This is a genomic window from Clostridium sp., from assembly GCF_036569345.1.
Classification (GTDB): Bacteria; Bacillota; Clostridia; order Clostridiales; family Clostridiaceae; genus Clostridium_AD.
The window spans coordinates 1-107,466 of the sequence record NZ_DATCQT010000025.1; the positions used below are offsets into that span (position 1 = coordinate 1).

101 protein-coding genes, 1 tRNA gene and 1 rRNA gene are annotated in these 107,466 nt (G+C 31.0%); 33 read left to right on the forward strand and 70 right to left on the reverse strand.

What is annotated here, in order from left to right:
- Nucleotides 1–69 (reverse strand): 16S ribosomal RNA (locus VIM70_RS01690); the annotation flags it as partial.
- A 702-nt stretch (nucleotides 70–771) separates the two neighbouring features.
- Here VIM70_RS01690 and VIM70_RS01695 point away from each other — a divergent pair.
- Nucleotides 772–1,245: a hypothetical protein gene (locus VIM70_RS01695; protein ID WP_331943498.1), complete on the forward strand. Its 474-nt coding sequence runs from the start codon at nucleotides 772–774 to the stop codon at nucleotides 1,243–1,245.
- A 23-nt stretch (nucleotides 1,246–1,268) separates the two neighbouring features.
- Here the strand turns inward: VIM70_RS01695 and VIM70_RS01700 are convergent, their stop codons facing one another.
- The 20 genes from VIM70_RS01700 to VIM70_RS01795 form a co-directional block, all read right to left on the reverse strand.
- Complete coding sequence (locus VIM70_RS01700; protein ID WP_331943500.1) at nucleotides 1,269–2,732, reverse strand: ATP-binding protein; 1,464 nt, start codon at nucleotides 2,730–2,732, stop codon at nucleotides 1,269–1,271.
- Between the two features lie 335 nt (nucleotides 2,733–3,067).
- Complete coding sequence (locus tag VIM70_RS01705) at nucleotides 3,068–3,535, reverse strand: hypothetical protein (protein ID WP_331943502.1); 468 nt, start codon at nucleotides 3,533–3,535, stop codon at nucleotides 3,068–3,070.
- A gap of 83 nt (nucleotides 3,536–3,618) precedes the next feature.
- Nucleotides 3,619–3,858 (reverse strand): hypothetical protein, encoded by a 240-nt coding sequence (locus tag VIM70_RS01710; protein WP_331943504.1) that lies wholly within the window; start codon nucleotides 3,856–3,858, stop codon nucleotides 3,619–3,621.
- A 114-nt stretch (nucleotides 3,859–3,972) separates the two neighbouring features.
- Complete coding sequence (locus VIM70_RS01715) at nucleotides 3,973–6,291, reverse strand: beta-propeller domain-containing protein (protein WP_331943506.1); 2,319 nt, start codon at nucleotides 6,289–6,291, stop codon at nucleotides 3,973–3,975.
- On the reverse strand, nucleotides 6,288–6,806 hold the full coding sequence (locus VIM70_RS01720; protein WP_331943508.1) for a sigma-70 family RNA polymerase sigma factor: 519 nt from the start codon (nucleotides 6,804–6,806) through the stop codon (nucleotides 6,288–6,290). Before VIM70_RS01720 ends, VIM70_RS01715 begins: the two co-directional genes overlap by 4 nt.
- A 162-nt stretch (nucleotides 6,807–6,968) precedes the next feature.
- Nucleotides 6,969–7,592 (reverse strand): DedA family protein, encoded by a 624-nt coding sequence (locus tag VIM70_RS01725; RefSeq protein ID WP_331943510.1) that lies wholly within the window; start codon nucleotides 7,590–7,592, stop codon nucleotides 6,969–6,971.
- Nucleotides 7,585–7,965, reverse strand: coding sequence for a hypothetical protein (locus VIM70_RS01730; protein WP_331943512.1), 381 nt, complete (start codon nucleotides 7,963–7,965; stop codon nucleotides 7,585–7,587). The genes VIM70_RS01725 and VIM70_RS01730 overlap by 8 nt, the downstream gene beginning before the upstream one ends.
- Before the next feature lie 99 nt (nucleotides 7,966–8,064).
- The gene (locus VIM70_RS01735; protein ID WP_331943514.1) at nucleotides 8,065–8,811 is read right to left on the reverse strand and encodes an ABC transporter permease; all 747 of its coding nucleotides are present in this window, start codon (nucleotides 8,809–8,811) and stop codon (nucleotides 8,065–8,067) included.
- Nucleotides 8,811–9,542 (reverse strand): ABC transporter ATP-binding protein, encoded by a 732-nt coding sequence (locus VIM70_RS01740; protein WP_331943516.1) that lies wholly within the window; start codon nucleotides 9,540–9,542, stop codon nucleotides 8,811–8,813. Before VIM70_RS01740 ends, VIM70_RS01735 begins: the two co-directional genes overlap by 1 nt.
- 137 nt (nucleotides 9,543–9,679) lie before the next feature.
- The gene (locus tag VIM70_RS01745; RefSeq protein WP_331943518.1) at nucleotides 9,680–10,552 is read right to left on the reverse strand and encodes a hypothetical protein; all 873 of its coding nucleotides are present in this window, start codon (nucleotides 10,550–10,552) and stop codon (nucleotides 9,680–9,682) included.
- Nucleotides 10,553–10,667: 115 nt separating this feature from the next.
- Entirely contained in the window at nucleotides 10,668–11,960 is a 1,293-nt protein-coding gene (locus VIM70_RS01750; protein WP_331943520.1) for a HAMP domain-containing sensor histidine kinase, read from the reverse strand.
- On the reverse strand, nucleotides 11,950–12,645 hold the full coding sequence (locus VIM70_RS01755; RefSeq protein ID WP_331943522.1) for a response regulator transcription factor: 696 nt from the start codon (nucleotides 12,643–12,645) through the stop codon (nucleotides 11,950–11,952). Before VIM70_RS01755 ends, VIM70_RS01750 begins: the two co-directional genes overlap by 11 nt.
- A 254-nt stretch (nucleotides 12,646–12,899) precedes the next feature.
- Nucleotides 12,900–15,482 (reverse strand): Ryanodine receptor Ryr, encoded by a 2,583-nt coding sequence (locus VIM70_RS01760; RefSeq protein ID WP_331943524.1) that lies wholly within the window; start codon nucleotides 15,480–15,482, stop codon nucleotides 12,900–12,902.
- A 172-nt stretch (nucleotides 15,483–15,654) separates the two neighbouring features.
- On the reverse strand, nucleotides 15,655–16,587 hold the full coding sequence (locus VIM70_RS01765; protein WP_331943526.1) for a glycyl-radical enzyme activating protein: 933 nt from the start codon (nucleotides 16,585–16,587) through the stop codon (nucleotides 15,655–15,657).
- Nucleotides 16,588–16,650: 63 nt separating this feature from the next.
- On the reverse strand, nucleotides 16,651–19,113 hold the full coding sequence (locus tag VIM70_RS01770) for a glycyl radical protein (protein WP_331943528.1): 2,463 nt from the start codon (nucleotides 19,111–19,113) through the stop codon (nucleotides 16,651–16,653).
- Between the two features lie 141 nt (nucleotides 19,114–19,254).
- Nucleotides 19,255–20,958, reverse strand: a complete 1,704-nt coding sequence (locus VIM70_RS01775) for a methyl-accepting chemotaxis protein (RefSeq protein WP_331943530.1) — start codon at nucleotides 20,956–20,958, stop codon at nucleotides 19,255–19,257.
- 231 nt (nucleotides 20,959–21,189) lie between these two features.
- Nucleotides 21,190–21,363, reverse strand: coding sequence for a hypothetical protein (locus tag VIM70_RS01780; protein ID WP_331943532.1), 174 nt, complete (start codon nucleotides 21,361–21,363; stop codon nucleotides 21,190–21,192).
- A 111-nt stretch (nucleotides 21,364–21,474) separates the two neighbouring features.
- Nucleotides 21,475–22,917: an InlB B-repeat-containing protein gene (locus VIM70_RS01785; RefSeq protein WP_331943534.1), complete on the reverse strand. Its 1,443-nt coding sequence runs from the start codon at nucleotides 22,915–22,917 to the stop codon at nucleotides 21,475–21,477.
- A 270-nt stretch (nucleotides 22,918–23,187) separates the two neighbouring features.
- The gene (locus VIM70_RS01790) at nucleotides 23,188–24,096 is read right to left on the reverse strand and encodes a L,D-transpeptidase family protein (protein WP_331943536.1); all 909 of its coding nucleotides are present in this window, start codon (nucleotides 24,094–24,096) and stop codon (nucleotides 23,188–23,190) included.
- Nucleotides 24,097–24,328: 232 nt separating this feature from the next.
- Nucleotides 24,329–24,712 carry a hypothetical protein gene (locus VIM70_RS01795; RefSeq protein WP_331943538.1) on the reverse strand — a complete coding sequence of 128 codons (384 nt, stop codon included), beginning with the start codon at nucleotides 24,710–24,712 and terminating at the stop codon, nucleotides 24,329–24,331.
- A 242-nt stretch (nucleotides 24,713–24,954) separates the two neighbouring features.
- Here VIM70_RS01795 and VIM70_RS01800 point away from each other — a divergent pair, with 242 nt between their 5' ends.
- Together VIM70_RS01800 and VIM70_RS01805 are read left to right on the forward strand one after the other, a co-directional pair.
- On the forward strand, nucleotides 24,955–27,042 hold the full coding sequence (locus VIM70_RS01800; protein WP_331943540.1) for an ATP-binding cassette domain-containing protein: 2,088 nt from the start codon (nucleotides 24,955–24,957) through the stop codon (nucleotides 27,040–27,042).
- A 12-nt stretch (nucleotides 27,043–27,054) separates the two neighbouring features.
- Nucleotides 27,055–29,121, forward strand: a complete 2,067-nt coding sequence (locus VIM70_RS01805) for an ATP-binding cassette domain-containing protein (protein WP_331943542.1) — start codon at nucleotides 27,055–27,057, stop codon at nucleotides 29,119–29,121.
- 78 nt (nucleotides 29,122–29,199) lie between these two features.
- Here VIM70_RS01805 and VIM70_RS01810 read toward each other — a convergent pair whose 3' ends face one another.
- Nucleotides 29,200–30,330 carry an aminopeptidase gene (locus tag VIM70_RS01810; protein ID WP_331943544.1) on the reverse strand — a complete coding sequence of 377 codons (1,131 nt, stop codon included), beginning with the start codon at nucleotides 30,328–30,330 and terminating at the stop codon, nucleotides 29,200–29,202.
- 253 nt (nucleotides 30,331–30,583) lie between these two features.
- Here VIM70_RS01810 and VIM70_RS01815 point away from each other — a divergent pair, with 253 nt between their 5' ends.
- The 4 genes from VIM70_RS01815 to VIM70_RS01830 all read left to right on the forward strand — a co-directional run bounded on the left by VIM70_RS01815 (nucleotide 30,584) and on the right by VIM70_RS01830 (nucleotide 34,048).
- Nucleotides 30,584–31,045, forward strand: coding sequence for a MarR family transcriptional regulator (locus VIM70_RS01815; RefSeq protein WP_331943546.1), 462 nt, complete (start codon nucleotides 30,584–30,586; stop codon nucleotides 31,043–31,045).
- Nucleotides 31,042–32,295: an MFS transporter gene (locus VIM70_RS01820; protein WP_331943548.1), complete on the forward strand. Its 1,254-nt coding sequence runs from the start codon at nucleotides 31,042–31,044 to the stop codon at nucleotides 32,293–32,295. The genes VIM70_RS01815 and VIM70_RS01820 overlap by 4 nt, the downstream gene beginning before the upstream one ends.
- Before the next feature lie 74 nt (nucleotides 32,296–32,369).
- Nucleotides 32,370–33,413 (forward strand): inorganic phosphate transporter, encoded by a 1,044-nt coding sequence (locus VIM70_RS01825; RefSeq protein WP_331943550.1) that lies wholly within the window; start codon nucleotides 32,370–32,372, stop codon nucleotides 33,411–33,413.
- An 11-nt stretch (nucleotides 33,414–33,424) separates the two neighbouring features.
- Nucleotides 33,425–34,048 (forward strand): DUF47 domain-containing protein, encoded by a 624-nt coding sequence (locus tag VIM70_RS01830; RefSeq protein ID WP_331943552.1) that lies wholly within the window; start codon nucleotides 33,425–33,427, stop codon nucleotides 34,046–34,048.
- A 56-nt stretch (nucleotides 34,049–34,104) separates the two neighbouring features.
- Here the strand turns inward: VIM70_RS01830 and VIM70_RS01835 are convergent, their stop codons facing one another.
- The 7 genes from VIM70_RS01835 to VIM70_RS01865 all read right to left on the reverse strand — a co-directional run bounded on the left by VIM70_RS01835 (nucleotide 34,105) and on the right by VIM70_RS01865 (nucleotide 41,224).
- Nucleotides 34,105–35,385, reverse strand: coding sequence for a glycoside hydrolase family 25 protein (locus tag VIM70_RS01835; RefSeq protein ID WP_331943554.1), 1,281 nt, complete (start codon nucleotides 35,383–35,385; stop codon nucleotides 34,105–34,107).
- A 157-nt stretch (nucleotides 35,386–35,542) separates the two neighbouring features.
- On the reverse strand, nucleotides 35,543–35,938 hold the full coding sequence (locus VIM70_RS01840) for an ABC transporter permease subunit (protein ID WP_331943556.1): 396 nt from the start codon (nucleotides 35,936–35,938) through the stop codon (nucleotides 35,543–35,545).
- Nucleotides 35,905–36,393: a hypothetical protein gene (locus VIM70_RS01845; protein ID WP_331943558.1), complete on the reverse strand. Its 489-nt coding sequence runs from the start codon at nucleotides 36,391–36,393 to the stop codon at nucleotides 35,905–35,907. Before VIM70_RS01845 ends, VIM70_RS01840 begins: the two co-directional genes overlap by 34 nt.
- A gap of 10 nt (nucleotides 36,394–36,403) precedes the next feature.
- The gene (locus VIM70_RS01850) at nucleotides 36,404–37,333 is read right to left on the reverse strand and encodes a sugar ABC transporter permease (RefSeq protein ID WP_331943560.1); all 930 of its coding nucleotides are present in this window, start codon (nucleotides 37,331–37,333) and stop codon (nucleotides 36,404–36,406) included.
- A gap of 55 nt (nucleotides 37,334–37,388) precedes the next feature.
- Complete coding sequence (locus tag VIM70_RS01855; RefSeq protein WP_331943562.1) at nucleotides 37,389–38,654, reverse strand: maltose ABC transporter substrate-binding protein; 1,266 nt, start codon at nucleotides 38,652–38,654, stop codon at nucleotides 37,389–37,391.
- A gap of 143 nt (nucleotides 38,655–38,797) precedes the next feature.
- Nucleotides 38,798–40,099, reverse strand: coding sequence for an alpha-amylase family glycosyl hydrolase (locus VIM70_RS01860; RefSeq protein ID WP_331943563.1), 1,302 nt, complete (start codon nucleotides 40,097–40,099; stop codon nucleotides 38,798–38,800).
- 120 nt (nucleotides 40,100–40,219) lie between these two features.
- A complete protein-coding gene (locus tag VIM70_RS01865) occupies nucleotides 40,220–41,224 on the reverse strand; it encodes a LacI family DNA-binding transcriptional regulator (protein ID WP_331943680.1) in 1,005 nt (334 codons plus the stop codon).
- A gap of 174 nt (nucleotides 41,225–41,398) precedes the next feature.
- On the opposite strand from VIM70_RS01865, the gene pgmB reads away from it, so the two are divergent.
- The 4 genes from pgmB (at nucleotide 41,399) to VIM70_RS01885 (ending at nucleotide 46,559) form a co-directional block, all read left to right on the forward strand.
- The gene (pgmB, locus tag VIM70_RS01870) at nucleotides 41,399–42,046 is read left to right on the forward strand and encodes a beta-phosphoglucomutase (protein ID WP_331943564.1); all 648 of its coding nucleotides are present in this window, start codon (nucleotides 41,399–41,401) and stop codon (nucleotides 42,044–42,046) included.
- Between the two features lie 25 nt (nucleotides 42,047–42,071).
- Nucleotides 42,072–44,381 (forward strand): family 65 glycosyl hydrolase domain-containing protein, encoded by a 2,310-nt coding sequence (locus tag VIM70_RS01875; protein WP_331943565.1) that lies wholly within the window; start codon nucleotides 42,072–42,074, stop codon nucleotides 44,379–44,381.
- A 111-nt stretch (nucleotides 44,382–44,492) separates the two neighbouring features.
- Nucleotides 44,493–45,602, forward strand: coding sequence for a sn-glycerol-3-phosphate ABC transporter ATP-binding protein UgpC (locus tag VIM70_RS01880; RefSeq protein WP_331943566.1), 1,110 nt, complete (start codon nucleotides 44,493–44,495; stop codon nucleotides 45,600–45,602).
- Between the two features lie 12 nt (nucleotides 45,603–45,614).
- The gene (locus VIM70_RS01885) at nucleotides 45,615–46,559 is read left to right on the forward strand and encodes a PucR family transcriptional regulator (protein WP_331943567.1); all 945 of its coding nucleotides are present in this window, start codon (nucleotides 45,615–45,617) and stop codon (nucleotides 46,557–46,559) included.
- A 105-nt stretch (nucleotides 46,560–46,664) separates the two neighbouring features.
- On the opposite strand, the gene VIM70_RS01890 is transcribed toward VIM70_RS01885, so the two are convergent.
- The gene (locus tag VIM70_RS01890; RefSeq protein ID WP_331943568.1) at nucleotides 46,665–47,108 is read right to left on the reverse strand and encodes an SRPBCC family protein; all 444 of its coding nucleotides are present in this window, start codon (nucleotides 47,106–47,108) and stop codon (nucleotides 46,665–46,667) included.
- Between the two features lie 68 nt (nucleotides 47,109–47,176).
- Nucleotides 47,177–47,587 carry a VOC family protein gene (locus VIM70_RS01895; protein WP_331943570.1) on the reverse strand — a complete coding sequence of 137 codons (411 nt, stop codon included), beginning with the start codon at nucleotides 47,585–47,587 and terminating at the stop codon, nucleotides 47,177–47,179.
- A gap of 198 nt (nucleotides 47,588–47,785) precedes the next feature.
- Here VIM70_RS01895 and VIM70_RS01900 point away from each other — a divergent pair, with 198 nt between their 5' ends.
- From VIM70_RS01900 to VIM70_RS01915, 4 genes are all read left to right on the forward strand, one after another.
- Nucleotides 47,786–48,055: a hypothetical protein gene (locus tag VIM70_RS01900; RefSeq protein WP_331943572.1), complete on the forward strand. Its 270-nt coding sequence runs from the start codon at nucleotides 47,786–47,788 to the stop codon at nucleotides 48,053–48,055.
- 121 nt (nucleotides 48,056–48,176) lie between these two features.
- The gene (locus tag VIM70_RS01905; RefSeq protein WP_331943574.1) at nucleotides 48,177–49,493 is read left to right on the forward strand and encodes an FAD-binding oxidoreductase; all 1,317 of its coding nucleotides are present in this window, start codon (nucleotides 48,177–48,179) and stop codon (nucleotides 49,491–49,493) included.
- 170 nt (nucleotides 49,494–49,663) lie between these two features.
- Nucleotides 49,664–50,029, forward strand: a complete 366-nt coding sequence (locus tag VIM70_RS01910; RefSeq protein WP_331943576.1) for a hypothetical protein — start codon at nucleotides 49,664–49,666, stop codon at nucleotides 50,027–50,029.
- Nucleotides 50,030–50,336: 307 nt separating this feature from the next.
- Nucleotides 50,337–50,421 (forward strand) — tRNA-Leu (locus VIM70_RS01915).
- Nucleotides 50,422–50,496: 75 nt separating this feature from the next.
- Here VIM70_RS01915 and VIM70_RS01920 read toward each other — a convergent pair.
- Nucleotides 50,497–51,108, reverse strand: a complete 612-nt coding sequence (locus VIM70_RS01920; protein WP_331943578.1) for a DNA-3-methyladenine glycosylase — start codon at nucleotides 51,106–51,108, stop codon at nucleotides 50,497–50,499.
- Entirely contained in the window at nucleotides 51,108–52,247 is a 1,140-nt protein-coding gene (locus VIM70_RS01925; RefSeq protein WP_331943580.1) for an aldo/keto reductase, read from the reverse strand. The genes VIM70_RS01920 and VIM70_RS01925 overlap by 1 nt, the downstream gene beginning before the upstream one ends.
- A 184-nt stretch (nucleotides 52,248–52,431) precedes the next feature.
- Between VIM70_RS01925 and VIM70_RS01930 the strand changes: the two genes are divergently transcribed.
- Entirely contained in the window at nucleotides 52,432–52,932 is a 501-nt protein-coding gene (locus tag VIM70_RS01930) for a hypothetical protein (protein ID WP_331943582.1), read from the forward strand.
- 9 nt (nucleotides 52,933–52,941) lie between these two features.
- Here the strand turns inward: VIM70_RS01930 and VIM70_RS01935 are convergent, their stop codons facing one another.
- The 21 genes from VIM70_RS01935 to VIM70_RS02030 all read right to left on the reverse strand — a co-directional run bounded on the left by VIM70_RS01935 (nucleotide 52,942) and on the right by VIM70_RS02030 (nucleotide 76,004).
- The gene (locus tag VIM70_RS01935; protein ID WP_331943584.1) at nucleotides 52,942–54,657 is read right to left on the reverse strand and encodes a methyl-accepting chemotaxis protein; all 1,716 of its coding nucleotides are present in this window, start codon (nucleotides 54,655–54,657) and stop codon (nucleotides 52,942–52,944) included.
- 392 nt (nucleotides 54,658–55,049) lie between these two features.
- Nucleotides 55,050–55,484, reverse strand: a complete 435-nt coding sequence (locus VIM70_RS01940; RefSeq protein WP_331943586.1) for a CBS domain-containing protein — start codon at nucleotides 55,482–55,484, stop codon at nucleotides 55,050–55,052.
- A 123-nt stretch (nucleotides 55,485–55,607) separates the two neighbouring features.
- Nucleotides 55,608–56,501: a hypothetical protein gene (locus VIM70_RS01945; RefSeq protein WP_331943588.1), complete on the reverse strand. Its 894-nt coding sequence runs from the start codon at nucleotides 56,499–56,501 to the stop codon at nucleotides 55,608–55,610.
- A gap of 267 nt (nucleotides 56,502–56,768) precedes the next feature.
- Nucleotides 56,769–57,350: a hypothetical protein gene (locus VIM70_RS23360; RefSeq protein WP_414648640.1), complete on the reverse strand. Its 582-nt coding sequence runs from the start codon at nucleotides 57,348–57,350 to the stop codon at nucleotides 56,769–56,771.
- Between the two features lie 130 nt (nucleotides 57,351–57,480).
- Nucleotides 57,481–58,008 carry a GNAT family N-acetyltransferase gene (locus VIM70_RS01950; protein ID WP_331943590.1) on the reverse strand — a complete coding sequence of 176 codons (528 nt, stop codon included), beginning with the start codon at nucleotides 58,006–58,008 and terminating at the stop codon, nucleotides 57,481–57,483.
- A 90-nt stretch (nucleotides 58,009–58,098) separates the two neighbouring features.
- Nucleotides 58,099–58,917: an alpha/beta hydrolase gene (locus VIM70_RS01955; RefSeq protein ID WP_331943682.1), complete on the reverse strand. Its 819-nt coding sequence runs from the start codon at nucleotides 58,915–58,917 to the stop codon at nucleotides 58,099–58,101.
- A gap of 27 nt (nucleotides 58,918–58,944) precedes the next feature.
- Nucleotides 58,945–59,478: a flavodoxin domain-containing protein gene (locus VIM70_RS01960; RefSeq protein ID WP_331943592.1), complete on the reverse strand. Its 534-nt coding sequence runs from the start codon at nucleotides 59,476–59,478 to the stop codon at nucleotides 58,945–58,947.
- Nucleotides 59,479–59,521: 43 nt separating this feature from the next.
- Nucleotides 59,522–60,004, reverse strand: a complete 483-nt coding sequence (locus VIM70_RS01965) for a MarR family transcriptional regulator (protein WP_331943594.1) — start codon at nucleotides 60,002–60,004, stop codon at nucleotides 59,522–59,524.
- 144 nt (nucleotides 60,005–60,148) lie between these two features.
- The gene (locus VIM70_RS01970; RefSeq protein ID WP_331943596.1) at nucleotides 60,149–61,021 is read right to left on the reverse strand and encodes a UbiA family prenyltransferase; all 873 of its coding nucleotides are present in this window, start codon (nucleotides 61,019–61,021) and stop codon (nucleotides 60,149–60,151) included.
- A 77-nt stretch (nucleotides 61,022–61,098) separates the two neighbouring features.
- Complete coding sequence (locus VIM70_RS01975; protein ID WP_331943598.1) at nucleotides 61,099–61,485, reverse strand: FMN-binding protein; 387 nt, start codon at nucleotides 61,483–61,485, stop codon at nucleotides 61,099–61,101.
- Between the two features lie 327 nt (nucleotides 61,486–61,812).
- Nucleotides 61,813–62,460, reverse strand: coding sequence for a flavodoxin family protein (locus VIM70_RS01980; protein ID WP_331943600.1), 648 nt, complete (start codon nucleotides 62,458–62,460; stop codon nucleotides 61,813–61,815).
- 198 nt (nucleotides 62,461–62,658) lie between these two features.
- Nucleotides 62,659–64,374 carry a methyl-accepting chemotaxis protein gene (locus VIM70_RS01985; protein WP_331943602.1) on the reverse strand — a complete coding sequence of 572 codons (1,716 nt, stop codon included), beginning with the start codon at nucleotides 64,372–64,374 and terminating at the stop codon, nucleotides 62,659–62,661.
- A gap of 319 nt (nucleotides 64,375–64,693) precedes the next feature.
- Entirely contained in the window at nucleotides 64,694–66,328 is a 1,635-nt protein-coding gene (locus VIM70_RS01990; protein WP_331943684.1) for a PAS domain-containing sensor histidine kinase, read from the reverse strand.
- A gap of 3 nt (nucleotides 66,329–66,331) precedes the next feature.
- Nucleotides 66,332–67,132: a hypothetical protein gene (locus VIM70_RS01995; RefSeq protein ID WP_331943604.1), complete on the reverse strand. Its 801-nt coding sequence runs from the start codon at nucleotides 67,130–67,132 to the stop codon at nucleotides 66,332–66,334.
- 330 nt (nucleotides 67,133–67,462) lie between these two features.
- Nucleotides 67,463–69,751, reverse strand: a complete 2,289-nt coding sequence (locus VIM70_RS02000) for a SpoIID/LytB domain-containing protein (RefSeq protein WP_331943606.1) — start codon at nucleotides 69,749–69,751, stop codon at nucleotides 67,463–67,465.
- Between the two features lie 276 nt (nucleotides 69,752–70,027).
- Nucleotides 70,028–70,717, reverse strand: coding sequence for a response regulator transcription factor (locus VIM70_RS02005; RefSeq protein ID WP_331943608.1), 690 nt, complete (start codon nucleotides 70,715–70,717; stop codon nucleotides 70,028–70,030).
- Nucleotides 70,718–70,725: 8 nt separating this feature from the next.
- Nucleotides 70,726–72,222 carry a HAMP domain-containing sensor histidine kinase gene (locus VIM70_RS02010; RefSeq protein WP_331943610.1) on the reverse strand — a complete coding sequence of 499 codons (1,497 nt, stop codon included), beginning with the start codon at nucleotides 72,220–72,222 and terminating at the stop codon, nucleotides 70,726–70,728.
- 18 nt (nucleotides 72,223–72,240) lie between these two features.
- The gene (locus VIM70_RS02015; protein ID WP_331943612.1) at nucleotides 72,241–73,473 is read right to left on the reverse strand and encodes an ABC transporter permease; all 1,233 of its coding nucleotides are present in this window, start codon (nucleotides 73,471–73,473) and stop codon (nucleotides 72,241–72,243) included.
- 46 nt (nucleotides 73,474–73,519) lie between these two features.
- Entirely contained in the window at nucleotides 73,520–74,212 is a 693-nt protein-coding gene (locus tag VIM70_RS02020; RefSeq protein WP_331943614.1) for an ABC transporter ATP-binding protein, read from the reverse strand.
- On the reverse strand, nucleotides 74,212–75,333 hold the full coding sequence (locus VIM70_RS02025) for an efflux RND transporter periplasmic adaptor subunit (protein WP_331943616.1): 1,122 nt from the start codon (nucleotides 75,331–75,333) through the stop codon (nucleotides 74,212–74,214). Before VIM70_RS02025 ends, VIM70_RS02020 begins: the two co-directional genes overlap by 1 nt.
- 191 nt (nucleotides 75,334–75,524) lie before the next feature.
- On the reverse strand, nucleotides 75,525–76,004 hold the full coding sequence (locus VIM70_RS02030) for an ankyrin repeat domain-containing protein (RefSeq protein ID WP_331943618.1): 480 nt from the start codon (nucleotides 76,002–76,004) through the stop codon (nucleotides 75,525–75,527).
- 214 nt (nucleotides 76,005–76,218) lie between these two features.
- On the opposite strand from VIM70_RS02030, the gene VIM70_RS02035 reads away from it, so the two are divergent.
- The gene (locus VIM70_RS02035) at nucleotides 76,219–77,439 is read left to right on the forward strand and encodes a nuclear transport factor 2 family protein (protein ID WP_331943620.1); all 1,221 of its coding nucleotides are present in this window, start codon (nucleotides 76,219–76,221) and stop codon (nucleotides 77,437–77,439) included.
- 87 nt (nucleotides 77,440–77,526) lie between these two features.
- Here the strand turns inward: VIM70_RS02035 and VIM70_RS02040 are convergent, their stop codons facing one another.
- The 3 genes from VIM70_RS02040 to VIM70_RS02050 form a co-directional block, all read right to left on the reverse strand.
- Nucleotides 77,527–77,940: an Rrf2 family transcriptional regulator gene (locus VIM70_RS02040; protein ID WP_331943622.1), complete on the reverse strand. Its 414-nt coding sequence runs from the start codon at nucleotides 77,938–77,940 to the stop codon at nucleotides 77,527–77,529.
- Nucleotides 77,941–78,108: 168 nt separating this feature from the next.
- Nucleotides 78,109–79,308 carry an FprA family A-type flavoprotein gene (locus VIM70_RS02045; protein ID WP_331943624.1) on the reverse strand — a complete coding sequence of 400 codons (1,200 nt, stop codon included), beginning with the start codon at nucleotides 79,306–79,308 and terminating at the stop codon, nucleotides 78,109–78,111.
- A gap of 56 nt (nucleotides 79,309–79,364) precedes the next feature.
- Entirely contained in the window at nucleotides 79,365–81,272 is a 1,908-nt protein-coding gene (locus VIM70_RS02050) for an acyl-CoA dehydrogenase family protein (protein ID WP_331943626.1), read from the reverse strand.
- A 479-nt stretch (nucleotides 81,273–81,751) separates the two neighbouring features.
- Here VIM70_RS02050 and VIM70_RS02055 point away from each other — a divergent pair, with 479 nt between their 5' ends.
- The 3 genes from VIM70_RS02055 to VIM70_RS02065 are packed head-to-tail and all read left to right on the forward strand — an operon-like array spanning nucleotide 81,752 to nucleotide 82,963.
- Nucleotides 81,752–82,093 carry a DUF871 domain-containing protein gene (locus VIM70_RS02055; RefSeq protein ID WP_331943686.1) on the forward strand — a complete coding sequence of 114 codons (342 nt, stop codon included), beginning with the start codon at nucleotides 81,752–81,754 and terminating at the stop codon, nucleotides 82,091–82,093.
- Nucleotides 82,094–82,119: 26 nt separating this feature from the next.
- Nucleotides 82,120–82,251, forward strand: coding sequence for a hypothetical protein (locus VIM70_RS02060; protein ID WP_331943628.1), 132 nt, complete (start codon nucleotides 82,120–82,122; stop codon nucleotides 82,249–82,251).
- 37 nt (nucleotides 82,252–82,288) lie between these two features.
- Nucleotides 82,289–82,963 carry a MurR/RpiR family transcriptional regulator gene (locus tag VIM70_RS02065; protein ID WP_331943630.1) on the forward strand — a complete coding sequence of 225 codons (675 nt, stop codon included), beginning with the start codon at nucleotides 82,289–82,291 and terminating at the stop codon, nucleotides 82,961–82,963.
- 85 nt (nucleotides 82,964–83,048) lie between these two features.
- Here the strand turns inward: VIM70_RS02065 and VIM70_RS02070 are convergent, their stop codons facing one another.
- The gene (locus tag VIM70_RS02070) at nucleotides 83,049–83,798 is read right to left on the reverse strand and encodes a hypothetical protein (protein WP_331943632.1); all 750 of its coding nucleotides are present in this window, start codon (nucleotides 83,796–83,798) and stop codon (nucleotides 83,049–83,051) included.
- 206 nt (nucleotides 83,799–84,004) lie between these two features.
- Nucleotides 84,005–84,763, reverse strand: coding sequence for a lysoplasmalogenase family protein (locus VIM70_RS02075; protein WP_331943634.1), 759 nt, complete (start codon nucleotides 84,761–84,763; stop codon nucleotides 84,005–84,007).
- 208 nt (nucleotides 84,764–84,971) lie between these two features.
- Here VIM70_RS02075 and VIM70_RS02080 point away from each other — a divergent pair, with 208 nt between their 5' ends.
- The 12 genes from VIM70_RS02080 (at nucleotide 84,972) to VIM70_RS02135 (ending at nucleotide 97,600) form a co-directional block, all read left to right on the forward strand.
- Nucleotides 84,972–86,897 (forward strand): sigma-54-dependent Fis family transcriptional regulator, encoded by a 1,926-nt coding sequence (locus tag VIM70_RS02080; protein WP_331943636.1) that lies wholly within the window; start codon nucleotides 84,972–84,974, stop codon nucleotides 86,895–86,897.
- A 312-nt stretch (nucleotides 86,898–87,209) separates the two neighbouring features.
- The gene (locus VIM70_RS02085; protein WP_414648644.1) at nucleotides 87,210–88,196 is read left to right on the forward strand and encodes a thiamine pyrophosphate-dependent dehydrogenase E1 component subunit alpha; all 987 of its coding nucleotides are present in this window, start codon (nucleotides 87,210–87,212) and stop codon (nucleotides 88,194–88,196) included.
- A gap of 1 nt (nucleotide 88,197) precedes the next feature.
- The gene (locus VIM70_RS02090; protein WP_331943638.1) at nucleotides 88,198–89,169 is read left to right on the forward strand and encodes an alpha-ketoacid dehydrogenase subunit beta; all 972 of its coding nucleotides are present in this window, start codon (nucleotides 88,198–88,200) and stop codon (nucleotides 89,167–89,169) included.
- 129 nt (nucleotides 89,170–89,298) lie between these two features.
- Nucleotides 89,299–90,672 carry a dihydrolipoyl dehydrogenase gene (gene lpdA / locus VIM70_RS02095; protein ID WP_331943640.1) on the forward strand — a complete coding sequence of 458 codons (1,374 nt, stop codon included), beginning with the start codon at nucleotides 89,299–89,301 and terminating at the stop codon, nucleotides 90,670–90,672.
- 64 nt (nucleotides 90,673–90,736) lie between these two features.
- Nucleotides 90,737–92,044 (forward strand): dihydrolipoamide acetyltransferase family protein, encoded by a 1,308-nt coding sequence (locus VIM70_RS02100; RefSeq protein ID WP_331943642.1) that lies wholly within the window; start codon nucleotides 90,737–90,739, stop codon nucleotides 92,042–92,044.
- Nucleotides 92,045–92,114: 70 nt separating this feature from the next.
- Nucleotides 92,115–93,116 carry a lipoate--protein ligase gene (locus tag VIM70_RS02105; RefSeq protein ID WP_331943644.1) on the forward strand — a complete coding sequence of 334 codons (1,002 nt, stop codon included), beginning with the start codon at nucleotides 92,115–92,117 and terminating at the stop codon, nucleotides 93,114–93,116.
- A gap of 14 nt (nucleotides 93,117–93,130) precedes the next feature.
- The gene (gene lipA / locus VIM70_RS02110) at nucleotides 93,131–93,988 is read left to right on the forward strand and encodes a lipoyl synthase (protein WP_331943646.1); all 858 of its coding nucleotides are present in this window, start codon (nucleotides 93,131–93,133) and stop codon (nucleotides 93,986–93,988) included.
- A gap of 262 nt (nucleotides 93,989–94,250) precedes the next feature.
- A complete protein-coding gene (locus VIM70_RS02115; protein ID WP_331943648.1) occupies nucleotides 94,251–94,916 on the forward strand; it encodes an ATP-binding protein in 666 nt (221 codons plus the stop codon).
- A gap of 106 nt (nucleotides 94,917–95,022) precedes the next feature.
- Nucleotides 95,023–95,232, forward strand: coding sequence for a 4Fe-4S binding protein (locus tag VIM70_RS02120; protein WP_331943650.1), 210 nt, complete (start codon nucleotides 95,023–95,025; stop codon nucleotides 95,230–95,232).
- 16 nt (nucleotides 95,233–95,248) lie between these two features.
- The gene (locus VIM70_RS02125; RefSeq protein WP_331943652.1) at nucleotides 95,249–96,319 is read left to right on the forward strand and encodes a 3-methyl-2-oxobutanoate dehydrogenase subunit VorB; all 1,071 of its coding nucleotides are present in this window, start codon (nucleotides 95,249–95,251) and stop codon (nucleotides 96,317–96,319) included.
- A complete protein-coding gene (locus VIM70_RS02130) occupies nucleotides 96,319–97,068 on the forward strand; it encodes a thiamine pyrophosphate-dependent enzyme (RefSeq protein ID WP_331943654.1) in 750 nt (249 codons plus the stop codon). Before VIM70_RS02125 ends, VIM70_RS02130 begins: the two co-directional genes overlap by 1 nt.
- Nucleotide 97,069: 1 nt before the next feature.
- Nucleotides 97,070–97,600 carry a 2-oxoacid:acceptor oxidoreductase family protein gene (locus VIM70_RS02135; protein ID WP_331943656.1) on the forward strand — a complete coding sequence of 177 codons (531 nt, stop codon included), beginning with the start codon at nucleotides 97,070–97,072 and terminating at the stop codon, nucleotides 97,598–97,600.
- A gap of 57 nt (nucleotides 97,601–97,657) precedes the next feature.
- Here VIM70_RS02135 and VIM70_RS02140 read toward each other — a convergent pair whose 3' ends face one another.
- Together VIM70_RS02140 and VIM70_RS02145 are read right to left on the reverse strand one after the other, a co-directional pair.
- Nucleotides 97,658–98,176: a hypothetical protein gene (locus VIM70_RS02140; RefSeq protein WP_331943658.1), complete on the reverse strand. Its 519-nt coding sequence runs from the start codon at nucleotides 98,174–98,176 to the stop codon at nucleotides 97,658–97,660.
- A 220-nt stretch (nucleotides 98,177–98,396) separates the two neighbouring features.
- The gene (locus VIM70_RS02145) at nucleotides 98,397–98,756 is read right to left on the reverse strand and encodes a TSUP family transporter (protein WP_414648645.1); all 360 of its coding nucleotides are present in this window, start codon (nucleotides 98,754–98,756) and stop codon (nucleotides 98,397–98,399) included.
- A gap of 253 nt (nucleotides 98,757–99,009) precedes the next feature.
- Between VIM70_RS02145 and VIM70_RS02150 the strand changes: the two genes are divergently transcribed.
- On the forward strand, nucleotides 99,010–99,543 hold the full coding sequence (locus VIM70_RS02150; RefSeq protein WP_331943660.1) for a GNAT family protein: 534 nt from the start codon (nucleotides 99,010–99,012) through the stop codon (nucleotides 99,541–99,543).
- Between the two features lie 110 nt (nucleotides 99,544–99,653).
- On the opposite strand, the gene dagF is transcribed toward VIM70_RS02150, so the two are convergent.
- The 9 genes from dagF to VIM70_RS02195 are packed head-to-tail and all read right to left on the reverse strand — an operon-like array spanning nucleotide 99,654 to nucleotide 107,045.
- Nucleotides 99,654–100,403, reverse strand: a complete 750-nt coding sequence (gene dagF / locus VIM70_RS02155) for a 2-dehydro-3-deoxy-phosphogluconate aldolase (protein WP_331943662.1) — start codon at nucleotides 100,401–100,403, stop codon at nucleotides 99,654–99,656.
- Between the two features lie 2 nt (nucleotides 100,404–100,405).
- Nucleotides 100,406–101,515: a DgaE family pyridoxal phosphate-dependent ammonia lyase gene (locus VIM70_RS02160; RefSeq protein WP_331943664.1), complete on the reverse strand. Its 1,110-nt coding sequence runs from the start codon at nucleotides 101,513–101,515 to the stop codon at nucleotides 100,406–100,408.
- Between the two features lie 17 nt (nucleotides 101,516–101,532).
- Nucleotides 101,533–102,174, reverse strand: coding sequence for a DUF4310 family protein (locus tag VIM70_RS02165; RefSeq protein ID WP_331943666.1), 642 nt, complete (start codon nucleotides 102,172–102,174; stop codon nucleotides 101,533–101,535).
- 24 nt (nucleotides 102,175–102,198) lie between these two features.
- Nucleotides 102,199–102,921 (reverse strand): DUF4311 domain-containing protein, encoded by a 723-nt coding sequence (locus tag VIM70_RS02170; protein WP_331943668.1) that lies wholly within the window; start codon nucleotides 102,919–102,921, stop codon nucleotides 102,199–102,201.
- Nucleotides 102,922–102,938: 17 nt separating this feature from the next.
- Complete coding sequence (locus tag VIM70_RS02175) at nucleotides 102,939–103,226, reverse strand: DUF4312 family protein (RefSeq protein WP_331943670.1); 288 nt, start codon at nucleotides 103,224–103,226, stop codon at nucleotides 102,939–102,941.
- Nucleotide 103,227: 1 nt separating this feature from the next.
- Nucleotides 103,228–103,596 (reverse strand): SFCGS family glycine-rich protein, encoded by a 369-nt coding sequence (locus VIM70_RS02180; protein WP_331943672.1) that lies wholly within the window; start codon nucleotides 103,594–103,596, stop codon nucleotides 103,228–103,230.
- A gap of 17 nt (nucleotides 103,597–103,613) precedes the next feature.
- Complete coding sequence (locus VIM70_RS02185; RefSeq protein ID WP_331943674.1) at nucleotides 103,614–103,967, reverse strand: PRD domain-containing protein; 354 nt, start codon at nucleotides 103,965–103,967, stop codon at nucleotides 103,614–103,616.
- On the reverse strand, nucleotides 103,939–105,075 hold the full coding sequence (locus VIM70_RS02190) for an amidohydrolase/deacetylase family metallohydrolase (protein ID WP_331943676.1): 1,137 nt from the start codon (nucleotides 105,073–105,075) through the stop codon (nucleotides 103,939–103,941). The genes VIM70_RS02185 and VIM70_RS02190 overlap by 29 nt, the downstream gene beginning before the upstream one ends.
- Nucleotides 105,076–105,092: 17 nt before the next feature.
- The gene (locus tag VIM70_RS02195) at nucleotides 105,093–107,045 is read right to left on the reverse strand and encodes a transcription antiterminator (RefSeq protein ID WP_331943678.1); all 1,953 of its coding nucleotides are present in this window, start codon (nucleotides 107,043–107,045) and stop codon (nucleotides 105,093–105,095) included.
- Nucleotides 107,046–107,466 lie beyond the last annotated feature (421 nt).

The window sequence follows — 107,466 nt, forward strand, 5'->3', positions numbered from 1 at the left end:
TCGCTCGACTTGCATGTGTTAGGCACGCCGCCAGCGTTCGTCCTGAGCCAGGATCAAACTCTCAATTTAAAAGTTTACACTTTTTTAGTTGAAATGATTAATCTGCGCCAACTGTTAAGTTGAATACCAACGATTAAGTTGGTAACGCGAGCTCATTACATACTTTTTAGTCTTACGACTAAACTATTACTTTTTCTAAAGTAATTAACTGGTTAAAATAAAATATTATTTCATTTCTTTACCTATTTCTCTGTTTAATTTTCAAAGACCAATTTGTTTTGTCATCAAGTGACGACTTCTACTATATTACTAGGTATTTCTTGTTTTGTCAACTACTTCTTCAAAATAAATCTTATTTAAAAATTCATTAAATTGTAATTAACATTTAACTTGTCAAGCCACTAGTTCGTGACGACAAGGAGTATTCTACCATATAAATAATAGCATGATTTTAACTTATAAGTATTCTAACTGGATTATCTTCATATTTCTACATATATATCTAAATAACTCAAAATTTCGCATTCGGATACGCATGGACAAGTGTTATTAATATAGAAAAGATAAACTGCCCCCTATTCCAATGCCTGGACAATCATTACATATTACATCTACTACCACTCCTAGCATTACCACTATCATAAAAATATAAAACTACACAAAATAAACATTATATTGACACTTCTTTGACATTATCTATTGCTACAATTCAAGTATAAAAACAATTCAACTATAAAAATGAATTAAATGGTTTAATAAGGAGAGATTAAAATGAAGAATAAATCTATAAAAACCAAAATACTTGCAGGGTTATTAACAGGAGGCATTTATTTATCATCCGCTAGCACAACTTTTGCAACAACTACTAAATTATTAACTATTAATAGCACCATACCTTTAACAAGTGAGTATAAACAAATAAACACTAAAATAGATCATAATATAGAAACAATTTTTGAAAACCCCGTAACTCCTAAAACTATAACTGAAGATCAAGCAAATAAAATTAAAGCTGTCATAAATAAAACAACAGCTTCAAAACAATTAAATTATAAGAAATCAAATCTAGAAACAACTATAATAGGTCAAGAAAATAAAACATATAATAATTGCAACAAACATAATAATATAAAATCTATAGCGACTCTTTTAAATGATGGGACTATAACTGAGTCTCAAGCTGAAAAAATCGTAATAAAGCAAATATACCTATACCAAACAAAAAAGTCGAACAATCTACTTTAAAAAACATATGTCATTTTATATTATTACAAATATATATCTGAAAACTCCAATTGCATAAGTTCATTTTTATTTTCAAAAGTATTATTAGGTACCAAATTTTCCTCAATTACTATTATGGACGGAAGTGTGAAAGTGAATTTGCTACCAATGCCAAGTTCACTTTCAACAAATATCTTACCTTTATGAAGTTCAATAATAGATTTAGTTAAATTTAGCCCAATCCCTGTTCCTTCAGCATTTCTTGATAAAGATCTGTTTACCTGTTTAAATCTATCAAAAATCACATCCATGTGACTATCAGCCATTCCTATTCCATTATCTTTAACTGATATTTGAATAAATTCATTTTTTTCTTTAATTTGAACAAATATTTCTTTACCTTTTTCTGAAAATTTAATTGCATTAGATATAAGATTTAACATTACACGTTCAATATTTTCCACATCACAAGCAATTATTTTTTCTTCTATATTTGTATCAAAAATAATATTTAATCCTTTGCAATCAATAAAATTAGTTGCGGCTATAATTATATCTTCTATAACCACCACTATATTGTTATTTGTTAAATTGAGTTGAAAACATCCAGCTTTAACCTTGGATGAATCAACTATGTTATTTATAAGTTTTTCTAACCTATAGGAATTTAGTTTCATTGAATCAATATTTGTAACAATCGCTTCATGTCTCTCATCTAATGAGCCATTATGGCAATACATTTCAAATAACTGTACAGCTGAGTAAATTACATTTAATGGGGTTTTAAGTTCATGAGAAATATTCATTATAAACTCTTCTTGTGAAATAATTAATTTTTGTAATTCCCTGTTTAATTGATTTTTTTTATCGACCTCTTCATTTATATCATTCAAAATATGTTTAATAAATATAAAATTACCTACTACAAGAAGAACACCTAGAAAAATCAATAGATATTTATGTATTATACGAGTATTTGCAGTATATTCACTTGAGCGATTTATCTGTAGATCAATCTTATCTATTAGCATAGTATCAATTGTTCTAAATTCATCAACTAAAATCTTGCCTTGACTTAAATTCGATACTGCCTTTTGTAAATTTCCATCATCTACTAATCTTATTTGCTCTTTAAAATAAATTTGAATTGTTTTAATTTTCTGATTAAGTTGATTGGCAGTATAACCATCAATACCTACCTTTTCTAAATTATTAATATAATCGGAATATCCTTCCAACTCCTTATTACCTAAATAATAGGAATCTAAGAAATCTTTTTTTCCTGAAATTATATAAGCTCTTATACCAGTTTGTTGATCTATTAACGCTGTTAAAATTTGCATTGAAAACATTTTAGCTGGAACTATTTTTTGAGTGATATGATCAGATTCTGCGCTTACTTTATCCATACTATAAATACTAAATACTATTATCAATATTGATAAACATGCAATTGAAATATATCCTAGTGCCATAGCTTGTCTACTTTTATATTTGCTTTTACCCATAATAATTATCCCCACTTCACAAATAAAGTTTTACTGAATTACAATTGAATATTAGTTATTACAATAAATATATAATAATATCTTTTTTTAAAATTATATTTATATAATGCTTATATATTGTCATTACTTGTAATATGTTACCACAATATGTTATTTGTTACAATATTCTTATTCCGCTAAAATATGCTATTTTTATCCAAACTATATGCATATTCTATTAACATATGTAATATTTAGGTCGTTTTATATATAACAAATGTAAATAATACTATTGTAAATCAATTAACAAAATATACTAATTAAAAAGTGGGGGATAAAGGAATAACTTGTATAACTTATTTTGTATATGTGAAAAATTCACCAAACTGAATTTTATGTGTAGTTTTACTTACATCAATATCCATAAGCTTATCACTAAAATATTTAGTTTCACCTGATTTAATACCAATAACTTGGATAAATTGAGTTATAAAAGTCGTTCCATCTTTATTTAAATAAATTACTTCAAAACCAAAATTACACATTGTTTTATTATTATTAGTTGCAGTTCCTGTTACCTCAGTAATATTATTAGTATCATTATGTTTAATTTCTAGTTCAGAAATTTTAATTAATTCCGACTTAAGCTTATCAACTTCTGGTAAATGTGTAGCTACCGTTGGAACAGATATTTGTCTTGTTGGTATTTGTACGACTGAACTCGATTTAGATGAACACCCTATAAAACTAAAAGTCAAAACTAAGAGACAAGCAAATAAACTAATTTTTTTAACAATCATTCTATGCTTATTACAATACTTCATAATAAAATCACCTTCCATATATTTATAGTATGTCCTATATTTATATATTTCAGTAAAGTTATTTAAATACATGTTTTTTATTTTTATTTTTTGCTTTTAGTGTCATCTTCAAATAAGCCACATAATTTATCTTTATCTCTATCAAGAATATTTTTAAAATCTGAGTGTTGAGTTATTATTTTATAGTTTGTTTTATTTTTTTTATTAATAATAGTAATAGAATAATCTCCTGAAATAAATAACTCAAATAAAATTACAACTAAACAACTAATTAAAATTATAGTCTTAGCCCATTTTAAAACCCATTTAGAAATACCACTCATAATAATACCCCCTTATTTTTGTTTATCACTATTAATATATACATTCAAAGTATTAATGGAATACAAAAAATCGAAAAAGTTTTCCGCTATTTTGCGAAAAACCTTTTCGTTTTATTATTTATTTTGTTGAGCTGGCATAGGAGTAATCTCTCTCACTCCATTTGTTGGATAAATTTTTGATAAATCAACTGTCTTTAATTTTAACTTTGATTTTTCCTTTAAAGTGTTTATGTCATTGGCTTTTATTAATCCATTTGATAATGTATATAAAGTATCTTTTATATACATTATTCTATCAATTAAATACTGTCCATTATTATCTATAGGCGCTATAGACTTAGAGCTACCATCTATGCTTGTGCTAGAGGAATTTCTATTAGTTGTTGAATTGTTTTGGTTTGAGTTATCAACTTGATCCATATGCGAAATTTTTCCTTTAAGCTTTATACCATTTATTAAATCAATACTATAAATATATGCTCCTTGATAACTTTGCAAAGAATTATTTGTATTGTTATCATAATTATTTTCAGTAACAGGCAATGCTAACAGTTTTTTTTCTTTGGAGAAAAGTAAAGCCTTGTGGTTACTTAATACCTCTGAATAGGTACCCGTCCCACCAATTGTTGTTATAAACTGCTGCACTGGTTTAGATACATCACTTACATTGTAAATTGCGATTTTTAAACCATTAGTTTTTGCTCTATCAACGCCGCCCTCATTAACCACTGTAGAAGCCATTCCAAATCCTATCAAGTGTGTATCATCATAAGGCTGTAGATAATTACTAAATCCTGGCACCTTTAGTTCGCCCAAGACCTTTGGACTTGCTGGATTTTTCAGATCTATAACAAACAGAGGATCAGTTAGCATAAAGGTTACTATATAAGCCCGGTCACCCATAAATCTAACTGAATAAATTTGTTCCCCCTTGGCAAGGCCTTCTATCTTTCCTACTGTTTTCATCTCTTTATCAAGTACATAAAGATTATTGGTAATTTGGTTTTGTGGTTGGTTACTCATCTTTTGATCAGTTGATGTTACGCCAGTGCTCGGAGCTGCACTTGTGGTTGCTCCCTGGTCTGGCGAAGTAGAATTTTGAGGAGTCTTTGTAGCTACTACCGAATAATTATAAACGGTTGTTGCAATTCTAAAGAAATCATTTTTCTCATCCATAGAAAACTGATTGATAATATTGCCTGGCACTTCACCCCTCGCCACAAATTTTACTCCTAAATTTTCATATGCAAATTTATAAAGTGTAGTATTTGCAATTCCATTATTTTTTCCATCCTGAATTGACTTGTTACCTGCTATATATAAATTCTTATCTGAAGAATATATACTATTTCCTGAGCCAAGAATTGTGCTCATATTGACTTTTTCCTTATTATCATCAACATTATAAGCTGCCACCATAATATAGTTTGGCTCGATTGCATCCGGCAAATAATTTATTGTTTTATAATCAATAGTTACCTTATTCTTTCCAACTGCACTATCACTATAATAAACCTCTCCAGCTTTTACATCTTTTTTGATATTACCTATATTATTTAGATACTTGTTAGCAATAACATATACTCTTGAACCAATCATTCTAGATGAATTATAAACCCCATCTATTTCAATATCTCTTACTTTCTTGATATTTTTTTTATCCGATATATCAAAACTTATAACCTTCGTAACTTCATTTGATGGTATCATATAGGAATTTTTACCACTACTATTAGGATCTATATTTTGAAAGCTATTTCCAACAACTACCAAGATGTTATTTCTTAGAAAAATTCCATTTATACTATAATTTTCTTCAAAAGTAATGTTCTTTAATGACTCCATCCTAGAACTTGAATCTACTTTTATAACATTTATAATTTTTTGAGCATTTACCTTGAAGATATATTCTCCATCGGTTTTAACTAAATCTTCTTCTTCAACCCCTTGAACCTGAAGATTAGTTGTTGAATGGTCTAAAGTGGCATCAGCTATTTTGCTTTGTGCACTTACTGCATCTCCGGTTTGGCTACCACTATTTGAACTATTTCCCTCAGCTTGTGCAATCTCTGGCGCTGCTGCAGGCATCGGTGCGCTATTTTTTGTGGCTGTATTATATTTCATTCCATTATTTTGACCAATATAAGGTTTCAGTAATTTCTGTAGGTTTTTTGATGATGCAACAACGGGTAGTGTTTTGCTAGAATCCAGTGCAATAAGAGATGTATCATTTGTGTTAAAAAGTTTTCCACTTGCTGCAATTCCAACTACTAAAATTAAACACGCTGCTATCGCCATAAATGGTTTAATCAGCTTTTTCCTTTTATAGGCCTTCCCTTTTTTTATACCTTTTTCGATAGCGAAATCCAGCTCTGGTGGAACTTCTATATTGTCATATTCTTTTTTTAGCTCATTCATATTATCCTTATTCATATTAGTTCCTCCTTTAAATCTAACCTAAGTTCTCCAAGTGCTTTATGAAGTCTTGTTTTAACTGTTCCAAGAGGACACTGAAGTATCTTGGCTATCTCCACCAAAGTCATATCCTGAAAATACTTTAAAATCACAATCGTTTTATATTCTCCATTTAATTTATCAACTGCCACCTTAAGATCAATTATCTGCTCATCGTCTTTTGAAATTACCCCTACAGCAGAACTTATATTTTCATTTAGAGTTATAACTCTACTATTCTTATTAATACAATCCAAAGAAGTATTAATAAGAATCCTAGTTAACCAGGTATCAAAGAAACTTGGCTCCTTTAGTCTTTTAATTGATATATAAGCCTTATAAACTGTATCACTTACAATATCCATAGCCTCTTCTTTGTTTTTAACATAAGCAAAAGCTGTTTTATAAAGCTGATTTTTTCGCTGGCTTATGAGTTCATAAAAAGCGTTATCGTCTCCCTTTTGAGCTAATTTGATCATTCCATTAGTATCCACTTTGCACCCCCATCTTCAACATAATTTTCAAATTCATAATCTTATATTAATGTTTATACTAATTAGACTGCAAGAAACAGCATTTGGTTTTTATAACCATTAAAAAATATTTATATTTGCATATTAGTTTTAAAAAGAGGCTATGACAAAACATTAGTTTTGCTATAGCCTCTTAGTTTTATGTTTCTTGTTTTTAATTGATTTAATAAAAAAATATAGTGTAATAATTAAAATTGCTATGTAAGTTATGAATTGTCCAAACTGTGTTACTATTGGAACTATACTTTCCCAGGAGTCTCCAAACCAATATCCCAGTCCTAAGTATATACAAGTCCAAACCAGTTCGCCTAAAGCTGCAAATAAACTAAATACCCAAAATTTATACTTTGTAATGCCTGCGGCAGCATTTACAAAAGCTCCCATTGCTGACATGAAAAATCTAGTAAAAAAAACTGTGTTTCTCCCATGTTTTATTAAATAATTTTCAGCCTTAAGTATTCTAACTTCAACGTAAGTTTTCATTTTAAATTGTCTACTCAAAACTTTATGACCTATGAATTTCCACATAATATAAGAGATATTGTCTCCAAGCCAAGAAAAAAACCAAATTTCTAATAACAGGATCACCACATTAAATTCACCTGCATAGGCAAAAGCGCCAGATGCTATTACAACTAAAGATGCTCCAGTTGGAATTCCTATACATTGAAGTACAATTATAATACTTAAAAACCAAATGTTATAATTCCTAAAATATTCTATTAGTAGACTACTCATTTCACTCATTTTTTTTACCTTCTATATTTGTAACACCTTTATTTACATCACTTTCTATAATTTTCTTTAAATTACTCTTCATATCCTCTGGAGTCTTATTGTACTTTTTCCCCAAATCCTTGATATATAAATTTTCATCACCACTCTGTGGAGTAATTTGGAGAGTTTTAAAAATATTTTCTTGACTTATATTATATTTTTTAGATAATTTTTTTACAGTTATCCAATTATGAGTACTCATATTCCCAATTTCTCTACTTTGTTTATTAGGTAGATTAATACTTTTAAATTGTTTATATAGTATAGTGGATTGTTTTATTATTATAAAAGTAGTTATAATAATAAGAACTAATAATATACCTATTCTTACATTTTTTTTCATTAAATCCCCTCACGCTAGTAATGTTATATACTTTACATTATAATACAGAATATCAATAACTTCAATTAGCAATACCCTGGTTATCTGTAAGATATTAAATTATACTTCCTTCTTATCAAAAAAATAATACCCCAGTGTAAAAAATATCACTCCGTAGGCTAATACCATAAATAGTGTATTTATGGTCACTAGAAAACTTGATTGTCCTATATTCCATAATGAGTACCAGTTTAAATAAGAAGTAAAAACAATATTGTTTAATCCACTTACAAATAAAGCTAATCCTTTAATCGCAATAAAAGCTAAAATACAAGTAATTATGGCTCCACTGCTGCTTTTGAAAAACTGTGCTATAAATGATGCAAATAAAGCTAAAACAACTGCTGGAATAATATCAATAAAATATGCAAACATAATATTGAGTATATTAAAACTAGATGTTCCATTTAAAAAAATACTAGAAAGCATTGATACAATAAATACAACTATCAAGTTTATAATTATATATATTGCTATAGCTATATTCTTTGAGATAAAAATTTTTAACCTACTAATAGGTCTTATAAGAACTAGTTTTAAAGATTTATCCCCTACTTCACCTGAAAATAGTTCTGCTACTGTCATAAATATAAATAAAGGCAAAAATATATTAGTAAATATCCATAAAATCATTAAGGGGAAACTTACAGAATCTATTGCTACAAATACCAGTTTTGCTTGAATACTAGAAATGAAAAATGCTGATAAAAAACATATTATAGCTGTTATTATTAAAAATACCGTTATCTTTTTTTTCAAAAAAAGCTTTTGCACTTCATTTATTATATTAGCTTTCAAGTTATCCATCAGATACCCTCCTTTACTGTTTTTACTTCATCCATATAAAAATCCTCTAAGGAGGCGTATTTTTCTTTTATAATTTTGATGTCCTCTCCCTTATTTATAAGTTGTCCATTATTAATTATTGCAACCCTATTACACATAAGTTCTATTTCATGCACAAGGTGGCTAGATATGAAAAATGTTATCCCTTTGGTCATTGCGAGTTCTATTATAAGGTTTCTCATTGCAACTGTACCTTCTATATCAAGTCCATTAGTAGGTTCATCTAAAATTACTAATTCCGGTTTTGATATAAGTGCCAAAGCTAAGGCTAGTCTCTGTTTCATTCCCAATGAGAATTTAGATACTTTTTCATTTTTAAATTTTGTTAACTCAACTATATCAAGTATTTCATCTATACTGTATTTTTCTATGTTTTTATAAAATCTCGAAGCAATTTTCAAATTATTATAAGCACTCATATATTCATAAAGGTCTGCTGTTTCAATAATAGCTCCTACTTTTCCTAAAGCTTTTTCAAACTGTGTTTTTGAGTTAAAACCTAAAATCTCAATCCTTCCACTTTTAAAAGTATTTAATCCAGTAATTGACTTCATAACTGTTGTTTTACCTGCGCCATTTGGTCCAAGAAATCCAAATACATCCCCTTTATAAACTTCAAAACTTATATTATGTACACCACGACCATTGTTATAAAGTTTAGTCAAACCCTCTACTTTTAAAACGATTTCCATAATAGCTCTCCTTATTTTAAAAAGTAAAATGGAAATTGTTATCGTTTATAGCAAGTATAAATTTCCCCAACTTCCATTTCAACTTTATAATTCAATTTGCTTAATTTTTACTTTTTAATAAAAATCAAAGTACTCTACTACATTCCTCTAAACTGGTTAGTTATAGTTTTTACTTGTTTGCCAGTTAAATCTATAGTATCTGGTGTTGTACTGTTAATATTAGATAAATTTAAAGTAACATTAATAATAACTTCATGTGCTACTTTATTAGCATCTAACCCTGATACAACTATTTTAGCAACTTGATTACTAATTATGTTGTTTTTATTTATATCTCCAGTTACATTTACGCTTTTAACAGTGATGCCGTCTACAAGTTGTGGAAGCATGCTTTTAACATCAATGTTTCCAGCTTTCTCATTGTGCATTGGTGCATTTTTCCCTACTGTAAGTACCATTGATGTTACTGCATTTACTAGTGGAATTATTTGATTTTGACTTAAATTAACATCTATTTTTTTAGTACCATCTGTATTAGGAGTTACTGTTACATTATTTTTCATGTTACCCACTAAAATATCAGCCACGGTTTCCATGCTTTTAACTACTTGTGGATTCATATTCTCAGCTTTTTTATTTAAGTTTTTATTATTATTTTCACGTACATTATATACTTCACTTGTACTGGATTTAGAAATACTTTTTCCAGCTTGATTAGATGTAGTAAAAGATTCAGTTCCCTTACTTGACTTCACTGTAGTAGCCTGACTCATAGCATTAGTAGCTGAATTAGTTTTAAAATTAGTAGTCACATCAACTAAATTTGAACCATTGTCTATTACAGATAATCCTAAATTTGCTGTTTCATTTTTTAGATTTGCAGTGTTTTTTACAGCTTCCTTATAGGCAGAATACCCAGACATTTGTGCAGCGTTAGTATATGCTGTTCCCATAAGTATACCTCCACTAACTACTAAAGTTGTGGCAATTGCAATAATTTTCTTATTCATATTTATTCCTCCATATTTTTACAAGATTTAGAAAGAAATTTCAGCTTTCTATAATTTAAGTATAGCATTGCTTTATTAACTTCCTCTGAACTATTTCTTAAGATTTTCTTAAGATTTACCAATTTATTATCTTAAATTTTACATTAAAACTTATATACCCATTTTCATACTTAACGTCTATTAATCCATCTTGAAGTTCCACCATACTTTTAGCAATAGCAAGCCCTAAACCACTTCCTCCAGTATCAGATGATCTTGATTCTTCTACTCGATAAAATCTATCAAATATTTTGCTTAAATTATCATCATTTATTTCTTCACATTTATTTTGAATAGACACTACTGAAAACCCATTATCCACACTAAGTATTACCCTTATATCACTTGGCTTAAGGCTATATCTTATAGCATTTATCAATAGATTTTCAAACACTCGTGCAACTTTATTTGGATCTACATTAACAATTGTCTTTTCTTTTATAAATTTCTTTGTTATTGTCACATTGGCATTCTCACAAATAGGTACTAACTCTTCAATTAGTTGGTCAAGCAATTCATTAAGTGTGATATTTTGTTTTTCAAACTTTACTGCATTATTTGCTAGTTTTGTATATTCGAATAAATCATTAATTAAAAGTTCAAGCTTTTCAGCTTGATTATATGAAATACTTGCATATTGATCCAACTGTTTTTCCTCTGTATATTTTTTATTTTTAATAAGCTCTAAATACCCTTTAATTGAAGTCAATGGTGTTCGGAGGTCATGTGAAACATTTGTTATCAAATCATTTTTCGTTTTTTCTGTTTTTCTTTCACTGTCTATTTTATTCTTAAGCTCTTCAGCCATATAATTTATGTTGTCTGCAAGCAATGCTAACTCGTCTTTTCCATATTTTTTTATCCTATAATCTAAATTACCCTTAGAAATTTCTAAAAGCCCCTTAGATACAACTTCTATATATTTCATCTTTTTATTGGTTATAAAATAAAAAATAATTAAGAAGGATAAAATGGAAATAAATAATGATGGCAACCTACTATCAGTATCATGTTCATAAACTTTAGCATTAAGCTCTCCATTATCATGTTTAAATTGATTTAAAATTTTCTGCAATTCTAGTTTATCATTTGTGCTTATATTTTTGTCCTTAATATTATTTGTTATGTTCAAAAGCTGATTTGATACCTTTTCTATACTTTGACTGTATTGAGTTTTTAAATGTTCATGGTTTGTTTCAAGCAGTTTGTTAGAAACACCTCCAATTATAATAGCCATTAAAAGACACAAGGTGAAAATTAAAATTAATTCGAATCTTATACTTTTTTTCACTTTATCTCTAATTGACATGAATATACTTGAAAATGTATTGAAGATTCCTTTGATTATTTCAACAAATTTAGTTTTCAATTTTGTAACCTACTCCCCAAACAGTTTTAATAAACCTAGGCTTTCTAGGATTCTCTTCTATTTTTTCCCTTATCTTCCTTATGTGAACCATTATAGTGTTATCTGATTCCATAAATTCTTCTTTCCATACAGCTTCATATATTTTTTTTATGCTAAAAACTATGCCTCTATTTTTCGCAATAAAAAGTAATATATCAAATTCTCTAGGTGTCAGTCTTACTTCTTTATCTCCAATTTTAATCTCATGTGTATTTGTATTTATATATAAATCGTCTACCTCAATTATACTCTCATCCTTCTCTTCAACTAGGTTTAGCCTTTTATATCTTCGTAGCTGAGATTTTACCCGAGCTATTAGTTCCAGCGGATTAAATGGTTTAGAAACATAATCATCTGCACCTGTGGTAAGTCCCCTAATTTTATCCATATCTTCACTTTTAGCTGAAAGCATTATAATAGGCATATTTTTCTCTTCTCTTATTTTCATGCAAGCTTCCATACCATCCATAATTGGCATCATGATATCAAGTATAATTAAATCTACATTCTCATCTTTTATAACTTTTAAGGCTTCTACACCATTAGCAGCCTTAATAATACTATAGCCATCATTTGTTAAGTATATACCAATCAAATCTCTAATTTCTTTTTCGTCATCAACCACCAAAATAACTTCTTTGTCCATAATAAACTCCCTTCTAAAAAAAAGTAATCTACCAACCCTATTTCTCTATTATACATAAATATATCCTATAGCGTAGACTTTTTTAATCTCTGACATACTCCCCTTTCTAGTAACAGATTTTTATTATTTAATCTGTCTACTTTAATGAAGCATAACAGTCTCTACTCTATAGGATACATATTAATGTTTTATATAGGTTAGCAACATTAAACTTTTCTATTTACTAAATCCATATGACTAAAAAAACTCTTTAGCTATAGTTTACTCTCACATTCACTCAGGTAATTTAGTCTTTCTATCTTAAAATTTGATTTCGCCAATATTTCTGGCCAAATCTTAACCATTTGATATACCTTTTTTTTCTGCTTCTCTGACATTTTATCCCAATGTACAAATGTAGGATCAGTTTTTTTATTGTAATCTTTAACTTCACCATACTTAAATCCAGCCTTTTTTCTATAACGATATAATCGCATATGCTCATTTTGCGCTAAGATATCAATTTCTTTAATTGTAAACTCATTAAATGTTGGTTTTTCTTTAACTGACACAACATCATAATTAATTTTGAGTAAAGCGCTTGGAATATTTTTAGCTCCATCACGGTTAGAGTTTTTAAGTTCTTCACTTAGGTCCTGCCATGGAATTATAATATCCCCATTCAAATTACCACTATCTTCATCAATCTCTCTACATCTTTCATATATAGCTATCGCAAGGCTTTCAATTTTTTCGCTATAAAATGCATCATGCATTAAATGACGTAAAAATTGTTCTTCATCTACATGAAGTTTTAGCTGTTCTTTAGAAGGAAGATCGGATTGTTCCCATTTCCTAGCATTAGTTAACATACTCATCTCAAGTATTGCTTCCATAGACCTTGATTCATGTTTATACCTTGGTATTTTGAGAAGTGCCTTTAATACTCCATTATCAATTTGGGTCTCTCCGCTATCATTTATAAGATGAGGTACTTTACGCTCAAGTAATGAACGAAGCAACATTGAACGTCTTATTATAAATAACTGATCCTTCTTAGCATCTGTTTGATTTGGTCCAAGAATATTTACATAACCCCTTAAACAGCTTATAAAATCAGGGCCTTTTGCACTTTTAAATTCCATTGTAAAGTGTTTTTGTTCATTTTCATCTTCAAAGTTTTCTCCACAAAATCCTTTAAAAGTACTGCTTGTTCCACCAGCAAATACAAAAATAGCTTTTCCAATAGGATGAATAGAATCTCCTTCTCTAAATAAACCATCCTGCATCGGCGCTAAGAAATATTTTAACCATCCAAGTCTACCTTCAAGAGCAGAATCAAATTCATCAAAAAATACTAGAGGGATTTTATCTCCAAGTGCAATATCTCGTACCTTGTGAAAAGCATTTACTAAATCGAGAGGTGAACGAAATTGTGATAAATTAAAATCAATTTTTTCAATTAAATTTGAAGCAATACTTTTGGCTACTTCAAGGATTCCAAAAGATTTTCCAGATCCCGGAGTTCCAAATACTGCAATGCAAAGAGGTCTAACTGTATTTTTAGTTGAAATATACTCAAGCATAAGATTTTTAATGCTCCTATAGCTTTCTATTTCTGCCTTATCCACCGTTGTAAGCTTTCCAAACTGTGCTATTGGTATAGATTTCAATGCATTTTTTACTCCATTTTTAACAATATCATAAGCTATATCTTCTAAATTAGTAGAGCTTTTATCCTTTAAAATATACCAACTAGCAGGGCAATTAAGGTTTGGCGATGAAGGCACTAACACATCTTGTACATTATCACTAAGTATAAAATCATCTTCTTTTTCAACAAATATAGAAAGACTCGGATAAGGCGATTTGGAAACATTTTCACCAAAACCTTCTATAAAATATTTTTGAGCTGAAACGGTCCCTTGACGTATACCTGTGCTTATTGATTCTGATAACTCTTCATTATTTTGATTTCCTATAACAATAGCACTTGTAAGGCCTGCAACAAAAGCTGATGTAAGTCCATACATTTTACCTTGGAAGTCTTTAATAAAACCACCTTCAAATTCATATGGCAGGAAATATAATCTAATTTCCGGTGTACCTTCATTTTTATAATAAATGGCACCTTCAAGACCAAAAGGTACTATAATATGATGGCACTTTGCAAGAAAAGCAAGGTTCGGATTATTATTAATTTGCCAAACAAAATCTTGTGCTGTTCTTTCCCAAGAAAGACTCTTGCTTATATTAACTCCCTTAGAGCGTAAATCATCAACATTAATAATTATTATTGTCCTTTCGTTGTGAAGTTTTTGTACATGTTTCCAAAGTTCACTAGAATCAATAGGATTGTTCATTTTATACAATATTATTGGTGATGCTTCTGGCGACTTTAAAGCTATTGGCCAAAATTCTTCATTAGAGTTAAACCCATTATTTTCATCATCTAATACAATTATATCAGCACTAGGATCATCATTAATAATAGGAAGCAACCTGGGTTTTCCAGATTTCGGCCCTGTAAACCCCAAAAGACGTTTTATTCTGTACACTTTAGCATTATTGTTTTTATCATCAAATTTAGGAAAAAGCTCAAGTTCTGCAGTAGAGCTAAGAAATTCTCCTGGCCTAATTAGTTCTATATCCTCCATCTGTGGTGAAAGTACAGATGCTCCAGTTGACAGTGATACAAATTTTGATAAAAGTAAAGCTTCTCCTGGCTTTACAGTACTGTGCATATTCAAATTAATTTGCCAATTAAGTCCTGTATCATTCTGAGGATATATTGTCCGCTGTACAAAGTTTACACATATATCTCCTGTTACAACAATTTTTACATTTTCATTTTCCATATTTAAACTCCTATCCTAATACTATGTTTAGTTATACGCAAAAATTCAGAATATTTGTGCTTTATTGTACCATTCACACCAACCTATTTCAATACATTCCAGTAATTAATCTTATAAAATCGCATAGAGGATGTCTCAATTTACTTTTGAGACATCCTCTTAATTTTAGTTCTTATTCAATTCCACCAATTTTACAGATTAGGCCTTCAGATTCAACTACTTTTTTAAGATAATCCATGTCCTTTTTTAAAGGTGGTTTTAATTCAGTCATTTTATACTTACGTCCCAAATAATCATATTTATTTTGTCCAAGACGATGATAAGGTAATAAATGAACTTCCTTCACTTTTTTCAAACTATTTACAAAGTTTGCAGTAGCCTTAATATTTTTTTCATCATCATTAAATCCAGTTAGAATTGGAATTCTTATAATCAATGGTTTACCTGATTTTGCAATTATTCTGGCGTTTTCTAAAATAATTTCATTGTTTTGCCCTACATATTCTTTGTGTTTTTTCGAATCCATATGTTTAATATCCAACATAACTAGATCTAGATGGGGCAAAATTCTTTCTAAAACACTAATGCTTGCAAATCCTGATGTCTCTATTGCAGTATGAAATCCTTTTGACTTACATCCCTTTAGTAATTCCTCTGCAAAATCTGGCTGAGCTAGGACTTCTCCCCCTGAGAGAGTAATTCCACCACCAGAACGCCTATACATTATAGTATCCTTACTCAGTTCTATTAATATTTCCTCGACTGTTTTAACAGCTCCAGCCATATTTAAAGCTTCTGAGTTACAAACATCAACGCATTTACCACAATTATCACATTTATTATGATTAACTCTACTAGCTAGTGTAAAATCTATTGCACCTTTACTACAAACATGGGCGCATCCCTTGCATCCTATACAGTTTTGAGCAATAAACATAACTTGTGGCTGGGGACATTGGGACTCAGGGTTACAACACCATCTACAAGATAATGGACACCCTTTCAAAAAAACAATAGTACGAACACCCGGACCATCATGCACAGAAAACTTCTGAATATCAAAAACAATTCCTTTTGTATCTAGCTTTGGCTCAGATATAGGCATTTTCAACCTCCAATTATTAAAATAATGAGGTAGCAATTGCTCCCCCATTATTTTAATGATGAATTACATTGTTTGTTCTGTTCTCATTATTATATCATCCTGTATTGATTTATCTAAAGAAGCAAAGTGAGCACTATAGCCAGCTACACGTACTACTAATGTTTTGTATTTATCAGGATTTTTTTGAGCATCTAACAATGTTTCTCTACTTACTACATTAAACTGTACATGCATCCCCTTTTGATCAAAGAAGGTTCGTAGTAAAGCAATTAAGTTATTTAACCCTGTTTGTCCTTCTATAGCTGATGGATGGAATTTTTGATTAAACAAAGTCCCATTTGATGCTCTACAATGATCTATTTTAGCAACTGAGTTAGCAGCAGACGTTGGCCCATTCTTATCCCTTCCTGAAACCGGAGATACTCCATCAGCCAAAGCTTCTCCTGCCTTTCTTCCATCTGCCATTGCTCCTGTTTGTGATCCCATAGGAACATTTGCGGAAACCGGATAAAGACCTGGTTGAAAATGCCCTCCACGTGGATTAGTATATTTTTCGACCTCCCTGCAATAAATTGTTGCAGTTTCACGTGCTAAGTCATCCACCTCATCAATATCATTACCAAATTTAGGTGCTTTGTTTAAAAGCATCTGACGAAGGTTTTCTTTATTACCATACCTTTTAATGTTAATAACTTTATCTGATTCTAAATCATCTGATATAATTTTCTTATCGTCTGATTTTAACTTCTCTATATCACTCATAATAGTTCCGCCAAAATTGCTATCAAGAGCTTCTTTTAAAGTCTGAAGAGAGACACTCTTATCCTCAAATACTAGTTTCCGAATAGCAGCCAATGAATCAGCTACATTCGCAATTCCTACACCTTGAGGCCCAGTAAAGTTATAATGTGCTCCACCTTCTTGGAGTGACTTACCACGACCTATGCAATCATCTACCATTGATGATAAAAATGGTAATGGTGCTCTTTCTCCATGTGCCAAATCTACGCTATTATCTGCATTAGCAAGCAGTTTAACGAAGTACTCCATTTGCCTTTTATATGCATCCATAAATCCATCAAAAGTTTTAAATGAAGTGAACTCACCAGTTCTAAGTCCAAGTTGTTTACCCTTTTCTTTTCCATTATTTATGGTTATTTCTAATACCTTTGCTGTATTAAAGAAAGCAGCATCATGCCAACCTTCAGTTTTTCCACCCTTTTGAGGTTCAACGCAACCTATTATTCCATAATCTCTAGCATCTTCTAGCGACACTCCATGACTTGTTAATGATGGTATTATAACTTCATCATTATAATAAGCCGGCATTCCGAGGCCTAAACGTGTCACTTCTGCAGCTTTTAATAATAAAGCCTCTGGAGTTTTATTCCAAACTCTGATAGATATTGATGGTTGAGGAAGTCTTGTATGCTGCGTAGCTGTAAGACACATAAAAGAAAGTTCATTAGTATCATCTTTCCCATCAATATTTTGTCCACCTACTATTAAATTTTGAAACATTGGATACCCACCAAAAGCTTTAGTTGAACCTTCATCACGTACCTTATTTACATCATTGAATTTAACCCATAAACAGTCTATAAGCTCTTGAGCCTTTCCATTCGTGATATTATCATTTTTATAATATGGATACATATACTGATCAAAACGCATTGGTGAAATTGAATGTCCATTCGATTCTATTTGTATTATAGCTTGTACAAACCAGAAGGATTGTAATGCCTCATGGAAATTTCTAGCCGGATTTCTAGGTACATTATCACAATTTCTACTAATCGTCAATAGTTCTTCTTTCCTAGTTGAATTAGTAGTTTCTTTTGCTAATTTTCTTGCTAAATCAGCAAATCTTTTAGCAAAATTTATAGTGGCATTTGCTGTAATTATTACTGAATTTAAGAAACTTTGCTTTTTTATATAATTCGCGTCACCTTTATTTGCTCTAGCTTTCTCATCCTCAGCTTGAGCTATTATACCTTTAAAACCTATAGATAAAACTTTAGCATAATCAACACAAATATGTCCTACTCCATTGAAATAATAATTACCAACTGTAAATACACCAGCATTCATTGCTTCTTTAGTTTCTTCAAACATATATTCTGTAGCAAGTTCATTGGTAGTTCTTCCATCCCAGTAACCGAATACTTCTTTAAGACTTGTCTTTACTTCTTCACTGATAAGAAAAACATCACCTTTTCTTTTAGCTAAAGTTTCAAATTCCTCTAAAACCCATTTGTTTGAAAACTCAGGGAATATTTGGCATGCTCTTGGCTTTTTGCTTAGATTTCCTACAATAAGCTCATCATCGCGAATAACTATTGTCATTTCATTTAATATTTTTTCTAACGCTTTAGCACGTCTTACAATCATAGGATAGGATTCAGTTTCCTTATACGATTTTGTTATTAGAATTGCTCTTTCCGCTTCAATTTCAGGTGTTACCGAAAATAAATTATCAGATAGTTTCTGGATTCTTTCACTTACTTGTGTACTATTTTTAGTCACTAAAAAAAACCTCCTCCACTTAATTGAGAATATTCCGATTATACTGTCAGTATACTCTTTTTGTACCCTATCGTCTATACAAAAATTATGTCATTGGGAAGGAGTTCCAATGACATAATTTCAATGCAATTTCTATTAAATCTAAATGTTAAATCGTAGAATTTCTTGTTTTAATTTTTCCGCGCCATCTTGTGATTTCTTTGTTAAATCTAACACATCATTTGATTTTGAAGTTATGTCAGATATTTTCTGGGCAATATCTGTTGTTCCAATGGCTCCGTCACTTGATGCTACAGCTACTGCGTCAATAGTTTTTAATACATTTTGTATTGAACCTAAAAGTTCTTCTGATGTTGAACTAAAGCCTGTAATAAGATTATCAACAAATTTTGCATCTATACTATATTGGTCTGCAACACCAACCATATCATTATAGTCATCATATATATCCGTAGACACAAATTGTAGTAATTTATTTGAAGCACCTGATAGATTATCAACTGACTGAGTAACCTTTTGAGTTATATTTTGTATCTCAATAACATTATCTTTTGACTGCTCAGCAAGCTTTTTAATCTCTTCAGCTACTACTGAAAATCCTTTACCTGCTTCTCCTGCTCTTGCAGCTTCTATGGCTGCATTTAGTGCTAGTAAATTTGTTTGCGAAGTTATATCCATTATGGATTTTGCTAAAACATTTATTTGTTCTACTACTTTTGCGTTTTCAATTGCATCTTCAAGTTCTATTTTCGTTCCCTCAAAAATTGAAATGGCCTTTTTCTGAGATATATTAACTCCATCTTTTGTATCAACCGCTCTTTTGCTAATCTCTATAACTTGCTTTGCACCCATTTGTGAATTTTCAGATATCAATCTAACGGCTTTTTCAATTTCCTGTGCAACAGCAGTCATTTCTTCTGATGAAGCAGCGGTTTCTTCCATACTTGCAGCTAACTCCTCAGTATTTGCTGATATGTCTTCTATATTTGAGTTGAGTTCTATTATATCTCTTTTTGATATTTCACAAAGTGTGTTTATATTAGTGGATTCCTCATCGATACCTTTAATAGTTGTTTTTATAGAAGAAACCATAGAACTTATAACTTTTGCAATATTTCCAAGTTCATCCTTAGACGAAATCATTTTTTGTGGGAATTGCCTGGTTAAGTCTCCCTTATCAATTACCTCACAATATGAAGTAACTTCAGCTAGTTCATATCGTAATTTTCTTAAAACTAAAATGAAAATTAAAATAAGAATAATCGCAGAAGATAATGCAACTATTATAAACGTTAATCTTGCATTAATAACAGCAGTGTTACTTTCATCATTAAGGTCAGCAGCTGATTGTATATTTAAATCTACTAATTTTTCAGTTATTGTAAGAATATTAGCACCTACATCTCTAGCTTTATCTCTATCAGCCTGTACCACTTTTCTTGTGTCACGTTCTGTAACTATTAGTGCTTGTGTAAGCTCCTTATAATCACTAATGGTCTTTTTTAATTCTACAAGATATTTAGACTCCTCAGGATCTATGGTTTTGCTTTCATAAGATTTTATGTATCTAGTAATTATATTAAAGGATTCTTGTGTAAATGCTCCAAGCTCTGGAGTGTAACCAGTATCCATTATTTTTGTGTAATTTAGCCTCAGTTCTAGATAATTTGATTTTACCTCCAATATATCTTTGGTGGGTAATAATCTATTAGAATACATTTGTTGCTGTTGTGCCTTTGCAAAATTCACTGAATATATTCCTTGAAAACTTACCGCTCCAAGTCCAATAATTGCTACTAAAACAATCATTATAAAAGAATGTGATATTTTTAAATTTTTTAACATAATTACGCTCCTCAAAAGCCATACTCCAGATGACTAAATTTTAAATTAAAATTAGTGTACATTAACTCCATAAATTACTATAAAACATATATTAACATAATTCAACATTAACCTTATATTATCCTTTAATATTTATCAGTTAATGTAAAATTTTCTATAATATTATCATAATCGTAAAAAAAAGAGAGTCATCATCTCTGATAATTCTCTCTTTACGATTATTTATTTAATTTATTCATTCTCTGATTTTATTTTTTCTTCTTTAACTACATCATTAATGTCGGTAGTCTTATTGGATAGGTTATACATAATACCCATCTCAGTATCTGAAACACCACTACTGGTTTTATTAGCATCTAGTTCATTAATTGAATTTTTAGCTTTTCCTAACTTATTTTTATCCATTAGTATTCTCCCTTCCAACACAAAATTACACAACATATATAGAATTCTCTATATATGTATAGAGTGCTCTATATAGTTTATCCATTTGGAAAGGATTTTATTTATTGTTTGTTAATTCACCCATATTAATGAACCTTTTGGTATATTATCATAATACCATTTTGCCATATCTAGTGGCATACGAATACATCCATGAGAAACCCTTTTCCCTAAAGTTCCATCAATGACACTTCCAGAGTTGTTTAAAATTACTGAATGTAGCATATAATTTCCACTATACCTTGTCCAATATTTCACTATCGCTCCAGGACCTGCAACAAAGGAATATCCTTTATCTTGAACTGTAAATAGTCCTCTCTTTGAAGGTGTAATATTATTACCAGATGCACATGAATATGTTTTTAATAAGACCCAATGTTTTGCTCCACCAGTAAAAATATTAACTCTTTGCCTATTCAAATCCACCCAAGTGAAGTATTTTGTAGTGCTTACGAAATTACTTGTAATATTAACATATGTTTCAAGTTGCTTTTTATCCAAGTATTTTGTATTAGTAGCTGGGTTTGAAGGCACAGAAACCTTATTACAGGCTACCCACAATTGAGAACCATTTGGTTCTTTAATCAAAAAAGTATTATTAGTTTCATCCTTTATCTCTACTTTTAAACCAAGATACTTTCCGTATACAGCATTTGATTGTACTAAACTATTATAAACAATACTTGTTGTTGTTCCAGAAACTAATGCTGTCAAATTACTATATACCCTTGTTTGTCCATTAATTCGGTATGAACTTATTTTATAATAATAAGTTTTTCCAGTTAGCAAACCCGTGTTTGTATAATTTAAAGCCGTGGCTCTCATTATTGGAATATAAGTTCCGGTACTTGAAGTAGCTCTATATATTTCATAACCATCTGCTAAGGCTACAGCGCTCCAGGTAAGATTAATACTTGAATAACTATATATAGTGGCTTTTAAATTTTTAGGTATTCCAGGTGCCACAATTATCCACTTAGCAAATAATGTTGTATTATCGGTAACTTTATCAGTTATAAAGTTCCATGAATTTAAACATCCAGCATCTTTGTACCAACCCCAAAATGTATAACCAGTCTTTGTTGGAGCAATCGGTGCTGTTATTACATTATTATAATCAACACCTCTACTACTTACGTTACTTCCTCCTTGGCTATTAAATGTAATTGTATATTTATTAATTGTCCACTTTGCAAAAAGTGTTATGTCCTGAGTTATTGCTGTATTTTCAAAATCAAACAGGTTTGCAAAGGTAGTATCATCTGTATACCAGCCTTCAAATGTGTATCCCATCTTAGTTGAATTCGCCGGTGCAACTGCTTTATCATTATATTCAACAGACAGACCGAGCACATCTAAGCCGCCGTTTGAGTTAAAGGTTACATTAATAGGACTATTAGCTATTGCTGATGATGTATCATTTGGCACCGTTGTATTAGATGCAGCATTCGCAATTACATGAATATTTAAAAATAGGAACAATATTGATACCGTAATAATTAAAAACTTCTTCAAAAAAATCCCCCCGTAAAATATGTTTTAGCTTTTATTATATTCTCTACATTTATGTTAATTCCTTCAACGGATAATTATTTATTTTACTAATTATAAGTTATAAAAAATGTAATCGTTTCAGGTAAATTCATATACGTTCTACCGCCTATAAAAAATAATAATTACATATGTAAATGTGAAAGACCGAGTTTTTTAAACTCGGTCTCCTTCTCATATGCCTTTTTTCAACTAAAGATTATTATTCAATTGGCATACGTTAAGAATCCTTTTTTAGTTGCTCCAAATAGAAGTTTTAGCAGGAATATTATCATATATATATTTAGCATTTACTAAAGCTAACCTTACACATCCGTGAGATACAGCAACTCCAAGGGTGTTATCTATAATATAATTTCCGTCTTTATCATATAGTACGCTGTGAAATAAATAGTTGCCACTTATTTGAGTATAATATTTACACCTAGCCCCTCCATTAGAAATAAAGTAGCCACCTTTACTTCCCACAGTGAAATTACCTTTAACTGTGGGAGTACTTGTTTTCCCTGAAGAACAAGCCATTGATTTAACAAGATGCCATCTTTTATTAGAGCCATTAAATACATATACCTTTTGCTTAGCTAAATCGATCCATATAAAATAAGATGTAAAGCTATAGTTGTTCTTACTATTTATAAATTTTTCTAATGTATTTTTTGAAATTGCAGCTTTAGATATAGCCTTTTGTATAACTGGTAATTTATACATAGTCACTGAGGTTGGTGCCATATTAAGCTTTTTTAGTGTTAATTCACCTACTATACCATCTTTAAGCATCTTATTTCTCATTTGAAAGTCCATAACTGCATTGTTTGTTGCGTTACTAAAATCTCCATCTACATTAAGTTTATAACCAAATTTATTAAGCTTTTGCTGTATTTCCTTCACCTTATCGCCCTTATCCCCTTGTTTAAATGTTGTTTTAAGTTTTATCTGTTGTACTTTGGGAGACTCAATCTTGATATTTTTATCTTGGTTTATTTTGTTGCTGTTATTTTGTACATTTGGTTGTGGTGTATTGTTTGGATATACTTCTGAGGCAACCGGAGACTTGACAGATGCCTTGTCTTTACTCACTACATCACAGCCACTTAAAATAAATATAAACATAAAGAGAATACACACTAAGTACCTTTTATACATACTAATACCCCATTTTTATAGAAGTATGGAACTGTTCCTTATAGTGTATTCTCTTAAACTTAAAATGCTACTAAATTGCCAAACCCATTCCTAAATAAAATGTCTGTTACCGCTTGTTCAATTAATTAATACATATATGTAATAACCTATAGACATATCCCCTCATATTCATAAAGCAAGTTTTTACTTAAAACAATTTGTTATTACAAATAAAACAATAAAAAGAATATCATTAATGATGACCTACCTCATATATTCTTGTATATTCTTCAGTATACTCTTCTATATATTTTCTGATTACCTTCCCACTTGTTACAAATCTAAAGAAATTTCTATCAATTCCATTTTGAGAATAAATAAAACAATTATCAATAAAATCAATTTGTTTTATTAGCTCTCTCCAATGGTGTCCATCAAAATTTTCTACCTTAAGACCATTATTATCAGCCACAATATACTCAAATATATAATATTCTTCTAAAGATCCGGTTTTATAATATTTTACTATATGATTACTTTTACTGTTATTTGTAGCTAATGGACTAATGGTAATAATCTTAGTCCAAACGAGTTTATCTTTATCAGTATCAAATATTTCTTCATAATCAATTAACATAATATCACCCCTATTCAATGTTATTCCTATGTAAAGGGTTTTATTACAAAATGAAAATTTATTAACTAAATAATCTTATTTTTCATCTTTATAAATAAAGATTTCAATTGATAATTTTTACAATTTAATGCATAATTAAAGAAGAAATTTTATAAAGGGATTATTTGAGATTCAGTTGTTATTATAGATATATAAGCTCAAAAAAAACAGAAATACACTAATGGATTCGAAAGGAGTTATTTATGCTTTTATCATTAAAAAATCTTTCTAAGGAATATATTATTGAAAAGAAGAAAAGTTTTAACGCTCTCAGCGACGTTAATCTTGATTTTGAAAAGGGAGAATTTGTTTCAATTCTTGGCCCTTCCGGTTGCGGCAAATCCACACTTCTAAATATAATTGCAGGTCTTGATGGGCCAACTTCAGGTGATTTAATTATTGAAGGAAAATCAACAAAAAAATATAAGAAAAAGAATTGGGATTTATATCGTAAAAATAATATAGGATTTGTTTTTCAATCCTTTAATTTAATTGAACATTTATCCGCACTTGAAAATGTTGAAATTGTTATGAATTTAATCGGTCTTTCAAAAAAGAATCGTATAACCCGTGCAAAAATGCTACTTACCCAGGTTGGTCTGGAAAAACATATGGATCACAAGCCTGGTGAATTATCTGGAGGTCAAAAACAACGGGTTGCAATTGCTCGTGCACTTGCAAATGATCCGGATATAATACTCGCAGATGAGCCAACAGGTGCCTTAGATAAAAAAACAGGAATTCAAATCATGAAACTTATTAAAGATGTTGCTCATGATAAGTTAATTATTATGGTTACTCACAACCGGGAACTTGCATATGAATATTCTACCCGCGTTGTAGCTATTCTAGATGGAAAAATTCAAGAGGATGAAAAAATTAATGATTCTGAAACAAATAGTTTAAAATCTGATCTGAAAAAGAAAAATGGAAGCATGTCTTTTGGAGATGCCATGAAACTCTCCCTTAGAAATATTAAACAGAAAATTGGTCGTATAGTAGTAACAACTATTGCTGGTTCCATTGGAATTGCAGGTATTTTATTAGTTATCGGGCTTAGTAATGGAGCAACTAATTATATAGATCTTCAAACAAATTCTTTTGCTAGTGCTAATATAATACAAGCCTCTATTAAATTTAAAGATCCGACACTTCAAAAGACAGATTATCCAAAGAATATAAGTGCCTATGATAATATTAAGAAAAATCCTGAGGTATTAAAGGTTAGAGAAGACTTAAATATTAAGAATATTACTTCTTTTGAAGTAAATAAGGAAACTTTAAAGGATATTACCTTTAATTCACTAGCTGGTGAAAATTATCATTCAAACATTGACCATGCACTCAAAGGTAGTGTACCAAAGGATAATAAGAATGAATTATTAGTAAATAAAGATATGGCTAAAAAAATTATTGAAAAATACGGAATGAATCCAGACAAAGATGATTATTCAAAAGCTATTGGCAAGACAATTAAGGTAATAATTCAGGAGAAAACCACAAATCCAATCACAGGTGATGAAATTTTAGGTAAAAAATATACACAAAATTTCAAAGTAGTTGGAGTCGTGGATGAAATAGCCTTAAGTTCAGCTGCTGTATATTACTCTTATGATGCTGTTAATACTTGGCTTAAAAATGATGGCTATTTTGTAGGCAAAGATAAGCGCAACGTCACTGCAGAAGTGGTTATAAAAGATGTTCATAACAATGAAACAGTACTCAATTACATTAATGCTAAGGAAAATGGCGGTATTGGTGGAGATAAAATGACTGAGGCAAAGGGCTTCTACGCAACCTCACAAATTGTTATAGTTAAAACTGCTATTAAGACTTTAATTAATTTGGCTCAAGCAGTTATGATTGTATTTATTTCACTTGCTTTAGTAGTTTCAACAATTCTAATAGGTATTGTAATTTTCTCAAGTGTACTCGAACGTAAAAAAGAGATAGGTATTTTAAAAGCTGTGGGAGCTAGAAATAAAGATATCGCTCGTATTTTCAAAGCGGAATCTGCTTTGATTGGTCTTTTTGCAGGAGTCACTGGAGTAGTCGTCGCTTTTATAATTCAACCACTTGCAAATGGAATAATCAATAATGTATTAAATATTAATGCAGATAATATTGTAAATATCCCACTAACGGGTATTCCATTTACAGATATTAAAGTTCCCTTTGTAACTATTGCCGGTCTAATTGTTATCAGCATCTTAGTTGCAGTTTTAGCGGGACATTTTCCATCTAAAAGAGCAACTAAAATTCAAGTTATTGACGCACTGCGTGATGAATAGGGGGAATAGTAAATGTTACAAATTAAAAATTTAAGAAAAACATATAAAATTGGTAAACACCAGGTTATAGCGTTAGATGATGTTTCTTTTGATTTACCTAATGGAAAATTAGTGGCAATTGTTGGACCTTCTGGTTGTGGAAAAACGACAATGATGAATTTAATAGGAGCTTTAGATGCAGATTTTGAAGGTGATGTTATTGTTAACGGAAAGTCTTTAAAAGAAGCTGGAGAAAAAGATTTAGATACTTATAGAAAAAATACAGTGGGTTTTATTTTTCAACAGTTTAACTTACTAAATTCACTAACATCAATTCAAAATGTTGAATTAGCCTTAGATTTATCAGGAACCTCAAAGCAAAACAAAATAAAAAAAGCTCGTAGCCTCTTAGATCGAGTTGGACTAACAGATCAAATGAAAAAGAAGGTAAACCTTCTCTCAGGTGGTCAACGTCAACGTGTTGCAATCGCTCGTGCTCTTGCTAATGATCCTGAAATAATTTTAGCTGATGAACCAACTGGAGCATTGGATGTTAAAACTGGTCAACAAGTTATGGAATTATTAAAAGAAATTTCAAAGGAGAAACTAGTACTCATGGTTACCCATGCACCGGACCTAGCGCTAGCTTATGCAGATTTAATTGTAAATATGGAAGATGGTAAGTTAATTTCCATTGTTGAAAACATAAGCTCCATTTCAACTGCTGCACCTATTATTGAAAAGATAGAAACAAAATCAAAAATGTCCTTTTATACCGCCCTAAAAATGTCACTTCGTAACGCATGGCTTAAAAAAGGACGTACCCTTGCAACTGCTATTGGTACTTCTATAGGTATTTGTGGAATTTCATTAGCTATAGCAATTACTTCAGGTACTACTAGTGCAGTTAACAATCAGATTAAAGGCATATTCCCGACAAATGCAATAACAGTAGGATTAAAAGAAAATACAGATAAACCTCTAAAAGATATTAAACCTGTAAAATATAGTGATATAAACTCAGTTATGTCCTTAGATAAAAATATATACGCATACAACTTTCAAATTGGAGGCCAAGGAATCCCTGTTGCAACCTTTTATTCTTTAGATAAAAATTTAATTAAAGATGAAAAATTAATGAGTAAAATGTCAGACCAAGCTACTAGAGAAAAGTTGATTATGATGATGGCTCCAGGAGTTCTCGCGGATGTTAAAAATGATATTCAATATGGCACACTTCCTAAGGTTGGCTCAACAAATGAAATTGTCATTTCACTTTCCACCGCTAAGGATTTAGAAAAAAATGGTGGTGATTTAAAATCTTTAATTGGTAAAGATATATACGTTCGCTATCTAAAACAAGATTCTAACCCGCATAATGATCAAGGAGGTGTCCCTGAAGTACCCATTGTTAAAACTTGGAAGATTGCAGGGATTGCCAATACTACAACTTTAATGGACACATATTATGCAACAAGTACATGGCCAATTAGTTTCTATGAGAAACAGTTTAAAATAGATAAAACAACTTTAGAATCAACTGCCTTTGTATTATATTCTAGTAACAATAAAGATTTAGACACAGAGGTACAAAAGCTAAATTCTTCCCAAAATAAATACACATTTGATTTAACTGCCAAAACTATATCTGCGCAAGTTGATGGGGCAATGAAACAAATACGTTATGCACTTATGGGATTTTCCGGAATATCTATTCTAGTAGCAGCTCTAATGATATCAATTGTTGTTTATATTTCTGTACTAGAAAGAATTAATGAAATAGGTATTCTCCGTGCAGTTGGTGCAAGGAAGAGAGATATCTTGAATGTTTTCGTTGCAGAATCATTCATTATTGGTGTATTATCAGCAGGCCTCGGCTTACTGTTTACTTTAGGTGTATCTAAACTCATTAATACAGCAGTTTATGGTTTCTTGAAAAACATTTCTGAAAATGCACCTTATATGGAAGTAGCTAAATTGCCACTTGCAGATGCTGGTTTAATTTTATTATTCTGCGTATTGTTAAGTATGATCTCAGGATTTTATCCATCTTTAAAGGCTTCAAAAATGGATCCTATAGACGCATTACGTAGTAGGTAAAAGATAAGTTTGTGATAAAACAAACCCAGCGCTAATTAGTGCTGGGTTTGCTTTTTTAATTAAATTATTTGATATATTTTATTTTATGTTATGCTTATCTAGTATAGCATCAATAAATTTTCCATTTTCATAGAATAATTCATCGTCCGCATAAATTTTCCCACCATTTCTCATATCGCAGAGCATATCCCAGTGAATTGTGGATCTGTTTAGTCCTCCTGCTTCAGGCATTGAATCTCCAATAGCCATATGTACTGTTCCACCAATTTTTTCATCAAATAACATATTTCTTGTAAAATTCTTAATTCCATAATTGGTACCTATAGCTACCTCACCAAAACTGCAAGATCCAGCATCTGTTTCAAGAAGTGCCTTAAGTAGGTCCTCTCCTTTCGTGGCTTTTGCGTTAACCACCTTTCCTTTTTCAATTTCTAAAACTATTCCTTCGATTTCTTTGCCCATATATATTCCTGGAAAACTAAAGGTAATTACTCCATCCACTCCGTCTTCAACAGGTGATGTAAATATCTCTCCGTCTGGAAAATTGGCTTTTCCGTCGCAATTTATCCATTTTCTTCCTTCTACATTCACTTTAATATCTGTTCCCTTAGAAATAAAATGCATACTTTTTTTAGTATCAAGATATCTAACCCATTTATCTTGCTCTGAGCTTACCCTTTTCCACTCAGCTACAGGATCTTTCGCATCAAGTAATCCCGCACCATAAACAAATTCCTCATAATCGCTAAAACTCATTGCAGCTTCTTGAGCATCTGCATATGTAGGAAATTGTGTTCCACACCACCTTAAGCAGCCGTTGCCCATCTTCTCGGAATATATTTTTCTCCAGCTTGCTGCACCCATAGAAGACAATTTAAATTTATCTGCATCAATCTTTGAATTTGTCTTTGTGTTTCTACTTCCCCAAGCAGAAATCCATACATCTGCCTTTTCAAGCATAGTTTTAAAAAGTATATTCTCGCCTAGAAGTTGCTCTTCACTTCCGTATTTAAGTTTTATTTCTGATACATCCTGTGAAGTAAGTACTGTTTCCACATGAGCACCTGCCTTCACAGCTTCCTTTACTACCTCTACCATCCAAGGTCTTGCAACCTCATCGCAGGATACGAACACAAAATCACCTTTTTTAACCTTGGTAGAGTAATTCACAAGTAATTTTGCAAGTTTGTTAAGTCTTTGATCAGCCATTTATAATTTCCCCCTTCTTTTAATATATTTTTATTATATAAATTTTATTAATCCTAATAATTCTAAATTTTCTTTTAATTCACTAATATCATATAATTATACATGAAAATACAAGGTTCTACCATATTTTTCTACAAAATCACTCTTTAATATCTTATTGGATGTTACGTAAAGAAATATAGTTGCATTGACAACTATATTTCTTTATTGTATAATTAGTAGGCAATGCAACTAATTTAGGAGGAATAAGATAATGAATGAAAATAAGAACTCATTGGGAAGATGGATTTCTCTTTTGCATAGACATAGTCATGTATACGTGGGAAGACAACTTAAACAATATAATATAAGTAAAGGTCAATATACGTACTTAAATGCATTATATAAAAAAGATGGTATAAGTCAGGAACAATTATCGGATTACCTTAAAATTGATAAAGGTACTACAGCAAAAGCTCTTAAAAAGCTAGAGGATGATAATTACATAATTAGAAAAATAGATGTTAAAGATAAAAGAGCATATAATGTTTACCTTACTGAAAAAGCATTGGAAATCAAACCTATGGTTAGAAAAGCTTTGATGGATTGGGCGGATATTTTATTCTCAGGATTTAGTGAAGAGGAAAAGAAAACATCCTTAGCATTACTCGAGCGAATGGGAGACAATGCCACAAACATTAACAATGATGTTGCACATTTGGAGATGAAAAAATGAACATAGCGGTCAATACTAAAAGATTTATTAACAATAACTTTCATGCACTTACACACAAAAATTATAGATATTTTTGGATGGGTCAGTGTGTTTCTTTGATAGGTACTTGGACACAAAATATAGGGCAATCCTGGCTAGTACTTACTCTAACTGGATCTCCACTTTTACTTGGGCTTGTTGGAGCAATGCAGTTTTTACCCGTAACCTTTTTCTCATTGTTTGCTGGGGTTCTAACTGATAAATTTCCTAAGAAAAAAATACTGATTTTCACTCAGATCGTATCCATGATATTAGCTTTTATATTATCCGCACTAGTGTTTACAAAAACTCTAAAATATGAATATTTATTAGCTTTAGCTTTATGTCTTGGATTTTGTAATACTCTAGATATGCCAACTAGGCAAGCCTTTAACGTTGAAATAGTAGGAAGAGAAGATCTGATGAATGCCATAACGCTAAACTCAGCCACTTTTAATTTAGCAAGAATTATTGGACCAGCTATTGGTGCTCTGCTTATGGGATATCTTGGAGCAGCATGGTGTTTTTTATTAAATGGTTTTAGCTTTCTTGCCGTTATCTATGGACTGGTTCATATTGAAGCAGTCACTTATGTGAGAAAGAAGAGATCTGAAAAAGGAATGCTTAAAGAAATAATGGATGGACTAAAATATATAAAAAGCAATTCTGTTTTAATAGAAACCTTGATATTAGTTAGTATTATGGGAATATTCGTTTTTAACTACAACGTTCTAATACCTGTATTTACGAAAAATGTACTTCATATGCAAGAAAAGACCTATGGAATTTTACTGTCTGCCCTTGGAGCAGGTTCTCTCATTGGAGCACTTCTTATGTCTTTTAGAAGTAAAAATGGTCCAAATAAAATTCTTATGATAGGTAGCTCTATTGGAATTGGAATAATGCTAATCTTTACAGGAATAAGCAATTTATATTATTTTACTGCCTTAAGTTTAGCAATAACAGGAATATTTAATATGTTTTTTTCAACCACCGCAAATTCCATGTTACAGCTAAATTCCAAGGATGAATACAGAGGACGCGTTATGAGTGTATATTCACTTGTATTTGCTGGTTTTACTCCTCTTGGAAGCCTTCTCTCAGGATTAGTTGCTGAGAAATTCGGAGCTGACGTTTGTTTCATGTTATCAGGTATTTCTACAATAATATTGGTTTTGTTACTTGTCACCTGGTTTAAAATTAAAGAAAATGCTAAAGTAACGTCTGTATAAACGATAGCATTGGTTGATATTTTAAATAATGGATATAATAATTTTAAAACTAATATTGCTTAGGAGTCGATAAGATGGTATCAATCAGCATTACCATAATTTTAATAGGAGTTATTATAACTGCACTTATTTTTGCGCTTTCAAACGGACTTCACGATGCAAGTTCTGTAGTCGCAACTTTTATTGTATGTGGAGCAGCAACCCCTAAGCAAGCCATTGGCGTTGCCTCAATTTTTGGAATGATAGGTGCTATTTTCGGAGGAAGTGCAGTAGCAGATACTATTTCCAATGTTATAGATTTACCAGTCAAGTCTTCACTGCTTATAATACTTCTCGCAGCAATGCTTGGTGCAGTTATATGGAATTTAGTAACTTGGAAATTGGGACTTCCCTCAAGTTCAACGCATGCTTTAATAGGTGGAATTATTGGAGCGGTTTGGGTGTCCTCAGGATATACACATATACTTTGGGGCTTGAATGAATTAATTGGTGGGCATCACCTCACTGGAATTGTGAAAGTTGTCGCAGCTTTGATTATTTCACCGATGCTTGGATTTATAATTGCATTTTTTCTACAAAAATCAGCAAAATTGCTACTTAGAAATGCAAAATTCACATTAAATAATGGACTAGTAAAACTTCAATGGGGAATAGCCGCAGCACTTGCCTACAGCCATGGAGCAAATGATACTCAAAAGATAATCGGAATAATAACTTTAGCTCTGATGGCAGGTAAAGGTGTAGCAATGGGTACATCACCTCTTTGGGTGCGATTTGCTGGCGGCCTTGTAATGTTTATTGGGACAATGCTTGGAGGATGGACAATAATGAAAACTGTAGGTCGCGGAATATTTACACTAAGAGTTATTCACAGTGTAAATTCTCAATTAGCTTCGGCAGGATCATTAATACTATCTACTTTAATAGGAGCTCCTGTTTCCACAACTCACGTAGTTGTCGGTAGCGTCATGGGAGTTGGTGCAGCTGAAGAATATAGAATGGTACATTGGGGTATAGCAAAGGAAATTATTTTAGCTTGGTTTATTACAATACCACTATCTGCAGTAGTTTCAGCACTAATATATATTATATTAAATTCTATTTTTAAAGTAATATAATGGAGGAAAATATGGATAAAAGAAATATTCTTGATAGGTTTTTTCCGGTAAAATATGATTTTTACGAAATGCTAAATAGCCAAGCAAAACTTAATATGTTAGGAATTGATATGCTGCATAAGTGGCTTAGTAGCCATTCCACTGTGGAAAAGGAAAAACTGCTGAGTTATGTTAAACAAGCCGATGAGGTCAGATATAATATGGAAAGCAATCTTGTCGAGGCTTTTATAACACCTTTTGACAGGGAAGATATTTATTCCATTTCAGTTGCAATGGATAGGGTAATTGAATTTGCAAAGTCAACACTAGATGCAATGGAATCCTTTGAAGTGAAGCCAAATGATATAATTATTAATATGGTAGGAAAGCTTAAAGAGTCAACCGATTTTCTATTTGAATCATTAAAAATATTAAAAATCAATCCATTGAAATCGCAACAAAACATTACTAAAATGAGAGAAGCCCATATTGAATTAGACCTGCTTTATCGCGATGGAATGGTTTCAATATTTAAGGGTAGTGACCCAATGTACGCTATTAAACAAATAGAAGTATATCATCATATAAAAGATGCCTCTGTTAATTTAGAAAACACAGTGGATATATTTCACAGAATAGTTGTAAGAAGAATATAACAATATTTTTATAAAATATTCTTTACGCCACAGTAGTTATTGTTTAATTCTTCTTCTTATCTAGATATATATATATTTGTTGAAACTGAATCTGAAACATCGTTAAATACATCTAGCGCTTGGACTTGAAATTTATATGTTTCTCCAGCTTTTAAACCAGTTACTGTAAGGAAATTATTAATATTTGTTGAAATCCAAACACCATCTTTATAAACATTGTAACTTTTTATATCTATCTCAGTATTTTTGTTCCAACTCAAATTAACTGTTCCTAATGATGAATTAAATCCATTCAAGTTTATTGGTTTAGATGGTGGCGTTATTAAATCAAGTGACGGACACCAACTCTGATCCATGTGTTCATATCCACCGATAATTGCAGATTGCGTAAATTGCCAGATATTCCAGCCTTTCCATCCACCAAAACTCATAGGCGTATCATCACTAAACTTCAAATAGCTATTAAATTCATAGTATTCAGCATTCCAAAGGGGTAAATTGTTTATTGTAATAATATCAGAATTAATATTCCAGTCATTAAAAAAAGACCTGTTTGTATATATCATTATAGTTCTACCTGTATATGATTTAAAATGGTCACAAAATACTTTAGCCCAATCAATTATTTGTTTTCCCGTAAGTCCGACATCAGTTTGACCAAGTGGAGGCTCTATATCTAAGACAGGAAGTAAGTCACCATATCCGCTTGCACCCGCTTTACTCATAAGACCTAATATATGATTTGCATATGCTTCGGCCTCAACACTCGCTTTGTTTAAATCGTAATCTAAATTAGACCAGTGTGGAATATAATAGAATCCTACTAAAAGACCAACAGATTTTATTCCTAGGGTATGTTTTTCTGCCATTACATCAGGGTTATATCCTTTATTTAATACACTATTTCCAGCCCTAACATACGCATATTCTATTCCATCTTTTTTAATTTTATTCCAATCAAATTCAGATTCATAAAAAGAAACATCTGTACCTTTGACAAAGCCTGAATACTTATTAGCTTTTGACCAATAAACTACGCCAAGAGAAGTTGTAATACTTACTCGAGCGATATTACTATAACCAGAGAAAACTTTTCCGGCAGTATAAGATGTTACCTTATACTCATAAGTCTCACCAATTTTAATAAACGGATCTACAAAAACTCGATTCTGGGTAGATCCTATAGGAATATTATTTCTTAAAATATAATATCCACTAACCTCAACATTGTCATATGCAGGTTCCCAAAATAGAACTACACTGATTAATGTATTTCGTTGCACTATTAGTTTTGTTGGAGCTCCTGGTGTGGCCCTATAATCCATTTTAAAATCCAAATTTAATTTACCTCCTTTTATTCACTCTTATAATTAATATATTCGTCTAATAATTTTATTGTGCATCATCTTTATTAAACATAATCTCCAATAAAAGAAAAAAATAAAACCAGGAGGGTGTATTCCTCCTGGCTTACTATGTTTTTAATTTTATCTACTAACCTTTAACTCCACCTACTGTTAACCCACCAACAAGATATTTGGATAAACAAATAAATAATATCATTACAGGTAAAGCTGTAATTAAAGCACCTGCGGAATATATACCCCATGCTGTTGAAAATTGTCCTTGCATACTTACAAGTCCAACTGGTAAAGTTATTTTTGCCGGATCATTTATTATGACACTAGCAACTATATACTCAGACCATGCTCCCATAAATGAGAATAATGCAGTTAAAGCAACAGCTGGTTTTGCAAGTGGTAATATTATTTGATAAAAGGATCTAAATGCTGAAGCACCATCTACATATGCACTCTCTTCAAGTGACTTAGGGATGGTATCATAAAAACCCTTCATCATCCAAATGTTAAAAGGAATTGAAGTAGACACGTAGACCACTGCCAATGCAAAATAACTATAGCCATCTGTAAATTAATTATCATTAAATATAAAGGTAACAAAGTCATAGCTAATGGAAACATCTGAGTAACTAAAATCAAGGTTAATCCCATTTTTCTTCCTCTAAATTTAAACCTTGAAAATGCATATCCAGCTGTAACAGAAACCATTACGCTAAAAACACAGGCGACTGTTGATACAATTAAGCTATGATAAAGCCAATTTAACATATCATATTGTATAAAAGCTTGCCTAAAATTTTCAAATGTTGAATTTTGTGGAATTATACTCAAAGATGTAGTAAACAATGCATCTGCTGGTCTTAAAGATATTGTTAATATATTTAAAATCGGATATATTGAGCAAATACAAGCAACTATTAAAACAACATATATCAATATTATTTTGCCAGGAGAATCTGCTTTATTAAATTTTTTATTTTTCATGTTTTCACCTCTAATCTTCCGATTTCTGAGCTCTAATAAATACTGTACTAAATGCTAACAAAATTAGAAATATAATTACAGAAAGAGCTGCTGATTGACCATACCTGAAATATTGGAACGCTCTCTTAAATACCATAGTTATAAGAATTTGAGATTCATCTGAAGCCGCTCCACTAGTAATTATATATACTACATTAATCATATTAAATGTCCAAACTGTTCCAAGTATTATTGCAGGAGTAAGTATTGGCTTTAAAAGTGGAAGCGTTATACTTCTGAATTTTTGAAAACTCGTTGCCCCATCAAGATCCGCAGCTTCATATAACTCATCCGGAATACTTGAAAGTCCACCAAGTGCAATCATCATCATAAAAGGAATTCCAAGCCATATATTAGTTATAATACAACCTAAAAAGGTCCAATTCGGATCTGATAACCATGGAATGGAGATTGCATGCCCAAATAATTTTGATAAAATAATATTAACAGAACCATATTCGACATTATACATACCTTTCCATGTAAGCGCAGCAATATATTGTGGTACTGCCCAAGGTAAAATAAGCAAAACTCTTATAAATGCTTTACCTGGTAATTTTCTATTTAAAATTATTGCAAGAAATAATCCAATTGAAACATGAAAAAATACATTAATAGCAGTCCATAATATTGTCCTTATTAAAGTAGAATAAAATAAACTATCAGAAAGTATATTTTTATAATTATCCAAGCCAACAAAAGGATAATTCTGACTTTTCAAATTTAACAAAGTTACATTTTTAAATGAAATTATAATTTCATAAATAAGTGGATAAGCTACAACAAATACTAAAACTATAACTGCTGGTGCTAAAAAAAAGAAAGGTGTAAGCTTGCCCTGTCCTATTCCAAAACTACCATTGCTTCGTTTCTTTTTTGTTTTCTTGACAGTTTCTAACATATGAATGCTCCTTTCTTAAAGAAAAAGGGGATTTCTCCCCTTTTATAAATTAATTTTATAGACCTAAAGCTTTTATTCCATCTTCAGCTTTCTTCTGCATAATCGCTCCTGCAGCTTCTGGCTTTGTTTTTCCTGATAATACATCTTGTTGAACTGGTTTAATAGCATCCCATATAGCCCTCATTTGTGTAATAACTGGCATTGGTGTTGCTTTATCTAATTGATCTTTTTGCCCTGATATTAACGGATTTCCTGTAATTTTAGGATCTTTTATAGCCTCAAGATTAGTTGGTATTTGTTGATGTGCATCAACCATCTGTAACTGTGCGTCCTTTGAATTTACAAACATAAGGAATTTCTTAACTGCATCGATCTTATTAACATCCTTTACTCCTGCAGATACTGTATATCCTTTAACAGCTGAATATGGTGATGGAGATTTACCATTTATAGTAGGTATAGACATTATACCTAAATCAATTCCAGCTTTCTTATAATCTGCAAAACCCCATGGTCCATTTATTATAAATGCAGCTTTTCCACCTTTAAATAGGTTGTCTGCTACTGTTGCATCAGATTCTTTAGCAATTAAACCTTCACTGTGAATTTTTTCCATGAAAGTCATCCACTGTGTAACAGCTGGTGTATTTAGTGTAGGTTTAGGTGAAGTTGCATTAACATCATCAAATACTTTACCACCAAAAGCTCCTAAGAAACCAATTGAGAAAAATGGTTCAACTTCATTAAATACTAAACCATATTGAACTTTTCCTTCTTTTTTAAGTTTTAATCCCATTGCTTCTAGTTCTTCAAAAGTTTTAGGAGGAGTTGGTACTAATTTTTTATTATAAGAAACTAAAAGTTCATTACCATTTCTATCTGGAATCATATATTGTTTTCCTGTAAATTTACCACCCTCTAATGTTTGTGGATCTAACGTTTTTAGGAAGTCTGCTCCAACAATATTATCTATTGGTTGTACTAAATTACCAGGAACAAATACTCCCAGGTTGTCATTAGGTGATAATACAATATCAGGACCTGTTGTACCAAGTGATGCTGTTGTAAAATTCTTTCTTAAATCTTCAGTTTCGTAATGTGTTCTCTTAACTGTTATGTTAGGGTTTGCAGTATGAAAGTCAGCTATTAGTTTATCCAATGTTTTTTGTGCAGTTGCATCATCTTGTTCCCAAAAAGTTATATTTACTGGCTTAGTCGAATCTACAGCTGGAGCAGCTTTTTTAGTACCACACCCTGCTAATGACCCTACAACTAAAGTTGATATCATTGCAATGGCCATTAATGTTTTGATTTTTTTCATTTTTTTTACCCCCCTAAAATTTGTGAAAATAAAGTTTATAAACTACTTATATATTATTAAATAAGCAATTATTTAAAGATAACATGAAAACGTTTTAATCATTATGCAACCGTTTGCCTAAATCTAGTCTACTATTAATATCTTTATATGTCAAACCATATTTCAAAAATAATAATTTTATTTTCAAGCATTAGTTTACCTTGATTAACACTAACCACTGTACCATCCACAATATTAGTATATTCACCGTCAGTTACATTTATACTTATCTCTCCCTGATGTTTGCCTACGTTAAATATTCCTATAAGTTTTTTATTTTTCATTTTGTATGATGCTAAAATAACATCTTTGTCCTCTATAGTGTAGATTTCATAAAAACCCTTTGCAATAATTTCTTTTTTCTTTATTTGACCAAGAGTTTTTAATAACTCTACAAAGTCTTCCTTTATGAAATTAAAATTTATTTTATCAATATCGAAAAGACTTGGCGTTGTAACTGCCTCCGCCTCCTGTCCTGCATTTAAAAGTGTGCATCCCTTTTCAAAATATAAAAATCCAGTCCAAATTCTTAATGTTTCTTCATCAGGAATAAGCGCCTTTGATCTAAGTTGATCATGATTTTCTAAAAACCTTAACTTAACATAGTTATCTGGATATATTGTTTCTTGAAGCGCAACACGATCTATATATTGCTTTAATGAGTTGTGCCCACTAAAATACCCCAAGTATTCGCTATTTACATCATAATCATAGGCAATATCAAAAGCTTGATATATTTCACTGTCAGATAGTCCTACAAAACCATTTTCTCTCATAACACGAATGAACTTAGGTTCTACACTTTCTGATAGCCATAAGATATTTTCTTTAATTTTAGCTATCTGTTCTCTTGCACTCATCCAAAATTCTAGCGGCACAAGTGATGCTACATCGCATCTAAAACCATCCACCCCAAGACTTATCCAATATTTTAATGTTTCAATTTGATAGTCCCATAACTTTTTATTATTATAATCCAGGTCCACTATGTCCGTCCAATCTCCTACCTTGTTTCCAAGGTTTCCATTTGCTTTTGTATAAAAAAATGGTCTATGATTTTCAACCAACCAGGAATCTGGCGAAGTATGATTGTAAACTACGTCTATTATGCACTCCATCCCTAAGGAATGTATCTTATTGATCAAACTCTTAAAGTCCTCTAAACTGCCATACTCAGGATTTACTTCCCTATAGTTTTTAATTGCATAAGGGCATCCAAGTTTTCCTTTTTTATTTTTAATTCCAATGGGGTGAATCGGCATTAACCATATAATATCAATACCTAAGCACTTTATTCTTTCTAAATCCTCTTCAACATCTTTGAAAGTTCCATTAATACCATGATTTCTCACAAATATAGAGTACATTACCTTATTTCTCAAAGAGACCTTTGTATTATTAGCCATAAATAACCTCCATTTTCTAAATTATTGCCTTGTCGCGCAAACGTATGCATAAGTTGATAAAAAAATATAATAAAAGATAATTTTTTCATATTTTATACTAAATCCAAAAACCCTAATAATCTAGAGTTTTTGGGTTGATTCTCTTTCAACTAATTTTGTATCGATAATATAATTATTTATATTTTCCTTCTCATTTTCCAATTTGTTTATTAATAGCTTAACTGCAAAATAACCTAATTCTTCAGAATTAATATCTACTGAAGATAACGATGGATTTCTGTAAGCTGCCTGTGGTGTGTTATTAAACCCGACAATTGGAATATTATGATTAGACATTTCGCTTATGGCTTTTGATGCACCAAAGGCAATTAAATCATCTGTAGTTACAACTGCTGTAGGATTAGATTTATTTAATATTTTTTTCATAGCATCATAACCACTTTTTTCTGTAAACTCTGCTTCTTGTATCATATTTCCATCTATTTTCTCACCAATGTTCTCCATAGCCCTTGTGTAACCTTCTAATCTGTTTATAGTTACATTAAGCATAGGTGGACCTCCTATAAATGCAATCTTTCTCTCACCCTTTTGTATAAGATAATTAACAACACTGTACATTGCATGAAAGTTATCATTATCAACCCATAAAATCTCATCTGCATTTTCTGGTTTACCTATTACTACAAAAGGATAATCTGTTTCTTTTAAATAAGCGATGCATTTATCATCCTTTCTTACTGTTGGTAAAATAATTCCATCAACCCTTCCGCTATTCATCAGACTTGCTATATACTCTACTTCTTGGTCTTCATTATTACTGTAAGTATACATAATAAAATATCCTTTTTTTTGAGCATAATGACTAATTCCTCTCATTATTTGAATAAAAAAAGGATTAACAAATAGATCCTCATCATTGTTAGGCAGGATAAGTCCTATAGTTTTTGTTGTTTTACTAACTAGGCTCCTAGCTATTGCATTAGGATGATACTTCATTTCCTTCATTGCTTTGTATACCTTTTCTTTAGTTGCATCACTAATTCTAGGATTATCCGCAATTACTCTTGAAACTGTGGATGGTGATACATTTGCAATCTTTGCTACATCTTTAATAGTTACTGACATGTTATCTTCACTTCCCAATTGCTCAAAATATTCTATGCTCATTATATTATTAATCATAATAATAATCAAGAATAAAAAATAAACAAAATTATTTTGTGCAAACGCATTCACAAATGCATGATTTTATATTATTATATTGTTATAGATATTAAAGTAAACATGAAGGAGAAATATATGTACAACATAAAAGCAGTTATATTTGATTTAGATGGAGTATTAGTTGATACTGCTAAATATCATTATTTAGCATGGAATAGGTTAGCTCAAGAACTAAATATAAAGTTTTCTTTAAAAGATAATGAAAGGTTAAAAGGTGTAAGCAGAATGAAATCATTAGAAATCATATTAGAGATAGGTAATATTACAATAGATTCTAATGTTAAACTTGAACTAGCTCAAAAAAAGAATGTTTGGTATGTAGAGTATATTTCTAAATTAACACCAGATGATATTTTACCTGGCGTAATAGATTTTTTAAAAAAACTCAAGACAAATGGTATAAAAATAGCATTAGGTTCTGCAAGTAAAAATACTATGCTAATTCTTGATAAGTTAAATTTAACGGATTATTTTGATTGCATAATTGATGGCACAAAAGTGTCTAAAGCAAAACCTGATCCTGAAGTTTTCTTAAAGGGTGCTTTGGGACTTAATGTATTACCTAGTGAATGTGTTGTTTTTGAAGATGCAGAAGCTGGCGTTGAAGCTGCCCTCAATGCAGGAATGTACTGCATTGGAATAGGTTCTAAAGATACATTAAAAAAAGCTCATTTAGTTTTCTCAGGATTTTCTAATATGATTTTCGATAAGTTAGAACTATAAGGAGCAAGACGTAGGGGGGATTTTAATGAAACATTATTATAAATTAGATGAATGGAATATTATAGAAAAAGGACTAAATGTCGACAACAATGAGATATCCGAAAGCCTTTTCAGTTTAGGTAATGGATATATGGGTCAAAGAGCAAATTTTGAAGAAGAGTACAGTGGTAAATCTCTTCAAGGTAATTATATAGCTGGTGTCTATTATCCTGATAAAACCAGAGTTGGTTGGTGGAAAAATGGATATCCTGAATATTTTGCTAAGGTTTTAAACTCAACAAATTGGATTGGTATAAACATTAAAATTAATGACATTTCTTTAGATCTTGCTAAATGCAATGTGCGAGAGTTCGAAAGAGTTTTGAATATGAAAGAAGGTTACTTAAAAAGAAGCTTTGTGGCTGTACTTACAAATGGCAATGAAATTGAGGTAAAATCTCAAAGATTTATAAGCATGACTCGTGGTGAGATTGGAGCAATAAAGTATTCAATTAAGTCATTGAATTTCAAGGGTAGCCTTGAGATCACACCTTACCTTGATGGAGATGTTATTAATTGTGATTCCAACTACGATGAAAAGTTCTGGGATGAGATTTCAAAAGCTGTTAAACCTAATGAAGCATATTTGATGTTAAAAACTAAGAAATTAGATTTTCACGTCTGCACAAATATGACCTATGAAATAACCAAAAATGGTGAACTAATTAACCCAATTGTAAGAATGGAAGAAAGTGAAAAATATGTTGCAAATAACGTTTTAGTTCATTGCGATGAAAATGATGAAGTTATAATTTATAAATATGTTGCAAATACCTCATCAAGATATTATGAAATACCTAAACTAATTCAAATAACTAGAGAACTTTCACAAAAATCTAAAAATGATGGTTTTGAGATATTATTAAAAGAACAATCTCGTTTTTGGAGTGAAAAGTGGAAACAAAGCGATATAGTTATTGAAGGTGATCTATCCGCGCAACAAGGTATTCGCTTTAATATATTCCAATTAAATCAAACCTATACAGGAAAGGATCATAGATTAAATATAGGACCGAAAGGCTTCACCGGTGAAAAATATGGTGGAAGTACTTACTGGGATACTGAAGCATATTGCATTCCATTCTTTCTAAGTACCTCTGGCGAAGAAGTATCTAGAAACCTATTATTATATAGATACAAACATTTAGATAAAGCCATAGAAAACGCAAAAAAATTAGGTTTTGCAAATGGAGCAGCTTTATATCCAATGGTAACAATGAATGGTGAGGAATGTCATAATGAATGGGAAATAACCTTTGAGGAAATTCATAGAAATGGTGCCATAGCTTATGCTACATATAATTACGTAAACTATACTGGAGATACATCTTGCCTTGGTGAATTTAGTTTTGAGGTACTTACAGCCATATCAAGATTTTGGGCTCAAAGAATCACTTTCTCAAAAAATAAAAATAAATATGTACTTTTAGGGGTTACTGGACCAAATGAATATGAAAACAATGTAAATAATAACTGGTATACTAATAAAATTGCCTGCTGGACATTAAAATATACACTAGAGGTCATGAATTACTTAATTCAAACTCAACCAAAAAGATTAAATGAACTTAAGGAAAAACTTAATTTAAAAGATGTTGAAATGATTAATTGGAAGAACATTATTAAAAATATGTACTACCCAGAAGACGAGGAACTTGGAATTTTCCTTCAACAAGATGGGTATATGGATAAGCAGCAGATATTAGTTAAAGATATAGACAAAAAAGATATCCCATTAAATCAAAAATGGTCATGGGATAGAATATTACGCTCTTGCTTTATAAAACAAGCTGATGTGCTTCAAGGTATTTACTTATTTGAACAGGAATATGATACAGATACAATTAAAAGAAATTTTGATTTCTACGAACCAAGAACGGTACACGAGTCTTCCTTGTCCCCTTGCATTCATACTATTTTAGCTGCGAAAATTGGAAATCATAAAAAAGCTTATGAAATGTATTTAAGAGCATCAAGGCTTGATCTTGATAATTATAACAATGACACAAAAGATGGTTGCCACACTACTAGTATGGCGGGAACTTGGATGGCTGTAGTACATGGCTTTGGTGGTTTGCGCGTTATAGACAATAAATTAATATTAAATCCATCTATTCCTGAGCATTGGTGCTCTTGTTCTTTTAAAATTATGTTTAGAGGTGCACTTCTAAATATTAAATTTACTACAAAGATGCTTCAAATACAAAGTGAGAATAACATTGCCGTAAACTTATTACTCTATGAAAAAGATTATAAGTTAGCTGGAAATAATTCGCTCGTAATAAAAATACTATAAAATTGTACTTTAATACAAACTTAATAAGTTATTTTTGTGACTTCTCCAAATAGCTAAAATCACTATAATATATTAAACTTAACTTATAAAAACATTTAGGGGGAATTTATAATGGCAAATTTATCATTAAGACATATGTACAAAACTTATGATGGAGACGTTACAGCTGTAAATGATTTCAATCTTGAGATAGAGGATAAAGAATTTGTAGTTTTTGTTGGACCTTCTGGTTGTGGTAAATCTACTATATTAAGAATGATAGCAGGTCTTGAAGAGATTACCAAAGGAGAATTATACATAGATGGTGAACTTAAAAATGATGTATCTCCTAAAAATAGAGATATCGCCATGGTTTTTCAAAACTATGCTCTATACCCGCACATGACAGTATATGACAACATGGCATTTGGATTAAAACTAAGAAAAACTCCAAAGGATGTCATAGCTGCAAAAGTAAAAGAGGCTGCGCAAATTCTTGATATTGAACATTTATTAGATAGAAAACCTAAAGCTTTATCTGGTGGTCAAAGACAAAGAGTTGCTATGGGAAGAGCTATCGTTAGAGCACCGAAAGTATTCTTAATGGATGAACCTTTATCAAATCTTGATGCAAAACTTAGAGTTCAGATGAGAGCTGAAATATCTAAACTTTATAATAAATTACAAACAACATTTATTTATGTTACACATGATCAGACAGAGGCTATGACTCTCGGTACAAAAATAGTAGTTATGAAAGATGGTATTATTCAACAAGTTGATACACCTCAAAATTTATACGAACACCCTAAAAATATATTTGTTGCTGGATTTATCGGAAGTCCTCAGATGAATTTTATAAATGGTACAATTGTAGAAAAAGATGGCAAAATAGCTATAAATTTTGAGAATAGTGTCATTCCCTTAAATCCTGAAAATAGTGCTATACTAAGAGAACAAAGCTATATTGGAAAAGATGTTATAATTGGTATTCGGCCAGAAAATATAGATGATGATCCAGAATTTTTGGAAAAGAATAAAGAATCCATTATTGATGCTAAAGTCGAGGTAACCGAACTTTTAGGAGCTGAATCCTATCTTCATTTGAGTAAAGGAAATTGTCTTATAACTGCTAGAGTAAATGGAACATCAAATACGAAATCTGGAGATTATATAAAAGTTGCTTTAAATATTAATAAACTTCATATTTTTGACAAGGATTCTCAAAAGCCTATAATTTAGGGGGATAAGTTTATGGATGATATCAACAATTTTCTACAAAAATTAAGTTTTAGTTCTGATATAGATTTTTGTGTATGTTGCGAAAATGGAGAGAATATATTTACCAGTAGAGGTTTTGTAGAAACTTCTGATATTATTCATATACCATTATTTTTAGGAGAATCACATTTTCTACTTAAAACAGAGAAAAGATTCAACTCTTTCTCTAACTTGTTAAAGTTCACTATTGAAAATAAATATGTTGATTTATATTCTACAAATGAACAATCTATAGTTTCTATATTGGATGGTAAAGATGTTTCAAATGATACGATTTTTGAAGATATGAAATTTCTTGACGAAGGATATGGTCTTATATATATAACCCTTAATGGGAATTTACATGAAGCTTTGAATATAATTAAACAAGCTTATAGCCGTGAAAATGTACTTAGCATTCTTTATAATGGAAACATTTTAGTTATAGGTGTTTTTGAAAATATATCTGAACACGCCATAGGTATAAGAGAATCTATAATTTCTAATCTATTTTGCAAATGTTATATAAGCTTTAGCCGTATTGTACATGCTAAAAGTGACTTAGTAAATATTTTTAACGAATGTGAGCTTAGTATGTTTCTGGGTATAAAATTTAAAATAAAAGCTGATGTATATAATTACAATAAGTTGTTTCTTGAAAGAACAATTTATAGCTTAGATTCTAAATACAAGCAAAATATATTATATACATATAAAGAAAAATTAGACGCTCTTGACAATGAAACCATAAATACTATAGAAGATTTTTATAATTCTGATCTTAACATAAGTGATTCTGCAAAAAATTTATATATTCACCGAAATACACTACTCTATAGATTAGACAAAATAAAAAGAGAAACGGGTTTTGATATAAAAGATTTCAATCAAGCAATGAGGTTCGAAATCATTTTTCTTATTTGGCAAGAAATTAAATAAATTTATATATTAAATTAATAACAAAAAGTATACCCCTAAATGATTCTCATTTTAGGGTTATACTTTTAACCAGTTGCCATTCGCCATCTGATCTCATTATCAATTTCAATCTATTATAGAATCGCCTGGTTGCTCAGTATATTTTTTAAAATTTTCTAAGATTTTCTGCCATCCACTTTGTTGGACCTCATTTGAATTGGTTTTTTCCGATTCAAAGATTTCAATTATCTTTGTTTTGTTTTCTTGGGTTATAAATGTGATCTTAACTTTCCTCCCGTCATCTAAAATATATGAAATAATCTCATTTAATTTCACTTCATCATAAACACCACTGAAATCAAATCCAAAACTGCCATCTTTAGATTCCATTCTTGAAAGAAATTTACCCCCAACTCTTAGATCAATTTCTGCAAATGTTGTGTGCCAATCATCAGAAGCATTGTTCCATTTAACTATATGTTGTGGTTCTGTCCAATATCTCCATACTATTTCAACCGGATTATTAACTATTGTTTCTACTGTTATTGTAGAATTATTACGTGTTTCCATTATATATATCACTCCTCAACCTTTCTTTTGTTCCAATGAACTAGAAAAATGGTAAAATTTATTTCTTGTTAATTGGGCATCTTACTCATATCCATATACAATACATTCCACCGATGACCATCCAAATCAGAAAAACCACAACCATACATCCAGCTATCATTGTCTTCAGCCTCCGCATATATTGTACCTCCGGCTTTTACCACCTTGTCTGCCATTTCATCTACTTCCTTTTTGCTTTCTGCACTCAAAGAAAATAATACTTCTGTACCTTGTTTTAAATCTGGAATTCTATTTCCTGTAAAGTTTTTAAAAGCAGATTCCTTAAAAAGCATAACCACAATATTTTTATCTCCTATTATTAAGCTAACACCATCATTGCTATTGTATCTATCATCAAAAGAAAATCCAAGTTTGGTGAAAAACTCTTTTGATTTTTCGACGTCTTTTACCGGTAAGTTAATCCAAAGTTCTTTTGTCATAATTTTCTCTCCTTTTAGGTAAGTGTTTTAATATTAGTTTAGCCTAAACAAACAAAAAATACTATATGAAAACTCCACTTTACCCAGTAACACTTTTATCAACTTAGAATATACTGGAAAAGGGCTGAAAAAAATTGATTAATATGAGTTTTATGTTAATGCCCCAACGAATTAAGTTAAAAAGGGGTTGTATTAATCTTGGAAAATAATAATAACAATCAAGTCCAAAGTCTGAATCTTAATAATCAACCAATGATATTAAAAGATTGGCTAATTACTTATTTATTGTTACTAATCCCTATCGTAAACATAGTTTTAATGTTTGTTTGGGCATTTGGAAGTGATGTAAATCAGAGTAAAAAAACTTTTTGTCAAGCTCAGTTAATTATATTAGCAGTCGTATTTGTTTTATATATTGTATTTTTCGGCGCTCTTATTGGTGCTCTAATGAGTACAGGTGGTTATTAAATTTAATTTATCTAATAAGGTGGATACTCCATAATGGGGTATCCACCTTATTAATGTCACTTTATTATAAAAACAACATATCTATATACTGTTAAATACTAATTTGCAAAGGAGCTAAAATATGAATTTTCAAGGATTAACTGGTAAAGTAATAACTCCTTCTGATAAAGAATATGATATTTTAAGACTTGAATATAACCTAGCCATTAACAAATTTCCATTAGCTATTGTTTATTGTTATGATCCCATAGATGTATCAAATGCTGTAAAATGGTGTAGGCGAAACTGCATAGACCTCCGCATTCGTACCGGAGGGCATAATTACGAGGGCTATTCAACGGATACAGATGTTTTAGTAGTTGATACAGCCTGTATGAACAAAATAAATATTGATTCCTGTAAAGATATTGTAAATATCCAGGCAGGATCAACGTTAGACAATATATATTCAAAACTTGCCGAGCAGGGTTATGGTTTCGATGGTGGGACATGCCCTACAGTTGGAATTTCCGGTTTAGTATTAGGTGGAGGAATAGGTTTATCCTGTAGAAATTTTGGTTTACTTTCCGACAACCTTTTAGAAATAAAAATAGTGAATCAAAACGGCTTCATATTAACTGCAAACAATCATGTCAATTCAGAATTATTCTGGGCTTGTCGTGGAGCAGGTGGAGGTAATTTTGGAATAGTAATCAGCTATACCTTTAAGATTTATAAAGTAGATAAAATTACTGTTATACAACTAAGGTGGGACAAGGTATCGCGAGAAGATTTCTTAGCTCTCTGGCAATGTTGGTTAAAAACTGTCACTAAAAAGATTAGCTGTTTCGCAGGTTTTAACAAGAAAGGCATATATTTAAATGGATTTTTCTATGGAAATAAATGCGAGGCTAAAGAAATTCTGAAAAGCTTTTTATTGCTTCCTGGTTTATTAGATAATTCATCAATAGAATATGTACCATTTATTGATGCTGTAAAAGCTATCGCTTCTTTTTATGGACCACCAAATAGATTTAAAGCCACTGGAAGATTTATTTATAAGACTTTATCTAAAGAAAATATCAACAATTTGGTTGAATACGTGGACAATAGTCCAGGAGATGATGACTGCTTTATTAGGTTATATTCAATGGGTGGTGTTATAAAAGAATTGCCTAGTAATTACTCTGCATATTACTATAGAAATGCTTTATATATTATTGGTATAACAGCTGACTGGGAAAAGGATGATGATGCAAAAATCTATAAAAATTGGGTTGCAATGGTTTTAAAATATGTTTACCCACTGTCAAATGGATCCTATGTAAATTTTCCTTATGCTGGTCTTAAAAACTATGGAGATGCTTACTATGGCAAAAATTATCTTCATCTTAGGGAGATAAAAAAATTCTATGATCCAGCAAATATTTTTAATTTTCAGCAATCAATAAAACCTTAACAATTTCAATTGTGACAAAATTTATTCATAATATATCTTGTTAATAATGTGAAATTATAGTAATGTATTATCATTAAGCTATATTATGTTAAGTGGTAACTAATTTAGCAAAATAAATTTAATTTAGTAATTGTTTTGTTAAAAGATAAAAATAAAAGGATGTGTTTTATATGACAACTAGCGATAAAAAATTTCAATTAAAATTGGACAAACCTAAGAAAACATTATTTGCAGAGGTTTCTGGCACTTTTGGGCCCGCTGATGCTAATGACTTTCTTCAGGAATATACAACAATTTTAAAAACCATTAAAACGAATGAATATGAACTATTATTTGATTGTGAAAATTTAAGGGTAACTGGAAAAGATGTACAATCAGGAGTTGATATGACTGTCCTTTTAAAAGGTTGTATAGAACAATATAAGAAAGATGGATTTAAAAAAGTGGTATTTGATTGCAAAAAAAACCTTATAGTAAAAATGCAGATAGCTAGACTTTCTAGAGAAGTTGGCCTCCCAAATTTTGAAGCAATCTAATAGAAACATCAAGTAACTTCGAAATTTGTTATTAATAAATCTACCACAGTAATCAGATAAAACTGACTCCAAACTATAACCAGCAAGCTTCCTTGCTGGTTTTAACATAAGCAATAAAAAATATTAAATCTAATTTACAGATTATTATTTTTAATAATAAAAGCTACTTTCGCAATATTCTTACATTTATATTTCATTTACAAATATACAGTTAAATGATAATATGATTAGAGTATTGAAACATTTACCATTAATTAAATTAAGATACTAGATATTCAGGTTGGTAACATAGATTTAATTTACATATGCAGATGTGGCGGAATTGGCAGACGCACTAGAATCAGGGTCTAGCGCTTTACGGCATGCAGGTTCGATTCCTGTCATCTGCACCAAAAGCACTCGTTTTACGAGTGCTTTTTTATTTTCAAACAATTAAATATAATTCATTATCCTTTTATCTTAAATATTTATTTTGCAGATACCCAAATATTATCCTTTATGTAAAATCTCCATAAAAAGTCCTTTGCTTCTTCTGCATAATCAATACCAATTCTCTTGCTCACTACAATTTGAATTTTTTCTTTTTCCACGGGATCTTCAATATATAATTCATTTGCACATAAATCTTGTTTGTTATTATCTTTATTAATATTCATAGCTATGCACAATTTAGAAGGACCTGTGGTTAAATTTTTAAATTGAGCTTTTGTAAGTTCACTATAATTTTTCTTAAATCTTAACTTCGACATTTCCTCAAGCCCTTCTATTGGCTGGATAGCTCTAATTAAAACACCTTCTGGGAAACCTTCTTCTTTTGTTATTACATTAAAGCAATGATACATTCCGTAAATAAAGTATACATATGCAATGCCAGGACTACCATATAAAGTCGTTAGTCTAGGTGTCATTTTACCACCGTAGGCATGACATGCCTTATCTATTGAGCCAATGTATGCTTCTGTTTCAACTATCTTTCCTCTTAACTTTACTCCATTAACTTCGTGTACGAGTATTTTCCCTAAAAGTTCTTTAGCAACTTGCAGTGTTTCTCTGGCATAAAATTCTCTAGTAAGTTTCATTATTTGCTATTCATCGCTTTATTAACTTCTTTTAAATGTTTCCTTATTTCCAAATGTTGTGGGCATAGTGTTTCACATTTACCACATTCCACGCAAGAAACTGCTCTTTGTTTTAATGTCAAATCATTATTATAAGCATGGGACTGAGTGTCTTGTTCGTTATACATGGAAGCTTCATTTAATAAAGCAAAGTTCTCTGGTATGTCCACACCAGTAGGACATGGCATACAATAATTACATGCTGTGCATTGAACCTTTATTAATTCATTATATTGTCCTTTTACATTATCGATTAAGGCTAAATCTTTTACTGTTAATGAATTTGGTAGAGCTGTCTCAGAAGTTTTCATATTCTCTATTATCTGATCCATTGAATTCATGCCACTAAGGACAGTTGTAACTTCAGGATGATTAAATACCCATCTTAGTGCCCACTCAGCAGGAGTCTTCTGAGTTTCTGCTTTACCCCATTGCTGCTTTACTGAAATCGGTGGAGTTTTTGCAAGTCTTCCACCTTTAAGTGGTTCCATTATTACAATAGCCATTCCTTTTTTTGCTGCATATTCTAATCCCTGCGTTCCAGCCTGATAATTTTCATCGAGAAAATTATATTGTATCTGACAAAAATCCCAATCGTATCCATCTATGATTTCTTTGAAAGTATCAAGCTTATCATGAAATGAAAACCCTATTTGCTTAATTCTGCCATCATTTAAAGCACTTTTGATAAATTTGAAAATGTCTAATTCTAATAGATTATCCCATCTTTCCTTATTTAAAGCATGAAGTAAATACATATCTATATGATCAGTTTGAAGTTTTTCTAATTGCTCATCTAAGTATTTATCGAAATCTTCATATGATTTTGTAAGCCATGTGGGCAATTTAGTAGCTAATTTCACTTTTTCTCTGTAACCATCTTTAAGCGCTTTACCTACAACTATTTCGCTATTACCCTTATGATATGGAAATGCAGTATCAATATAAGTCACTCCGTTATCTATTGCATATCTTATTAAAGATATAGCTTTCTCCTCATCAATTTGCTTTGTATCATTATTAATGATTGGTAATCGCATACATCCAAAACCAAGTGCCGAAACTTTAAAATCTTTTTTCCCAAATTCTCTATATTGCATATAAAACTCCTTTCAAATCTTCTAAATTTATTAGTTAATATGATCTTTTGTCCCTTTATAATGCTTTACTTTATTATACCATAAAGTTGATTTAATAATATGTACGTGATAAAGTGTTAAAGTGTATAAAACGCTATTAACGGAATATATTCTGTGAATTAATAGTTATAAGGAGTGATATGTAATGGCAGAAAAAAATAAAAGAGAGATGTTTTCTACAGGATTTGTAGTAGCATTTCTCTTTTTAACTGCAATCGCTGCTACAACAGCAATTATATCTATGATTCAAGTTCCAGTTGCTTATTTTACAGAAGAAAAAGGAATGGGTAGAGTCAAAGCAGTATTATTTACAACAAGCATAATGATGGTTGTTGGAATTCTAGCAACATTATCGGCTGATCCCACAAGTGCCCTTGACAATATACATATATTAGGTCAGAGAGGTTTCTTTGATACTTTTGATTACTTATCTTCTAATATATTACTTCCAGTAGGGGGACTTCTATTAGCAATTTACATTGGTTACTTTACTAAAAAAGAAGATTTTAAATTAGAGTTATCTAATCAAGGAACTTTAAATAACGATTTTGTATTTAATATTATATTTGTATTTATTAAATTTATCTCACCACTACTTCTTATAATTGTTTTCTTAAACTCAATAACCTTAATTAAATTAAAATAACTATTACTCCTATATTTTAAATCTGTTCATTAATTTTGAAAGATTATCTGAACTTTCAGCATTTTTAATTGTTTCTATGGATATATCCTCGTTTTTATCAGTCACCTCTCCAATGCTTTCTGCAATATTTCCTGAGGAGGTAGCTACTTGGGAAACTGTCATAGCTACTTCTTCCATACTCTTAACAATTTGATCAATAGAGCTAGATATATTCTCGGATTTTTCAGAAAATTGAAAAACCATATCCTTAACTCTGTTACCATCATTTTTATATTGAACACTTACATCAATTAGTTTTTTATAATCTGTAAGTACATCCTTTTCAATCACATTAAGCACAAACTCAGAGGAACTAGAAAGGTCAGTAACTGCTGTTATAACATTTTTAACATCAACTTGAATTTTATTTACGGCTTCAGCAGATTTTTCAGCTAGTTTTCTTACCTCTTCAGCCACCACTGCAAAACCTCTTCCCTGTTCTCCTGCTCTTGCTGCTTCTATAGCAGCATTTAATGCAAGAAGATTAGTTTGTTCAGATATTACTAGAATACTTTCTGCCATTGCGGCTATATTTTTCACTACTTTAGCTGCTTCAATGGCTTTGGTTAATTTTTCTTTAGACTCTATATATATTGACTCTACCTTAGCTTTAGATTTTGTAGTTTGTTCATTAACAGAATCTGCCCTTTCTTGTATCTCTACGGCAAGTTTTACACCTTCTTTAGCTTTACTATAGGTAATATTAGCTTCTTCCTTTACGGTAGTAGCCATTGAGGTTACCTCTTCCACCGAGGCTGAGGACTGTTGCATACCTGCTGAAATTTGCTGAGTAGCCGCTGAAATCTGCTGCACTTCAGAATTTACCACCTTAAACATATCTCTAGACTTAGAGGAACTTAATATTATTTCATTACTTTCAATAGTAACAGTATTAATAGTTGCTCTGAGGCTTTTCACTGCATTATTTATGGCTATGACAGTTTGTCCAATCTCATCCTCTGATTTTGGTTTTAAGGAAGAAGTTAAATCACCATCTGCTAGCTTATTAGCTGCAGATTTCAAACCCTTCATCTGATCAGTTATATTTTTTAAAATATAATAACCATAAGTTATTGCTACAAGAACACTAACTATTCCTAATATAAACATAAAGAAAATGGCACTTTTAGTTTCTGTCTTGGCATTATTTTGAGCCTGTGAAGTAAGGTTGTTCTCAAATGTTACAATTGAATTTAAACTAACAATCCATTCCTTTTCTGCATTTTGTACTTTATCAATGAATGTTTGTAGTTGTTCCTCCGTTAAATCAATATTAATAGCTTGTTTAGAAACTTCTTTTATAGCTATGCTTTCTATTTGGTCTGTAATCTCCAGCTCTTTCATTAACTGCTTATCATCTTTTAATACTATTAATTGCTTAAGTTTAGTTTTATCACTATCATATTTCTTTAAGTTTTCATCAATAAGTACTGATTGAGTTTCCATATAACTTATATCATAACTTACAAGAATATTTCTAATATTTATGGAAACTTGGTTTACATCTTGAATCAAAACATTTGACAACTCTACCCTTTTATTATATTTGTCTACAATATCATTCAAAGAAGTATTAATTTGATTCAATCTAAATACTGCCACCGCTGTAATCATAATAATTAATATAACCATAGTACCAAATGCTAGTAATAAATTAGTTCCTAGTTTGTTTTTTCTTCCCTTCATTTGCTTAGCCCCCCATTTTACACTTTAAATAATCAATAATTTTCTTAGATAGCCTTTATTTTAAACCACTCTATATAACCTATTATTTATATGAATGTCCTTATTTACATAGCATCTTTAATATTGGTCCTTAACATCTATAGTTTCTACTATATAGTTTGTAATGCTTCCAAAATAATAAATACTCCTCTTACTATTCTACAATAATTATGGAATTCCTTTAAATCGTATTTTTTTTAACAATAGATCTCAATTTCTGTGATCTTAGAAACAAACTCTATACCGTGGGACACGTCACGTAATGAGTTACTTAAAAAATTATAGCAGTCAATTTATATATAACACTATAAATTGACTGCTAAAAAAATATAACAAATTTCTAAATCCCAATATTAGATTGAAGATGACGATGTAGTATTTTCGGAGATTTCGGAAAGTGCATCACCTGCTTCATTTACAAACTTAGAGTCAACTGCCAAATCTCCAAGAGAAAGTATTCCCACAATGGCATTGTTATCGACGATTGGTAATCTTCGAATTTGATTTTCTGCCATTAAGTTTGCTGCTTCATGTACATCCATGTTCAAATTTCCTGTTATAGGATTTAAGGACATAATGCTACTAACTTTAATACTTGAGATATTTTCACCTTGTGCTATAGACTTAAGTGTTATATCACGATCTGTAACTATCCCAACAATTTTACCGTCTCTGCATACCGGAACTGAGCCTACATTGTTTTTATTCATAATCTGTGCTGCTTTTTGAACAGTGTCATCAACATTTATACTTGTAACTTCGTTAGTCATCACATCGCATATTTTCATAAAATCACCTCCAAATTATTTTGCCTCAACATGTGTTTTTTTATGAATTTAATTTTTTTATATGATTTATAGAAACTTATTGTCAAATTGTAAAAAATCATGGTGTGATTATCGAAAGGTTTTTTAAGTTTCCGATTTTACAAACAAGGAATTTTCAATAAAGAATTTAAATTCCTCTTCTTTATTAATTAAACTGTAGTCTCCACTTTTAATTTTTATATTTTGAACCCTAATATCCGATTGTTTAGGATTAATACTAATATGATAATCTTCTAATAGTTTTGTAATTAAATCTATTAGCCATTCTTCTGATTTAGGACTAATAATAAGCTCATCAACTAACTCCGAGATAGTTACATCAACATTAATTCTATCTGGATTATTAATATTCATAATAGTATCTGGCACTATATTTTCATCTATTATTATCTTATTCGTTTCTTGTACCCATTCTTTTATATATTTAAAATAAACTCTTAACTCTTGTTCATGAATAAAATATTTTGTTTTTCTTAATAATGGATTAATGTCACCCTTATATGAATTCAATTCCACGTAATTTACTTTTCCATATTTAAAATCATAATTACTATTAGTTGGTCTATTATTAATTGTTCTTTTTAGTTTTCCAACAGTTGTCTTAATAGCAATTCCTGTTTTTGAATTAGTAAACGAATCCCACATAGCTACTGATTCACAATCATTAATATGCCAGCAATTAATAAAGTACTGTTTTTTCCTAATCTCCAACATTTTATTATGAGAATATCGACTAAATTGAGTAGATTTTAGTGAGCTATCCCCACTTTTTTCAGCTATTTCGTCATTTATTGCCTCTGCAAAATCTCTCTGTTCTAACTCAAATTTTGAATTAGCACCTTCATATGGGTCTAAGCTTTTAAGTTTGTCATACCTATAAAAACTTAATGTTTTGTAAGAAATCAAATTTATAAAACTCTCTAAATTCATATAACGCCATATTACAGTAGTATCTGTAAATAAGTTATCGTCTTCCATCTATATATTCCTCCCAAAACTTCATAATTTCTGCCTTAATAAGTACATCCAGTATTGAGTTTAATAGGAATAGTACAAGGTAACAAACTCTATAAATAATCTATCTTAATTATGTCCTGTTTATATAAAATTTACTCCCTTTAATTTCAATATATTTTGAATTTTGTATGTCGTCATGTTTTTTCTTAATTCTTGTATATTGATAATAACTATTATTTTATAGATTATATTCTATAAAGCTAATTATTCCACTAAAATGAGAGTTTGTTACCAATTTTTATTAGCAAAATTGGGATATTGTAATTTAAGTTTTTTAATCACTCTTCGTACCCGTGGGCGGTTATAACGTTGGACCATAATAGGGTATAAGTTCATAAATATATTAAAAAATATTAACCATATTGTTTCCTTAAATGAATACTCAATACAAACATATACGCTAATTAATGCAATAATAATAGCGATAATTGTGTGTCCAAATTCAGAGGCCCTTGTTCTGAACTCGTAATATTCTAATAAAATCATTGATTTCCTAATAGGATTTTCCTTTTTTCTACTTTTCTCCCAACCACTTAATACTAGTAATTTCCTAAAAAAATGAACACCAAAATGCTTGTATATTTTTCCCTCTTCTTCTATACTATGGCAATTAAAATAAGATGATTTGAGTGCTGGTCTCAATAATGTTTCTGCTATGGACATCCAAATCATCAGAAAGAAATTTAGTGAAATACTATATAATAAGGAACTCATACTCATAAATGGAAAAAGAATGAATAAGCTTACCCAAAATGTGGCGGTCAATACTATAATCCACTTAAGAAATGTGTTTTTATTTACTTTGATCATGTTGTATTCACCATCTTTCTTATATACCTGATTATATTATATTTTTAATCTTCTTCTATTCTCATCTGTTTTTATTATACTTTAAATTTTGCTTATTTAGATTTTTTAGTTGATAAAATTACTCTTTATCTCATAGTAATTTTTCAAACAGTCTAAACCAGTCCAACCCGTAGTTCCCAAGTCCCAAGTCAACGGTATCAATATACTTAAAACCACATTTTTCATACAGCCTAATTGCAGGTATATTGCCTTCGTAAACATCCAACCTAATTGATTTAGCTTGTAACTTAATACTGTGCTCAATAGAAAAGTTCATTAATGCTTTGCCTACTCCACATTTCAAAAATTTAGGATGCACTACAAATGTATATACAACAAAAACATCTGAATAGTCAGACTCAAATCCCCATGTAGCATTATAATATGAAGGTTCAGGTTCATGATTTAAAATGACAGAACCAACGATTTTTCCATTGAGTTTTAATACATAAAGATTACCATGTTTAACTCCATCAATTGCATTTTGCCGAACAGGATATATACCCTTTTTCCATCCAGGATAGTTTACTCCTTTTTCCAAATAGTCATTCAAATCGTTATAAAGCTGTTCTAGTTCATCAATATCATTTGCTTTTCCTAAATCAAAAATCATATCCATATGTGTAGCCCTCCAATTATATTATTATAGTTTGTACACTTTATATGAATATTGCATATGATTATCTACAATATATAATAAAACTGAATATTATGATTCACTAACCCTTATAAGCCATTCATTAACTAGTGAATTAAATACTTCTGCCTGTTCTATATGCAAATTATGTCCTGCTCTATCCAAAATAGCAAAAGTTGCTCTTGGAAAGTTTTCTAATATATCCCACGAATCCTTATACCCAACACAATTATCTTGTTTTCCTAGCAGCATAAGAACAGGTTTATCAAATTTAGTATTTAACTTATCTACATCCAAGGAAAAAGCATATCCATTTCGTTGAAGGTTCTTCAAAAATTCCCTATTTGCGATTTCAACACCAGTCATTATTTCATTTGTATATCTTTTATAAATATTTTCACTTTGAACCACAACACCAGAATTAAATTCTTCAGCTTCTTCCGGTGTGAGCCTAGATAGCAACTTATTATCTTTTACTAAAACAACATGATCTGGAACAGTTCGTTTGTTATAATCTGCTTTTATAGCTGGACAAATTAATAGAACTCCATCAATTTTATCAGCCATTTTGTAAATTACTCCCCTTGTTAGATATCCACCATATGACTGTCCTGCAATAAGAAAATTTTCGTTAGGAATAACTTTTTCAATAAAAGCAATTACAATATCAAGCATAATATCAGAATTATTAATCCATTCTGCACTACCCGATTTGCCCATACCAGGTAAGTCAATATATATTCTCTTGAAACCCACTTTAGAACTAAGCACAGGTTCCATACAGCCAGTCATTAGTCTGTGATCTACATAATAACCATGCAACATAATAATTGGTTTCCCCTCACCTATTATTTCATAGTTTATAGATATATTCTTAATTTTACATTCTATCATTTTCTCTCCTTTTGTTTATCATAATTATGAATTAATATAAAAAACTATTTCATCTATATTCTTTTTTTTAGTGAAATCTACTGGTTTGTCTAAAAAGGCAAGCATACCTATTTCATCAGGTATTAATTCTTTTTTCTGTTTCTTTTTAATCTTTATTTTCCAACTCAATAATGTCATAAGCACTTTATCAAAAGGTGGCAGTTTATTATAATTAAATCCACCTCTCAAATAGAAAAACTTAATATGCTTTTGTTGATCTGGAGTAAAATTATTGTTCGTAACTGCCTTTATTACTGCTTCATTTGATGGCGAAGCCCCCGAAGCAAAAACAACTAACCTTTTGTCTTTAAGTTTATCAATGTTTTTCTTAATGAACTTGACTCCATTAATGCCCACTGCATGCAGACTACCACCATAAACCACGGTATCATATGTTGTTAACATATTTATATTAACTTTTGAAACCTCAAAAATATCCGCTGATAGTTCTTCTGCAATCCATTCTGCATAATTCCTTACAAACCCTGTTTTTGATTTATAGATTACAACAGTTTTCATTATTTTAACTCCTCATTAATTAATTGTCAAAATTATTTAAATGTTATTCAAGATCTTCGATTTTCTCACTCTTATTATCCATCTCATTAATATTTAACTGCATCTTCTGCATCACTCTTCTTGCAACTTCCAATTCATCTTTATCTATATTTTTAAATAATGCTTGAGTAAACACTGAGCCTTCGCATCTAACCTTTGCCCAAAAATCATAGCTGTTCTCTGTAAGCTTTAGTCTAGTTACACGAGCATCTCTTTTATCCTTTTGCAAAATCAATAATCCCTTTTGTTCTAGCTTTAAAGCAACCTGTTTGATGTTCTGATGAGAACTTCCCATTTCCTTTGCAACTTCTTTCATTGTAGGTGGCTTATCAAATAAATTCTCTATAATAACTGTTAAAAACCACTGCTTTGTTGTAATACCAAATCGTCTAAATTCTCTTTCAAGCATAGTATCCACTCTATTAGCAACTATGAAAATTACTCCAAACAAATATTGCTTATCACTCATTTTTTCAACCTTGATCATAATTAACTTCCTCTCTATACTTTTAATATATCATGATTATTTAAGTAATATGTTACCTATAAAAATAATATATTACCTTTTTGTCCCTTTGTAAATGATTTTTATTAATATCACATAAATTGGAGGTTTCACTTCCATTATATCTTAAAAAAATAATTGGCTAATGATAAATGCAAGTAGTCCTAATAATTCACCACGATATAGCTGCTTTATACAAGAATGACCTTCTTGTGAAGTTCGACTTCTTAGAAGTTTCAATACCGATAAAAAGATTATGACATCTGATATTAAAATCATGAATAGATAACTTATTCCCAGCCAACTAAAATAGATTGGTATTAAACTAATTAAAATAACAAAAGAAAATAGAATACTTGAAATAATTAGTGCAAATTTACGTCCCATTTTTATTGCAACTGATTTTGAATTTCTTTTTTTATCCCCATTAATATCCATCGCATCTGCTGCGATTTCTTCACCAAGATCAAACAAGAAAGCCATAATACTAAATGTCAAAACTATTTTATTAAGCGGATCCCCAACTGTAATCCCACCGAGAATAAATGTTGTTGCAACTGAGCAGCTAACCATAATATTGCCCGGTAAACCTGTTTCTTTAAGTTTCCAATTGTATAGGACACCAATTACCCATAAAATAATGCAGATAATTAATGCGTATATGCTTATCATAGCCGCTGCTACAAGTCCTATAAAAGTAGTGACTATTGTTAATACAATAACCTCAAGTGGTGAAATAATTCCCGCTGGTAATGGACGATTGGGTGAATTTATCCTATCAACTTCAATATCAAAATAATCATTTAGTATTAAAGCAGGACTAGATATAAAAAATCCACAAATAAACCCGTAAAATAGGTCATGAACTGAAGGAAAACTTCCAATGGCTATTATTTCTCCAACAATTACACAGATTCCAGCGGCTAATGAAAGTTCCGGTCTAAATAATTGAATGACTCCTTTAATTTTTCTATTAAATGTTATTTCAATGCTATTCATAAAACATAAGCCTCCTCCTCATCTTAATAAAAACTACTCATTATTTTCATAACAATACGTCCTCAAAATTTTAATTTCTATTTAGACAGTGCATTTTCTATTGATTTCAGATATGCTTTACTCGTAACTGTAGCACCACCAATAAAATCAACATTAGTATTCTGTTTTTTAATTACTTCATTAATCAGCTCTGTGGATACTTCTGGTTTTTCAAAGACCACACTTTTAACAATAGCAATACTGGTTACCTTTTTATCTTTTATAGTAACATTGACTTCATTGGACCATCTGCCCCCATTATATATACCTTTATAAACTCCGTTTTCAAGTTGTGAAACATCTATGGGTTTGATAATCATATTTTTTCCAGAATCCAACCCTCTTGTAATATAAAATCCACTGCCACCAATAATCAATACCAATAAAAAAATCACACCTATAATAATTTTAATAAACCTTCTCACTGTAATTCACCTGCAATTTTAAATTCATTCTTGCTTGTTTTATTAATACGTCTCATCATCTTCCTCCCCCTTTACTTCTAATATATTATGCTTGCATAAGTAATATGTTACCTATATAGATAATATATTACCTTTGTATTTATTTGTCAATGCTTTTTTATTAAATTATTTAAATTAAGTTTAAATTTAATGTTTATACTAATATTCTAAATGTATAAATTAAGGAAAGCCCAAAATTTGGACTTTCCTTGAAAATTGTTATATTAAAAACGGCGTTCTTTAGAATATCAAAATTATAAATCACCCAGAACAATGGCCCACATTTAACTAGTCTTGCTTAACAAACCTTACCCCCATATCAAATGCGTTTTTACAGTCCTTTGGAAACTGTTCTTCTCTAACTTGAGATTTTTTCTTTTCATCAAAACTTGTTACAACGTATTTCGAATAATCATCAAACTGGTATGTGTCATTAACGATTAGTGATTCAAACGATCCAAAAAGTCTTTCCATGCTATTTTCTACAAATTTAAGACTTTGTTCATATCCTACATCTTTCATTTTCTTATCAGTTACATTCATGGTGTATATGAATCCTGTTGGTATTTTTCTTCCAAAAAGACTTGAATAGGATTTATCATAAACTAAATATGGAAACATAAATCTTTCTATAAAAGACCTCATACCTCCAGTAACTGCTCCAAAATATATTGGAGATCCAAGAATAATGGCATCAGCATTTGCAACCTTTTCAAGAATAAGTGTTAAATCATCTTTGACAGCACACTTACCATAACTTTTACCATTTTTGATTTTACACGCAAAACAACTTATACACCCTTTATAATTTTGGTCATAAAGATGAATAAGCTCTGTTTCAGCACCTTGTGAAGTCGCCCCTTCAAGTGCTCTCTTTAGAAGAGTAGCAGTATTTTTATCTTTTCTAGGACTACCATTAATTGCTATTAATTTCATTTATATTCCCTCCATATTATATGTAATAGTATAATATTATATTATAGTATCGTTATTTGCAAGTACATACCTATTAGTATTATAGTATCTATTTGTATACCATATTATATTACCAATTTTGAATATCAACATGTGGTGGAAGTAATTACTGCTCCGAGACACTTAAGAAGTTAATAAGCATATTGTTTAAAAAAACTATTATATTTTAAATTTCTTTACCAATTCATGAAGATCCTGTGCCATTTCTGCTTGATTCTGAGCAGATTTTGCCACTTGTTCCACGACTTTTGTAATCTCGCTTATGCTAGCTAGAACTTCCTCTGAACCAGCAGCTGATTCTTCCGCTGTCGCAAAAACCTCCCGAACTGCTTGATTTACCTGTCCTACTACTTGATTCATTTGCTTAGTAGAATTAAATACACCCGTAGCCATATTGCTTACAACTTCGGCATCTTTTTCATATTGTATACCTGTAGCCAAAAGTAACGTGTAACTTGGTTTTACACTGTTTACCATGTAATCTAACATATCTTCTCCACTTGAAGATAGTGCATCAAAGGCACTCTTGACTTGTGTAACCATACTTTGAATTTCTTTTACGGCTTTAGCTGATTGTTCTGCTAATTTCTTGACTTCTTCAGCCACTACTGCAAATCCCCTTCCTTGTTCTCCAGCTCTCGCTGCCTCTATGGCTGCATTTAGTGCAAGAAGATTGGTTTGCTGCGATATATTTCCGATGGAATCTGCCATAAGTTTAACATCTTCCACAACTTTTCCATCTTCAATTGCCTTTATGATATTCATTCTCTTTTCTTCATATATAACATTATTTTGTTCTATATTCTCTGTAGCTTTTCCCTTTATTTCAATAGCTCTTTTATTAATCTCATAGGCGGAGGTTGTTGATTCCTCCGCAGTGCTAGCCAAGTTACTTGTACTTGTCCCTATTTTCTCCATGGAAGTATTCACTTCTTCCGTGGTGGCACTTAGTTCCTGAGCCCCTTTAGCGATTTTCTCAGTAGCCTCACTTGAGGCCAGCATCATTGAAGATATCTCTTCAGTAGTAGCAGACAACTCTCCACTACCTGAATTTATCTTTTCTGCACTGCCTAATATTTCAATTATAAGTTGTTTTATATTTTCCGCAGCCTTATTTAAGGCCTTAGAGAGCCTTCCTATTTCATCATTACTGTCTATTTCTATTTTTTTAGTTAAATCTCCCTCACCAATAGCTTCTGCAAAGTTTAGAACCTTCTTCAACTGTTTGCCTATTGTAACTGCTATAATTACACCAATAGCAGTGGCAAATGCTAGTCCAATAATTATTACAACTATTATAAAATATAAAGAAGTCTTATATGTATCTATATTTTGTTTATCTGAATTCTTTGCTTGCTGTTGATTTATTTGAATTTCCTTTTCCAAATCGCTAAACAAATTAGCTCTTGATATAGCAATCTCCGTAAATCTAACTTTAGATTTATTAAATTCCTTTTCATTAGCCAATTTTATTACATCGTCATAAACAGCCCTGAATCCTTGCAGATCTATATTTAGTTTTTCAAAGGTAGGTTTTTGATCTTCAGTCAAAAAAACCTTTTCATAATTACTAAGTATTTTATCTATTTCAGCAGCATAATCTTCAATTTCTTTCTCCAATCCAGGATTCTGGTTATCTTTGTTTTGTTGATTTGAAATTTTTAATAAATTATATCTTATCCCCAAGGTATCAGTCTTAATTTTATTAATCTGGTCTATGGACTTAAGATTTTGCTCATACATATTTTTAGCATTTTTGTATATACTTTGCATATCTCTTATACCAATGACCCCCACTAGAGCTATAAGTAACGCTATACCTACAAAAGCAGGTATCAATTTTCTAGACATTTTTAAATTATTAAACCACTTCATTATAATTGCCCCCCAAAGTTTTATTTATATATATACACTTCAACTATTAATTACCAAGTGGCCCAAACACTAAGTAAAAATATTCCTGTTTGTTTTTTTCTTTATCGTTTACAATATACTATGCTTATGTATATTGTAGCAAGTTTTTTTAGTGTGTTTTTAATATAAATCAGAAAACGATTACTATAAATAATTAATATCCATTTAAATTTCATAATACTCTCTCATCAATTAAATATTTATTAAAAGAAAAAATAACACTACGTATAAATTAAGTTCTTACACAAAGTGTTATTTTACTTTTTTTCAAGTTTGACATTTAAAAATATATATCTGAAAATTCAATTTTAGCGGTTTGAATAACATTATTACAGCTATTCATCAATTTGCTATTAACTTCTTTACATGAAGCTATCTCATCAATACTTATTGGTTTAATTGCAGGAAACAATACTGTAAATGTGCTTCCCTCACCTACATGGCTTTTCAAAGATATTTCACCACCTAGTTCAATTAAAAGAAGTTTTACTAAGTACAACCCAAGTCCTGTCCCTTCAGCTTGCCTTGACAAAGTTGAGTCTGCCTGCCCGAATCGTTCAAAAATGATTTTCTGCTTATCCTCAGGAATACCCACTCCCTCATCTTGCACAATTATAGAAATCATATCTACTTTTTCTTGCTTTTTCATTGATAAACTCACAGTAATTGATTTTCCACAAGACGTAAACTTTAAAGCATTAGACAAAAGGTTAAGTAAGATTCGTTCTGTCTTCTCTTCATCAAAATAAATATCCTTTATTGATAAATTAGTAATGAATTTTAGATTAACATTTTTTTGCTCAGCATATAATTGTACTGAGCTTACTATTGATTCAATAACATACACTATGTTGAAGTTTGTCATATTCATCTTAACTTGGCTTGAACTGATACGAGTAATATCAAGTAAATTATTAATTAATCGAAGTTGTCTATATGTATTCTGATTAATTGTCTTCAAATACTTAGCAACCTTTTGCGTAACCTCACCCACGCATAAATGTTCAATTGCTTGTAATGCCAAATTTGTAACTGCCAATGGAGTTTTCAATTCATGAGTAATAAGATAAAGAAAATCATCTTTAAGCTTAATAGATTCTTGAAGGGCTTCCCTTTTCTCCTTCTCAGCAATTAGTAATTGACCTTGTTGTTTCTTAATGTGTTGTTGATTTTTGATAGACTCCGAGATATCACGGTGTGACATTATTACTGAAACCAAATTATTTTCATGGTCAACTATAGGGGTACCATTAATCTCTGTAATTTGATTTTTATCAGCTCGTTTGATAACCATTCTTTCATTCCTTATTTTTTCACCTCTAAAAGTTCTCATTGTAGGGAGATTTTCTTTAATAATAATATTATCATCTAAATCATAATATTGAAATTCATTATGAAAGTTGTCTCTTTTGTTTTGATAATTTATTTCAGGATATAGTTTACGAGCTTCAGCATTAAAATAAGTAAAATCACCATGCTTATCATAAATTACGATGGCATCTGACATATTTTCAATAAAAGCCTCTAATTCCTTTTTCTGTTCTTCTATTTTTTTAGATTGCTTAATTTGTTCAGTAATATCATGAAAACACGATATTACCATAGTTAAATCACCATTAGTATTATAAATGGGTGTTGAATTAACATCCATAAAATACTCTTTATTAGGGTGGCTTACGAACATTTTAATATTTTTTACCCTTTCACCACTTAAAGCTCTAATTCCAGGCATATTTTTTAATAATATTTCATTGCCTTCTATATCAAAATATTTAGTGCTTTTATAAGTTTCTCCTAAAGTACTTATTTGGTCCGATTGATAAATTAATCTATTTGCTTCAGGATTTGTCATTATAAATTCACCCTTATTATCCGCAACTATTACTCCCTCAGATAAATTTTCTATTATACTAATTAGTTATATGTTTTTTTCCTCTAACTGCTTTTTTAAATATCGCTCTAACTCTATATTTTTTTGTTCTAACTTCTCTTTTTGCCACTCAATTATCTTGTTTTGCCGTTCTAAGTATTTATTCTTTAAAACCCTTTCAGTGACCTCAGAAGAAGTTTGATATATATATTTTATTTTACCATTTTCAAATATAGGTGTTTGGGTTGAGTCCCAATAAGTTATACCCCTTGCACCGGCATCATATTTGAAGTCTTTTACATCATTAATCTTTAGCGACTCAATAACAGTATTACAGATTTTACTTCCTACAAATCCAGTTAGATTTTTACAAATAGGTCTACCTATACTATTTTCTTCTTTATTAAATGGAGCATCCATCAAATCAAGATACCTTTGATTTGTTTTTAGTAATATTAACTCAGGCACACTGTAAATGGCTACACAAGATGTGTTATCAATAAAGGCTTGTTCTACAAAAATAAGTTTTTCACTAAGCCTAGAATTTGGTTTCTCAATAAAAGAATATACTTTTTCAATTATTCCTTGTAACAAAAGAAGTGATATAGTTACTTCCCTTGCTTCAAGACACTTCGTGAATATATATCCTGAATATGTATTATTAATATTATCAATAGGCATTTGTGAATTAATTCTTATCATATCTCCTATTTCTATAAGTGATTTACCTAACAATTCATTTAATGCAAAACCTGTAAAATCAATAAATTCCTTATTAACCTTTGTTATAATGCTATTGCACGAATACAAACATGGTTCTATTAGCCTTTTGTCATTTGTATCTTCCATAATATTGCCCCCATTTTTATAAATGTCAATTTAAATTTTATTGTAATATAAAGAATAATTTACAAAATAAATTTATTTCTTACTATCTTTTACATATTAGCATGTTTTAGAGTAGATTTATATGCTTTTCATTGTCTATTATTCGACATTTTTTATATTAATTAATTCATATTTATTCTTCTAATTTCTTAATCCTTTTCCAAGTTGCTGAATAAAAATGGTAGGTTATTCTGTAAACCTGTGGTAACTAAAAATAAAATACCACACTATCCATTTTCTGAATAATGCAGTATTTCATATATACTAAATATTTTTTTAACCCCTAGCGGACTAAACGAAATATGGAGCCTTGAGCATGCTAATACTATTAACTGGAATTGGTTTTGCACTTACCGTAGATGAATATCCACTGCGCACTTTAACGGTACCAACCATTTTATATGACCTAATTTTATAATAATAAGTAGTATTTGTTGTAAGACCAGTATTATTAAAACTCAGTCCCGTAGGCGCTGTTATTAAAGTGAACGGACCTGCGCTTGATGTTGCTCTATAAATTTCATATCCGCTTACTCCAGCTATAGCGCTCCAACTAGTATTAATACTATTATATGAAGATGATGTTGCTTTTAAATTTGCCGGTATAGCTAATACTTCTAAAGCTTGTATTGGTTTTGCACTTACCATAGCTGAATAACCACTTCGCACTTTAACGGTACCAACCATTTTATATGACCTAACCTCATAATAATAAGTCATATTTGTTGTAAGCCCAGTATTATTAAAACTCAATCCCGTAGGTGCTGTTATTGACGTATATGGACCTACACTTGATGTTGCTCTATAAATTTCATATCCGCTTGCTCCAGCTACAGCGCTCCAACTAGTATTAATACTATTATATGAAGATGATGTTGCTTTTAAATTTGCCGGTATAGCTAGTGTTTCTAATGGTTGTATTGGTTTTGCACTTACCATAGCTGAATAAGCACTTCGCACTTTAAGGGTACCAACCATTTTATATGACCTAACCTTATAATAATAAGTCGTATTTGTTGTAAGCCCAGTATTATTAAAACTCAATCCCGTAGGCGCTGTTATTAACGTATATGGGCCTACACTTGATGTTGCTCTGTAAATTTCATATCCGCTTGCTCCATATGCGGCGCTCCAGCTAGTTTTAATACTATTAAATGAGGATGATATTGCAGTTAAATTTTTGGGAACTAACGATGCTATAATTGTCCACTTTGCGTAAAGTGTTGTATTTGCAATCACTCTATTTGATGTAAAGTTCCATGCATTTATACCTCCAGCTTCCTTGTACCAACCACCAAATGTATAACCCGACCTTGTTGGAGGCGTTGGAATTGGTATTACGCTGTTATAACTTAAAATTTTACTGCTAACTGCATTTCCACCTTGGCTATTAAATGTAATTGTATAATTAACTATAGAATTATATAACGTTGTTCCATCATAATAAAACTTTAGTATATTCTCATAGTTTTGACCTGCAGTTGCTCTATTTTTCGCTCCAATCTGACTCATACCTACCCCATGCCCATTACCTTTTCCATTAAAGGTATAAGTATCAGTAATAACGTTATAAGTTATATTATATAAAGAACTTTCTAAATTCAAAAAAGTTCTTGCAGTCTCTTTACCATAAGATATAGTATGTAAAATTCCATATTGATCTTTAAAAATCATATTAATGTTTTTAATTCTACCACTGCTAAATTTAGTAATGTTATTTAAGTCTATATTTACAAATGTATAGTTAAGTGGTATTTTAAGAGACAGTTTTATTTTCAATAAAGTATTTATAGTAGTAGTGGAATAATCTGAATTCCAAATATAATTCACATCATAACTATCTTGTTTACTTTTAAGGTAACTTATAGCTGTAAGCCATACATTTTCAGAAGCTTCTGTATATCCACCATCATTTGCTGAGTAATAGGCATTAACAATGCTAGTTCCACTTAGTAAAACCTTTCCTTTAGTAGAATCTACAGCTAAAAGGACATTTGCCAGTGACTCATCATAACCTCCATAAACTTGACAATCAATTGTATCGCAAAGGTCGTAACCTTTTGAATCATGCTTTCCTACATTTGCCAAAGCATAGTTTCTAGCAGCTACTGCTTGTGCTTTAAGTGCCTCAATAGGAAAACTATTGGACATTTCCTTTCCTACAACACCTTTTAAATAATCTTCTATATATATGGTATTAACAGGTACCACCATGGAAGTTCCACTTTTGGAATCAATTTTAAAAGTAAATCTCCCTCTGTAATTTTTAGAAGCTATACTAATGGTACTCGCAGAAGTACTTGGAATAAAACTTATATTATTTTGCAATACTCCATTTAAACTTAACTGCGATCCAGATGCTTTTAAAACATAACTTGTACCACTTTTGCATGCAACTCCATTTAAAGTATAATTACCATTTAAAGTTATGCTTAGTTGATTACTCTCACTACTTTCCAATCCAATGCTAATATTTTGTTTGGCATAATAATCTGAACTTGTAAATGCATAAACCTTATTTCCTAAAATAAAAATACAAGCTATTAAAAATACTGTAAATATTTTAAACTTATTTTTCAACTTCTACCTTCCCCCCGATATTTGATTTACATTTATAAAACTTTGTTATTTTGTATTTTAATATAAATGCAAGATTATAATTATATGTGTAATCACAATTTAAACGTTTATTGTAATTTTTCAAACGACATTATAAATTATGTTCAATTTATTATAAATATCGGTCAAAAATAAGATTACTTAATACAAAAGATAAGTTTTTATTATATTATAAACCATGTTTCCGGTATTGATAAATTAAAATATTCTTCAAATATCCAAAATCTAGGATCAAAATTATAGTTGAAATCTATATCCAACACCCCATATTGTTTCAATATATTTGGGGTTTGATGGATCAACTTCTATCTTTTCTCTAAGCTTTCTAATATGCACAGTAACAGTTCCAACATCCCCAAATGAATCCACTCCCCACACTTTTTCAAAAATATTATCTTTTGAGAACACTTTATTTGGGTTTATTGATAAAATTTTTAGAATATCAAACTCTTTTGCTGTCAAAAACACTTCGCTACCATTAACATAGACACGCCTAGATGTACAGTCAATGCTGAGCCCTCTTATCTCAATTATTTCTGTTTGATTTATATTCTCTCCTGTTAACCTTTCATATCTTGAGATATGAGCTTTTACTCTTGCAACAAGTTCTCCAGGGCTGAATGGTTTTGTTATATAGTCATCAGCTCCCAGTCCTAGACCTCTAATTTTATCTATGTCTTCTTTTTTAGCAGAAACCATAAGTATAGGAACATCCTTCGCATTTCTTATTTGCTTGCAAATTTCAAAACCATCAACGTTAGGTAGCATAACATCAAGTATAATAAGGTCATATTTCTTATTAAGTGCAGCTTTAAGTCCGGTTTCCCCATCTACCTCTATATCAACTGAAAAATCATTTATCTCCAGGTAATCCCTTTCAAGCTCTGCAATACTGAGTTCATCTTCTATTATAAGCACTTTTTTCATTTTACCATCTACCTTTCTTTAAAACATTTCTTAATTATAAAGAATATACTAGTTCCTAGTCCAATTGTACTCTCTGACCATATTTTACCACCATGTCCACCGATTATTCTTTCAGCAATTGCAAGTCCAAGGCCACTTCCACCAGTTTGAGAATTTCTTGATGGATCAGCTCTATAAAATCTATCAAATATAAATGGAAGAGCCTCTTGTGATATACCAGGGCCGTTGTCTTTAATTTCAAATTGCACAAACTCTCCCAGATCTTTCAGTATTATTTGTATTTCTCCATTTTCTTTATCCATATATTTTACGGAGTTTTCAACAATATTTACTATTACCCGTCTTAGTTTTTCACGGTCAGCAAGTATTAAAGTATTATCTTCTATTTCATCAATTAAATTTATTTCAATCTTGCTCTTTTCTAAGTCAAACTTTAGCTCTTCCATGCTGTCGCCTAAATAACTTTTTATATCAACCCTTTCAAAATCTAAAGGCAATTTATTCGAATCAAGTTTTGAAAACACAAATAATTCATCTATTAGTTTGTCAATATCACTTGCTTTTTTGTATATTATATTAATATATTTTTCCATTTTCTCAGGTGTATCTGCTACACCATCTTTAATACCCTCCACATAGCCTTTAATTGCAGTTACAGGAGTTTTTAAGTCATGTGAAATATTTGAAATAAGTTCATTCCTATTATTTTCATACTTAAGCTGTATTTCCACTGATTCCTTTAATCTGCACCTCATGTCTTCAAATTCTCTGCAGAGCTCTCCAATTTCATCATTTGTATTAGACTTAACTTCAAAATCAAGATAACCTTCTTTTATTTTGGTAGAAGCATTTTTTAATGCTAATATAGGCTCTGCTATCTTTTTGGAAACCCAATATGTAAGTAATCCATTAATTAGAATCATTATTAAAATAAAAATAAAAATATATACTAAAACAAAACTCTTTGAAATTGTTAGCATCGCCCCAGCATCTGTCATTATAAAAATACTCCCTGGGCTTTTATCTAAGAAATAAAAATCTTGTTGCTTTGAAAGCATAAGATTATTTAGCATAAGGTTACGGTTAATTTTTCTCTCATCAGTAAATCCGAATTTTGGAAGATCCAATTTAATATCAGTTTTATTAATGAAATTAGTGGAATAGGTTATAACTCCATTTTTTCTCACCACTATTCCACTGTGTGTCAATTTTAATTTGCTATCAAGTGTTGATAGATAACTAGTATTTTCAAGTATATTGGGATTTACTTTTATATCTTTTTCTATGCCCATAAGTATTAGTGTATTCTTATCAAACAAATCTTTTAACGGGTTGCCTTTAAATATATTACTTTGAAAAGGATGCCCATTGTATTTTATGTCATATGCCTTATCAATACTTTTCACATAAAAACTTGCCACAACTGGCAGTGCAACCAAAGACAAAATAATTGGGACTATAAGCATCGCCATATATGAAACTATAAGTCTAAATTTTATGGACATAAAAATTCCTCCTAAGTTCTATTCATATCGTAGTGCATCGATAGGATTTAATTTTGCGGCTTTCCTTGCAGGATAAATTCCAAAGAATATTCCAACTGCTGACGAAAACAATATTACCTCTAGAACAACGAATATTGAAATAGTAGGGTTGATATTTGCAAAAGATCCTATTATTTGAGCTGAGATTAAACCAAGCGCCATACCAATAAGTCCACCTATAAGTGATAAGATAACAGATTCCGTTAAAAATTGAAATAATATAGCATTAGTGGTAGCCCCAATTGCTTTTCTAATACCAATTTCCTTAGTTCGCTCAGTTACAGAAACTAACATTATATTCATGACTCCAATCCCTCCAACTAAAAGGGATATAGCTGCAACAGCACTAAGAAATGTTGTAAAAATTCCCAATACTTGATTAATTGACGTTAGCATACTTGCTGAATTAGAAGCCTTATAAAGATCTACAGTTTTGTTGTTATGTCTAGTCTGAACAATTTTCAAAGCATCATTTCCAGTTTGCACTGAGTTTTCTTGTGAACTGGATGTTACACTGAGCGTTGAAATATTGAAATCTGTTGGATATAATGTTTGGAGAAATGTAATCGGTACTGTTACAAGTGCTGGCGTACTGTCACCACCCCTGTTTGGGCCTCCATTACCACCGCCGCCAAACATGCTACTTGCTTTTGAAACGCCAATAATAGTAGCACTTTTACTAGAACCGACAGGTCCTAATTTGAATGTTTTCCCTACAGCATCATCAGTTCCAAATAATGCTTTTGCCGAGGTCTGATCAATTACTGCAACAGCTTTACCCTCTTCAACTTCTCTTTCATTTAGAAACCTTCCATAAACGATTTCTACATTGCTTATAAATGCATAATCTGTGTTAACCCCCGTAATATTTGCTGTATTAGTTTTGGTGTCAGTTCTTGCAGTTCCCCTTTTTGATACAGTTGGAGAAATATACTTAGCTGTATCAACTCTATTTTTTATTTGCTTTACATCATCAAGTGTAAAATAATCATCTATTTGTTCTATTTTTGTGGAATCTACACTTAGTGTAACTGTATTTGATCCCATTTTAGCAAATTGATCTGCAATATAATTCTTTCCTCCATTACCAAGAGAAACAATAGTAATTACTGAGCTAATACCTATTATAATTCCTAGCATAGTGAGAAAAGATCTCATTTTATTTGATAGGATACTGGAAATAGCCATTTTTAAACTCTCTAAAATATTCATAACTGCCCTCCATTTCACTGCATAAAACTTAACAGTGATACATTATCTATAATATTGTTCTTCCCTCCACTGCGTGTTCCTCAACTATTTCTCCATCTAGGAATCTTACAACTCTTTTTGCACATTTTGCTATATCCTCTTCATGAGTAACCATTAAAATAGTAGCACCATCATCATTTAACTTTTGAAATATTTTCATAATCTCAATTGATGACTTTGTATCTAGATTACCTGTTGGCTCATCTGCCATAATAACTGCCGGATTGTTAACCATTGCTCTTGCAATTGCAACTCTTTGTTTTTGTCCACCAGATATTTCATTTGGTCTGTGTTTAACCCTGTCGGAAAGCCCAACCTTATCAAGTGCAATCAGTGCCCTCTTTCTTCTTTCTTTTGATGGCACCCCTGCATAAAGCATTGGAAGTTCTACATTTTCAAGTACTGATATCCTTGGTAATAGATTAAATGATTGAAATACAAATCCTATTTCTTTATTTCTTATTAACGCAAGTTGGTTATCAAAAAGATTTGAAACATCCTGTCCATTTAAAAAATATGTTCCACCATCCATTTTGTCCAAGCACCCTAAAATATTCATAAAAGTAGATTTTCCAGAACCTGAAGGTCCCATTATAGCAGTAAATTCACCCTTTTCAATTTTAAGGCTTACGGATTTAAGAGCAGTAAAGTCAATATCCCCAGTTATATATCTTTTTAGTATATCCTTTACTTCTATCATTATTTCCCTCCTATAGCTGCAGCCTCTTTAACCATTAACCCATTTGTAATGGTGGTGCCTGGATTTAATATAACGATGTCTCCGACTTTTACTCCACTAACAACTTGAGTATCAGTATCTGATTGCACACCCAATTTCACAGTTTTTTTAACTGCCTTACCATTTTCAGACGTAAACAAGTAAGTTGATCCATCTTTGTTAGTAAGTATTGTTTCAGCAGGGACTTTCACAACATTAAGTGCTTGATTAAGTAATATATCAATATCTGCGTCAAAATTTATTTTAAGTTCAGGAGCTGGATCTAATACATCTAGTTCTACAGTTAGAGTTGTATCTCCCCCTGCAGCTGAAGTATTAACTGTCGCAGTTGGATAAATATTCGAAACCTTGGCTTTATAAACCTTACCATTACTCATAATTCTTGATGTTTGCCCAATGGCTACTTTAGCAGCATCATATTTTCCAACTTGAACAACTGCCTTCAAATTTGATATATCCTGTACAACTATAGCTATTCCCTGATTTCCAGTTTGTCCACTAACAACATTTACTGCGGTAACCACTCCATCAATATCTGAAGTAATAGCTGAGGTTTGATTTAACTTGATATTTGCAGAATCAAGATTCAGTTTTGCTGATGAAACAGCATTATTAAGCTGATTTATTTTTTCATCCGACAATACACTTGCCTCTGCCGATTTAATCGTAGCAGCATTTGCAGGAATATCTTTTGTGTTTGCTATAGTATTCTTTGCATCATCATTATTATTTACAGCATCCGTTTTTTGAGATACCGCATTGTTATAATTTATTTGAGCAGAGGCTACTTGATTATTTAAATCAGCTGTATCATAAGTTAAAAGAGTATTACCCTTTTTAACTTTATCTCCAACACTAACATTAACCTTTGATATCTTAGTTGCCTGTGATACCGAATAATCTTTTTCATTTTTAGATTTTATAATAGCTGTAGTGGATAAATACATGTTTACATCACCCATAACAACCGTTGAGGTTTTTACGGCTGTAAATTGCCTTTTATTTTTTGAATGAATTCGAATTCCTGCAACAGTACCTATGAGTGCTAATATTATAACTCCAACAATAATTTTCTTTTTCATGATTGCCTCCCGTTTATTTGTTATTTAAACTGTAATGTCATAATTTATATTTTACATGGTAAATATTAAAAAAATCTTAGCTAAATATTAAATTTTTATTAAATTAATTACAATTTTATTTATCAAAGAAGCCCCCTGATATACATCCGGGGGGCTTGTGCTAATGTGACTGCTTTTAGTAATTTATTATGTTAATTAGGTAAAATCGCCACGATATAATTTGCTACCTCTATTGCCGTCTCGTCCCTTTCACCCTCTCCTGCAAAAACCATTGTATTAGCATTGGCCCCCTTACTTAATAACAAATTCATCATTACCTTGCTCTTAATTACTGATAAAGGAGTACTCCTTTGGGCATCCATAGTGTTCAAATCTGCACCTTTACTAATCAGAAATTCCACAATATCTTTATTATCTGTTTTAACTGCTTCTTCAAGTGCTGTTTCACCATCATCACTTTTAGCATTAATATTTATACCACTTTGAATTATTTTTTTCACAGCTTTAATATCATTATTTTGTATTACATTAATTAATTCTTTTTCATTTTCACTTATAGATGTTTGTCTACTTTTTTCATTTATTATTTTTTCATATTTTCCATATGATATGATAACCATTGAAGATATTATAATAAACCCACTTAATATTATTAATATTATCTTTTTCATATTTTGATTTCCTCCCTTACCTTATTCTATATTTCCCTCTTATGAATTTCATCCACAAGCTTCTCATATCTGTTAACACTATTTTGCACTTTATGAACACTTTCTAAGGACTTACTGTTTATCTGAATTAAGGTATCAAATTTACATTTTAACCTACTTGAGGTATAATTTACACATAAATACACTTATAGACCTAAAAATAAGGAGTGTAACTATGAAAAATGATATAAATAATGAGTTAACGGAAGTACTAAATATATTTAAGCAGGCTTATATACAACGTAACCCTGAGAAAATTGATAGTTTTATGGAAACATTGTTTGATAAAGATGAAGATATTATTATAGTTGGTACAGGTGCTAGTGAATGGTGTACAGGTTATGCTGAGGCTAAGGATATATTTTTAGGTGATTGGGAATATTGGGGAGATTTAAGAATCAATGCTGATGAAGCTACTATAATGCCCTTTGGAAATACAGCTTTAATATATACTACAGGTACAGTTAAATATTCTTTTAATGATAACGCCGATACCTATGCAAGTTATTTAGGTAATATTAAAAAGTATTTTGATGATGTTTCCTTTAATAGCAAAAAAACTAATATAGTAAAGCTAACTGAAATAAATTGGACACTATGCCATTTGCTAAATAAATGGGATGGCACAGAAAGAGATTATTTATGGGATCTGCGTATTTCCTTTGTTTTAGTTAAAAAAGAAGCAAAATGGATTATAAAACAAATGCAATTTTCACTTCCTGTAGTTGGACATTTGCCAGATTTAAGAATTGAGAATCTTGGTTATGATATAGAGAGTTTTACTGCAGAAGGAAACAAAATGAAGGAGTATTCTAATAACAATACTTTAATATATAAAGATGAAATATCAAAATTCCTACAATCTTTTAATAATGAATACCTAAAACGAGATAAGGAGATAGCCCTAATCAGTAGTCAATATTTTGCTGCTAATAATCCATTAATTATTAATATAGACAAAACTGTTTATATTAATCAAGAAGAAATCAAGAAATTAATAGGAAATCATAGAGGTTACTACAATGAAATAAAAATAGACTATGAGAATTGTTTGATTAATTCTATTGGTGATGTGGTTTGGATAGCTACCCACGGTATTATGAAAAAAACAATGTCCGAGGATAATGCTTTTGAAAACACTACAAATGCGATAAAGGATATATTTACAAGTAATTTAGATGATAAAGATAAGCTTTTTAAAATAAGAAGAAAAATTGCTATTACCCTAAAGGAAAATGCTAAGGGAGAAGAATATAGTTGGCCATTTAGGTTTGAGGCTGTAGTTATTAAAGTAAATGATAATTGGGTATTTAAATACCTTCAATTCTCTCTTCCATTTAACTGGTTTCTTGAAGGCAAGACAGAGGCAGCTACGCTCTTAGAAAAGAACATTTAATCTAATAATCATATTGTAGATAATATACTTATAACTTAAAGGAAGCCCCGTATGAGCTTCCTTTAAGTTATAATCTTTATTGTTAGGCTAAATTTGTCCATCTACTAGTTGTTTGAAATTTATGCTTTCTAGTTCTGAGTTTAACTTCTTTTGTACTTTTGTCATAGCTCTATGAACAACGCATACACTACTTCTATTCATATTACAAAAGTCTGGTTCAATTACACATCTATTAACACATATTGGACCGTCAATTGCTTCTATAACATCTTTTAAGTTTATTTGTTCTGGCAATTTATTTATAGCATATCCTCCCTTGACTCCCCTGTAAGACCTTAGAATATCTGCTTTTATAAGTTTTCTTAAAAGTTTCAAAAGAAATCTTAACGGTACACCCTCTTTTTCTGAAATTACTTTTGATTCTACCTTTTCACCATAACCTAATTTACATAAGTAAACTACTACTCTAATACCATAATCTGCTTCTTGTGTTATTTTCATATTATATTTCTCCCTAAGGTATACCCATTTGGTATACTTTTAGTTTAATGCTTTTACCCTATTTTGTCAATATTTTATTTAAATTTTTGATTATATTAAAAAATAACAAAAGGGACCTGCTCATGAATTTTATCCATGAGCAGGTCCCAAATTTATGTTTTTCTTAAATTACTTCATTGACTTGATAATGCTATCAACAATTGCATCCATTGAATCTACATCATCTTCTTTCAAAGCTGAGTTCACTGAGATCTCACTGTCTAAAATAGTCATGTCTTTCATATCTTCCAAAAGTTCACGCATAAGTCTGCCTGATTGAGGAGCCCATGAACCATTTTCTATAATAGCAAAAGTTCGTTTTTGAAGATTTAATGCCTTCATATCCATTATATAATTAAGCATTGGTGGATAAATTTTTAAGTTATAAGTTACAGAGGCAAGAACCACATGACTATATTTAAATGTCTCAGAAATTAAATATGAGACATGAGTTTTTGCAACGTCATACATAACAACGTTCGTAATTCCCTTTTCCACGAGTCTTGTTGCCAAGTCGTTTGCAGCGGCCTCCGTATTGCCGTACATTGTTCCATAAACAATCATTACGCCATTTTCCTCAGGTGTGTAGCTACTCCACTTGTCGTACTTATCTAAAAAGTACCCCAAATCATTACGCCATACTGGTCCATGTAGTGGGCAGATCATCTTGATGTCAATAGTGCCGGCCTTCCTTAAAAGATCCTGAACATGAGGACCATACTTGCCTACAATATTTGTATAATAACGCCTTGCATCGTCAATCCAATCGCGGTCAAAGTTCATCTCATCATTAAACAGCTTGCCATCCAATGAGCCGAAAGAACCAAAGGCATCAGCTGAAAATAGTACGCCATTTGTAGTATCAAATGTCACCATAGCTTCTGGCCAATGTACCATTGGAGCAGCCACAAATGCAACGAGATGTTTTCCAAAAGACATAGTATCGCCCTCTTTGACTTCTATTAAATTACTATCGATATGGAAACCGAACTGATGCATTAACATAGAAGCTTTATTTGTGCATACAATCTTTACATCCGGATAACGAAGAATAATTTCTTCTATACACGCTGCATGATCTGGTTCCATATGGTTAATTACCATATAATCCAAAGATCTTCCTTTTAAAACCGATTCAATATTCTCAAGGAACTGACGGCAAATTGACCAGTCCACTGTATCAAAGAGTGCTGTCTGCTCGTCCATTAGTAGGTATGAGTTGTAAGATACACCTCTTGGAATAGGATGAATGTTTTCAAAAAGGGCAAGGCGACGATCGTTGCCACCAATCCAATAAAGATCCTCAGTTACTTCTCTAACACAATACATATATATAATCCTCCTTTACACTAAAAACATATTAGTATGTTTAATTATTACAGGGATCAAACTTCTATGAACATATCTTTTTCTTCACCACATGATGGGCAAGTCCACTCCTGCGGTATATTTTCAAATAGAGTTCCCTCAGCTACTTCGCCTTCATCATCACCAATACCAGGATCGTATTCATAACCGCATCCATTACATACATAATGTTTCCAAGTTGGAACAAATTTCTTTGGAGTAGCTGACTTCATTTTCACCATTGGTGGAGCCACAGTCTTTGCTTCTCCATTATCTAAAGCATCAGTGAGAAGTGGTAATATTTCCATTAAATCACCCACGATACCGTAGTCTGAGTTTTTAAAAATTTTCGCATTAGCATTGATATTTATAGCAACAATTGTAGAAGCATCCTTTATACCCTTTAAATGCTGACCTGCACCTGAAATACCACAAGCAATATAAAGATTTCCTTTAAATTTTTGACCAGACATACCAACATAACGATTCAGTGGTAAATATTTAAGTGTTTCAGCTACTGGACGCGAAGACCCTATAGCTGCACCAGCTTGAACTGCCAAGTCTTCTATAAGTTTCATATTTTCTTTTTCACCTATACCTAGTCCTACGCTGACAACTCTTTCAGCCTTAGTTATAGGAGTGTCTATTGGAATTCCAACTGTAAAATCATATTTATCTGCCTTAAGAGCTTCCACAAGTGCATTCACTTTTTCACTCGCAGTTCCTTCCTTAAAAATCACTTTCTTACGGTAACCTGTTGCAGGTCCACGTTTAGTAGCTTTACCTGTGTTTTCGTTTTTCGGCATCTTACCTATGATGTGTGCAGCGATAACAACGCGATGAATCTCATTAGTTCCTTCATATATTGTACAAATTTTCGCATCTCTGTAAGCTCTTTCAACTTCCATACCTTTCATATATCCGTTTCCACCAAATATTTGAAGTGCGTCGTTTACGATCTCAAGACAAACATCTGAAGCATATTGCTTCGCCATTGCGGCTTCCATGCTGTAATTTTCATGGTTTTCTTTAAGTTCTGCTGCACTGTAAATAAGTAATCTAGCTGCTCTAAGTTTTGTCGCCATATCTGCCAACTTAAAAGATATAATCTGTTGCTGACATATAGGTTTACCAAATTGAACCCTTTCTTTTGAGTACTCTAAAGCATTTTCATAAGCGCCTTGAGCTATTCCTAGAGCCTGAGATGCGATGCCAATACGGCCGCCATCCAAAGTTGACATAGCAATCTTGAAACCATCACCCAGATTTCCTAATAAATTTTCTTTAGGGACTAATACGTCGTTAAATAAAAGTTCTGCAGTAGCTGACGAACGAATACCCATCTTGTCATAATGTTGACCAATGCTAAAGCCTTCAAACCCTTCTTCCACAATAAATGCACTTATACCACGAATACCTATATCAGGCGTAGTAACTGCAAAAATAACGTAAATATCTGCCTTACCAGCATTTGTGATGAAGATTTTTTCACCATTTAAAATGTAATTATCACCATCAAGTACAGCAGTGGTTTCTGTACCACCAGCATCACTACCAGCATTTTCCTCGGTAAGACCGAACGCGCCAAGTTTCTCTCCCTTAGCTAATGGAACCAAGTATTTTTGTTTCTGCTCCTCTGTTCCATATGCATAAATTGGGTATGTGCCCAAAGATGTATGAGCGGAAAGAATTACGCCTGTGCCACCATCTACTCTTGATAATTCCTCAACAGCAATTGCATAACTTATTATGTCCAGACCTGCTCCGCCGTACTCTTTTGGAAATGGAATCCCCATCATCCCTATATCTGCTAGTTTTTTAATTGCTTCTGTTGGGAATTTGTTTTCCTGATCCAACATAAATGCAATAGGTTTAACTTCCTCCTCTGCAAATTCTCTGATTTTTGTTCTCAAATTTTCATGCTGTTCTAAAGTCTTAAAAAACATAAATACACCTCCTTATAATAATACGGTTTTATAAATGTCGCTTTTCAAAATCTGTAAACCCACAACACATAACTACCGCAAGCAAAACTAATCAATATGTTTTACCGCATCAACCATACCTATAAACGACTCCTTTAAATGTATACCTAAACCGTATACGTTTATCATATACCTTTTTTGTATACATTACAAGTTAATCTCAAACTTTTTTTTCGTCATTATTACACATAAAAATCTGTATAAAAGAATATCAACATTTAACTATAACTATGTATGCATATGTCACTTTACTAATAATAATTCCATTAAATTAGACAACCTCCACAACACTCGAGGAACATAGATGCATAGAGGTACGTGAAGCTGCGAATCATTTATTTGCCCTAGGAAATCAATCTATATTTATTGGAGATTCACTTCCTGACAACACTGAATTAGAAGATTTATCATTATTAAATTCAGATGTAGTTGAGCTTAGCATAGAATTAAAAGAATGTGATAATGTAGCCTTAAGATTATTAAGTGAAACTTACACTCAAAGAGAAGATGAGGCTAGAGATGTTATAAGAGCTAGCGAAAGTAGATTGCTTCTTAATGGTGATAAAATATATGAATTAAATACAATTGATAAAAATTATGGGGATATTACTATAGATAACGAAAATTACATGAGATATATGGGAGAATTACAAATTTTGAAAACAAATCAAAAATGGGATTATAGGACAAATGTTGTAGCTTCTGTTTTACAAAAGGATATATATCTATTAAAATATATAAAGGGTGGAAAAAAATTTCACTTTAACATAATAAATAACTAAAATTAAATTTAATAGGGTGTGCGATTATGAATGTATTACAGTATATAAAGCAAAATTACGATAGCTTTACGGATAGTGAAAAATTAATAGCAGATTACTTATTAGAAACCAAGGAAAGTATTTTAACAATGTCAGCTAAGGAAATAGCTTATTACTAAAACATCTGCCCCAACTGTTGTTAGATTTGCTAAAAAAATGGGATTTAATAGCTTAAATGAAATGAAGCTTCAGTTATCTATAAGTTTAGATAAAATGGATCAATCTTCTGAGTTTCAATTTTTAGATAGTGATTTAGGAACAAAAAATATAATTCACACAATAAAAAATTCAATAGATTCTATAATGCAGCAGACAGTTAACTTATTAGATGAAGAAGAGCTAGATAAGGCAATAGAACTTCTAATTAATGCAAAAGATATATATATCTTTAGTGTGGGAGTATCAGCTTTAGTCGGACAGGATTTTTATTATAAGTTAAGCAGAATAAATAAGAGATGTATATCACACCTAGATACCCATTTGCAAATAACATCATCTATATTAATGCAGCCAGGTGACGTAACAATAGCAATATCGTACTCAGGAGAAACAAAAGAAGTTATTAAATGCGCTGAAAATGCTAAAAAAAGAAAAATTCCAGTAATAGCAATTACAAAGGCTAGTATAAATAATAAGATAGCTGAACTCTCAGATGTAGTGTTACGTGTGCCCGCAGTTGAAAAATCTTTAAGGGAAGGTGCAATTAGCTCGAGAATATCACAGTTATCAATAATAGACATGTTATTTATAGGAATGGCTAGAAATAATATAAAAGAGGTAGAAGAAAAGTTAATTGAAACAAGAAAAGCACTTAAAGAACTCTATAATTAGGTTATGTAAATAAAAATAGGTTATTTCAAAAAAAATAAAAGTCCTGAATTAAAAAATTCAAGACTTTTATATTTTTACAACTATTCTATTTTATAAGTGTTAAAGAATTTAAAAGAGTTAAAAGTCTAGCTGCTAAAGTAGTTAACTCTGTGTTTTTTACTGTATACTTTTGAAACGCATTGTCTAATCTTTCATTTAATTTTTCAAAGTAAGTTTTCTCTACAGGTACTGCAGGTACTACTGGCACTGTAGGATCAACTACGGGTACTACTGGTGTAACTGGTGTAACTTCTGGTTTTACACAATCTTTTTTAGTAGTTGCATCTTTTACAGCTAACAAAACTGCATCAGCTTCAGTTTTTACTGCTGGATCTAATACTAACTTATTATCTTCAATTCTTTTTAATTCTACTTTTACTGCTTCTGCATTTGTAATAATTGCAGTTTTTAAAACTTTATTAGCATCTTTAACTGTTGCTATTTTATCCTTTTGAGCTTGTATAACTTCTTTCTGCTCAGCAGTAAGTGTTACTTTTATATCTTTAGATTCTACTTTACTCATATGGTTTTTAGTGTATTTCTCAGCCCAAACTTTATCTTTCGCAATTTTACTAGCTACTTTTGAATCACTTAATTTTGTATTATCCATATGATTTTTAACGAATTTTGCATTCCATTGCTCAGTTTTTGTAGTTTTAAAATCTATTTTCTGTGCTACAGTAGTTGGTTTTACACATTTCGAATCTTTATTTTGTTGAGCAGCATAAACCCCAGATGACAAACCTACTGATAATGTTAAAGCGACTACAAATAAACTTAATTTTCCTTTTTTCATGTTAACTCCTCCTCATATTTTCCTTATGTAGATAACAATTATGGATCATTATCCCATAATTGTTATTTCACTTATATATACGATACATGATATGATTTATTAGAGGGTTTTTTTATTTTATATAAAATTATTTTTGTATTAAGTTTTATTGGACAAAAAAAAACCCTGGAAATATATCCAGGAACTTGTTAGTTTATTAGTGAATTTTATTTGAAAGATTTTGTTTCTAAAATTTTATTACCTCCACTTAAAGACAAAAGTAGTTGTGAAGGAATATAGAAAAACCAAATTGAGAAAAAAGTTATTTGCTGAAACCTACTCATGAAATAACTTGGAAAAAGTGCAGTTATAGCTAATAAAGCTACACATATATCACACAAAAGAAAAAGCATCATACCTAAAACTATCATGTATTTGCTAGGTGATGAATATAAATTATTTTTAAAAGCCCCTACAGCTTTAATAATACTGTTAAGTAAGGTTATAACATAAAACAATGAAACAGTTATCAAAATATTAATCCCCTCAATGAAAAGGCTTGCTAAAACACATATTAACACTACACATAGAAAAACAATAAAAAAATTCAAAAGTGTTGCTTTAAGCTTTTTGGTAGTATACCTCGCACAATATGTGATTTGTACCAAAGAAAATAAAGCTACACCTAAAATAAAAAAACCAAAGAAAATTAGACATAAATCTGCTAGAACGGTTATAAACATTGCCAATTGAAGCAATAATATGTCTCTATGATTAGCTATATCCTTATCTGTATCCGCAAGTAAATCCTTAGTTGCGATTACGGATAACAGGAAACAAAGTAATATGCACACATACTTTATATATTCAGAAGAAATAAAAATTTTCTTTTTATAAAAATCCAGATATAAAAAGAAAATATACAAAATTATTACTATTCCTACTACTACCTTAGTCAATAAAATAAAGAAACCTCTATTTTTCATTACATATCACCACTTAATATATTTTTTAAAAAGTTTACGATGATTATATATTGTGTTAAAAAATAGAATTTTATACAAACCTAATTTCTAATATTGTGTCTTCTCCAGTTTATAAACATTATACGTTTTCATACTATTTAGACTATAGTGTGGTAACATATATTTATATAGATATTAATAATAAATTCTTAGGTGAGAGAGGGTTATTATGGGTACAAATATTAGGAAAACTGCGTGGAATACTTTTGTAAAAGATAATATTATTAGCTCATCAGTAAATCATCATGTTGCAGATTCTTGGAAAAGATGCAAAGGACTAGGTGTAGATTATAATGATGGAATAGGGAAAAACGTCAGTAGAGATGTACTTGAAAAAAATATTTCTGAAAATGAAGAACTTATTAAAATTGCACGTCCAATTATGGAAAACCTACATACTATAGTCAAAGGTTCAGGTTTTATTATAGTGCTTTCGGATAGAAGCGGATGCATAATAGAGGTTCTAGGAGATAAACCTGTAGAAGATAGTGCTGATTCAATCAATTTCAATTTGGGTTGTATTTGGACTGAAGAAGCTGTGGGCACAAATGCCATAGGTACGGCACTACTTATTGATAAACCTCTCCAAATTGTTGGTGAAGAACATTATTGTAAACCCCACCATAAATGGACATGTTCCGCTACATCAATACATGATGAAAAAGGAACTATCATAGGGTGTCTTAATATGTCTGGGAATAAAACAGCAGCACATCCTCATACACTTGGAATAGTTGTTGCTGCTGTATATACCATAGAAAAGCAAATTGCACTATTAAGATCTTATGAACTGATAAATACTACTTTTGACGGCACATCTGACGGTATAATAATTATTGACGTAGATTACTCTATAAGCAAATTCAATAATAGTGCTGCTGAAATTCTAGAAATAGAACCAAACGAATTATATAAGATTAATATAAAAAAAATGCTTAAAGATGTAGATCTTGAATTCCAGTCGTTCACTATTAAAGAAATGAGAAGTTATGTTGATTGTAACTTTTATATCAATAATAAGGCAATAAGATTCAGTGTTAATATGCTACCAAGAATGTCAGGAAACAAAGTAGTAGGTCTAGCAATTACATTTAGAAAAATAGAACACCTACACAAGACAGTAAATAAAGTTACAGGAAATAAGGCCTCATATACTTTTGATGATATTATAACCAAAAATAATAAAATGCTGTCGGTTATAGAAACGGCAAAAAAGATGGCTAAAACTAAATGTTCAATTCTTATCGAAGGTGAAAGTGGCACTGGAAAAGAACTATTTGCACAGGCTGCTCACAATTATAGCAGTTTTTCAGAAGGACCTTTTGTGGCAATAAACTGTGCTTCGCTACCGAAAGATCTTTTAGAAAGTGAACTGTTTGGTTATGAAAAAGGAGCATTTACTGGAGCCTCTAAGGAAGGTAACCCAGGAAAGTTTGAATTGGCAGAAGGCGGAACAATTTTCCTTGATGAGATTGGAGAACTACCTTTAGAAGTTCAATCTAAACTACTAAGAGTACTTGATAATTATAAAGTAAGAAGAATAGGTGGAAAAAGTGAAATAAATTTAAACCTAAGGGTACTAGCCGCAACAAACAGAAATTTATTTGAAGAGGTTAAAAATAAAAATTTTAGACAGGATCTATATTATAGGTTGAATGTTCTTAAAATAGATATCCCGCCTTTAAGAGAACGCAGAGAAGATATTGAACTAAGCGCAAATTATTTTCTTTCAAAACTTAAAAGAGAACATAATAAAAATGGTGCGGAAAAATTTAGCCCTGAATTTATCAATTACATTAACGAATATAATTGGAATGGCAATGTACGGGAATTACAGAACATTATAGAAAGAGCATATTATTTGTGTGATGAAAAAATAATAACCGAAAAATATCTCTTTGGAAATATATTAAAAAAAGATATGATGAATTTTGAGGTTGTTTCATTAGGAAATGCAGAAAAAGGAAATATAATAAAGATGGTAATTGAATGTAATGGAAATGTAATTGAGGCAGGTAAAAAATTAAATATAAGTAAATCCACAATTTATAGAAAAATTAAAAAATACAATATAAATTTGGATCAACTTATATGATTTTTCCCAAACGTGGGAAAAACTCTATTTATAGACCCACAAATGGGAAAAACAAGATCCATCATCCGCTTTGTATGTTTTGTATAACATAAAAGTTTCAATTGTGGGAATATTCTAATTTTATCAAAAACACTTAAATTATTAAAAAGACTTATATTAGGCTTAAATGCTTAGTATTAGTCTTTTTTTGTTATTTTAATTATAAAAACAGATTTTTTCTAGTTTTTTAATTGGCATAGTACTTGCTTTATATATTATTAGATCAATGAATTAACAAATCATTAGATCAATAGGTAAATTAAAAGGGAGGTAATGATATTGAGTATATCAAACAGTAAGGTTATTGATATGTATAAAACTATGCTAAAAATAAGAAAATTCGAAGAGGTTGCTATGAAGGCATCTGCAGAAGGACGAATTCCTGGGTTTATTCACTTATATATAGGGGAAGAAGCTATTGCTACAGGAGTATGTTCAAATCTAAGAAATGATGATTATATTACAAGTACTCATAGAGGTCATGGTCACATAATTGCTAAAGGTGGAGATTTAAAATTAATGATGGCAGAACTTTTTGGAAAAGCAACAGGCTATTGTAAAGGAAGAGGTGGCTCGATGCATATATCAGATGCCACAAAAGGTATCATAGGAGCAAATGGCATAGTAGGTGCTGGTCACGATTTATCTTTAGGAGTAGGTTTAAGTGCACAATACAGAGGAACTGATCAAGTTTGTATATGTTTCTTCGGCGATGCATCAACAAATCAAGGTACATTCCATGAAGCAATGAACATGGCTAGCGTGTGGAAATTACCAATTGTATTTGTATGTGAAAATAATGGATATGGAATATCAATGAGTCAAAAGAGACATATGGCAATTAAGGATGTAGCAGATAGAGGAGTATCCTATAATGTTCCTGGAGTTGTAGTTGATGGAAATGATGTTTTTGCAGTTTCTGGAGCAGCAGCTGAAGCTATAAAAAGTGCAAGAGAAGGTAAGGGACCAACATTATTAGAATGCAAGACTTATAGACAAAGAGGACATTTTGAAGGAGATCCCGGGACCTATAAACCAAAGGAAGAACAGGCAGCATGGTTAAAAAAAGATCCTATTCCAAGGTTCGAAAAATATTTACTTGAAAATTCAATTTTAAGCGAAGAAGGAATGACTGAAGTACAAACTGATATTAGTAGCCAAATTCAAGGAGCTGTAGAATTTGCAGATAATAGTCCTGAACCACAATTAGAATCAGCAGTTACAGATGTCTATAGTGACATAATAGAGGAGGTAAGATAATATGAAAACTATGACTTATATGGAAGCTCTAAGACAAGCATTAATAATTAAAATGAGGGAAGATGAAAACGTATTAATATTGGGCGAAGACGTAGGAGCCTTTGGAGGATGTTTTGGATTAACAGCAGGACTTTTTGATGAATTTGGTGCAAAAAGAGTAATAGATACTCCAATATCTGAAGGAGCAATAGTTGGATGTGCTATAGGCGCAGCTGCTACAGGCTTAAGGCCAATTGCAGAAATAATGATGGGAGATTTTGTTACAGTTGCAATGGACATGTTAGTCAATCAGGCTGCAAAACTAAGATATATGTCAGGTGGAAAAATGAGTATTCCATTGGTTGTTAGATTGCCAGGTGGTGGTGGAATGTCCGCCGCTGCTCAACATTCACAGTCTTTAGAAGCTTGGCTTACTCATATACCTGGACTTAAGGTTGTTTATCCATCAACTCCAGCTGATGCAGCAGGATTACTCCTTACAGCTATAGATGATGACAATCCTGTCGCATTTTATGAACATAAAGGCCTCTATGCCTTAAAAGGCGAAGTTCCAGATGACATCAAACCAATACCATTTGGAGTTGCTGATATAAAAAGGGAAGGAAAAGATATTACTATTATAGCTACAGGTAAAATGGTTCATGAAGCCTTAAGTGCTGCCGAGCAGCTTTCAAAGGACGGAATTGAAGCAGAAGTAGTAGATCCAAGGACACTATTCCCATTGGATAAAGAAACTATATTCAATTCTGTAAAGAAAACTAATAAAGTATTAGTCGTTACAGAAGAAAATAAAAGAGGAGGATATGGTGGGGAAATTTCAGCAATGATAAGTGAAGAATGTTTTGATAATCTTGATGCTCCAGTAGTTAGAATAGGAGCACTCAATACTCCAATACCATTTGCATCATGCCTTGAAAATTTTGTGCTCCCTGATTCTAAGGATATAGTTAATGGAGTAAAAAAATTATTTTAATTTTAATAAACTCAAATAGATATTCTTTATGCTAAAGATTATGGCGTAAAGAATATTTATATTATTCACAACATTAAATAATTACCTCAAAATTCCAATTAAAATTTTAATGTAAAGGAGTTTTTAAAAATGGATTATGATATTACAGTAATTGGAGGTGGACCTGGCGGATATGAATCGGCAATTAAAGCGTCTCAGCTAGGTAAAAAAGTTTGTATAGTTGAAAGCACACATTTTGGTGGCGTGTGTCTCAATGAAGGATGTATTCCTACAAAAACTCTCATTAAAACGGCCAATGTTCTTCATGATGTTAAAGCAGCTAATAAATTTGCAGTTGAAGGTGTCGATGTTGAAAATATAAAAGTATCAATGCAAAAATTACAAAAGAGAAAACAGATCGTTATTTCTCAACTTGTTAATGGTGTAAAAGGACTTCTTAGGGGAAATAAAGTTGCGATAGTTGAAGGTAAAGCCTCTTTCGTAGATAAAAATACAATCCGTGTTGGGGACACAAAAATCACTTCAGAATACTTTATTATAGCTACTGGTTCTAACACATTTATGCCCCCTTTCATAACACAGGAAGGAAAAACAAACATTATCACTAGCAAAGAAGCATTAGAATTCGATTATGTACCAGAAACAATTGCCATTATTGGTGGTGGTGTTATTGGTGTTGAATTTGCTTATCTTCTTTCAAGACTTGGTAGCAAAGTTTATGTTCTTGAACTTATGGACAAAATTCTTCCCATGGTTGATGAAGAGGTATCTAACATGGCTAAAAAAAGGCTTTCAAGTGAAGGTACTACATTCTATACAGGGGCTAAGGTTAAAAAAGTATCGGGAAATAATGTTATGTATGAGTTAAAAGGCAAAGAAGAGTTTGTTACAGCTGATGTTGTACTTATGGCTGTTGGAAGAACTCCAAATACTGATGGACTTAATGCAGAAGGTATTGGAATTGAGTTCAATAAAAAAGCAATAAAAACGGATAATTCACTTAGAACTAATATTCCTAACATTTATGCAATTGGTGATGTTAATGGAAAGGTTATGCTTGCTCATACAGCTTCTCATGAAGGTATTATTGCTGTTAAAAATATTTGTGGAGAAAACGAAACAATTTCATATGACAAAATTCCATCTTGTATATATATTGATCCAGAGATTGCATGTATAGGAATTACGGAAGCAGTCGCTAAAGAAAAATATAAAAATGTTAAGGTGGGTAAATTCCCAATGTTTGCTAATGGAAAATCATTAGTTGAGGGTGACACAGAGGGTATTGTCAAAGTTATTATTGATGGAGACCTTAATGAAATTCTTGGTGTTCATCTTTATGGAAAACATACTACAGATATGATTGCTGAAATTTCTTTAGCCATGACACTCGAAGCTACTGCAGATGAAGTTATTAAAACAATTCATCCTCATCCTTCAGTATCTGAAGCTGTACCAGAAGCATTTATGGCTTCAATTGGAAAGGCAATTAATTTTATTTAATAATATAAAGTTTAAATCGTATAAATTATTCATATATTATAAAATGCAAAATGGAGGGGATTTTATGGCAAAGGTTATAGTTATGCCAAAGCTCGGAATGACAATGAAAGAAGGTACATTGACTACCTGGAATAAAAAAGAAGGAGATACAGTTGAAGTAGGAGAATCTTTATTTCACTTAGAAACAGATAAGTTGAGCAATGAAGTTGAATCAAATGATGCGGGAGTAGTAAGAAAATTACTTGTACAAGAAGGTGATATAGTTGAATGTTTGGTGCCAATTGCAATTATTGCTAGCGCCGATGAAGATATATCTTCTATACTAAATGAACTTTCCGGTGGTAGTGTACCCGAGGAAGAAAGTAATACAAAAGCACCGGAAAAGAAGATTGAAGAAATTAAGAGTGAAAATATAAAATCAGGAAGAATAAAGGCATCACCTGCAGCTAAAAAGATAGCTTTAGAAAACAATATAGATATCACACTAGTTGAAGGTACCGGTCCACAGGCAAGAATAACAATCGAAGATGTGGACAAGTATATTAAAAATAGTAAAACCAAACCAAAAGTGTCCCCAGTGGCAAGCAAACTAGCAGAGAAATTAAATATAAATTTAGCAGGTATTCAAAAGAATGAAAGAATAATGAAGGAGGATGTTTTAGCTCTTTATAAGAATATTGAAACTCCTTTAAATAATCATGTTGAAAAGAGAGTTCCAATGTCTCAAATGAGAAAAATAGTTGGCTCTAGAATGCATGAAAGCTGGCTTACTTCACCAAGAGTAACTTTTAATATAAAGATTGATACAACTAGCTTAAAGAAAATTAAGAATGCACTTAAAGATGTATGTAAAGTAACTTATACAGATTTGCTAGTAAAGATTGTTTCCAAGGTACTACTAGAATATCCATTACTTAATTGTTCTGTTGATGGTGAAGAATTAATCTTAAGAAACTATGTCAACATAGGTGTAGCGGTAGGTCTAGATGATGGACTCATGGTACCTGTAATTAAATATGCTAACGAAATGGGACTAGAACAAATTTCAGCTAACGTAAAAGATTTAGTTCTAAGAGCAAGGAATAACAAACTTACTATGGACGAGCTTACGGGTGGTACATTTACAATAACCAATATTGGAATGTATGGTATAGAATCTTTCTCTCCAATTATAAATCAACCAGAAGTTGCTATCCTCGGAGTAAATAAAATTACAGAAACTCCAGTAGTTGAAAATGGTGAAATAGTTATAAAACCTCTTATGAATTTATCACTTACTGCCGACCATAGAGCAGTAGATGGATCAGTAGCAGCTCAATTTTTAGCAAAACTTAAAGTCTATATTGAGAAACCTGAGTTGTTATTTTTATAGAAGATATATTAGTATGGTAAACTCCTGTAACAGTGCTATTTAAAGATTATATTGGAGAGGAAGTGACTTTATGTTATTTGTTAAGCATAGCAATACAAATCCTTATAAAAATCACGCCATAGAAGAATTCTTAATGAGTAAATTTAATGAAGATTGTTTTATGTTATGGCAAAATCAAAAGTGCATTTTAATTGGTAGTTATCAGAATGCTTACAATGAAATAAATGTTGACTATGTAAAACAATATAATATTCCTGTAGTACGAAGGATTACAGGAGGAGGCGCTGTATTTAACGATGAAGGTAATTTCAATTTTTCATTTATTAGTTCTAATGTAGATAAAAATGGTTTTAATGAAGATAAGGACTGTTTTAATTTCGAAAAATTCACAACCCCTATTGTCTTGGCACTTAATAAACTTAGTGTTAAGGCTGAAATTTCAGGAAGAAATGATTTGACTATTAATGGCAAGAAATTCTCTGGGAATGCACAATACAAAGGTAAGGATAAAGTGCTGCACCATGGCACCCTTCTTTTCTCTTCAAACATATCTGATTTAGCTAATGCACTTAAAGTTAACCCTATAAAGATTGAAAGCAAAGGAATAAAATCTATTAAAAGTCGTGTAACCAATATTTGTGAGTACCTTAAGATTTCTATGACAACGCAGGAATTTAAGGAGTATCTTTTTAATGAAGTGTATAATGCTACTGCAAATGCAGAAATTTATCAAATTACAGAAAATGATTGGAAAGAAATTAATTATATATCAGAAAAAAAATACTCTACTTGGGAGTGGAACTATGGACAAAATCCCCAGTTTACTATGGAAAGAGAGAAAAAATTTGTAGCAGGTATAGTTCAGGCTTCTATGAATTTCACTAAAAATAAGATTCAAAACATAAAAATACATGGGGATTTTTTCAGTGAAAAAGATATATCTATTGTTGAAAATGCTCTGATAGGAGTTTCTTATGATTATAAATCAATACAAGAAGCCCTTAAAGATTTTAATATGCAAAAATATTTTATCAACATATCCACTCAAAACATTTTGGATGTATTAATTTAATACGAGGTGATAAAATGATAAGTACCAAAAAACCAGATTGGTTAAAAGTAAGAATAAAAGCGGGATCAAATACAGGTAATATCAGTAATATATTAAAAAAGCACGGTTTGAATACTGTTTGTGCTCAGGCCGACTGCCCAAATTTATATGAGTGTTTTAACAGAGGTACTGCCACATTTATGATCTTAGGTAAAAATTGTACTAGAAACTGTAAATTTTGCAAAGTTACAAAATCTGAGCCAGAGGAGTTAGATCCATTGGAGCCTGAAAATATTGCGAAAGCTATAAAGGAAATGAATTTGAAGCACACGGTTATAACCTCTGTAACAAGGGATGATCTCCCGGACGGTGGAGCAAGTCATTTTGCAAATACAATATCAGAAATTAAAAAACTCTGTCCGAATGTTACAATAGAAGTTCTTATTCCTGATTTTAAAGGAGATTATGAATCATTAAAAAAGGTTGTTAATGCTAAACCCTATGTTCTTAATCATAATATTGAAACAATCCCCAGTTTATACTCTGCTGTACGGCCAATGGCTGTGTATAAACGTTCCTTAGAGCTCTTAAAAAGGGTTAAAGAAATAGACAATGACATATTCACCAAATCTGGATTTATGGTTGGTCTTGGTGAAAATGAGGATCAAGTTATAGAACTTCTAAAAGATTTAAAAGAAGTTAACTGTGATATTATTACAATAGGACAATACCTTCAACCTTCAAAAAATCACTATGAGGTTGTTGAATATGTACACCCCGATCAATTTAAAAAATATGAGAATATCGCAAAGGAAATGGGGTTTATGTATGTAGCTTCTGGACCACTTGTTAGAAGTTCATATCATGCAGAAGATGAGTTAAGTAGTTTGTAAATTAGGTATTTATAGTTAATTTGTACTAAAATAAATAAAAAGGAGCAGAAATGCTCCTTTTTATTTATCAATTTGTATCCTTTCTCCAAATTTCATAACAAAATACAACTTCTACCACATGGTTTATTCATCACTTTTTATGTTAAAATAGAATCATACGAGATAAAAATATATGTTGTATTTTCTCTTGTAATCCCTTTGAAAGAATATCATAATATATAATGTACAGAGTAGTAAAAAATTCGTATTAGTAGGTGTGAATATGAGTAGAATTAGAATTTTTACAGGTCATTTTGGAAGTGGAAAAACAGAAATTGCCCTAAACTATGTTATGGATCTCGCTAAAACAGGAAAAAAGGTAGCCTTAGTCGATATTGATATAGTAAATCCATATTTTTGCTCTAGAAACATGAAGGAGAAACTAGAGAAGCTAGGGATTAAGCTTATAGCCTCAAGCTCTAATCTCATGAATGCCGAGCTAATGGTTATACCATCCAATGTTTATGGCGTATTTAATGACAAGAGCTTTGACGTAGTAATGGATATAGGTGGAGATGATCAAGGTTCCCTTGTACTTAGGCAATATAATGAATATCTAAAGCAAGAATCTTATGATATGTATTTTGTTATAAATAATAATAGACCATTTACTTCTAATAAGGAGGAAACAATTGAATACCTTAAATCAATTGAAAGAGCATCAGGTCTTATTGTTACGCACCTTATCTCGAACACCAATTTGTCCTATGAAACAAACATCGAAGACATTATTAAAGGCGATAAAATAGTTTCAGAGATTTCTCAGCAACTTAAAATTCCATATAAGTATATTGTTTGTACAAAAGACTTGGCTGACATTGTTAAAAACAAAGTTCACGCTAAAGTATATCCTATTGAAATATATATGAAGCCACCATGGAGGAAATAAAAATAATAACTTAATATTGTAGAATCAATATATTTATATATAATTTAAATCTTTTAGTTTAATGTAATCGTTTTAAAATAATATTGATATATAAGGAGGGGTTTTAGTGCCAAAGGTAACATTTAGAGAAGATAGATGTAAAGGTTGCAAACTATGTATTAGTGTATGTCCAAAAAACATTATTATGATGTCCACTAAATTGAATATTAAAGGACATCATCCTGCCTCGATAACTGCTGATAAAATGAAAGATTGCGTAGGATGTGCATCTTGTGCGAAAATGTGTCCTGACTGTGTAATTACAGTGGAAAAATAACAAGGAGGAAATTATTATGGGTGAAAAAGTTTTAATGAAAGGTAATGAAGCAATTGGAGAAGCAGCCATTAGAGCAAATTGTATGGCCTTTTTCGGTTATCCAATTACACCACAGACTGAGGTTGCAGCATTTATGTCAAGGATGATGCCCAAAATAGATAGAGTTTTTTTGCAGGCTGAAAGTGAAGTAGCAGCAATAAATATGCTATATGGTGCAGCTGGGAGTGGCGTTCGATGTATGACCTCATCAAGTAGTCCTGGAATAAGTTTAATGTCTGAAGGCATTTCCTATATAGCAGCAGCAGAACTCCCTTGCGTTATAGTAAACATTGTTCGCGGAGGTCCCGGACTTGGAAGTATACAACCAGCTCAATCAGATTATTTCCAAGCAACAAGGGGTGGTGGTCATGGTGACTATAACTTGCCTGTTCTCGCACCAGCATCAATTCAGGAAATGGTAGATTTGGTTCAAGAAGCTTTCGATATAGCTGATATATATAGAAATCCTGTTATGGTTATGGGTGATGGAATGCTGGGTCAAATGATGGAACCAGTTGAATTTATAGATAGACCAGCAAAAAAACTTCCTGTAAAAGATTGGGCAGCAAATGGTCTTAATGGACGTAAAACTCATAATATAATAAATTCATTATTTTTAGACCCTGATACATTAGAACAACATAATATCCATTTGCAAGCAAAATATGCCGAAATAACAAAAAATGAAGTTAGATACGAAATGATTAATTGTGAAGAAAATTGTGATCTTATATTAGTTGCATATGGGACAACTTCAAGAATATGCAAAAATGTAGTTAACTGGGCAACAAAAGAATGCTTAAAAGTTGGACTTATAAGACCAATAACACTATGGCCCTTCCCAATTGAAGCATTTGAAAAAACAATAAATAAAACTAAATACGGTTATTTGTCAGTAGAAATGAGTTGTGGACAAATGGTTGAGGATATAAGACTTGCAGTAGAAGGTAGAAAACCGGTAGCCTTCTACGGAAGATCAGGCGGAGTAGTTCCGCATCCTACTGATATATTAGATAAAGTAAAAGAGATAACAGGAGGCGTAAAATAATGGCTATTGTATATGAAACTCCGAAAGCTCTATTAGATGTACCAACTCACTATTGCCCTGGATGCACACATGGAGTAATCCATAAATTAATAGCAGAAGTTATTGATGAATTAGAAATATTGGATAAAACAATAGCAGTTGCTCCTGTTGGATGTTCGGTTCTTATGTATAACTATTTTGCATGTGATGTATTTGAAGCTGCACATGGAAGAGCACCCGCAACAGCCACTGGCATTAAAAGAACAAATCCTGATAAAGTAGTTTTTACTTATCAAGGTGATGGGGATCTTGCGGCTATTGGTATGGCAGAGATAGTTCATGCAGCAACTAGAGGCGAGAACTTAACTTCCATATTCGTTAACAACTGCATATACGGAATGACTGGTGGTCAAATGGCTCCAACAACCCTTCCGGGTCAAGTAACTGAAACTACTCCATATGGACGAAATGTAAAATTAGAAGGTTACCCAATAAGAGTATCAGAGTTAATATCAACACTTACTGGAGCATGTTATGTTGAAAGAGTATCTGTTGATACAATTCCTAATTTATTAAAAGCTAAGAAAGCAATTAAAAAAGCATTTGAAAACCAAATAGCAGGTAAAGGCTTCTCAATGATTGAAGTATTATCAATTTGCCCAACAAATTGGGGATTGTCACCACAGGAATCTATGAAATGGTTGAGAGATAATATGATACCGTACTACCCTCTTGGCATTAAAAAGAATACAACTGAGGAGGTTAGATAAAATGAGATCACAAGAAATAATATTTGCTGGTTTTGGTGGACAGGGTATTCTCTCAATGGGCAAATTTCTTGCATACGCTGGTATGGATTCTAATTTAAACGTTTCATGGCTACCATCATACGGTCCTGAAATGAGAGGTGGCACTGCAAACTGCTCCGTCATACTTTCAGATGAAGAAATTGGCTCTCCAGTTTTAACAAGAGCAGATACCGTAGTTGCAATGAACAAGCCATCCCTGGATAAATTTATAGATTTTATTGAGCCTAATGGTCTTCTTATTATTGATTCAGACCATATAACTGATGCTCTGGATAGACGTGATATCACTATTTATAAAATACCAGCTAAAACTATAGCTGAAGAAATTGGAAGTGCGACTTTTGCCAACATGGTACTTTTAGGCGCTCTTGTTAAGAAAACAGGCATTGTTTCAATGGAGACTTTACTAACCTCACTCAAAGCTCATGGAAAAGAAAAATTCTATGAGTCCAATAAATTGGCTCTTGAAAGAGGCGCACAATATATTAAATAACAAAGTAATAGGAGTTAACTAAAAGCTAACTCCTATTTATAATTTCACCTATCAAAATCAATTATTTTCTTTAGGGTTTTCTATCATATTATATCTATTTATAATTAATTGCCATATAGTAAATATAGCAGTCTGCAATTTTATTAACGTATTTACAGGAAATTTATGTGGTCTCAAAAAAGATAAATACATATTCTTGAAAGCAGGTGAAAATGTATCCTCAAGTCTTCTAAACTCTTCATCATTAAAATTATACTTAAGATTATGGGAATAGGAATTTCTTATATGATTCACTTCCATAACCGTTTTAAATATATCAACAGGTAGTAACCCTAATGAAAATACTAATTTTGCTAACTGACTAAATGACAACTTATCACATTCTAAAATTTGGGGATTCTCAAGGTGTCCCTTTAGCCTTTCTCGCAATGCATATTCTATATAAAGATTCCCCTTTAATATAATTTGCATTGGATTCTCAGAATTTATATCCAAGTGAAACTTCTCTAATTTGTTTCTAAATTCCAACATGTTATCTTCCATTTTCTTAAGCTCTGTTTTATTCATTTCATTCATCAATATTTCCCCCTTATTAAATGCTAAATTATTAAATATAAATTTCATCTAAAAAATTATTTATCCTTTCCTTTACCCCAAGTTTTACTCACTGTCCATATTAATATAAATACACCTATAATGATAGCTACCACTGTTGTTTTATCCAAAAAAAACACCTCCTTATCCTAGATTTATGATTAACTTAATCCCTTAAATCTTTTTCAGTTTTAACTGTTTTTCACTTTCCAAAAACAGTTTTTATTCCGACTAGAATAATAAATACTCCGAATGACTTTTTCATTATATTTATTGGAAGCATATTTGCTAATTGAGCCCCAAATTTAGCACTAATTAACATAGCAATACAAATAATAATGCCGGCAACTATATTAGTATTTCCCTTTTTATTGTACTCCATAAATGCAAGTATACCGACTGGTGGAAGCATTGCAATTAGAGACGTTCCCTGAGCTTTTAATTGTGGAAACCCTTCTAAAAACATTAGTGCTGGAATTATAATTATCCCACCGCCAATACCGAAAAGTCCACTTAATGTACCTGCCGCAATCCCAATTATTATATACATTATCACATCCATAATATAATCACTCCTTAATTATTTTTATTATACTACAGTTTTTATTGTTTTATCTTTATTTTACCTATAATTGCAAACATAAGTTGTCCATTTCATTTCATTTTCAACTTATGTCAGCACCTAAAAAGTATTAATCTATGCTACAATAACATCAAGTTAATTTGGAATTATAGGATAATAATAGGAAAGTGCCTATCTTGATATAAAGAGAAAAAGCTTAAAAATTATTCTAGCTAATGAGGAGTGATATAGAGTGGAAAATCTAGTTGTTAGAGAATGTAGAAAAGAAGATGCACCTGCATTATTACAGATGAATATTGATAATAAGGAATATTTTAATAAATGGGCACCAATTAAACCTGATATTTCTTATTATTCTTTAGAAGGACAGTTAGAAAAAATAATGAAAGTTCAAAAGCAAATCAAAAATGATGAATATTATTTTTTCGGAATTTTTTTAGAAAGTAATAATACACCTATAGGTAATATAAATTTTGCTTTTGTAGAAAGAGGTCCCCACCAATCTGCTATGATAGGTTACGATCTATCAGAAAAATATACAGGCAAAGGTTATGCCACAAAAGCAGTTTTGCTTTCTTTAGAGATAGCATTTAAAACCCTTCATTTTCATAGAATTATAGCAGGCGTAGAACCAGAAAACATAGGTTCCATAAGAGTTCTAGAAAAAGCTGGCTTTACAAGGGAAGGATATTCCCGCAAGATTTTAAGAGTTGATGAGCAGTGGCGCGATAATATAAATATGGCTATTTTAGAGGAAGATATGTAAATTTTATAAACTCTAAAAAACAAACTAAGGAGATGTCCTATATTAAAAATAAAAACACCCAAAAATATGGGTGTTTTTATTTGTTATGTAAAATTGCCATCTTAATGAGTTTACACCAATTCCTTCATAATTTCATAAATCTTCTTTATATCCGCTACATTTGTTTTTCCAGTTACTTTATCTATAATTGAATTGTAAACATGAGGCATTACTTTATTAACTCCTGCATCTAAACAAACCTTTAATATCTCCTTAAAATTCTCTACGCTTATTCCGCCTGTTGGCTCAAGAAGTGGCAAATCATACTTTGCGCAAGCCAAAGCTACTGCCTTAAGTTCTTCTATAGTTTTTAATCCACCCATAGGGAAAAATTTAACTGAGTGAACTCCCATATCTTTAAGCATTAACACAGCTGTTTCTACATCAACTATAGCATCCTTACCATTTCGGCTTAAAGGACCAGTTGAAATCTTTACTTTCCCTACAATTCCTGTTGGACTCATTAATGAATTTATCATAGTATTTTTAGCGTTACTCGCCATTAACATTCCTGCTGCCACTGGTGCTCCTGTAAATACTTCATTAACGTGTCCTGGATCAGTAGCAGCAGCAATCCTTGCTGCCTTTTCCCACTGCAAAGGGTCTCCCGCGCCTAATCCAACTGAAACTGTTGGAATTTCTTTAAGCCACTTTTGAACCTCAACTATGCCTTCCTCAGCAGTACTAAATTGTTTTGATAAAACCCCTACTGCTACATGTCCATCTATAGCCTCAACTATCTCTTTTGCATTTTCTATATCTTTTGCTAAAACATTTACTGCTACCCTATTTTTGTAAAATTGAATTGCTTTTCCTGCCATGCTTATCTCTCCTTTATAATTTCTTTTAGTCTCTCTATAATAGCTTCTTTGTCCCCTTCAATTATTGGTCTAGGATCAAAAGTAATATAACCAAGATTAACCTTATGTTTTCTAATCTGTATTGATGGATTTCCGTCATTAAGTTTTTTTACAACTTCATATGCATCTATTCCTAAAAGTTCTTTATTCACCTTTACTTCGGCCCTATATATCTTTCTGCCTGCTTCATCTAATGTAATTTTAGCTTCAAGTCCTTCTATTTTATTTGCATTATCTACAATATAATCTACAGTTTCCTTTTGCTTTTTAAGTTCTTTTTCACTATCTTTATTTTCATAAAGATCTAATGCTTTAAGTAAACCCATTATACTTTCTTTTCCTACTTTCATAGCTCTTCCTATGCCTTTGTATTGCCTTTTTGCATAGGATATATACTCCTTCTTTCCAGTTACAAACCCAGAAGTTGTTGCTTCTAATGCCTTTGCGCCACTATAAGTTACAAGATCCGCACCCTTTTCAACATAGATAACTAAATCTTCTTCTGCTGCTGCATCAACAATAATAGGTAAATTATTTCTATGAGCAATTTCAATCATATCTTCTAAGGAAACCATACCCTTTTGAACACAATGATGTGATTTTATATACATTAGGGCTACAGTATTACTGTTTATCGCATTTTCAATGTGGTCCTTTTCTACAACATTTGAGTATCCAACTTCAACAGGCACTCCTCCTGCCAAACTTATCATAGTTGTAACTGGAGCACCATAATTTACGACATGTCCCTTTTGAATAATAACTTCATTTTTAAGTCCTTGAGTTATAGGTAACCTTTCTAGAAGTTCTAATTCTCCTTTTGTAATTAATCCAGCTATTGAAAGTACTATTCCAGCTGAAGCACAAGAGGTTACACATGAATCCTCAGCTCCTGTATACTTGGAAATAATCACACCTGCCATATCAATTAAATCATCAATTACTACGTAATTTTGACCACCTTGCTTTGCAGCTTCTACGACTTCATCACTAATAGTTGATACTCCGAGCGCTGTCATTCTACCAGATGCATTTATTACTCTTTTTAAACCTATTTTTTCATATATATTCATAATTTATCACTTCTCCTTTAATGTATAAACAATCCTCCAGCAATCATTGCCCCAAGTATTGCTCCACCAACTAATGGTCTATCGAATTTATAGAATATTGCTCCTCCTATAAATGCGCCTATTCCAGTAGGAATACCAAATTCAATAGCTGATAATATTATTAATGGCCCTAGGTATCTTCCTGTAGCGTTACCAGCACCCATCATTATTCCAGTTCCACCAGTTGCAATTCCATTAGGAACCAATTTTCTTATTATAATTATTAATCCTCCAATAGCTAATCCTATTACGAACCCGGTTAATAATGCTAATGGGAAACTCGTAATTGGTGCTGTAACCCCCGCTGCTAACATAATAGCAGGAATACCAATACCTACACCTGTTAATAGAGCGCCACCTATATCTAGAATTCCAACGAGTGGACCTTCCAATACTCTTGCAAGAAGAAAACTTAATGAGAAACCTGCTGCTGCTGTAAAGTCTCCTCCTTTAAGCCCTTTATCAAGCATTTGGATTACAAATATTTCATTAAATGCACCTGTATGGTACATAACATACATATGAGTTCCTGCAAATATAGCCGCGCAAGCTATCCCAACAATTAGTGGAAATATCCTCTCTGACATTAATAAGCTGTTAATACGCTTTGTACTTTCCATTATTTCATCCTCCTAATCAACTTATTATATATTTAATCCCAATTTCTTGAAAAATCCTCTAAAGTAGGCAATTGCTATAAACATTACAACTACTATTACAATTAATCCTATGGATGGCTTACTTTTATATCCATTTTCCTCAACCGTTTGCCCAACTAAAATACCAAGGACTACACCCGGAGTGGCATTACCAGATACCATATGAGAAATTCCACCTAACATCGTAGCCCATGTACCTGTAGTTTTACCTGCATCTAAAGCTGCAAGCCAGAATATAACAGGCATTACTGGGTTTATCATAAGATTAGAAGCTGGTGTTAAAATCTTAGCTGCAATATCTGCAAGATTATGAGGTACTATTGCTGATAGTGTATTTAAGAAGGTTACCACAACTGCTCCAACTCCTGCTCCTGCAAGTGCCATCTTGGCTGGATTGTGTAGAGTTTCTTCTAGCTTTTTATTTCTAAGAAGAAGTATAGCTGTTGCAAAATTTGGAATGACTCTATGAACTACGTCCTGAGTTAATGCACCAGCACCCACAGTTGAAGCTGCGGAATTTAATAAAAATCCAAATCCAAATGAAAAATGAGCTACTGGATCACCGTTACAAGCATTTAACTCTCCTAATGTTCTGAAAGCTCCGAGTCCCTGACTCTCAGGTGCATGAAACATTCTCGCTGCACCTGCAGCTACTGAACCTCCTAATAAAAAACCAATGATTACTGATTTAAAAACAATTATTAACACTCTCATCCCCCCATTTCTTAATATTTTATATACTTAACGTTTACAACGATAGTGGCTGTTAATTTAACTAATTTCTTTTCTCTTGGCATAAACAGAAATAAAAATTTTTCAGTATATTTCTGCTCATCAACTTTATCAATAAAAACATCTTTGGGTTCCATTTGAATAACAATTCCAGACACTTTCTTATAAATCTCTCTCTTTAAATCAGAAAATATCTTTCCAATAGCATCATCTTTACTTTTACCTGTTGCACTTAATGTAATTGTTACCTCAGTTTCTATTAGTGAGCTTCTTCTTTCCATACTATTCACACCCATTTAATTTTTTATACTCATTTACAATTCTCTCTCCTAATTCTTCAACATCTAAAAACCCAAAACCTAAGACTTTATTGCCTTCCTTTATAGCTGTCACACCCGCATCTACAGATCTTAATTCATACTTTACCTTATAACCATATTTATTTGCAGCAGTTAATGCACCTGCACCACCTGATCCACAAAAGCTTATTCCTATATCACCATTTTTCTCATGCATTACATCTCCAAGCTTCATATCAGCTGCCATACCTGGAATGACTATTGCAGTGCCACCTGCTTTTTCGACTCCCCTAGCAACATTCTGACCTTTACCAAGCCTATGCCCTATAACAACAACTATTTCCTTACTCATAATATTTATCCTCCCTATTATTTATTATTCATTGCTACTTGAATATGAATTGAAATAAGATAAATCTCCGACATGTTTATCTCACTTTTATATCTACTAAATATCTCACTAAACAATTCTTTTCCAATCTCTATTGAATTCTCTGTAAGCTCTGACACCATATCTTTTTCAATGGTATCTACGAATTCTCTTTTTTTAACTCTTTCAATAAATTTTATTATGTGATTATAAAAAGTAATAGCAAAAATGTCGTCAAAACTAATATCATATTTTTTCAAAACCTTATTAACATACTCTAAATCTTCTTTTACAGCGTCTAATTCCCCATCTTTTAAAGTTAAATTATTCTTTATTAAATCTAAATACTTCACTTTCTTCTCCTCCAGTTACAACCACAAATTTAAGCTCTAACTTTTTTTGAATATCCTGCTTGTTTCCATAAGAATCTTTCAGGCTTTCATTACAATCCTTAACATTAAATATTGTTAGATCACCTTGCGATCCATTTTTAAGTTGTCCAATATTATTAAGATTAAAGAACTTTGCTACATCATAAGTAACCTTATTTACACATTCCTCTAATGTCATGCCACAAGCTATTAACTTAGTTATAACGTTTAATAAACTTCCCACAGGTTCAATCATATTTTTATGGTAAAGGTCAGTACTTATAAAATCTGGTCTAAAGTTATTTTTTAAAGCTACCCTAAATGTATCAAAGCTGAAACTCGCACTTCCATGCCCTACATCAAACTTAACTCCTCTTTCTTTTGCAGCCAAAACTTCTTTTTTTAAAGTTCCATTTTCATTAAATAGGCCATTTTTCTTTCCATGATATGAATGAGTTACTATATCATCCTTTTCTAAAATATTAATAACATCCATAATATCAGGTGGGTAATTACCTATGTGAACCATTAAAGGGAGTTGTGCGTGTTTAGCTATTTTCTTCCCCATAATTATAGGAATAATTCCATTTTCACCTACAACTGAAGCACTGGCTCTAGCTTTAATTCCTAAAATATTATGTCTATTTTCTTCAACTTTTTTAATAATCCGTTCTTCATTAATTTCTTGTAAATCTCTTAATTCGGATAAGCTATTTAAGCCCCAGTCAGAAATATTTAAGAACGTATATATATGGGTTTTGGATTTATTAATGCTACTCACTTTAAAGTCATCATAATTTAACGCTCCTGATGTTCCTGCATCAAAAATTGTAGTCGTTCCTCGCTGAATTCCTATAACATCTGCCTTTGTTCCTATTAAAGACTTACCTTTATAACAATGAGTGTGAATATCAATAAACCCTGGAGCTACAATCTCTCCATCTAGTTCTAGTACCTCATTACCTTGTTTACTAAGATTTTCTCCAATTTCTTTTATCATCCCATCCTCTAGTAAAATATCCAATTCATTATAATAATATCCATTATGTGGAGCTAGAAGTTTTCCACCTTTAATTAAAAGATTACTCAAAATATCACTCCTCTCACCTATATTAAGTACCTCAGTATTGCTACGACTTCTGTTCTCTTTATTTGGATTTTATATTTTTCAGAAATTCTATTGAATGTCTCTTCAATAATTTTAAATTTATCTGGATAACTTTCTTCGTAAAACTTTGTATTTTTTTCTGAATTGTATTCTTTATTTTGCCAACGGGATATTGCCATTGTAATATGAATAATAATTCCACAAGCTGTTTTAAATTCTTGTTGATTCATGCCACGTGGATAAAGCTTTAAAATCATATCAGAAATTTCAACCAATATAAGCACAATAAATTCTGTCTGGTCAGAGAAATTTTCATTTTCTTTTCTGCCCTTAGGGCCACTTGAATAAGAACCCATCAGACTCATTATCTCTTTTTGGAGTTTGCCAACATTTTTCTTATCAGTGTATTTTCTGATTATAGTAGTAAGCGTATCTTCTATAAACTCAACTTCACTACTCTCTTCTTCAACATAATCATGCTCTAAATAAAGAAAATCTCTAATTTTTCCAAGTTCATATGTAGTAATAATTGGACTTACTATTAATGTATCCTTATTCATGTTATCAAGCTTAATCGTACTTATAATTAAATCTACATCCTCAAGTAGCTCCTTATCCTTTTCTATATCAATTATTGAAACTATATCTTTGATATTTACTTCCGGAATATTATTCTTAATTCTTGTTGCTAGAAGTTTTGAGGTTCCCCTGCTAGTATTGCATACGACTATAATGCTTTTCTTTACATAAATTTTACTTTTTTCTAAGGATTTAAGAAAATACATTGTTATAAAACCAATTTCATCTTCACTTAGCTCGAACCCATATTCAGTCTTGAAAATTTTACAAGCTTTCTTTACTACCTCAAATACATCTCCATACTTAGCTTTAATTTGTTCTAAAATTGGATTATCACTAATTACATTTAATTCATATCTTCCCAAAGTTAATTTTAAATGAGAATATAATTCTTTTAAAAGCGCCTCTACCTCTGATTCTTTAATGTTTAAGTGTTCAAACCCCATATTAACAATTTCGGCTACCACTTCTATTAGTTTTTTTTCATCAAAGTTTTTTTCTTCTATTAAATTCATTCCCAAATTTTCAATAAGCATTAAATGCAAAAGGTATGCAATCTCTCCATCCTCATAAGGTAATTCAAATTTTTCAATTAAAACATCATATATCTCTTTCGCTAAAGTGTAAACCTGAGTAGTTTTGTATTTTGATAACTCATCTTGCTGAATCTTTAGGATGTTTCCATTTTTAATTCTTCTTATTAGAACAATAAAAATAAGTCTTAATATTTGAATAGATACATCATCTAGTCTAATATTTAATTTCTCTTTGAAAAGCAGAATTACTTCTTTTACCATTTCTATTTCTTTAGGATCAAAATTTTTATCGTTTAATGTGTAAAAAGTTTCTTTGTAAGTATTAATAATTAGAGAAGCAAACACCTCTTTGATATAATACCTTATATTTTTTTCTTCTCCATTTAACATAAATCCATGATTGGTTTTTCCTTCTATGCTAATAAAGTATTCTTTTAATTCTTCATTAATTTCCTTTATTTCGCTTATTATTGTGCTTCTTGAAACATTTAATTCTTCAGCAAAGTACTCTGAGGTCAGCGGTTTACCTGAAAGTGCTAATCTAATAAGTATTATATTTGCTCTATCTTTTGAATAAAACAAGACTTCATTTGCATTAAAATTTATATTACTTATTGCTTTTAGCGCCTTGGTTTTATTTTCTACTCTCATTCCAACCCTAGGCGTTTTTACAAGAGTTGCACCCATTTCTTTTAGCCAGTACTCAATGTTATCTAAATCATACCTTACTGTTCTTAACGAAATACTGTACTTTTCAGCCAGTTTTCTTGCAATAATGCTTGTTTGTTCATTTAGTAAATCCCTCACCATTAATCTTTGTCTTTCTGTTAGAAGCATTTTAATCCCTTCCTTAACAACATATTATAATATTTTCAAAATTTTTAAAATATCAAATGCTTTCACTGTTATTGTTGCAATATTTGTCCAATAATAAAAATAATAATTCTAGAGGTTAGCGTACCTGTTCTATAAGTAGCCTCCCCGCTAATATTTTGCTAATCTTATATATAAAATATTCTAAAAACAGTTATATTCATATTTAATATGTTTTTAATTACTATTTATGTTTTATACTCTATAATACATTTTTGTATAAAGTGAAATCCCTTTTTAGATAAAATCGAGTAGGTAAAAGTCGGGAATAAATTTCCCGACTTCTTTCCTCTCACAGAACCGTACGTGAGTCTGTCTAACAATAACAAAAAACTATATAAAACAGTAGAATAATGGTATTTATTTTAAAAAATTATCCCCAATA

Coding starts and splice junctions, on each gene's coding strand:
- VIM70_RS01695 (WP_331943498.1), top strand. CDS start 772: ATGAAGAATAAATCTATAAAAACCAAAATACTTGCAGGGTTATTAACA.
- VIM70_RS01700 (WP_331943500.1), bottom strand. CDS start 2,732: ATGGGTAAAAGCAAATATAAAAGTAGACAAGCTATGGCACTAGGATAT.
- VIM70_RS01705 (WP_331943502.1), bottom strand. CDS start 3,535: ATGAAGTATTGTAATAAGCATAGAATGATTGTTAAAAAAATTAGTTTA.
- VIM70_RS01710 (WP_331943504.1), bottom strand. CDS start 3,858: ATGAGTGGTATTTCTAAATGGGTTTTAAAATGGGCTAAGACTATAATT.
- VIM70_RS01715 (WP_331943506.1), bottom strand. CDS start 6,291: ATGAATAAGGATAATATGAATGAGCTAAAAAAAGAATATGACAATATA.
- VIM70_RS01725 (WP_331943510.1), bottom strand. CDS start 7,592: ATGAGTGAAATGAGTAGTCTACTAATAGAATATTTTAGGAATTATAAC.
- VIM70_RS01730 (WP_331943512.1), bottom strand. CDS start 7,965: ATGAAAAAAAATGTAAGAATAGGTATATTATTAGTTCTTATTATTATA.
- VIM70_RS01735 (WP_331943514.1), bottom strand. CDS start 8,811: ATGGATAACTTGAAAGCTAATATAATAAATGAAGTGCAAAAGCTTTTT.
- VIM70_RS01740 (WP_331943516.1), bottom strand. CDS start 9,542: ATGGAAATCGTTTTAAAAGTAGAGGGTTTGACTAAACTTTATAACAAT.
- VIM70_RS01745 (WP_331943518.1), bottom strand. CDS start 10,552: ATGAATAAGAAAATTATTGCAATTGCCACAACTTTAGTAGTTAGTGGA.
- VIM70_RS01755 (WP_331943522.1), bottom strand. CDS start 12,645: ATGGACAAAGAAGTTATTTTGGTGGTTGATGACGAAAAAGAAATTAGA.
- VIM70_RS01760 (WP_331943524.1), bottom strand. CDS start 15,482: ATGGAAAATGAAAATGTAAAAATTGTTGTAACAGGAGATATATGTGTA.
- VIM70_RS01765 (WP_331943526.1), bottom strand. CDS start 16,587: ATGCCTATATCTGAGCCAAAGCTAGATACAAAAGGAATTGTTTTTGAT.
- VIM70_RS01775 (WP_331943530.1), bottom strand. CDS start 20,958: ATGTTAAAAAATTTAAAAATATCACATTCTTTTATAATGATTGTTTTA.
- VIM70_RS01780 (WP_331943532.1), bottom strand. CDS start 21,363: ATGGATAAAAATAAGTTAGGAAAAGCTAAAAATTCAATTAATGAACTA.
- VIM70_RS01790 (WP_331943536.1), bottom strand. CDS start 24,096: ATGTATAAAAGGTACTTAGTGTGTATTCTCTTTATGTTTATATTTATT.
- VIM70_RS01795 (WP_331943538.1), bottom strand. CDS start 24,712: ATGTTAATTGATTATGAAGAAATATTTGATACTGATAAAGATAAACTC.
- VIM70_RS01800 (WP_331943540.1), top strand. CDS start 24,955: ATGCTTTTATCATTAAAAAATCTTTCTAAGGAATATATTATTGAAAAG.
- VIM70_RS01805 (WP_331943542.1), top strand. CDS start 27,055: ATGTTACAAATTAAAAATTTAAGAAAAACATATAAAATTGGTAAACAC.
- VIM70_RS01810 (WP_331943544.1), bottom strand. CDS start 30,330: ATGGCTGATCAAAGACTTAACAAACTTGCAAAATTACTTGTGAATTAC.
- VIM70_RS01815 (WP_331943546.1), top strand. CDS start 30,584: ATGAATGAAAATAAGAACTCATTGGGAAGATGGATTTCTCTTTTGCAT.
- VIM70_RS01820 (WP_331943548.1), top strand. CDS start 31,042: ATGAACATAGCGGTCAATACTAAAAGATTTATTAACAATAACTTTCAT.
- VIM70_RS01825 (WP_331943550.1), top strand. CDS start 32,370: ATGGTATCAATCAGCATTACCATAATTTTAATAGGAGTTATTATAACT.
- VIM70_RS01830 (WP_331943552.1), top strand. CDS start 33,425: ATGGATAAAAGAAATATTCTTGATAGGTTTTTTCCGGTAAAATATGAT.
- VIM70_RS01845 (WP_331943558.1), bottom strand. CDS start 36,393: ATGAAAAATAAAAAATTTAATAAAGCAGATTCTCCTGGCAAAATAATA.
- VIM70_RS01850 (WP_331943560.1), bottom strand. CDS start 37,333: ATGTTAGAAACTGTCAAGAAAACAAAAAAGAAACGAAGCAATGGTAGT.
- VIM70_RS01855 (WP_331943562.1), bottom strand. CDS start 38,654: ATGAAAAAAATCAAAACATTAATGGCCATTGCAATGATATCAACTTTA.
- VIM70_RS01860 (WP_331943563.1), bottom strand. CDS start 40,099: ATGGCTAATAATACAAAGGTCTCTTTGAGAAATAAGGTAATGTACTCT.
- VIM70_RS01865 (WP_331943680.1), bottom strand. CDS start 41,224: ATGTCAGTAACTATTAAAGATGTAGCAAAGATTGCAAATGTATCACCA.
- pgmB (WP_331943564.1), top strand. CDS start 41,399: ATGTACAACATAAAAGCAGTTATATTTGATTTAGATGGAGTATTAGTT.
- VIM70_RS01875 (WP_331943565.1), top strand. CDS start 42,072: ATGAAACATTATTATAAATTAGATGAATGGAATATTATAGAAAAAGGA.
- VIM70_RS01880 (WP_331943566.1), top strand. CDS start 44,493: ATGGCAAATTTATCATTAAGACATATGTACAAAACTTATGATGGAGAC.
- VIM70_RS01885 (WP_331943567.1), top strand. CDS start 45,615: ATGGATGATATCAACAATTTTCTACAAAAATTAAGTTTTAGTTCTGAT.
- VIM70_RS01890 (WP_331943568.1), bottom strand. CDS start 47,108: ATGGAAACACGTAATAATTCTACAATAACAGTAGAAACAATAGTTAAT.
- VIM70_RS01895 (WP_331943570.1), bottom strand. CDS start 47,587: ATGACAAAAGAACTTTGGATTAACTTACCGGTAAAAGACGTCGAAAAA.
- VIM70_RS01905 (WP_331943574.1), top strand. CDS start 48,177: ATGAATTTTCAAGGATTAACTGGTAAAGTAATAACTCCTTCTGATAAA.
- VIM70_RS01910 (WP_331943576.1), top strand. CDS start 49,664: ATGACAACTAGCGATAAAAAATTTCAATTAAAATTGGACAAACCTAAG.
- VIM70_RS01920 (WP_331943578.1), bottom strand. CDS start 51,108: ATGAAACTTACTAGAGAATTTTATGCCAGAGAAACACTGCAAGTTGCT.
- VIM70_RS01925 (WP_331943580.1), bottom strand. CDS start 52,247: ATGCAATATAGAGAATTTGGGAAAAAAGATTTTAAAGTTTCGGCACTT.
- VIM70_RS01930 (WP_331943582.1), top strand. CDS start 52,432: ATGGCAGAAAAAAATAAAAGAGAGATGTTTTCTACAGGATTTGTAGTA.
- VIM70_RS01935 (WP_331943584.1), bottom strand. CDS start 54,657: ATGAAGGGAAGAAAAAACAAACTAGGAACTAATTTATTACTAGCATTT.
- VIM70_RS01940 (WP_331943586.1), bottom strand. CDS start 55,484: ATGAAAATATGCGATGTGATGACTAACGAAGTTACAAGTATAAATGTT.
- VIM70_RS01945 (WP_331943588.1), bottom strand. CDS start 56,501: ATGGAAGACGATAACTTATTTACAGATACTACTGTAATATGGCGTTAT.
- VIM70_RS23360 (WP_414648640.1), bottom strand. CDS start 57,350: ATGATCAAAGTAAATAAAAACACATTTCTTAAGTGGATTATAGTATTG.
- VIM70_RS01950 (WP_331943590.1), bottom strand. CDS start 58,008: ATGGATATGATTTTTGATTTAGGAAAAGCAAATGATATTGATGAACTA.
- VIM70_RS01960 (WP_331943592.1), bottom strand. CDS start 59,478: ATGAAAACTGTTGTAATCTATAAATCAAAAACAGGGTTTGTAAGGAAT.
- VIM70_RS01965 (WP_331943594.1), bottom strand. CDS start 60,004: ATGATCAAGGTTGAAAAAATGAGTGATAAGCAATATTTGTTTGGAGTA.
- VIM70_RS01970 (WP_331943596.1), bottom strand. CDS start 61,021: ATGAATAGCATTGAAATAACATTTAATAGAAAAATTAAAGGAGTCATT.
- VIM70_RS01980 (WP_331943600.1), bottom strand. CDS start 62,460: ATGAAATTAATAGCAATTAATGGTAGTCCTAGAAAAGATAAAAATACT.
- VIM70_RS01985 (WP_331943602.1), bottom strand. CDS start 64,374: ATGAAGTGGTTTAATAATTTAAAAATGTCTAGAAAATTGATACCTGCT.
- VIM70_RS01995 (WP_331943604.1), bottom strand. CDS start 67,132: ATGGAAGATACAAATGACAAAAGGCTAATAGAACCATGTTTGTATTCG.
- VIM70_RS02005 (WP_331943608.1), bottom strand. CDS start 70,717: ATGAAAAAAGTGCTTATAATAGAAGATGAACTCAGTATTGCAGAGCTT.
- VIM70_RS02010 (WP_331943610.1), bottom strand. CDS start 72,222: ATGTCCATAAAATTTAGACTTATAGTTTCATATATGGCGATGCTTATA.
- VIM70_RS02015 (WP_331943612.1), bottom strand. CDS start 73,473: ATGAATATTTTAGAGAGTTTAAAAATGGCTATTTCCAGTATCCTATCA.
- VIM70_RS02020 (WP_331943614.1), bottom strand. CDS start 74,212: ATGATAGAAGTAAAGGATATACTAAAAAGATATATAACTGGGGATATT.
- VIM70_RS02025 (WP_331943616.1), bottom strand. CDS start 75,333: ATGAAAAAGAAAATTATTGTTGGAGTTATAATATTAGCACTCATAGGT.
- VIM70_RS02030 (WP_331943618.1), bottom strand. CDS start 76,004: ATGAAAAAGATAATATTAATAATATTAAGTGGGTTTATTATAATATCT.
- VIM70_RS02035 (WP_331943620.1), top strand. CDS start 76,219: ATGAAAAATGATATAAATAATGAGTTAACGGAAGTACTAAATATATTT.
- VIM70_RS02040 (WP_331943622.1), bottom strand. CDS start 77,940: ATGAAAATAACACAAGAAGCAGATTATGGTATTAGAGTAGTAGTTTAC.
- VIM70_RS02045 (WP_331943624.1), bottom strand. CDS start 79,308: ATGTATTGTGTTAGAGAAGTAACTGAGGATCTTTATTGGATTGGTGGC.
- VIM70_RS02050 (WP_331943626.1), bottom strand. CDS start 81,272: ATGTTTTTTAAGACTTTAGAACAGCATGAAAATTTGAGAACAAAAATC.
- VIM70_RS02060 (WP_331943628.1), top strand. CDS start 82,120: ATGAATGTATTACAGTATATAAAGCAAAATTACGATAGCTTTACGGAT.
- VIM70_RS02065 (WP_331943630.1), top strand. CDS start 82,289: ATGGGATTTAATAGCTTAAATGAAATGAAGCTTCAGTTATCTATAAGT.
- VIM70_RS02070 (WP_331943632.1), bottom strand. CDS start 83,798: ATGAAAAAAGGAAAATTAAGTTTATTTGTAGTCGCTTTAACATTATCA.
- VIM70_RS02075 (WP_331943634.1), bottom strand. CDS start 84,763: ATGAAAAATAGAGGTTTCTTTATTTTATTGACTAAGGTAGTAGTAGGA.
- VIM70_RS02080 (WP_331943636.1), top strand. CDS start 84,972: ATGGGTACAAATATTAGGAAAACTGCGTGGAATACTTTTGTAAAAGAT.
- VIM70_RS02085 (WP_414648644.1), top strand. CDS start 87,210: ATGATATTGAGTATATCAAACAGTAAGGTTATTGATATGTATAAAACT.
- VIM70_RS02090 (WP_331943638.1), top strand. CDS start 88,198: ATGAAAACTATGACTTATATGGAAGCTCTAAGACAAGCATTAATAATT.
- lpdA (WP_331943640.1), top strand. CDS start 89,299: ATGGATTATGATATTACAGTAATTGGAGGTGGACCTGGCGGATATGAA.
- VIM70_RS02100 (WP_331943642.1), top strand. CDS start 90,737: ATGGCAAAGGTTATAGTTATGCCAAAGCTCGGAATGACAATGAAAGAA.
- VIM70_RS02105 (WP_331943644.1), top strand. CDS start 92,115: ATGTTATTTGTTAAGCATAGCAATACAAATCCTTATAAAAATCACGCC.
- lipA (WP_331943646.1), top strand. CDS start 93,131: ATGATAAGTACCAAAAAACCAGATTGGTTAAAAGTAAGAATAAAAGCG.
- VIM70_RS02115 (WP_331943648.1), top strand. CDS start 94,251: ATGAGTAGAATTAGAATTTTTACAGGTCATTTTGGAAGTGGAAAAACA.
- VIM70_RS02125 (WP_331943652.1), top strand. CDS start 95,249: ATGGGTGAAAAAGTTTTAATGAAAGGTAATGAAGCAATTGGAGAAGCA.
- VIM70_RS02130 (WP_331943654.1), top strand. CDS start 96,319: ATGGCTATTGTATATGAAACTCCGAAAGCTCTATTAGATGTACCAACT.
- VIM70_RS02135 (WP_331943656.1), top strand. CDS start 97,070: ATGAGATCACAAGAAATAATATTTGCTGGTTTTGGTGGACAGGGTATT.
- VIM70_RS02140 (WP_331943658.1), bottom strand. CDS start 98,176: ATGAATGAAATGAATAAAACAGAGCTTAAGAAAATGGAAGATAACATG.
- VIM70_RS02145 (WP_414648645.1), bottom strand. CDS start 98,756: ATGGATGTGATAATGTATATAATAATTGGGATTGCGGCAGGTACATTA.
- dagF (WP_331943662.1), bottom strand. CDS start 100,403: ATGGCAGGAAAAGCAATTCAATTTTACAAAAATAGGGTAGCAGTAAAT.
- VIM70_RS02160 (WP_331943664.1), bottom strand. CDS start 101,515: ATGAATATATATGAAAAAATAGGTTTAAAAAGAGTAATAAATGCATCT.
- VIM70_RS02165 (WP_331943666.1), bottom strand. CDS start 102,174: ATGGAAAGTACAAAGCGTATTAACAGCTTATTAATGTCAGAGAGGATA.
- VIM70_RS02175 (WP_331943670.1), bottom strand. CDS start 103,226: ATGGAAAGAAGAAGCTCACTAATAGAAACTGAGGTAACAATTACATTA.
- VIM70_RS02180 (WP_331943672.1), bottom strand. CDS start 103,596: ATGAGTAAGGAAATAGTTGTTGTTATAGGGCATAGGCTTGGTAAAGGT.
- VIM70_RS02195 (WP_331943678.1), bottom strand. CDS start 107,045: ATGCTTCTAACAGAAAGACAAAGATTAATGGTGAGGGATTTACTAAAT.